The sequence below is a fragment of the Prauserella halophila genome (assembly GCF_024171895.1).
Taxonomy (GTDB): domain Bacteria; phylum Actinomycetota; class Actinomycetes; order Mycobacteriales; family Pseudonocardiaceae; genus Prauserella; species Prauserella halophila.
Genome location: NZ_JAMTCQ010000011.1, coordinates 1 through 114,391, shown reverse-complemented (window position 1 = coordinate 114,391; position 114,391 = coordinate 1). Strand labels below are relative to the sequence as shown.

The 114,391-nt window shown below is 71.2% G+C and carries 112 protein-coding genes, 1 tRNA gene and 2 pseudogenes; 35 read left to right on the top strand and 80 right to left on the bottom strand.

From position 1 onward, the window contains the following. Window positions 1-2: 2 nt before the first annotated feature. From LY41_RS15380 to arc, 4 genes are all read right to left on the bottom strand, one after another. Window positions 3-650, bottom strand: coding sequence for a hypothetical protein (locus tag LY41_RS15380; protein ID WP_253864713.1), 648 nt, complete (start codon window positions 648-650; stop codon window positions 3-5). 72 nt (window positions 651-722) lie between these two features. After that, entirely contained in the window at window positions 723-1,661 is a 939-nt protein-coding gene (locus LY41_RS15375; protein ID WP_253864712.1) for an aldo/keto reductase, read from the bottom strand. 60 nt (window positions 1,662-1,721) lie between these two features. Further along, entirely contained in the window at window positions 1,722-2,120 is a 399-nt protein-coding gene (locus LY41_RS15370; protein ID WP_253864711.1) for a hypothetical protein, read from the bottom strand. A 123-nt stretch (window positions 2,121-2,243) separates the two neighbouring features. After that, window positions 2,244-4,058, bottom strand: coding sequence for a proteasome ATPase (arc, locus tag LY41_RS15365; protein ID WP_253864710.1), 1,815 nt, complete (start codon window positions 4,056-4,058; stop codon window positions 2,244-2,246). Between the two features lie 220 nt (window positions 4,059-4,278). Between arc and LY41_RS15360 the strand changes: the two genes are divergently transcribed. Beyond that, entirely contained in the window at window positions 4,279-4,464 is a 186-nt protein-coding gene (locus tag LY41_RS15360) for a hypothetical protein (protein WP_253864709.1), read from the top strand. 223 nt (window positions 4,465-4,687) lie between these two features. Further along, window positions 4,688-5,485: a hypothetical protein gene (locus tag LY41_RS15355; RefSeq protein ID WP_253864708.1), complete on the top strand. Its 798-nt coding sequence runs from the start codon at window positions 4,688-4,690 to the stop codon at window positions 5,483-5,485. 21 nt (window positions 5,486-5,506) lie between these two features. Here LY41_RS15355 and LY41_RS15350 read toward each other — a convergent pair whose 3' ends face one another. Then, entirely contained in the window at window positions 5,507-6,328 is an 822-nt protein-coding gene (locus LY41_RS15350) for a tRNA (adenine-N1)-methyltransferase (protein WP_253864707.1), read from the bottom strand. 77 nt (window positions 6,329-6,405) lie between these two features. Further along, complete coding sequence (locus tag LY41_RS15345; RefSeq protein WP_253864706.1) at window positions 6,406-7,548, bottom strand: site-2 protease family protein; 1,143 nt, start codon at window positions 7,546-7,548, stop codon at window positions 6,406-6,408. Between the two features lie 203 nt (window positions 7,549-7,751). On the opposite strand from LY41_RS15345, the gene LY41_RS15340 reads away from it, so the two are divergent. Next, a complete protein-coding gene (locus LY41_RS15340; RefSeq protein ID WP_253864705.1) occupies window positions 7,752-8,693 on the top strand; it encodes a RecB family exonuclease in 942 nt (313 codons plus the stop codon). A 113-nt stretch (window positions 8,694-8,806) separates the two neighbouring features. Next, entirely contained in the window at window positions 8,807-9,736 is a 930-nt protein-coding gene (locus LY41_RS15335; RefSeq protein ID WP_253864704.1) for a ParA family protein, read from the top strand. 129 nt (window positions 9,737-9,865) lie between these two features. Here LY41_RS15335 and hisG read toward each other — a convergent pair whose 3' ends face one another. The 3 genes from hisG to LY41_RS15320 form a co-directional block, all read right to left on the bottom strand. Continuing rightward, entirely contained in the window at window positions 9,866-10,711 is an 846-nt protein-coding gene (gene hisG, locus LY41_RS15330; RefSeq protein ID WP_253864703.1) for an ATP phosphoribosyltransferase, read from the bottom strand. Window positions 10,712-10,728: 17 nt separating this feature from the next. Next, on the bottom strand, window positions 10,729-10,992 hold the full coding sequence (locus LY41_RS15325) for a phosphoribosyl-ATP diphosphatase (RefSeq protein WP_253864702.1): 264 nt from the start codon (window positions 10,990-10,992) through the stop codon (window positions 10,729-10,731). 63 nt (window positions 10,993-11,055) lie between these two features. Then, entirely contained in the window at window positions 11,056-11,694 is a 639-nt protein-coding gene (locus LY41_RS15320; RefSeq protein WP_253865049.1) for an HAD family hydrolase, read from the bottom strand. A 155-nt stretch (window positions 11,695-11,849) separates the two neighbouring features. Here LY41_RS15320 and LY41_RS15315 point away from each other — a divergent pair, with 155 nt between their 5' ends. Continuing rightward, the gene (locus LY41_RS15315) at window positions 11,850-12,752 is read left to right on the top strand and encodes a PAC2 family protein (protein ID WP_372493277.1); all 903 of its coding nucleotides are present in this window, start codon (window positions 11,850-11,852) and stop codon (window positions 12,750-12,752) included. A gap of 52 nt (window positions 12,753-12,804) precedes the next feature. Here the strand turns inward: LY41_RS15315 and LY41_RS15310 are convergent, their stop codons facing one another. The 3 genes and pseudogenes from LY41_RS15310 to LY41_RS15300 all read right to left on the bottom strand — a co-directional run. After that, window positions 12,805-13,638, bottom strand: coding sequence for a metallophosphoesterase family protein (locus LY41_RS15310; RefSeq protein ID WP_253864701.1), 834 nt, complete (start codon window positions 13,636-13,638; stop codon window positions 12,805-12,807). A gap of 66 nt (window positions 13,639-13,704) precedes the next feature. Then, window positions 13,705-14,955, bottom strand: a complete 1,251-nt coding sequence (gene mshC / locus LY41_RS15305; protein ID WP_253864700.1) for a cysteine--1-D-myo-inosityl 2-amino-2-deoxy-alpha-D-glucopyranoside ligase — start codon at window positions 14,953-14,955, stop codon at window positions 13,705-13,707. Between the two features lie 66 nt (window positions 14,956-15,021). After that, window positions 15,022-15,156: pseudogene (locus tag LY41_RS15300) on the bottom strand (TetR/AcrR family transcriptional regulator); the annotation flags it as partial. A gap of 121 nt (window positions 15,157-15,277) precedes the next feature. On the opposite strand from LY41_RS15300, the gene LY41_RS15295 reads away from it, so the two are divergent. Next, window positions 15,278-16,384 (top strand): cytochrome P450, encoded by a 1,107-nt coding sequence (locus LY41_RS15295; protein ID WP_253864699.1) that lies wholly within the window; start codon window positions 15,278-15,280, stop codon window positions 16,382-16,384. A gap of 69 nt (window positions 16,385-16,453) precedes the next feature. On the opposite strand, the gene LY41_RS15290 is transcribed toward LY41_RS15295, so the two are convergent. Together LY41_RS15290 and LY41_RS15285 are read right to left on the bottom strand one after the other, a co-directional pair. Then, complete coding sequence (locus LY41_RS15290; protein ID WP_253864698.1) at window positions 16,454-18,406, bottom strand: vWA domain-containing protein; 1,953 nt, start codon at window positions 18,404-18,406, stop codon at window positions 16,454-16,456. Beyond that, window positions 18,403-19,830 (bottom strand): sigma 54-interacting transcriptional regulator, encoded by a 1,428-nt coding sequence (locus LY41_RS15285; protein WP_253864697.1) that lies wholly within the window; start codon window positions 19,828-19,830, stop codon window positions 18,403-18,405. Before LY41_RS15285 ends, LY41_RS15290 begins: the two co-directional genes overlap by 4 nt. A gap of 100 nt (window positions 19,831-19,930) precedes the next feature. Here LY41_RS15285 and LY41_RS15280 point away from each other — a divergent pair, with 100 nt between their 5' ends. Continuing rightward, entirely contained in the window at window positions 19,931-20,746 is an 816-nt protein-coding gene (locus LY41_RS15280) for an Rv1486c family protein (protein ID WP_253864696.1), read from the top strand. A 63-nt stretch (window positions 20,747-20,809) separates the two neighbouring features. Here the strand turns inward: LY41_RS15280 and LY41_RS15275 are convergent, their stop codons facing one another. The 3 genes from LY41_RS15275 to fabG all read right to left on the bottom strand — a co-directional run bounded on the left by LY41_RS15275 (window position 20,810) and on the right by fabG (window position 23,652). Continuing rightward, the gene (locus tag LY41_RS15275; RefSeq protein ID WP_253864695.1) at window positions 20,810-21,856 is read right to left on the bottom strand and encodes a ferrochelatase; all 1,047 of its coding nucleotides are present in this window, start codon (window positions 21,854-21,856) and stop codon (window positions 20,810-20,812) included. Window positions 21,857-22,018: 162 nt separating this feature from the next. Next, on the bottom strand, window positions 22,019-22,786 hold the full coding sequence (fabI, locus tag LY41_RS15270; protein ID WP_253864694.1) for an enoyl-ACP reductase FabI: 768 nt from the start codon (window positions 22,784-22,786) through the stop codon (window positions 22,019-22,021). Window positions 22,787-22,947: 161 nt separating this feature from the next. After that, window positions 22,948-23,652, bottom strand: coding sequence for a 3-oxoacyl-ACP reductase FabG (gene fabG, locus LY41_RS15265; RefSeq protein ID WP_253864693.1), 705 nt, complete (start codon window positions 23,650-23,652; stop codon window positions 22,948-22,950). A gap of 255 nt (window positions 23,653-23,907) precedes the next feature. On the opposite strand from fabG, the gene LY41_RS15260 reads away from it, so the two are divergent. Then, complete coding sequence (locus LY41_RS15260) at window positions 23,908-24,369, top strand: tRNA (cytidine(34)-2'-O)-methyltransferase (protein ID WP_253865047.1); 462 nt, start codon at window positions 23,908-23,910, stop codon at window positions 24,367-24,369. Here the strand turns inward: LY41_RS15260 and LY41_RS15255 are convergent. From LY41_RS15255 to LY41_RS15235, 5 genes are all read right to left on the bottom strand, one after another. Then, entirely contained in the window at window positions 24,366-25,349 is a 984-nt protein-coding gene (locus LY41_RS15255; protein ID WP_253864692.1) for a VWA domain-containing protein, read from the bottom strand. The two genes, LY41_RS15260 and LY41_RS15255, sit on opposite strands and share 4 nt — an antisense overlap. Continuing rightward, entirely contained in the window at window positions 25,346-26,341 is a 996-nt protein-coding gene (locus LY41_RS15250; protein WP_253864691.1) for a DUF58 domain-containing protein, read from the bottom strand. The genes LY41_RS15255 and LY41_RS15250 overlap by 4 nt, the downstream gene beginning before the upstream one ends. Before the next feature lie 9 nt (window positions 26,342-26,350). Then, window positions 26,351-27,424: an AAA family ATPase gene (locus LY41_RS15245; RefSeq protein WP_253864690.1), complete on the bottom strand. Its 1,074-nt coding sequence runs from the start codon at window positions 27,422-27,424 to the stop codon at window positions 26,351-26,353. A gap of 131 nt (window positions 27,425-27,555) precedes the next feature. After that, entirely contained in the window at window positions 27,556-28,056 is a 501-nt protein-coding gene (gene mobA / locus LY41_RS15240) for a molybdenum cofactor guanylyltransferase (protein WP_253865046.1), read from the bottom strand. 116 nt (window positions 28,057-28,172) lie between these two features. Next, window positions 28,173-29,468, bottom strand: a complete 1,296-nt coding sequence (locus tag LY41_RS15235) for an NlpC/P60 family protein (RefSeq protein WP_253864689.1) — start codon at window positions 29,466-29,468, stop codon at window positions 28,173-28,175. A 254-nt stretch (window positions 29,469-29,722) separates the two neighbouring features. Here LY41_RS15235 and LY41_RS15230 point away from each other — a divergent pair, with 254 nt between their 5' ends. The 4 genes from LY41_RS15230 (at window position 29,723) to LY41_RS15215 (ending at window position 35,620) form a co-directional block, all read left to right on the top strand. Then, window positions 29,723-30,232, top strand: a complete 510-nt coding sequence (locus LY41_RS15230; protein WP_253864688.1) for a hypothetical protein — start codon at window positions 29,723-29,725, stop codon at window positions 30,230-30,232. 107 nt (window positions 30,233-30,339) lie between these two features. Beyond that, window positions 30,340-31,815: a proline-rich domain-containing protein gene (locus LY41_RS15225; RefSeq protein WP_253864687.1), complete on the top strand. Its 1,476-nt coding sequence runs from the start codon at window positions 30,340-30,342 to the stop codon at window positions 31,813-31,815. 282 nt (window positions 31,816-32,097) lie between these two features. Beyond that, window positions 32,098-34,908, top strand: coding sequence for an aconitate hydratase (locus LY41_RS15220; RefSeq protein WP_253864686.1), 2,811 nt, complete (start codon window positions 32,098-32,100; stop codon window positions 34,906-34,908). Between the two features lie 151 nt (window positions 34,909-35,059). Then, window positions 35,060-35,620 (top strand): GNAT family N-acetyltransferase, encoded by a 561-nt coding sequence (locus LY41_RS15215; RefSeq protein WP_253864685.1) that lies wholly within the window; start codon window positions 35,060-35,062, stop codon window positions 35,618-35,620. Here the strand turns inward: LY41_RS15215 and LY41_RS15210 are convergent. The 6 genes and pseudogenes from LY41_RS15210 to LY41_RS15185 form a co-directional block, all read right to left on the bottom strand. After that, window positions 35,592-36,023 (bottom strand): nitroreductase/quinone reductase family protein, encoded by a 432-nt coding sequence (locus LY41_RS15210; RefSeq protein ID WP_253865045.1) that lies wholly within the window; start codon window positions 36,021-36,023, stop codon window positions 35,592-35,594. The genes LY41_RS15215 and LY41_RS15210 overlap by 29 nt on opposite strands. Then, window positions 36,015-36,179, bottom strand: a pseudogene (locus LY41_RS24190) (nitroreductase family deazaflavin-dependent oxidoreductase); the annotation flags it as partial. The gene LY41_RS15210 and the pseudogene LY41_RS24190, both read right to left, overlap by 9 nt. A gap of 165 nt (window positions 36,180-36,344) precedes the next feature. Then, complete coding sequence (gene egtD / locus LY41_RS15200) at window positions 36,345-37,316, bottom strand: L-histidine N(alpha)-methyltransferase (protein WP_253864684.1); 972 nt, start codon at window positions 37,314-37,316, stop codon at window positions 36,345-36,347. Then, window positions 37,313-38,086 (bottom strand): ergothioneine biosynthesis protein EgtC, encoded by a 774-nt coding sequence (gene egtC / locus LY41_RS15195; RefSeq protein WP_253864683.1) that lies wholly within the window; start codon window positions 38,084-38,086, stop codon window positions 37,313-37,315. The genes egtD and egtC overlap by 4 nt, the downstream gene beginning before the upstream one ends. 3 nt (window positions 38,087-38,089) lie before the next feature. Continuing rightward, window positions 38,090-39,508 carry an ergothioneine biosynthesis protein EgtB gene (gene egtB / locus LY41_RS15190; RefSeq protein WP_253864682.1) on the bottom strand — a complete coding sequence of 473 codons (1,419 nt, stop codon included), beginning with the start codon at window positions 39,506-39,508 and terminating at the stop codon, window positions 38,090-38,092. 132 nt (window positions 39,509-39,640) lie between these two features. Then, a complete protein-coding gene (locus tag LY41_RS15185) occupies window positions 39,641-40,966 on the bottom strand; it encodes a glutamate-cysteine ligase family protein (protein WP_372493303.1) in 1,326 nt (441 codons plus the stop codon). A 188-nt stretch (window positions 40,967-41,154) separates the two neighbouring features. Here LY41_RS15185 and LY41_RS15180 point away from each other — a divergent pair, with 188 nt between their 5' ends. The 5 genes from LY41_RS15180 (at window position 41,155) to LY41_RS15160 (ending at window position 46,567) form a co-directional block, all read left to right on the top strand. Next, window positions 41,155-41,733, top strand: coding sequence for a TetR/AcrR family transcriptional regulator (locus tag LY41_RS15180; RefSeq protein ID WP_253864680.1), 579 nt, complete (start codon window positions 41,155-41,157; stop codon window positions 41,731-41,733). Window positions 41,734-41,972: 239 nt separating this feature from the next. Then, window positions 41,973-43,289: a hemolysin family protein gene (locus LY41_RS15175; protein ID WP_253864679.1), complete on the top strand. Its 1,317-nt coding sequence runs from the start codon at window positions 41,973-41,975 to the stop codon at window positions 43,287-43,289. Further along, window positions 43,286-44,332 carry a hemolysin family protein gene (locus tag LY41_RS15170; RefSeq protein WP_253864678.1) on the top strand — a complete coding sequence of 349 codons (1,047 nt, stop codon included), beginning with the start codon at window positions 43,286-43,288 and terminating at the stop codon, window positions 44,330-44,332. The genes LY41_RS15175 and LY41_RS15170 overlap by 4 nt, the downstream gene beginning before the upstream one ends. Beyond that, complete coding sequence (locus LY41_RS15165; protein ID WP_253864677.1) at window positions 44,322-45,218, top strand: 3-methyladenine DNA glycosylase; 897 nt, start codon at window positions 44,322-44,324, stop codon at window positions 45,216-45,218. The genes LY41_RS15170 and LY41_RS15165 overlap by 11 nt, the downstream gene beginning before the upstream one ends. Window positions 45,219-45,304: 86 nt before the next feature. Continuing rightward, on the top strand, window positions 45,305-46,567 hold the full coding sequence (locus tag LY41_RS15160) for a hypothetical protein (RefSeq protein ID WP_253864676.1): 1,263 nt from the start codon (window positions 45,305-45,307) through the stop codon (window positions 46,565-46,567). Between the two features lie 269 nt (window positions 46,568-46,836). Here LY41_RS15160 and LY41_RS15155 read toward each other — a convergent pair whose 3' ends face one another. The 20 genes from LY41_RS15155 to rpmB all read right to left on the bottom strand — a co-directional run bounded on the left by LY41_RS15155 (window position 46,837) and on the right by rpmB (window position 61,638). Further along, window positions 46,837-47,406, bottom strand: a complete 570-nt coding sequence (locus tag LY41_RS15155) for a MerR family transcriptional regulator (protein ID WP_308292254.1) — start codon at window positions 47,404-47,406, stop codon at window positions 46,837-46,839. A gap of 292 nt (window positions 47,407-47,698) precedes the next feature. Beyond that, entirely contained in the window at window positions 47,699-48,172 is a 474-nt protein-coding gene (locus tag LY41_RS15150) for a bifunctional nuclease family protein (RefSeq protein WP_253864675.1), read from the bottom strand. A 292-nt stretch (window positions 48,173-48,464) separates the two neighbouring features. After that, window positions 48,465-49,226, bottom strand: coding sequence for a transcriptional regulator FtsR (gene ftsR, locus LY41_RS15145; protein WP_253864674.1), 762 nt, complete (start codon window positions 49,224-49,226; stop codon window positions 48,465-48,467). Beyond that, window positions 49,223-49,675 carry a glycogen accumulation regulator GarA gene (gene garA, locus LY41_RS15140; protein WP_253864673.1) on the bottom strand — a complete coding sequence of 151 codons (453 nt, stop codon included), beginning with the start codon at window positions 49,673-49,675 and terminating at the stop codon, window positions 49,223-49,225. The genes ftsR and garA overlap by 4 nt, the downstream gene beginning before the upstream one ends. 137 nt (window positions 49,676-49,812) lie before the next feature. Continuing rightward, the gene (gcvH, locus tag LY41_RS15135) at window positions 49,813-50,205 is read right to left on the bottom strand and encodes a glycine cleavage system protein GcvH (protein ID WP_253864672.1); all 393 of its coding nucleotides are present in this window, start codon (window positions 50,203-50,205) and stop codon (window positions 49,813-49,815) included. A 119-nt stretch (window positions 50,206-50,324) separates the two neighbouring features. Further along, entirely contained in the window at window positions 50,325-50,897 is a 573-nt protein-coding gene (gene clsA / locus LY41_RS15130; protein WP_253865043.1) for a cardiolipin synthase ClsA, read from the bottom strand. 284 nt (window positions 50,898-51,181) lie between these two features. After that, complete coding sequence (locus tag LY41_RS15125; protein ID WP_253864671.1) at window positions 51,182-51,412, bottom strand: hypothetical protein; 231 nt, start codon at window positions 51,410-51,412, stop codon at window positions 51,182-51,184. A gap of 120 nt (window positions 51,413-51,532) precedes the next feature. After that, entirely contained in the window at window positions 51,533-53,185 is a 1,653-nt protein-coding gene (locus LY41_RS15120; protein ID WP_308292266.1) for an AMP-binding protein, read from the bottom strand. 140 nt (window positions 53,186-53,325) lie between these two features. After that, a complete protein-coding gene (locus LY41_RS15115; RefSeq protein ID WP_253864670.1) occupies window positions 53,326-54,225 on the bottom strand; it encodes a crotonase/enoyl-CoA hydratase family protein in 900 nt (299 codons plus the stop codon). A 153-nt stretch (window positions 54,226-54,378) separates the two neighbouring features. Next, on the bottom strand, window positions 54,379-54,648 hold the full coding sequence (locus tag LY41_RS15110) for an HPr family phosphocarrier protein (protein ID WP_253864669.1): 270 nt from the start codon (window positions 54,646-54,648) through the stop codon (window positions 54,379-54,381). A gap of 21 nt (window positions 54,649-54,669) precedes the next feature. Further along, complete coding sequence (locus tag LY41_RS15105; RefSeq protein WP_253864668.1) at window positions 54,670-56,220, bottom strand: PTS fructose transporter subunit IIC; 1,551 nt, start codon at window positions 56,218-56,220, stop codon at window positions 54,670-54,672. Then, window positions 56,217-56,669, bottom strand: a complete 453-nt coding sequence (locus tag LY41_RS15100) for a PTS sugar transporter subunit IIA (protein ID WP_253864667.1) — start codon at window positions 56,667-56,669, stop codon at window positions 56,217-56,219. The genes LY41_RS15105 and LY41_RS15100 overlap by 4 nt, the downstream gene beginning before the upstream one ends. A 1-nt stretch (window position 56,670) precedes the next feature. Further along, entirely contained in the window at window positions 56,671-57,615 is a 945-nt protein-coding gene (pfkB, locus tag LY41_RS15095) for a 1-phosphofructokinase (RefSeq protein ID WP_253864666.1), read from the bottom strand. Then, window positions 57,612-58,373, bottom strand: coding sequence for a DeoR/GlpR family DNA-binding transcription regulator (locus tag LY41_RS15090; RefSeq protein WP_253864665.1), 762 nt, complete (start codon window positions 58,371-58,373; stop codon window positions 57,612-57,614). The genes pfkB and LY41_RS15090 overlap by 4 nt, the downstream gene beginning before the upstream one ends. A gap of 618 nt (window positions 58,374-58,991) precedes the next feature. Continuing rightward, window positions 58,992-60,239 carry a uroporphyrinogen-III C-methyltransferase gene (gene cobA / locus LY41_RS15085; RefSeq protein ID WP_253864664.1) on the bottom strand — a complete coding sequence of 416 codons (1,248 nt, stop codon included), beginning with the start codon at window positions 60,237-60,239 and terminating at the stop codon, window positions 58,992-58,994. A gap of 39 nt (window positions 60,240-60,278) precedes the next feature. Next, the gene (locus tag LY41_RS15080) at window positions 60,279-60,731 is read right to left on the bottom strand and encodes an ankyrin repeat domain-containing protein (protein ID WP_253864663.1); all 453 of its coding nucleotides are present in this window, start codon (window positions 60,729-60,731) and stop codon (window positions 60,279-60,281) included. Window positions 60,732-60,790: 59 nt separating this feature from the next. Beyond that, the gene (rpsR, locus tag LY41_RS15075) at window positions 60,791-61,018 is read right to left on the bottom strand and encodes a 30S ribosomal protein S18 (RefSeq protein WP_253864662.1); all 228 of its coding nucleotides are present in this window, start codon (window positions 61,016-61,018) and stop codon (window positions 60,791-60,793) included. Window positions 61,019-61,028: 10 nt separating this feature from the next. Next, window positions 61,029-61,154: an uS14 family ribosomal protein gene (locus LY41_RS23665; RefSeq protein WP_301297158.1), complete on the bottom strand. Its 126-nt coding sequence runs from the start codon at window positions 61,152-61,154 to the stop codon at window positions 61,029-61,031. Between the two features lie 80 nt (window positions 61,155-61,234). Further along, complete coding sequence (gene rpmG, locus LY41_RS15070) at window positions 61,235-61,402, bottom strand: 50S ribosomal protein L33 (RefSeq protein ID WP_253864661.1); 168 nt, start codon at window positions 61,400-61,402, stop codon at window positions 61,235-61,237. Further along, the gene (gene rpmB, locus LY41_RS15065; protein ID WP_253865041.1) at window positions 61,402-61,638 is read right to left on the bottom strand and encodes a 50S ribosomal protein L28; all 237 of its coding nucleotides are present in this window, start codon (window positions 61,636-61,638) and stop codon (window positions 61,402-61,404) included. Before rpmB ends, rpmG begins: the two co-directional genes overlap by 1 nt. A gap of 50 nt (window positions 61,639-61,688) precedes the next feature. Between rpmB and mrf the strand changes: the two genes are divergently transcribed. Together mrf and LY41_RS15055 are read left to right on the top strand one after the other, a co-directional pair. After that, on the top strand, window positions 61,689-62,942 hold the full coding sequence (mrf, locus tag LY41_RS15060; protein ID WP_253864660.1) for a ribosome hibernation factor-recruiting GTPase MRF: 1,254 nt from the start codon (window positions 61,689-61,691) through the stop codon (window positions 62,940-62,942). Continuing rightward, a complete protein-coding gene (locus tag LY41_RS15055; RefSeq protein WP_253864659.1) occupies window positions 62,939-63,202 on the top strand; it encodes a type B 50S ribosomal protein L31 in 264 nt (87 codons plus the stop codon). The genes mrf and LY41_RS15055 overlap by 4 nt, the downstream gene beginning before the upstream one ends. A gap of 97 nt (window positions 63,203-63,299) precedes the next feature. Here LY41_RS15055 and LY41_RS15050 read toward each other — a convergent pair whose 3' ends face one another. From LY41_RS15050 to LY41_RS15040, 3 genes are all read right to left on the bottom strand, one after another. Continuing rightward, window positions 63,300-64,640: an MFS transporter gene (locus tag LY41_RS15050; protein WP_253864658.1), complete on the bottom strand. Its 1,341-nt coding sequence runs from the start codon at window positions 64,638-64,640 to the stop codon at window positions 63,300-63,302. Between the two features lie 76 nt (window positions 64,641-64,716). Continuing rightward, on the bottom strand, window positions 64,717-65,736 hold the full coding sequence (locus LY41_RS15045) for an LLM class F420-dependent oxidoreductase (RefSeq protein WP_253864657.1): 1,020 nt from the start codon (window positions 65,734-65,736) through the stop codon (window positions 64,717-64,719). A gap of 94 nt (window positions 65,737-65,830) precedes the next feature. Then, window positions 65,831-66,790, bottom strand: a complete 960-nt coding sequence (locus LY41_RS15040) for an oxygenase MpaB family protein (protein ID WP_253864656.1) — start codon at window positions 66,788-66,790, stop codon at window positions 65,831-65,833. Window positions 66,791-66,878: 88 nt separating this feature from the next. Here LY41_RS15040 and LY41_RS15035 point away from each other — a divergent pair, with 88 nt between their 5' ends. Beyond that, window positions 66,879-67,490 carry a TetR/AcrR family transcriptional regulator gene (locus LY41_RS15035; RefSeq protein ID WP_253864655.1) on the top strand — a complete coding sequence of 204 codons (612 nt, stop codon included), beginning with the start codon at window positions 66,879-66,881 and terminating at the stop codon, window positions 67,488-67,490. A 12-nt stretch (window positions 67,491-67,502) separates the two neighbouring features. Here the strand turns inward: LY41_RS15035 and dmpG are convergent, their stop codons facing one another. Further along, a complete protein-coding gene (gene dmpG / locus LY41_RS15030) occupies window positions 67,503-68,546 on the bottom strand; it encodes a 4-hydroxy-2-oxovalerate aldolase (protein ID WP_253864654.1) in 1,044 nt (347 codons plus the stop codon). After that, entirely contained in the window at window positions 68,543-69,460 is a 918-nt protein-coding gene (locus LY41_RS15025; RefSeq protein ID WP_253864653.1) for an acetaldehyde dehydrogenase (acetylating), read from the bottom strand. The genes dmpG and LY41_RS15025 overlap by 4 nt, the downstream gene beginning before the upstream one ends. 40 nt (window positions 69,461-69,500) lie before the next feature. Between LY41_RS15025 and LY41_RS15020 the strand changes: the two genes are divergently transcribed. Beyond that, the gene (locus LY41_RS15020; protein ID WP_253864652.1) at window positions 69,501-70,286 is read left to right on the top strand and encodes an IclR family transcriptional regulator; all 786 of its coding nucleotides are present in this window, start codon (window positions 69,501-69,503) and stop codon (window positions 70,284-70,286) included. 101 nt (window positions 70,287-70,387) lie between these two features. Then, window positions 70,388-70,786 (top strand): pyridoxamine 5'-phosphate oxidase family protein, encoded by a 399-nt coding sequence (locus LY41_RS15015; protein ID WP_253864651.1) that lies wholly within the window; start codon window positions 70,388-70,390, stop codon window positions 70,784-70,786. A 24-nt stretch (window positions 70,787-70,810) separates the two neighbouring features. Here LY41_RS15015 and LY41_RS15010 read toward each other — a convergent pair whose 3' ends face one another. Continuing rightward, window positions 70,811-71,518, bottom strand: a complete 708-nt coding sequence (locus LY41_RS15010; RefSeq protein ID WP_253864650.1) for an MBL fold metallo-hydrolase — start codon at window positions 71,516-71,518, stop codon at window positions 70,811-70,813. A 190-nt stretch (window positions 71,519-71,708) separates the two neighbouring features. Between LY41_RS15010 and LY41_RS15005 the strand changes: the two genes are divergently transcribed. Next, complete coding sequence (locus LY41_RS15005; protein ID WP_253864649.1) at window positions 71,709-72,200, top strand: hypothetical protein; 492 nt, start codon at window positions 71,709-71,711, stop codon at window positions 72,198-72,200. A 3-nt stretch (window positions 72,201-72,203) separates the two neighbouring features. Here LY41_RS15005 and LY41_RS15000 read toward each other — a convergent pair whose 3' ends face one another. From LY41_RS15000 to LY41_RS14990, 3 genes are read right to left on the bottom strand one after another with little or no spacing between them, the layout of a single operon-like run. Further along, window positions 72,204-73,733: a TRAP transporter large permease gene (locus LY41_RS15000; protein ID WP_253864648.1), complete on the bottom strand. Its 1,530-nt coding sequence runs from the start codon at window positions 73,731-73,733 to the stop codon at window positions 72,204-72,206. Window positions 73,734-73,749: 16 nt separating this feature from the next. Then, window positions 73,750-74,325, bottom strand: coding sequence for a TRAP transporter small permease (locus tag LY41_RS14995; RefSeq protein WP_253864647.1), 576 nt, complete (start codon window positions 74,323-74,325; stop codon window positions 73,750-73,752). 50 nt (window positions 74,326-74,375) lie between these two features. After that, entirely contained in the window at window positions 74,376-75,662 is a 1,287-nt protein-coding gene (locus tag LY41_RS14990) for a type 2 periplasmic-binding domain-containing protein (RefSeq protein ID WP_253864646.1), read from the bottom strand. Between the two features lie 388 nt (window positions 75,663-76,050). Here LY41_RS14990 and dprE2 point away from each other — a divergent pair, with 388 nt between their 5' ends. Further along, window positions 76,051-76,794, top strand: a complete 744-nt coding sequence (gene dprE2 / locus LY41_RS14985) for a decaprenylphospho-beta-D-erythro-pentofuranosid-2-ulose 2-reductase (RefSeq protein ID WP_253864645.1) — start codon at window positions 76,051-76,053, stop codon at window positions 76,792-76,794. A 112-nt stretch (window positions 76,795-76,906) separates the two neighbouring features. Continuing rightward, window positions 76,907-77,815: a universal stress protein gene (locus LY41_RS14980; protein WP_253864644.1), complete on the top strand. Its 909-nt coding sequence runs from the start codon at window positions 76,907-76,909 to the stop codon at window positions 77,813-77,815. Between the two features lie 127 nt (window positions 77,816-77,942). Here the strand turns inward: LY41_RS14980 and LY41_RS14975 are convergent, their stop codons facing one another. The 7 genes from LY41_RS14975 to LY41_RS14945 form a co-directional block, all read right to left on the bottom strand. Next, complete coding sequence (locus LY41_RS14975) at window positions 77,943-78,932, bottom strand: DUF3048 domain-containing protein (protein WP_253864643.1); 990 nt, start codon at window positions 78,930-78,932, stop codon at window positions 77,943-77,945. Window positions 78,933-79,063: 131 nt separating this feature from the next. After that, window positions 79,064-79,663 (bottom strand): Rv1733c family protein, encoded by a 600-nt coding sequence (locus LY41_RS14970; protein WP_253864642.1) that lies wholly within the window; start codon window positions 79,661-79,663, stop codon window positions 79,064-79,066. A gap of 185 nt (window positions 79,664-79,848) precedes the next feature. Then, window positions 79,849-81,078: a styrene monooxygenase/indole monooxygenase family protein gene (locus LY41_RS14965; RefSeq protein WP_253864641.1), complete on the bottom strand. Its 1,230-nt coding sequence runs from the start codon at window positions 81,076-81,078 to the stop codon at window positions 79,849-79,851. Then, entirely contained in the window at window positions 81,071-81,712 is a 642-nt protein-coding gene (locus LY41_RS14960) for a GTP-binding protein (protein WP_253864640.1), read from the bottom strand. The genes LY41_RS14965 and LY41_RS14960 overlap by 8 nt, the downstream gene beginning before the upstream one ends. Then, window positions 81,687-82,028 carry a DUF742 domain-containing protein gene (locus LY41_RS14955; protein ID WP_253865040.1) on the bottom strand — a complete coding sequence of 114 codons (342 nt, stop codon included), beginning with the start codon at window positions 82,026-82,028 and terminating at the stop codon, window positions 81,687-81,689. Before LY41_RS14955 ends, LY41_RS14960 begins: the two co-directional genes overlap by 26 nt. Window positions 82,029-82,092: 64 nt before the next feature. Further along, on the bottom strand, window positions 82,093-82,530 hold the full coding sequence (locus LY41_RS14950) for a roadblock/LC7 domain-containing protein (RefSeq protein ID WP_253864639.1): 438 nt from the start codon (window positions 82,528-82,530) through the stop codon (window positions 82,093-82,095). After that, on the bottom strand, window positions 82,527-83,942 hold the full coding sequence (locus LY41_RS14945; RefSeq protein ID WP_308292253.1) for a sensor histidine kinase: 1,416 nt from the start codon (window positions 83,940-83,942) through the stop codon (window positions 82,527-82,529). The genes LY41_RS14950 and LY41_RS14945 overlap by 4 nt, the downstream gene beginning before the upstream one ends. A gap of 597 nt (window positions 83,943-84,539) precedes the next feature. Here LY41_RS14945 and LY41_RS14940 point away from each other — a divergent pair. From LY41_RS14940 to LY41_RS14930, 3 genes are all read left to right on the top strand, one after another. Further along, window positions 84,540-85,055, top strand: a complete 516-nt coding sequence (locus tag LY41_RS14940) for an ATP-binding protein (protein WP_253864637.1) — start codon at window positions 84,540-84,542, stop codon at window positions 85,053-85,055. 176 nt (window positions 85,056-85,231) lie between these two features. Continuing rightward, entirely contained in the window at window positions 85,232-85,861 is a 630-nt protein-coding gene (bluB, locus tag LY41_RS14935; protein ID WP_253865039.1) for a 5,6-dimethylbenzimidazole synthase, read from the top strand. A 95-nt stretch (window positions 85,862-85,956) separates the two neighbouring features. Next, on the top strand, window positions 85,957-86,592 hold the full coding sequence (locus LY41_RS14930) for a phosphoribosyltransferase (protein ID WP_253864636.1): 636 nt from the start codon (window positions 85,957-85,959) through the stop codon (window positions 86,590-86,592). A 102-nt stretch (window positions 86,593-86,694) separates the two neighbouring features. On the opposite strand, the gene LY41_RS14925 is transcribed toward LY41_RS14930, so the two are convergent. Together LY41_RS14925 and LY41_RS14920 are read right to left on the bottom strand one after the other, a co-directional pair. Continuing rightward, window positions 86,695-88,434 carry a pyruvate dehydrogenase gene (locus LY41_RS14925; protein ID WP_253864635.1) on the bottom strand — a complete coding sequence of 580 codons (1,740 nt, stop codon included), beginning with the start codon at window positions 88,432-88,434 and terminating at the stop codon, window positions 86,695-86,697. Between the two features lie 165 nt (window positions 88,435-88,599). Next, complete coding sequence (locus tag LY41_RS14920) at window positions 88,600-89,823, bottom strand: ROK family transcriptional regulator (protein WP_253864634.1); 1,224 nt, start codon at window positions 89,821-89,823, stop codon at window positions 88,600-88,602. Between the two features lie 410 nt (window positions 89,824-90,233). Between LY41_RS14920 and LY41_RS14915 the strand changes: the two genes are divergently transcribed. Next, a complete protein-coding gene (locus tag LY41_RS14915; RefSeq protein ID WP_253864633.1) occupies window positions 90,234-91,280 on the top strand; it encodes a sulfite exporter TauE/SafE family protein in 1,047 nt (348 codons plus the stop codon). Between the two features lie 83 nt (window positions 91,281-91,363). On the opposite strand, the gene LY41_RS14910 is transcribed toward LY41_RS14915, so the two are convergent. Together LY41_RS14910 and LY41_RS14905 are read right to left on the bottom strand one after the other, a co-directional pair. Then, entirely contained in the window at window positions 91,364-96,937 is a 5,574-nt protein-coding gene (locus LY41_RS14910) for an ATP-binding protein (protein WP_253865038.1), read from the bottom strand. A gap of 391 nt (window positions 96,938-97,328) precedes the next feature. Beyond that, window positions 97,329-98,303: an NAD(P)H-dependent flavin oxidoreductase gene (locus LY41_RS14905; protein WP_253864632.1), complete on the bottom strand. Its 975-nt coding sequence runs from the start codon at window positions 98,301-98,303 to the stop codon at window positions 97,329-97,331. Between the two features lie 360 nt (window positions 98,304-98,663). On the opposite strand from LY41_RS14905, the gene LY41_RS14900 reads away from it, so the two are divergent. Continuing rightward, entirely contained in the window at window positions 98,664-99,758 is a 1,095-nt protein-coding gene (locus LY41_RS14900) for a CaiB/BaiF CoA transferase family protein (RefSeq protein ID WP_253864631.1), read from the top strand. Between the two features lie 115 nt (window positions 99,759-99,873). After that, complete coding sequence (locus LY41_RS14895) at window positions 99,874-100,077, top strand: hypothetical protein (RefSeq protein WP_253864630.1); 204 nt, start codon at window positions 99,874-99,876, stop codon at window positions 100,075-100,077. A gap of 42 nt (window positions 100,078-100,119) precedes the next feature. Here LY41_RS14895 and LY41_RS14890 read toward each other — a convergent pair whose 3' ends face one another. From LY41_RS14890 to LY41_RS14865, 6 genes are all read right to left on the bottom strand, one after another. After that, window positions 100,120-102,159: an acyltransferase family protein gene (locus LY41_RS14890; RefSeq protein ID WP_253864629.1), complete on the bottom strand. Its 2,040-nt coding sequence runs from the start codon at window positions 102,157-102,159 to the stop codon at window positions 100,120-100,122. A gap of 242 nt (window positions 102,160-102,401) precedes the next feature. Next, window positions 102,402-103,580, bottom strand: coding sequence for a fumarylacetoacetase (fahA, locus tag LY41_RS14885; RefSeq protein ID WP_253864628.1), 1,179 nt, complete (start codon window positions 103,578-103,580; stop codon window positions 102,402-102,404). Between the two features lie 37 nt (window positions 103,581-103,617). Further along, window positions 103,618-103,875 carry a hypothetical protein gene (locus LY41_RS14880; protein WP_253864627.1) on the bottom strand — a complete coding sequence of 86 codons (258 nt, stop codon included), beginning with the start codon at window positions 103,873-103,875 and terminating at the stop codon, window positions 103,618-103,620. 10 nt (window positions 103,876-103,885) lie between these two features. After that, entirely contained in the window at window positions 103,886-105,085 is a 1,200-nt protein-coding gene (locus LY41_RS14875; protein WP_253864626.1) for a homogentisate 1,2-dioxygenase, read from the bottom strand. Between the two features lie 117 nt (window positions 105,086-105,202). Further along, on the bottom strand, window positions 105,203-105,736 hold the full coding sequence (locus LY41_RS14870; RefSeq protein ID WP_253864625.1) for a MarR family winged helix-turn-helix transcriptional regulator: 534 nt from the start codon (window positions 105,734-105,736) through the stop codon (window positions 105,203-105,205). A gap of 166 nt (window positions 105,737-105,902) precedes the next feature. Beyond that, window positions 105,903-106,502, bottom strand: a complete 600-nt coding sequence (locus LY41_RS14865) for a ClpP family protease (RefSeq protein ID WP_253864624.1) — start codon at window positions 106,500-106,502, stop codon at window positions 105,903-105,905. A gap of 243 nt (window positions 106,503-106,745) precedes the next feature. On the opposite strand from LY41_RS14865, the gene LY41_RS14860 reads away from it, so the two are divergent. Beyond that, on the top strand, window positions 106,746-106,946 hold the full coding sequence (locus tag LY41_RS14860; RefSeq protein WP_253864623.1) for a PspC domain-containing protein: 201 nt from the start codon (window positions 106,746-106,748) through the stop codon (window positions 106,944-106,946). A gap of 37 nt (window positions 106,947-106,983) precedes the next feature. Here LY41_RS14860 and LY41_RS14855 read toward each other — a convergent pair whose 3' ends face one another. Continuing rightward, complete coding sequence (locus LY41_RS14855) at window positions 106,984-107,907, bottom strand: LysR family transcriptional regulator (protein ID WP_253864622.1); 924 nt, start codon at window positions 107,905-107,907, stop codon at window positions 106,984-106,986. A 302-nt stretch (window positions 107,908-108,209) separates the two neighbouring features. Here LY41_RS14855 and LY41_RS14850 point away from each other — a divergent pair, with 302 nt between their 5' ends. After that, the gene (locus LY41_RS14850) at window positions 108,210-109,454 is read left to right on the top strand and encodes a Glu/Leu/Phe/Val family dehydrogenase (RefSeq protein ID WP_253864621.1); all 1,245 of its coding nucleotides are present in this window, start codon (window positions 108,210-108,212) and stop codon (window positions 109,452-109,454) included. 152 nt (window positions 109,455-109,606) lie between these two features. Here LY41_RS14850 and LY41_RS14845 read toward each other — a convergent pair whose 3' ends face one another. Then, the gene (locus tag LY41_RS14845) at window positions 109,607-110,452 is read right to left on the bottom strand and encodes an acyl-CoA thioesterase (protein WP_253864620.1); all 846 of its coding nucleotides are present in this window, start codon (window positions 110,450-110,452) and stop codon (window positions 109,607-109,609) included. A gap of 299 nt (window positions 110,453-110,751) precedes the next feature. Here LY41_RS14845 and LY41_RS14840 point away from each other — a divergent pair, with 299 nt between their 5' ends. Continuing rightward, the gene (locus LY41_RS14840) at window positions 110,752-111,348 is read left to right on the top strand and encodes a YdcF family protein (protein WP_253864619.1); all 597 of its coding nucleotides are present in this window, start codon (window positions 110,752-110,754) and stop codon (window positions 111,346-111,348) included. A gap of 414 nt (window positions 111,349-111,762) precedes the next feature. Then, a tRNA-Pro gene (locus LY41_RS14835) sits at window positions 111,763-111,836 on the top strand. A 141-nt stretch (window positions 111,837-111,977) separates the two neighbouring features. On the opposite strand, the gene LY41_RS14830 is transcribed toward LY41_RS14835, so the two are convergent. The 4 genes from LY41_RS14830 to LY41_RS14815 form a co-directional block, all read right to left on the bottom strand. Next, window positions 111,978-112,289, bottom strand: coding sequence for a type II toxin-antitoxin system PemK/MazF family toxin (locus tag LY41_RS14830; RefSeq protein WP_308292265.1), 312 nt, complete (start codon window positions 112,287-112,289; stop codon window positions 111,978-111,980). Between the two features lie 11 nt (window positions 112,290-112,300). Next, window positions 112,301-112,525, bottom strand: a complete 225-nt coding sequence (locus LY41_RS14825; protein ID WP_253864617.1) for an antitoxin MazE family protein — start codon at window positions 112,523-112,525, stop codon at window positions 112,301-112,303. Window positions 112,526-113,562: 1,037 nt separating this feature from the next. Next, window positions 113,563-114,123: an IS5 family transposase gene (locus tag LY41_RS14820; RefSeq protein ID WP_253864616.1), complete on the bottom strand. Its 561-nt coding sequence runs from the start codon at window positions 114,121-114,123 to the stop codon at window positions 113,563-113,565. Next, the coding region (locus LY41_RS14815) for a transposase (RefSeq protein WP_301297157.1) at window positions 114,062-114,391 on the bottom strand (330 nt) is incomplete at its 5' end. The genes LY41_RS14820 and LY41_RS14815, both read right to left, overlap by 62 nt.

Here is a 114,391-nt window from a genome sequence, read left to right as displayed (position 1 = left end):
ACTCAGGCGTGTTTACCGACGGCGACGGGCGCGAGCCGGTGGATGGCCTCGGTCGCACTGCCCTGGTCGGCGGCCCGCACCTCGACGGTCGAGAGCACGTCCTCGGCCGCGATCACGACGGTGCAGGTGGCCGCCTGACACCACGCCTGCGCGTCGACACCCTGCGGAGCACCGCTGACCGGGATCTCCTCGCCGCTGCACGCGACCTGGTCGGCCGGTACGTCGGCCGCGGACCTGTTCTCGTAGCGCGTCACGAGGTGGTGCAGCGTGGAACCGGTCGGGTAACGCCAGGCGCGCTCGTCGATCTCCACGGCACCCGGCTGTTCGGCGAGCGTCGCGAGACACGTCGGAGCGGCGGGGTCGGCACCAGCGCTCGACGGCGCGATCGCCGCGACACCTTCCTCGCGGACGTCCTCGGGGGTGAGCAGCAGGCCCTGTCCGGCGGGTTGCGCAGGCGCCGTATCCGCGTCACCGCCCTGCTGGGTGGTCTCACCCTGCAGCGTGCCGTCGGACCGTGGCGCAGCGGCGGCGTCGTCGGAGCGCTCGCCGGCGGCCGGCCGGTCGTCGTAGTACGTGTCCAGGTCGTTCTCGCGGTCGGCGCAACCGGCCACGACCGTCAGCAGCGTGATCGCCACGGGCAGCCCGGCCATGGTGGTCCATCGTGCGCGTCGCACCTGAGTCTCGTCCTCTCCGACTCGCTCACTGGGCGCTCGCGACAGTAGTCATCCCCACACGAGCTGCGACCGGCGGGCCCAGTATTCCTGCGGGTTCTCCCGCAGCTCGGCGAGTCGTTCCAGGTCGTCGTCGCTCAGCTGCAGGCTGGCGGCCGCGAGGTTCGCGTCGAGCTGTGCCACGCCGGCCGGACCGACCAGCACGACGTCGGCCCACTCCTCGGCGTAGGCGGACCCGAGCGCCACCGCGTCGGGCGTCGTGCCGTGGGCCCGTGCGATGTCGGCGACGACCTCCGGCGGGTCGACGGCCAGCCTGCCGTTGGCCAGCGTTTCCTTCAGCTGGACCAGCACACCGGCCTTGTGCGCCTCGGCGAGCGCCAGACCGGCCGACGATTCGAGCACGTTCCACGTCGACTGCACGGCGGTGAACAGCTGCCTGCCGGCGACGGTCAGGTCCAGTGCGCGCCGGATCGTGTCGGCCTGCACCGGCCCGGACGTCGAGAAGCCCACCCGCACTCCGGCATCGACGAGCTCGCCGAGCGCCGCCTGCAGTCCGCGGTCGTCGAACAGCGGACTGTCCGGGGTCAGCGAATGCACCTGGTAGAGCGCCGGCACGACCGGCAGCGCGTCCCGGGTCTCGGCCCACTGCTGCCGGAACCGCGCGAGCGAGTGTTCCTTGACCTCGTGCACGGCTGCGTCCAGCCGCCACTCGCCCACGTACGCATATCCCCATTTGCTGGACACCGTGACGTCGACATGCCCCCGCGCGGTCAGCCAGTCGGCGAGGAACTCTTCGGCCCTGCCGTACGAGCGCGCCGCGTCGACCCGGCGGACACCCGCCGCGTACGCACGGTCCAGTACGGCGAACGTCGCCTCGCGCATCGCGTCGACGGTGCGATCCGCCGGCAGTTCCGGGTCGCGGCCGAGGTTGATGTAGGCGGGCCGCCCCAACGAAGCGAGGCCCACCGCTGTCCGTGCGATGTTGTCCATATGGCGCACGGTAGCGGGTGGGAGTGAAGGTGGTTGCCGAATGCCCAGCTGTATAGATCGTTATACAGCTGGCTCCGAGGCGCCCGACGCACGGCGCCGCATCAGCTCGAGAAACTGGTCGGCCGACAGCACCTCGCGATGCAGCTTCTCCAGCCTCGCCGCAGGCGCCCGCACGTACCCCTTGCCGAAGACCGGCGCGATCTCGCGCAGACTGGCGCCCGCTTCACGCGCCGCGAGCAAGGTCCAGTCGGACGCGTTCGCGCATGCCGTCGACGCCTGCCGCAACTCGCCGAGCAGCGCGATCAGTTCCTCGGCGTCGAGTTCGCCTGCCGCCACCGCCGCAGCGGTCTCCTCGAGCCATGCCAGCACCGCCGCGGCGGTGACCGGGGCCGGCGTACTCCCCTCCCCTGCTTCGGCGGTCGAATCCGGTGGGCCGACGGGTGGGATGTCCTCACTCATGAGCCCGATCGTATAGGTCGTTATACGAGCCGTGGTGGTGCGACACGCGCGCGGCCCGCCCCGACATCGCCGGAGCGGGCCGCGCCGCCCGAAACGGGCACCTCGATCACGAGGCCACGAACGTCACAAGTACTGGCCGGTGTTGGTCGCGGTATCGATCACCCTGCCGGAGTCCTGGTTCTTGCCGGTGACGAGCGTGCGGATGTAGACGATCCGTTCGCCCTTCTTGCCGGAGATCCGGGCCCAGTCGTCCGGGTTGGTCGTGTTGGGCAGGTCCTCGTTCTCCGCGAACTCGTCCACGATCGCGTCCAGCAGATGCTGCACTCGCAGACCCGCCTGCTCGGTCTCCAGCACCGACTTGATGGCGGCCTTCTTCGCCCGGTCGACGATGTTCTGAATCATCGCGCCGGAGTTGAAGTCGCGGAAGTAGAGCACCTCCTTGTCCCCGTTGGCGTAGGTCACCTCCAGGAACCGGTTCTCGTCGGACTCCTCGTACATCCGCTCCACGGTGTGCTGGATCATCGCGTCCAACGTGGCCTGGGAGTCCCCGGAGAACTCGAGCAGGTCGTCGGCATGGATCGGCAGATCCGCGGTCAGGTACTTCGAGAAGATGTCCTTCGCGCCCTCGGCCTCCGGCCGCTCGATCTTGATCTTCACGTCGAGCCTGCCGGGACGCAGGATCGCCGGGTCGATCATGTCCTCGCGGTTCGAGGCACCGATGACGATCACGTTCTCGAGCCCTTCGACACCGTCGATCTCCGCCAGCAGCTGCGGCACGATCGTCGTCTCGACGTCCGACGACACCCCACTGCCACGGGTTCGGAAGATCGACTCCATCTCGTCGAAGAACACGATGACCGGAGTGCCCTCGGACGCCTTCTCCCGAGCGCGCTGGAAGATCATCCGGATGTGCCGTTCGGTCTCGCCGACGAACTTGTTCAGCAGCTCGGGGCCCTTGACGTTGAGGAAGTACGACTTCGCCTCGCTCGCGTCACCGGACACCTTCTTCGCCAGCGAGTTCGCCACCGCCTTGGCGATCAGCGTCTTGCCGCACCCCGGCGGGCCGTACAGCAGCACCCCCTTCGGCGGCTGGAGCTGGTACTGCCGGAACAGGTCCGCGTGCAGGAACGGGAGCTCGACGGCATCCCGGATCTGCTCGATCTGCCCGAAGAGGCCACCGACGTCCTCGTACGCGACATCGGGCACCTCCTCCAGCACCAGGTCCTCGACCTCGGCCTTCGGCACCCGCTCGTAGGCGTATCCGGCCTTGGAGTCGACGAGGACCGAGTCGCCGGACTTCAACTCCTCCGCCGCGAGGGGATCCGAGAGCCAGACGACGCGTTCCTCGTCGGCATGCCCGACGAGGAGCCCGCGGACACTGCCGCCCTCGACTTCCGGAGGAAGCACCTCACGCAGGGTGCACACCTCACCGGTGCGTTCGAAGCCTCCGCCCTCGACGACCGTGAGTGCCTCGTTCAGCCGCAGGGTCTGCCCGCGTTGCAACGATCCGACCTCGACGTTCGGCGACACGGCGACGCGCATCTTCCTGCCGGACGTGAACACGTCCACCGTGCTGTCCTCGTAGGCCTCGACGAAGACGCCGTACCCGCTCGGCGGTTGCGCGAGCCGGTCGACCTCCTCGCGGAGCGTCAGCAGCTGACTCCGGGCCTCGCGCAACGTCTCCACGAGCTTCTCGTTCCGCTCGGTGAGCTGTTCGACGCGCTCGGTCGCCTCTGCGAGACGTTGTTCGAGGACACGATTCTGCCGGGGAGAGTCGTTCAGCTTCCGGCGAAGCAGGGCGACTTCCTCTTCCAGCTGTCGGACCTGGCTCGCCTCGTCGCCGGCCGGGGTGTCCGCGGGAGACCCCGCGCTGGTCGCTCCATTCGGTTCTGAAGAGTCGGCCTCCTCGTGCCGACCACCGGGAAGGTCGTGTTGCATTTCGGCACCTCCTCGGAATGCATTTGCTTCCACGGTACCGGCGATCACCGACAAGAAAAGCCTTCGGCGAGTTACAGAATCGGCGCGTCGCGCGGGTTCGACCGACTACCCACTGCTCCGCGCGGGGATGCGGAACTCCGCCGCACTGCGCAGGTTCCACCGAACGGCCGCAGCGCCCGCGCGCGTCGTGGAACGGCGGGAAGCGACGAGGAACACGGGCGTGGACCGGACAACCCGGACACCGCCCCACGATGCGGTGAATCATGATCGACAGTGCGCGGCCGACGGCGTACCGGTGGATCTGCGCAGCACACCACCCGCCCGGGCCCGCGACGACCCGCGCGGCGACGGGCGTGCGGGCCGTGACGGCCTCACCCGCGCGGCACACCGGCCCACCCTCGCGTAGCGGGGCGGCCGTCGACGGGTGCCCCGCTACGAAAAAGCACGGCCCCGCCCCGATACACCGCCGCGAAACACCGCGGTTACGCGCCTCGCCGGCCGGTCCCGCCGCGAACCGCGGCCCGCCGTGACCGACGGTGGTACACGGGTGGATGAGTGGCCGGAACCGACGTGGATACGATCACATCCCACTGAGGGGGCCACAGCTCGCGCCGACACAAGGGGACCTCATGACATATCCACCGCAGCCGCCCGGACCGGGCCAACCGGACCCCTACGGCCAGCAACCCGGTCAATACGGCCAGCAGCCCGGCTACCCCCAGCAGCCCGGTCCTCAGCCGTACGGCCAGCCGCCGCAGCCGGGGCCCTACGGCCAGCAGGATCCGTACGGCCAGCAGCCGTACGGTCAGAACCCCTACGGCCAGGGACAGTTCGGGCAGGGACAGTTCGGGCAGCAGCCCTACGGCGGCTATCCCGGCGGCCCCGGCGGTGAGCCGCCCAAGAAGAAGACCGGCCTCGTCGTCGGCATCGTCGCCGCGGCCGTCGTGCTGCTCGCCGGCGTGTTCGCCTTCACCGCGTGGGTCGCGCCCGGGTTCCTCACCGACGACGAGAACTCGGCCGAGGGCAACCAGGGCACCTCCCCGACGACGAGTCAGGCCTCCGAGCCGGCGGCCCCCAGCTCGGAGACCGTGCCGACGTCCGAGACCGTGCCGGAGCTCGAGACCGGCGCACCCGATTCCGGTGGCGGCGCCGCGGGGCTGAACGAACTCGCGACCGAGACGGTCACCGCGTTGAACGAGGCCGACGGCGACGCATTCGACGCGCTCGTCTGTGCGGACTCCCCGCTCAAGGGAGAGCTCACCCCCCAGCAGGGTGCGCAATGGCAACTGCGCGGAACGCCGAGCGAGTCCGGAAGCCGGGGCCAGTTCACGGTGACCGCCAGCATGGGGAACGAGAGCGGAACGGTCGACTTCGCCGCCCAGCAGCAGTCGGGCCAGTGGTGCATCGCCAACGGCGCGTCGTCGTAACGCTCGCCGACCCCCGCTCCGTCAGCCGCGAGTGGGCCTGCGCTGCTGCCGGGGCGGGGTCACCCCGTCGGCGAGCCGGCGGGTGGTGAGCAGGAACGCCGTGTGAGCGATCATCCGGTGTTCGGGCCGCACGGCGAGTCCGACGACGTGCCACGGCCGCAGCACGGTCTCCCACGCCTGCGGCTCGGTCCAGCACTGCTGTTCGCGCAGTGCCTCGGTGACCGACGACAGCTGCGTCGTCGTGGCCACGTACACCAGCAGCACACCGCCGGGGACGAGGTTCCGGTGCACGGTCGGCAGCACGTCCCAGGGCGAGAGCATGTCGAGCACGACCCGGTCGACCTCGCCCTCGTGGCCGGCGAGGTCGCCGCGGTGCAGCTCCCAGTTGCCGGGCCGGTGACCGAAGAACCGCTCGACGTTGCGTTCGGCGTGCTCGGCGTGGTCGTCCCGTACCTCGTAGGACGTCACGCTGCCGTCGCCGCCGACCGCCCGCAGCAGCGAACACGTCAGCGCCCCGGAGCCGGCCCCTGCCTCGAGAACCCGCGCGCCGGGGAAGATGTCGCCCCACATCACGATCTGAGCGGCGTCCTTCGGGTAGATCACCTGGGCGCCGCGTGGCATGGACAGCACGTAGTCCGACAGCAGCGGCCGCACCGCCAGGTAGTTCGTCCCGCCCGCGGACGTGACGACCGACGCCTCGGGCTTGCCGATGAGGTCGTCGTGCGCGAGAGCGCCGCGGTGCGTGTGGTAGTGCTCGCCCTCCGCGAGCACGATCGTGTAGTGCCGTCCCTTCGGGTCGGTCAGTTGCACGCGATCCCCGACACGGAACGGTCCTGCGCTCACGAAACTCCCAATCTCACGCCCTCTGCGGGAAGCCTTTCAGCGGCGCTCGATCGTCCCAGACCCGCCGGGCACCCGATTCAGCGGGTACGGCGGTTCCCGGCCAGGGCGGCGCGCAGATCGTCGCGGTGCAGCACGCCTGCGGGCCTGCCCTCGTCGTCGACGACGAGGAACTGCCACGCAGCGACCTCGGCGACACGTTCGATCACCGCATCGCCCGTCTCCGACGCGAGCAGCACGGTCTCCGCGCGGATCGCTTCCGCCGCCAGTTCCGCGGGCGCACGCGGCGATTCGGCGGCGAGCTGTTCGGCCGCGGTCTCGTCGAGCAGTCCTGCCGCGACGCCGTCGGCCCGCACGAGCACCACTCCCCTGCCCGCCGAGGCCGACAGTGCCGACTCCACCGGGCTCTCGGCCGGCAGCTGCAGCACCGGCCGGGTCAGGTCCTCGAGCGCCAGGCCCGCCGGCCAGCTCCGCCGCTGTTCGGCGGCCATTTCGCCGGTGGCACCCGTGACCACGAACCAGGCCGTCACGACACAGACCCCGAGCCGCAGCCACCGGTCGTCGCTGCCCTCCGCCAGGCCCCACAGCGCCCACACCAACAGCGCCAGCGCGACCAGGCCGCCGCCGAACACGGCCGCACGCGTCCCCGACGCGCGGTTGCCCGTGAGCGACCACACGCCGGCCCGCAGCATCCGCCCGCCGTCGAGCGGCAGCCCCGGCAGCAGGTTGAACACCCCGACCGCAAGGTTGGCCACCGCGCACTGGGCGACGAGCAGCCACACCGCGCCGCCCGGTGGCACGGCGATCAGCAGGAGGCCGCAGAACACGGCGAGCAGCACCGACACCACGGGGCCCGCGGCCGCCACCAGGCCCTCCTGTTTCGGCTTCGCCGGGCTGCGGGCCACCTCCGAGAGGCCGCCGAGCAGGAACAGTCGCAGCCTGCGCACGGGCATGCCGAGCCGGAGCGCGACGAGGACGTGGCCGAGCTCGTGGGCGAGAACCGACAGGCCCAGCAGTACGGCGAACGCGCCGGCCAGGGCCCACGACACGCCGGGGCCCGCGCCCGGCAGCAGCCTGCCGACCAACGGGCTGTACAGCACGACGATGAGCAGCGAACCGATCCACCAGGACGGGGCGAGCAGCACGGGCACACCGCCGACCCGGAACAGCAGCAGACCGCCGTCGGTGACGGTCCCGCGCCGGGACCGGTTCGTCGTGTTCACGAGGTGAGGGTAGAACGCGCCGTGTACGAGCCCGGTTATCGCCGCGCCCCGCCGCGCACGGCATCGCCGGTTCGCACGGCCGTGTCGCCGTCACGGCCCCGGCACCACCGCCCCGGCACCACGGCAGCCGTGACACCGCGGCGGCCGTGGTCGGTTTCTGTCGGGAGCGCTCGTTAGGGTGCCGGGCATGACCGAGGGAACCCATGACTGACACGACGGACGACGCTCCCGCCGGGGGCTCGAACGCCGCCGATGCCGCACCGGCCGCCGGCGCCGACGGCGAGGCGCCGCGGCCACGCCGGCGCCCGGCACTGTCGCCGTCGCGGGCGGGCGATTTCAAGCAGTGCCCGCTGCTCTACCGGTTCCGCGCGATCGACCGGATTCCCGAACCGCCCACCAAGGCCCAGGTCCGCGGCACGCTCGTGCATTCGGTGCTGGAGCGACTGTTCGCACTCCCTCGTGGCGACCGCAGCCCCGAGCGGGCACACGCGCTGCTCGCGCCGACGTGGGAGGAGCTTTCGCAGGAGAGCCCGGAGTGGTCGGAGCTGTTCGCCGAGGACGAAACGGGCCCGGACGGTCACGCGGCCGGGTGGCTCGACGGTGCGGGCACGCTGCTCGACTCGTACTTCGAACTCGAAGACCCGAACCGCCTCGAACCGGAGGCGTGCGAGGTGCACGTCGAGACCGAGCTCGGATCAGGCGTGCGCCTGCGCGGTTACGTCGACCGGCTCGACGTCGCGCCGACCGGCGAGATCCGGGTCGTCGACTACAAGACCGGCGCCGCGCCCCGGGCGATCGGCGAGGCCAAGGCCCTGTTCCAGATGAAGTTCTACGCCGTGGTGCTGTGGCGCACCCGCGGGGTGGTGCCCCGGCAGCTCAAGCTGATGTACCTGCGCGACGGGCAGGACCTGGCCTACACCCCCGACGAGGACGAACTGGCGCGGTTCGAGCGCACCCTCGAGGCGATCTGGTCGGCGATCCGCACCGCGGGCAAGACCGGCGACTTCCGCCCCAGTCCGAGCAAGCTGTGCAACTGGTGTGCCCACCAATCGCTCTGCCCGGAGTTCGGCGGTACGCCACCGGAGTACCCCGGCTGGCCCGAACCGGCCGGCGGTGAGGAGTCGGCGCTCGACCGCGCGGATTGACCCCCTGGCGGGCCGTGACAGGATCGACCGGCACGCCGGGCGCGATCAGCGCCGCACGCGAGTGCTGATCGACTACTCTGTTCCCGGCAATCGAGATCCAGGAGCCGCGCACAGTGCAGATCACCTCGGTGGTCAATCAGAAGGGCGGGGTCGGCAAGACCGCGCTGAGTGTCGGCGCCGCCGCCGCACTCGCGGAGCGGGGCCGCCGCGTTCTTCTCATCGACCTGGACCCGCAAGGGCACGCCACGACGGAGATGCTCGGCCTGCCCGAGGTTCCGGCCGACCGGCCCAGCCTCGCCAAGGCGCTCACGAAGACGTGGCGCGGCCCGGTCGAAGAGCTCGTCGCGGCGCATCCGCGCAGTAATGTCGGCCGTGGCGGGGTGTTCGACGTCATCCCCACCTCGCCCGGCATGTTCGACCTGGTCCGCAGGCTCGACCAGTTCCGGGTTCCGGGCTGGCAGCTGGCTCGGGTGATCCAGTTCGCCAATTACGACCACGTCGTCATCGACTGTCCGCCCGCACTCGACGTGCTGACCAACAACGCGCTGGTCGCCACCAGCGGACTGCTCGTACCCGTGCAGCCGGACCGCACCAGCATCCGTGCGCTCCGGCTCATGCAGGAGCAGATCCGCCACCTCGAGACCATGGTCGAACGGCCGCCCATCGACTACTACGGCCTCGTACCCGGGCTGTACCGGCGTCCCATTTCCGGCTACGCCGTCACCGCGCTGCGGGAACTGGAGCAGTTCGGCATCCCCGTGCTACCGCACGTGCCGCTGGGCGTGGTGATGAACGAGGCCGCCGCGCGCGGCATGCCGGTCACGACGTTCGCCCCGGAGACCACGCACGCCGCGGCGTTCCGCGAGATCGCCCGTGCGCTGGACGAGTCGCCGGGCACCGCCCCGCAGGCACCGGCCGCGCCGGAACAGGACTTCGACTTCGAAGACTTCATCACCGACGTCGCCCACACGCGCAACGCCAACGACAACGGCGCGCGCAGGAAGCTCTACGACCTGCTGCCGAAGCGCAGTAAAGACCACTAGCGCAGCAAGGACAACCAGGAACGACCGCGCGACAACCGCAGCAGTTCCTCACGCGGGCTGCCGACGCGACGTAGGGGCCCGGCACAACGCATCGCGCGTTGCCGGGCCCCTACGTGCTGTGCCGGCGTCCTACAGGCGGCAGGAACGGATGTCCGAAGCCAGGATCGCCTTCGCGCCGACCGCGGCGAGCTCGTCCATCACGGCGTTGACCTTCTTACGCGACACCATGGCACGCACGGCCACCCAGTCCGGATCGGCGAGCGGCGCCACGGTGGGCGATTCGAGTCCCGGCGTGATCGCGGTCGCCTGTTCCAGCAGCGACCGCGGGCAGTCGTAGTCCAGCATCATGTAGTGCTGGGCGAACACCACACCCTGCAGTCGCGCGGTGAGCTGTTCGACCGCGGGGTTCCGGCCGTTGCCGGTGTGCTCGATGACCACGGCCTCGGACACGCAGATGGGGTCACCGAACGCCACCAGTTCGTGCTGGCGCAGCGTCCGTCCCGAGCCCACGACGTCGGCGATCGCGTCGGCCACGCCGAGCTGTACCGAGATCTCGACGGCCCCGTCGAGCGGGATGACGTCCGCCTCGACACCCTGCCGGGCCAGGTCGTCGCGCACCAGTCGCGGATACGACGTGGCGAGCCGCTTGCCCTGCAGGTCGGCGACGGTCCAGTCGCGCACCGCAGGAGCGGCGTACCGGAACGTCGACCCGCCGAAACCCAACCCGAGCTTTTCCTGCACGGCGGCGCCCGAGTCCAGCGCGAGGTCGCGGCCGGTGAGCCCCAGGTCCAGCTCGCCGGACCCGACGTAGACCGGAATGTCCTTCGGCCGGAGGAAGAAGAACTCGACCTCGTTGACCGTGTCGAGCACGGTCAGGTCCCGCTGCTCATGTCGTTTGCGGTAGCCCGCTTCACCGAGCATTTCCGACGAGGGCCCGGCCAGCGCACCCTTGTTCGGTACCGCGACACGCAGCATCTGACGTCCTCTCTCGTTCACAGGTACCGGTAGACGTCGTCCATCGCGACGCCCCGGCCGATCATCAGCACCTGAACCCGGTACAGCAGCTGGGACACCTCTTCGGCCAGCCGCTCGTCGGATTCGTGCTCGGCGGCGATCCACACCTCGCCCGCCTCTTCCAGTACCTTCTTGCCCTGCGCATGCACTCCGGCGTCCAGCGCGGCGACGGTGCCCGAATCCGCGGGTCGAGTGCGGGCGCGCTCGGTCAGCTCGGCGTACAGCTCGTCGAAGGTCTTCACGCGGAGAATCCTGTCATCCGCGGCGCGCGGGCCGGCGAGCGGCCTGGCCGGTGATGTTGCAGGTCACCGGCGCCGGATCAGCCGGCGCAGTTCACCGGCGTCGACCCCCACGAGCGACGGGCGGAAAATCCGTCGCGGACCGCGGTCGACGGGGACGTCGGACTCGACGACCAGGACGGCACAGCCTGCGGCCTCGGCCGAGGCCGCGCCGACGGGCGAGTCCTCGACGGCCGCGCATGCGCCCGGATCCACGCCGAGCAGCCGCGCAGCCCGCAGGTACGGCTCGGGATGCGGCTTGTTCTGCCCGTCCACCTCGTCCCCGCACACCGTGGCGGCGAAGAATTCTCGCCCGATCGTGTCAAGCGCGAGTTCGGTCAGCCCGCGCTCGGTGGACGTCACCAACGCGCACGGCACGCCGGCCGCGCGCAGCGCCTCGAGCGCCTCCCGTGCGCCCGGCTGCCAGGGCAGCGCACCGGAGAACAGCTCCGCCGTGCGCACCCGCATCCGGTCCGCGACCTCGCCGGCGGCCTCGTCGGTCACCGCACGCCCCGCGATCTCCAACAGCCTGCGGGACGTCACGGCCATGTTCGACCCGACGAGCGCGGTCCGCTGCTCGGCGGTCAGCTGCCCGCCCAGTTGCTGCGCCGCTTCGGCGAGCACCACGTCCCAGAGCTTCTCGGAGTCGACCAGGGTGCCGTCCATGTCCCACAACACAGCGGCCGGACCGCCTTCACCGGGGGCGGAGGACGGATCGATCACGGACTTCTCCCTCGTGGTCGGTGGGCGCACCGCAGGCAGCGGCCGCCGTCCAGCCTACGGTGACGTACCCGCCCGGCGCCGGGACGTACGCTGGGCGGGTGAGCACGCCCTTCAACGACTTCACCGACGGCGACACCGATGGCGATGAGACCCGGGAACCCCGGGGCCCGGTCATGATCGCCTGTTTCGACGGCTGGAACGACGCGGGTGATGCCGCCAGCACTGCGCTCGAGCACCTCGCGCTGAACTGGGACGCGACACCGCTGGCCGAACTCGAACCGGACGACTACTACGACTTCCAGGTCGCCAGGCCGACGGTCCGGCTGGTCGACGGTGTGACCCGCCGCGTCGAGTGGCCGACGACCCGCCTGTCGGTGTGCCGCCCTGCGGGTGCCGACCAGGACGTGGTGCTGGTGCAGGGGCCGGAGCCGAACATGCGCTGGCGGGCGTTCTGCGCGGAGCTCCTCGAGCACGCCGAACGGCTCGGAGTGCGGACCGTGATCACCATCGGCGCCCTGGTCGGTGACACCGCCCACACCCGGCCGATCCCGGTGACCGGCACGGCCTACGACGCGGAGGCCGCCAAGCGGTTCGGGCTCGAGCGGGAGCGGTACCAGGGCCCGACGGGGATCGTCGGCGTGTTCCAGGACCTGTGTGTGAAGGAGGGCGTGCCCGCGGTGTCGGTGTGGGCGGTCGTGCCGCACTACGTGTCGCACCCACCGTCCCCGAAGGCCACGATCGCCCTGCTGAACAAGCTCGAGGACATCCTCGACGTCGGGATCCCGCTGGGCGCACTGCCGGAACAGGCCGAGGACTGGCAGAAGACCGTCAGTGAGATGGCCGACGAGGACGAGGAGATCTCCGAGTACGTGCGCTCGCTCGAGGAGCGGGGCGACGCGGAGATCGACCTCGAGGGCGCGAGCGGCGACATGATCGCGGCCGAGTTCGAGCGCTACCTGCGGCGGCGCAGGGACGACGGACCGGGGCACACCGGCCGGTGACCGCGAGGAGCACGGCAGGCGGCGCCCCGATCGCACGCGCCGCCTGCCGGCCTCAGTCCGCGGTCAGCACCGTCCGGACCGCCACCGGACCGCGGGAGCGCTTGCGCCACTCCCGCGGATAGCCCAGCGACACCTCTTCGAAGCGCACCCCGTCGGCATACGTGGTGCGCGGGATGTGCAGGTGCCCGTACACGGCGAGCCGCGCGCGGAACCGGAGGTGCCAGTCCTCCGTCCGGTTCGTACCGCACCACATGGCGAACTCCGGGTAGTACAGCGGCGCGGTCGGATGCCGGTGCAACGGCCAGTGCGACAGCAGCACCGTCTCGTGGTCGTCGGGGATCTCGGCCAAGCGCTTCTCGCTCAGCGTCAGCCGCTCGTCGCACCACTCGGCGCGGCCGGGATACGGCTCGTGCCCGAGCAGATACTCGTCGGTGCAGACCACCCCCGCCTCGCGGGCCTGCCGAAGCGCCTCGTCCAGCGACGTGCCCTGCGCCGACGGCGTCCGCCAGCTGTAGTCGTACAGCACGAACAGCGGTGCGATCGTCAGCGGCCGCTCGGCGTAGGGCCACACGGGGAACTCGTCCTCGGGGGTGAGCACGCCGATCTCCCGGCAGCGGCTGACCAGTTCGTCGTAGCGCGGGCGGCCGGAAAGCTGGTCCGGATCCTTCGCGGTGGTCCACAACTCGTGATTTCCCGGCACCCACACGACCGTGGCGAACCGCTCCCGCAGGCGCGCCAGGGTGTCGACGACGGTGGCCATGCGTTCGCCGACATCCCCGGCGACCAGCAGCCAGTCGTCCGGCGTGTCCGGCCGGATCACGTCGACGTACGTCTCGTTGCCGGTGTGCGTGACGTGCAGATCGCTCGTGGCGTGAAGAGTGGGCACGCGGCCCACGGTAGCGTCCCAGCGCCGGGCGATCCTCCTACCGGATGAGCCTGATGCCGATGGTTCCTACAGGACGACCCCGAGCAGGGCGTCGACGGCCGTGCGGATCAGCGCGGGGGCGTCGGCGTCCCCGCCCGATCCGCCGGGACCGCCGCGGAGTGCCTCGTCGGCCCACGCGTCGACGGCGGCGAGCGCGCGCGGCGTGTCGAGGTCGTCGGCCAGGTGTTCACGCAGCCGGGCGACCGTGTCGGCCGCGGCGGGGCCCGCCGGAAGCTGCACGGCCTCGCGCCACCGGGCGAGCCGGCGCTGAGCCGTCGCGAGCACCTCGTCGGTCCACGCGCGCTCCTCGCGGTAGTGGCCCGCGAACAGGCCCAGCCGGATGGCGTCCGGTTCGACGTCGGCGGCCCGCAGCCGCGACACGAACACCAGGTTTCCCTTCGACTTGGACATCTTCTCGCCGTCGAGCCCGATCATCCCGGCGTGCACGTAGTGCCGGGCGAACGGATGGTCACCCGCGAGCGCCTCGGCGTGCGCGGCGCTGTACTCGTGGTGCGGGAACGCCAGATCGGAACCGCCGCCCTGCACGTCGAAGCCGACCCCGAGCTGGTCGAGGGCGATCACGCTGCACTCGATGTGCCAGCCGGGCCGGCCACGTCCGAGTTCGGACTCCCAGTACGGCTCCCCCGGCCGGTGCGCCCGCCACAGCAGCGCGTCGAGCGGGTCCCGCTTGCCGGAACGCTCGGGATCGCCGCCCCGCTCGGCGAACAGCCGCGCCATCGTCTCGGCGTCGTAGCCCGACTCGTACCCGAACCGGCCGGTGTACGAACGATCGAAGTAGACGTCCGGGTACTCGGGGTCGTCGGCCCGGTAGGCCGCACCTGAGGCCAGCAGCTTCCCGATGACCTCCACGATCTGCGGGATGGTCTCGACGGCGCCGATGAAGTCGCGAGGCGGAACGACCCGCAGGGCCTCCATGTCCTCCCGGAACAGGGCGGTCTCACGCATCGCGAGCACGACCCAGTCGTCCTGGTCCCGCTCGGCGCGTTCGAGCAGCGGATCGTCGATGTCGGTGACGTTCTGGACGTAGTGCACCTCGTGCCCGGCGTCGAGCCACAGCCGGTGCACGAGGTCGAAGGCGAGGTACGTCGCGGCGTGCCCGAGGTGCGTGGCGTCGTACGGCGTGATGCCGCAGACGTACATCCGGGCGATCCGGCCGGGTGAGACGGGGCGGATGTCACCGGATGCCGTGTCGTACAGCCGCAGCGGGCGGGACTCTCCGGGGACACGGGGCACGGCGACCGAGGACCAAGTCTGCATGTCTCAACCCTATGTGCGCCCCGGCGGAACGTTCCCGTCCGGTGGGAAAGACGCCGACCACAATGCCGCCAGCCCGGCGAGCCGATCGGTCCATTCCTCGAACACGGTCGCGATCGCCGCGTTCAACAGACCGGCCTTCGAGCCGAAGTGGTAGCCGATCGACGCGAGGTTCGTGCCGGACGCCGCGACGAGGTCACGCGCGTACCGAGGACCGCCGCCCGTGCCGGCCGCGACCACCGGAGCCCGCCACCGGAACACCCGGCCGGAGCGCTCCCGCCCGCACGGCATCGGGCACCCTCCGCCCACGCAAAGGAGCGCGCTCATGACGACGACCGGCTCCACCGCATCGGCCGCCCCGGACACGGGCGTGCACCTCGACGACGTCACGGCCACCGCACCGCCTCCCGGGCCGCGCCTGCCCCGCATCGTCCAGACCCTGCTGTACGGCTCGTACCGCGAGCACTGGATGCCCCGGCTGCGCCGCCGCCACGGCGACGTGTTCCGGCTGCGCGTCTTCCCCGACGGCGACGTCGTGCAACTGGCGAACGTCGAGCACATCCGGGCCGTGTTCGGCGGCCCGGCCGACGTGTTCCACGCGGGCGAGGGCAACGTGATCCTCAAGCCCGCGATGGGCAGGCACTCGGTACTGCTCACCGACGAGGACGTGCACCTGCGCGCCCGCAAGCTGCTCATGCCCGCGTTCAACGGCGCCGCCCTGCGGGGCTATCGCGACCTGATCACCGAGCTCGCCGGGGCCGAGGTCGACGGCTGGCGGCCGGGTCCGGTGCGCTCGCACGAACGCATGCAGGCCGTGACGCTCGAGAGCATCCTGCGCGTCGTGTTCGGTGTCGCCGAAGGACCGCGGCTCGACCGGCTGCGCGAGCTGCTGCGCCGCATCGTCGACATCGGCCCCGTCGACCTCCTCGGCTGGCACCAGCCGAAACTGCAGCGGTTCGGCGTATGGAAACGCGATGCCGAGGTCCGCGCAGCCGCCGACGACCACGACGAGAAGCACCTCGAGGCCGTCGTGAAGGAGGCGATGCGGCTGCACCCGGTGATCTCCGAGGTCGCCAGGGTCGTCACCCGCGACGTGGAGATCGGCGGCCACCGCATTCCCGCGGGCCACGGCGTCATGCCGTCGATCACGATGGTCCAGCACGACCCGGCGCACCACGACGATCCGCACGCGTTCCGCCCGGAGCGGTTCACCGGTTCCGGCCCGGCCACCGGAACCTGGTTCCCGTTCGGTGGCGGCGTCCGGCGTTGTCTGGGCGCGGGCTTCTCCCTGCTCGAATCCGCCGTCGTCCTCGGCGAGGTGCTGCGACGCTTCCGGATCACCCCGGACCGGACGCGCCCCGAACGCGCCAAGGCCCGCAACATCACGATGGTCCCCGCCCGCGGCGCCCGCCTCGTGATCACCCCGCGCTGACCCCGCGTGTTCTGCAGTCAGACGCGCGTGTCCTGCACCCGGGCAGGTGGCGCGGTCGGGTCGGCACGCTCAGCCGCGCCGGTTGCGCAGGTAGTCGCCCACCACGGCCGCGCCCAGGCCGTCGGCGTCCGGTGCCAGCACGCGCCCGCCCGCGCGGCGTGCGAGCAGATCCACGAATGCCGCCAGCCGCGGGTCGTCGCCGAGGCGGAAGACCGACAGTGCCGCACCCGACGTGGCGAGCCGGTCCACTTCGGACAGCGTCCTGGTGAGCGTCACCGGGCTCGGCGGATAGTCGAAGAGTGCTTCGCCGTCCGGTTCGAGATGGGCGGTCGGTTCGCCGTCGGTGACCATCAGCACCACGGGCTGCGCACCCGGATGCCGCCGCAGATGCCGCCCGGCGAGCAGCAGCGCGTGGTGGGCGTTCGTGCCCTGTTCCCACGTGGCCTCGAGCGCCACCAGCTCGGACAGCTCGACCTGCCGGGCGTGGCGTCCGAACGTGATGATCTGCAGCGCATCGGTCCGGAAGCGGGTCGAGATGAGCTGATGCAGGGCCAGCGCGGTGCGCTTCATCGGCAGCCACCGGTCCTCGGCGACCATCGACCACGAGGTGTCGACGCACAGCGCCACCGCGGCCCGCGACCGGTGTTCGGTCTCGGCGACCTCCACATCGGACACGTCGAGCCGCACCGTCGACCGGCCCGCCGACGCAGTGCGCAGCACCGCGTTCCGCACCGTCTTCGACACCGCCCACGGTTGGGTGTCCCCGAATCGCCAGGGCCTGCTCGATCCGGTCACCTCGCCGGCCGCGCCGGAGGCCGTCGTATCGCGCTCACCGCGTCCGGCCCGCAGCACGCGGACCACATCGGACAGTGCGGTCTCCCCCAGTCTGCGCAGCGCCTTCGGTGACAGCCGCAGCGACCCGTCCGGCGCCCGCTCGAACACACCCTGCCTGCTCAGCTCCCGTTCCAGTTCGGCGAGCCTGCGCGCGTCCACCCCGGCGTCGTCGCCGAGCTGACGTTCCAGCGATTCGAGGTCGATGTCCTCGAGCCGCGCACCCGGATAGCTCTGTGCCAGCTGTTCGGCCAGCGCGTCGAGTTCGGACAGATCGGTCATCGCCCGCGCCGCCTCGGCCAGCCCCAGCGGATCCTGCCCGCGGAACCGGCCGGACGACGACCAGTCCTCCCCCGGTCTCGCGGCACGCAGTCGCTCGTCCAACCGCGACAGCTGCTCGGCGATCCGCGGGTCGCCGAACGCCTGCTGCGCCAGCTCCGCCAGCTCCTGCCGTTGCTCCGGCGTCATCGAGTTCATCGCCCGCTGCGCCGCCGCCGACCGCGCGGACAGCGCATCGATCAGCTCGTCCACGGTCGACGGGTTCTCCGGGAAGAACTCGCCGTGCCTGCGCAGGAACTCGTCGAACCGCTCCGCGACGTCCGCATCGCCGCGGGCGTGCGCGGCGAGCAGGTCGTTCAGATCGGCGAGCATCGCACCCGCCCGGTCCGCGTCCTCGGGTGTCGCCTGCTGCAGCGCCTCCTTCATGCGATCGAACCGCGCACCGAGCAGTTCCCGGCCCAGCAGCTCCCGGATTCGCTCGTAGTTGCTCCTGCCGGTCTCCGATCGCCACTCGTGATCGGCCAGATCCGACACCGCACCCGCCGTCCCCGACGGCAACGCGTCCAGTCGCATCTCCTCGAACCGGGCGTCCTCGGAGGCCTCGCTCGCCAGTCGCCGCCGCTCCGCCGTGAGCCCCTCGTCGAGCAGCCGCCGCACCTCCTGCAACGTGCCGTCCAGGCGATGGCGGCGCTGGATCTCCGCGCGCCGCTGCCACACCCGGCGGGTCAGCTCGTCCAGTCCCGCCGTGGCCGGCGTGCCCCGCCGCAGCAACTCGTCGGTCGCCGACCGCGGTGAAGCGCCTTCCATGACGTCCCGGCCGACCTGATCCACCGCCTCCCGCAGCTCGACCGGTGGGGCCAGCGGGTCCGGACCGTCGCGATACGGCCCGTACCGGTACCCGTCGGCACTCATGATCCGTATACCGTCCTCGCGTCCGCGCCGTCGCCCGGACTGCGGACGTCCTTGGCGACCTTCCTGCCGAGATACAGCGATTCGAGCGCCAGCTCGACCGCCGCGGCGATTCGCGCAGCCGCGTCGTCCGGGCCTGCGCCGCATCGCTCGGCCACCTCGTGCAGCACCGGCAACTCCGGTAACACGGCCAGCAGTTCCCGGCCGCGGACCCGCTCGCCCGTCTCGACCGGCCGCCCCTCGGTCACCGCATCGGCCAACGGCGTGAGGTCCAGCCCCGCGAACCGGGTGCGTGCCGTCTCGGCCACCGCCACCCGCAGCAGATGCACCAACTGTTCGAGCTCGCGGCCCTCTTCGCCGGGTTCGAACTCGAGCTTGCCGCGCAACACCTCCGGGACCGACTCCAGGTCCACCGGACGCGCCACCGCCGGCTCCTCGCCCGTCAGGGCTGCGCGCCGCAGCGCCGCCGCGGCCACGGTCTCCGCCGCCGCCACGGCGAACCGGGCAGACACGCCGGACCGCTGGTCGATCACGGTCGCCTCGCGCAGGCTGCGCACCAACCGCGCGAGCACCTCCACCAGCGGATCACCGACCTCCGCGACCAGGTCCGCCTCCTGTCGCACGAGGTCGATCTCGGCCTCGACCTCAGCCGGGTAATGCGTGCGGATCTCCGCGCCGAAGCGGTCCTTGAGCGGGGTGATGATCCGCCCGCGGTTGGTGTAGTCCTCCGGGTTCGCCGTCGCGACGAGCAGCACGTCCAGCGGCAGGCGCAGCGTATAACCGCGGACCTGGATGTCGCGCTCCTCCATCACGTTCAGCAGCGCCACCTGAATGCGCTCGGCCAGATCGGGCAGCTCGTTGACCGCCACGATCCCGCGGTGCGCCCGTGGCACCAGTCCGAAGTGGATGGTCTCCGGGTCGCCGAGGGGCCTGCCCTCGGCGACCTTCACCGGATCGACGTCGCCGATGAGATCGCCCACCGAGGTGTCGGGGGTGGCGAGCTTCTCCGTGTACCGGTGGCTGCGGTGCCACCACCGGACCGGCAGGTCGTCGCCGAGTTCGGCGGCGCGGCGCAGGGAGGCGGGCGTGATCGGCCGCAGCGGGTGCTCGGCGAGTTCGGAACCCTCGATGACGGGGGTCCACTCGTCGAGCAGTCCGCCGAGCGTGCGCAGCAGCCGGGTCTTGCCCTGGCCGCGTTCGCCGAGCAGCGCGACGTCGTGCCCGGCCAGCAGCGCGCGTTCCAGCTGCGGCACGACCGTGGCCCCGAACCCGACGATGCCCGGCCACGGATCGCGGCCCTCCCGCAGTGCGGTGAGCAGGTTGGCGGCGATCTCGTCCTTCACACCCCGCGGCTCATGGCCTGCGGCGCGCAGCTCCCCCGCCGTACGCGGCAGGTCTGCGGGTGCGGTCTCCTCCGAAACATTCACCCCGACCAGCCTAGGCCTGCTGCGGCGAACGCGTCACGATCGCCGGCCCGTCCGGATCGCCGGGCCCACCGGGGCGTTCCGGACGGTACCCTCGGGCGCTGTGTGTTGTCCCAGTGCGACTCTGGCCGTGTGGTCCTCGGCGTGGCTCCACGGCGCGGCCGCGTCCGACAACGTGCTCGACGCCCTGCTGCCGTGGGGCGAAGCGCACGAGGTGGTCGCCGCCGACGATGCCACCGGCGCCGCCCTCGACCTTCCCGTGACGGGCGGGCCGCCCGCCCGTCCCGCTCAGCTGCTGGGCACTCTCCGGAGACTCGGCGTGACCATCGCCCGGCTCGTGCTGCCGGTGCCGGGCGACGTCCGCGGCCTCGGTGGCGGCGGGGAGTTCCCGAAGGCGGCACTGGCCGCCGGTGAGGCCGTTGTCCTCCCCTGCGCCGGCTACGGCGTCGTGCCGCACCACATCGCCGAGGGGCTCGTCCGCTGGACGGTCCACCCGCTCGCCACGTCCGGCCCCGTCCTGCCGCAGGACGTGGGCCTCGACCACGTGAGTCTCGCCGAGGCCGAGCACGGCCTGACCGATGCCATCCGCGACAGCGCAGGCGCTCTGCAGTCCCTCGACGTGGCCAGCGAACGCCCGAGCGTGCGCGCCGAGCTGTCGGCACACCTGCGTGCCCGGCCGGAACCCGCCTGGCCGGACGGCACACCCCCGCGCGCGTTGCGGGTGCTGCAGCGCGCCGAAGAGATCGGCGCGATCCTCGACGTCGCCACCGCCGAAGAGCCGGGCGGCGCGCTGTCGGCGTCGGCCGCCGAACGCCGCGCCGACGCCCTCCGCCCGCTGTCGGAGGCGGTGCGCACCGCGAGGTGCGCGGCGATCAACGAGACCGTGCGCGTGTTCGGCGATCAGGCGAACCGTGCGTGATACTCCATCGCCAAGCTGTATAAACCGTTATACGACACTCTTCGAGGTGACCGCCCCGCACGACTAGCCCGTCGCCGGTCGCCCCACCGGCGCGCAGCAACCCTCCGCGCACGGCGCCCCGTTCAGGGTGCAGCCGGCCACCGGAAACGCCTCGGACAGCTTCCGCACGCCCGCCGACGCGAGATGCTCCTGCGCGAGTTCGGCGACGAGCTCGGCGAACCGCGGGTCGCCGTTCGGTGTCGCCGCGCGCGCGAAGCCCATGCCGAGCTCGGCCGCCCGGTCGGCGGCCTCGTTGTCGAGGTCCCACACCACCTCGAGATGGTCCGAGACGAAGCCGATCGGGCTCACCACGACCGCCCCGGCGCCCTGCTCGTGCAGCGCATCGAGGTGATCGACGATGTCCGGCTCCAACCACGGAACGTGCGGTGGTCCGGACCGGGACTGCCACACCACGTCGTACTCCTCGACGCCCGCCTGCGCGGCGACGAGCCGTGCCGCTTCGAACACCTGCGCCGAGTACCACTCGCCGCCCGTGCCGGGCGGTCCCGCCGCGGCGTCGGCGGCCGTCGGGACGGAGTGTGCGGTGAACACCGTGCGAGCCGGGCGCCCGTCCAGCTGCGCGTGCGCGGCCCGGACGGCGTCGGCATTGGCGGCCACGAACAACGGGTGATCGAAGAACTGGCGGAGCTTGAGCAGCTCCGGCGCGCCGTCGCCGACCGCCGCACGGGCGCGCGCGATGTCCTCGTCGTACTGCCGGCACGCCGAGTACCCGCCGTAGGCACTGGTCGGGAACACCAAGGCCCGCCGCACCCCGTCGGCCCGCATCCGCGCGAGGGTGTCCTCGACCATCGGATGCCAGTTGCGGTTGCCGAAGTACACCGGAAGGTCGAGGCCGCGCACCGCGAGTTCCCGCTCCACCGCCGCCATCGCCTCCCGGTTGAGGCGATTGATGGGCGACACTCCCCCGAAATGCCGGTAGTGCTCGGCCACCTCGTCGAGCCGTTCGCGCGGCACTCCCCGGCCCCGCGTCACGTTCTCCAGAAACGGCATCACGTCGTCCGGCCCCTCGGGCCCGCCGAACGACAACCACAGCAGCGCGTCGTAACTCACGGCCCCCATCTTTCCGCTGTGGCCCGCGGCACGCCGAACCGGGTACACCGGTGCCACCGGCCCTCACCCGCAACCGGACTGCCGACCGAGGGACACGTCCACGGGGCCGGGAGCGGCGGACCCGTGTCCCGCGCACCGGCCCGCCGCGACGCTCGCGCGGCGCTACTGACCGGTGGCGTGCACGCCACCGTCGACCATGATCATCGAACCCGTGGTGGCGGGCATCCAGTCCGACAGTGCGGCGCAGATCGTCTTCGCCACCGGTGTCGGGTCGGTGGTGTCCCAGCCGAGCGGCGCGCGGTCGCCCCAGCCGTCCTCGAGCTCCTCGAAACCCGGGATCGACTTGGCAGCCATGGTCTTGACCGGTCCTGCCGACACCAGGTTCGCCCGCACACCGTGCGGCCCGAGGTCGCGGGCGAGGTACCGGTTGACCGATTCCAGTGCCGCCTTGGCGACCCCCATCCAGTTGTAGGCGGGCCAGGCGACGCGGGCGTCGAAGTCCATGCCCACCACCGCCGATCCGGAGCCCAGCAACGGCAGCGCGGCCTTGGCGAGCGCCTTGTACGAGTAGGCCGACACCTCGACGGCCTTGCCGACGTCCTCCGACGGCGCGTCCAGGAACGGCGAACCCAAGCAGCTCTCCGGGGCGAACGCGATCGAGTGCAACACGCCGTCGAGCCCGTCGACGTGCTCGCGCACGCGGTCGGCGAGCGTGTCGAGGTGTTCGGGGTCCTGCACGTCGAGTTCGACCACCGGTGCGGGCTCGGGCAGCCGCTTGGCGATGCGCTCGATGAGCGACAACCTGCCGAAGCCGGTCAGCACCACCTGTGCGCCCTGTTCCTGCGCCGTCCTCGCGGCGTGGAACGCGATCGACGCGTCCGTGATGACGCCGGTGATCAGCAGGCGCTTACCTTCGAGCAGTCCGGACACGGAATTCTTCCCTTCGCTGTGTGCCGATGGTCGCGGCGGTGATGCCGGCCGGTGCCGGCCGGTGCTGGTTGACGTGAGTGCGGCGCGGCGCGGTGGCCCATCATGTGCGGCCGATCGCGTGCGGCCGGATTCGCCGCGCGAGCTGCGGTGCCCGCAGCGGCTCAGTGCCCCATGCCGAGGCCGCCGTCCACCGGCAGCACGGCGCCGTTCACGTACGCCGCCTCGTCCGAGGCCAGGAACCGCACCATGTTGGCGATGTCCTCGGGCCGGCCGTACCGGCCGGCCGGGATCTGCGCCAGCGCGGCCTCACGCTGCTGCTCGCTCAGTTCCCCGGTCATGTCGGTGTCGATGAAGCCGGGCGAAACGACGTTCGCCGTGATGTTGCGCGAGCCGAGTTCCCGGGTGACCGACCGGGCGACCCCGACCAGACCGGCCTTGCTCGCCGCATAGTTCACCTGGCCCGCTCCACCGGACAGGCCCACGACCGACGAGATGAACACCAGCCGGCCCCACTTCGCCCGCAGCATGCTGCGGGAGGCCCGCTTGGCGACGCGGTAGGCACCGGTGAGGTTCGCATCGACCACGCGGGTGAACGACTCCTCGTTCATCCGCATCAGCAGCGTGTCGTCGGTGATGCCGGCGTTGGAGACCAGCACCTCCACCGGCCCCTGGTGCTCCTCCACCTGCTTGAACGCGGCTTCGATCTGCTCACCGTCGGTGACGTCGGCCTGCACGCCGAACAGTCCGTCCGGCGCTCCCGATCCGCGGTGGGTCACCGCCACCTGATGTCCGGCGTCCGCGAGGCCGCGCGCGATCGCCAGTCCGATGCCGCGGTTGCCTCCGGTGACCAGAACCGACCGTCCCACGAGAAACCTCTCCTCACGCCGCATGGCAGTTGTCGCCGTGAGGCTATCCGGCCCCACTTCCGCGGGTTGCCGGTACCCGGAGGTAACTCGGCCGAGCAGGTCATGGCCTTCACCACACCACGTTCGGCCGCCGTCCTCACGCTCGGCCAGCACCTCGCCCGGGCCGCCCGCGGCTCGGGCGAACCCGATCGCCAGAATCGGTACCGGGCCGCCGCCCGGCCGCCAGCCGCTGCAGGAACAGGAGAAACCACCGACGTGTTCCGGGTCGTCTTCTACCACCCCGAGATCCCGCCCAACACCGGCAACGCGATCCGGCTGTCGGCCAACACCGGCTGCCAACTGCACCTGATCGAGCCCCTCGGTTTCGGCTTCGAGGACAAGCAACTGCGCCGCGCCGGGCTCGACTATCACGATCTGGCCGACGTCCACGTGCATCCGACCATCGAGGCGGCCTGGGAGACGCTGCTGCCGGCCAACGTCTACGCCTTCACCGCCCGGGGCGACCGGCTCCACACCGACGTGTCCTACACCGCCGGCGACGTGCTGCTGTTCGGCCCGGAGTCGACCGGTCTGCCCGACGAGGTCCTCGCCGACCCCGCGATCACCGAGCGCGTGCACCTGCCCATGCTGCCCACGTCGCGGTCGCTGAACCTGACGAACACCGCGTCGATCGCCGTGTACGAGGCCTGGCGTCAGCACGGCTTTCCGGGAGTCTAGTCCGGCAGGCGCCTGCCGATGAGCAGCGAACCGGCCGCGGCGCCGAACAGCACGAGCGTGCCGAGCACCACCCAGGGCCTGCTGGCGTCCGTGTCCTTGGTCTCGTACCCGATCTGCTCGCCGAGGCTCTCGTAGACCTCCTCGAGTTCCTCGGCCGTGGCCGCCTTGTAGAAGTCACCGCCGGACAACCGCGCGATCTCCCGCATCGACGCGTCGTCGACCTGGACCGGCACGTCCTTGCCCTCGATCTCCACGCTGCCGTGCGAGGTGCCGAACGAGATGGTGCTGACCGGGATGTCCTTCTCCTGGGCCTTCGTCGCCGCGGTGAACGCGCCGCGCGGGGCGTACTCGTCCTGCGGCACGGTCTGCTTGCCGTCGGTCATGAGCACGATGCGCGCCGGTGGTGGTCCCTGCGCACCGCCCACGACCGCGGAGAAACTCTCCACCGACTGCAGGGCGGCGAAGATGCCTTCACCGGTCGCCGTGGACTGGGCCAGCTGCAGGTTCCGGATCGCGTTCGTGACGCCGTCCCGTTCCGTGGTGGGCGCCACCAGCACCGTGGCCGTGCCCGCGAACGAGATCAGCCCGAGGTTCACGCCCGGGGTGAGTCCTTCCGCGAACTGCGAGGCCGCGTCCTGGGCCGCCTTCAGCCGGGTGGGCTCGACATCGGTGGCCTCCATCGACAGCGACACGTCCATCACGAGCATCACCGTCGCCCGGTTCCGCGGAACCTTCTGCTCCGCCGTCGGACCGGCGAGCGCGAACGTCAGCAGCAGCAGCGACACCATCAGCAGTGCCGACGGGACGTGCCGGGCCCACCGCCTGCCGCTGGGCGCGACCCGTTCGAGCAGCGCGAGGTTGGAGAAGCGCATCGTCCGTTTGCGCCGCGAGCGAGCAGCCAGGACGTACCCGATCACCACCGCGGCGACGACGATCAGCAGCAGGAACCACCAGGGCGAGCTGAAACCGGTCAGGTTCATGAGGTCGCTCCCGACCAGCCGCGTTTGCGCGCGACGACGAACCGCACCACGTCGGCGATCCAGTCGGAGTCGGTGCGCAGCACGAGGTGCCCGGCACCGGCCTGGCGCAGCGCGCGGGCGACCTCACCGCGGTGCTGCTGGGCCGCGGCGGCGAACTCCTTGCGCAGCCGGGCCGACGCGTGCACCTCACGCTGTCGGCCGGTCTCCGGATCGGCGAGCACGATGTCACCGACCTCCGGCAGGTCGACGTCCCGCGGGTCGAGCACCTCGACGCCGATCAGGTCGTGCCGCCCGGACAGCCCGCGCAGCGGCCGTTGCCACCCCGTGTCCCCCAGGAAATCGGAGACGACCACGGCCAGTCCGCGCCGGCGGGGTGGCCTGCGCAACTGGTCGACGAGCTCGGCCAGATCGCCGCGCGTGCCCTCGGCCGCACGGGGCATCTCGGCGATCGTGCGGACCAGGTTGCGTGCGTGAGCCTGTCCTCCCCGTGCCGGAACGCGCACGGTCTCGGCGCCGTTCGAGATGAGCGCCCCGACGCGATTCCCTCCCCCGAGGGTCAGATGCGTGATCGCGGCCGCGGCGCACACGACGAGGTCGCGCTTCTCGCAGGCCGCCGTGCCGAAATCGAGGCTCGCCGACACGTCCGCCACGAGCCAGGTCTCCAGCTCGCGGTCGGCGATCGTCTCGCGGATGTGCGGGGTCGTGGTCCGGGCGGTCACGGCCCAGTCCATCCGGCGCACGTCGTCACCGGGCTGGTACGGACGCGCCTCCCCCGGTTCGGACCCGGGGCCCGGCACCAGGCCGAGGTGGTTTCCCTGCAGCAGCCCGTCGAGCCGGCCGCGGACGTCGAGTTCCAGCGTCCGCAGGCCCGCCGTCAGCCGATCGCCGCGCAGCACCGGCGGCGCCCACGAGGGCCGTCCCGCGTCCCGGCCGCCGGCACCGCTCCCCCCTGCCGGCCCGGGCGGGCCTCCGGAGTCGTTCGTCCGCGCCATGGCGACGGATTACCGGCCCGGCGCGCCGGCCGCGACCGCGGGCTGACCGCCCTGCGGGCCCTGCGGACGCGCGGTCACCTGGGGCAACGGCACGGTCTGCAGGATGCGGCTCACGATGTGGTCGAGCGGAACGCCGTCGGCGAGTGCGTCGTAGGACAGCACCAGCCGGTGGCGCAGCACGTCTCCGGCGACATCGACGATGTCCTGCGGCAGCACGTAGTCACGACCGCGCACGAGGGCCAGCGCACGTGCCGCGGAGATGATGCCGAGGCTCGCACGCGGCGAAGCACCGTAGGACACCCACCCCGCGACGTCGGAGAGCCCGTGGTCGTTCGGGGTGCGGGTGGCCAGGACCAGGCGGACCACGTAGTCCACGAGCGCATGGTGGACGAACACCTGCGAGGCCACGCCCTGCAACCGGACGAGTTCGTCCGGCGTGAGCACCGTCTGCGGCTCGGGCGCGGACACGCCCATCCGGTAGACGATCTCGCGTTCCTCTTCGGCCGTGGGGTACTCGACGATGATCTTGAACAGGAACCGGTCGCGCTGGGCTTCCGGCAGCGGATACACGCCTTCGTTCTCGATCGGGTTCTGCGTGGCGAGCACGAGGAACGGATCCGGCATCGGGAAGGTCTCCCCGCCCAGCGAGACGTGCTGCTCGGCCATCACCTCGAGCATCGCCGACTGGACCTTCGCCGGAGCACGGTTGATCTCGTCCGCGAGGACGAAGTTCGCGACCACCGGGCCGAGCTCGACGTCGAACTTCTCGCTGCCCTGCCGGTAGATCCGGGTGCCGAGGATGTCGGCGGGCACGAGGTCGGGGGTGAACTGTACGCGCGAGAACGATCCGCCGACGACCTTGGCGAACGTCTCGACGGCGAGGGTCTTCGCGACCCCGGGCACGCCCTCCAGCAGCAGGTGACCTTTCGCGAGCAGCCCCACCAGCATGCGCTCGACCAACCGATCCTGGCCGACGATGACGCGCTTGACCTCGAACACGGTGCGTTCGAGCAGCTGGGCGTCGCGTGCCGGTGCGCCGGGTTCCGCCCCGCTCGCGTTGTCGGGGGTGCCGGGCTCGGTCACACCTAACCTCCTTGCCGGTGATCTTCCCTCTCGCCGGGACCGTACCGCTCGCGGGCGCGCACCCGGTGGCTGAGGTGGAGGGTTCTATGGAACCCGACACGCGGTATGACGCCTGTGAACCACTCCGACGGTCACGGCAGGTCACCGGCCGTGTCGACGTCGGCGGCCTCGTCACCGCGGGCCGGTACGTCGGCGATGGTCAGACCATTCAGCACCCGGCGCAGCGCGTGACCGGCGGGAGCTGCCGGGATCGCCGCGCGCAGTGCCGCCGTCCGCCAGGCACCGAGCAGCCACTGCCGGCGGCCGGCGGCGTCGACCAGGACCGCACCGTCCGGGTCGGGGCCGGCGGCGGGGTGCTCGCGGGCCTGCCGGTCGAGCGCGTCCAGGAGGCGGCCCACGACGTCCGGCGTGACCCCGCGCAGGTCCCCGGCCAGCACCACCACCCGCGGCCGGTCCACCAGAGCCAGCCCGGCGGCGAGCGCGGCGACCGGCCCGCCGCCCGGCGGTTCCTCCCGCGTCCAGCGCACGCCGTGCACATCGGGCCGCCGCGGTCCGACGACCACGACGGGATCGGCACCGCTCAGCGCATCCAGTGACCGTGCCAGCAGCGTGCGCCCGCCGACGTCGAGCATCGGTTTGTCCACCCCGCCGAGCCGGCGTGCCTGCCCGCCGGCCACGACGATGCCCGCATACGGCTCCGGATCCGGCCCCGCCGCGGAGCCCGGGGAGGCGCCGGCGCCGCGCGCCGTCACCCGATGAGGCGCGTGGCGTACGGGAGGATGTCGCCGTACCGCACCGGCACGACCCGGACGTGGCCACCGGAGTACGGTGCCTCGATCATCTGGCCGTTGCCCAGGTACATCGCGACGTGATGGATGCCGCCATTGCCCCAGAACAGCATGTCGCCGCGCCGCATCTGCGACAGCGGCACCTTCCGTCCCGCGTCGTACTGGTAACCGCTGTAGTGCGGCAGCGCCTGGACCCCGGCGAACGCGTAGATCATCAGGCCCGAACAGTCGAAGCCGATCTTGTTGTAGTCGCCGTGGGCATCGGCGACGCCGCCGTCGCGGATGCCGTACGTCGGGCCGTGCGCATTGCCGCCGCCCCAGGCGTACTGCACACCGAGCTGCGACATCGCGCGCTGCACCGCCGCTTCGACGCTCGCGCCCGCCGGTACCGACGTCGCCGACGCCGCTGGGGCCGGGGCCGAACCGCCCCCGCCGGAGGCCGCGGCTGCCGCCTGCTGGGCCTGCGCAGCCTCTTCGGCCTCCTTCTCGGCGAGCCACTCCTGGTACCGCTCGCGCTGCCCTTCGAGACCGCCGACGTGCGAGCGCGCCTCACGAAGCTGCCGTTCTACGGAGCTCTTCTCCGTCCGGAGCTCCTTGGCACGGGACGCCTGCCGGGAGCGTGCGGCGACGGCCGCCTGCTGGGCCTGGTCCGCCGCGGTCTTCGCCTCCGCCGCGGCGGCCCGCTTCTGCCGCGCGTCCTGGAGGGCCTCCCTGGCCGCGGCCTCCTTGTTCGACTTGCGTACCTGCGCGCGTTTCATGCTGCCGAGCGCATCCAGCTCACTGTCGCCGACGGCACCCAGCAGCTGCTCCCGGGCGAGCAGATCCTTCGGCGAATCGGCACCCAGATAGGCGCTCAGTGAGCCGATCGCGGTGCCCTGCCGGTGGCTGCCCGCCACGAACCGGTCCAGCGACTTCCGCGCCGTCCGGATCGCACCCGACGCGGTCTCGACCTCCGCGCGGGCCGTCTCGGCACGTGACTCCGCGGCCTCGGCGGCGGACCGCGCCCGCTGCAGATCCACCCGCGCCTTGTTGGCCTGCTCGAGTTTCCGCTCCACCCGGTTGCGCAGGGTGGTCAGTTTGGCCTCGGCGTCGGCGAGTCGACTGGTGAGCCGGCCGACCTCGCCCGCTTTCTCGGACGCTTCCGCCCTGCCGGCTTCGAGTTCCGCATCGCTCGGGTTCGGCGGGGGCGGCGGCACCGCAGCGGCCGTACCCGGGGCTCCGAGCAGCACGGCCAGCGTGAACGCTCCCGCGGCCACCCCGCGCCGGGACCTCCGTCCACCCCGCCGCGCCGACGACCAGGCCGGCCGCGGCGCCGACGCCCGCGACTGCGCCGCTCGGTCCGCGCTCGTCCGCATCCGATCCCACCTCCTGCTACTCCGAGCAGAACTGTGCCATCACCGCCTCTGCGCCACCACATGCCACATTCGAAACATCGGCATCGTTCATCACATTTCCCCGTATTGGGGGACCCCCATCCGGCTGGTCGGGCAAATCCGGCAGGATGGTGCGCATGGTCAACTCCCGTCCGACGGCGGTCGTGGTCCGCACCACCGCCACCGCGCTGACCGGCGTCGGTCTCGTACTCGCCGTCGTCGGGACGTTTCTGCCGTGGTTCTCGTCCGGCGATGTGAACCGCAGCAGCTACGAAACTGCGGGGCTGGTCGAGCACTTCCGCCTCGCGGGCGGCGCCGAGGAGGCGCTGACCGTGTGGGCCGGTGTCCCGCTGCTGGCAGCTGTGTTCGCCGCCACGCTGGCCACCCGGTTCGTACGCACGGCCGCAGCGCTGTGCCTTGTTCTTTCACTTCCGGTGGGAACCGTCGCGGTACTCGTCGCAGTCCGAGCCGGTGAACGTGATCAAGGACTGATCGGCATCGCCCCGTCCGGCCCCGTTGTGACCGCGCTCGGCATGGGCCTCACCGCGGTCGCCGCACTCGTCACGCTCGCCGTCGCAGGACCGGCTCACCGGGCCACGCAGGCGGCGGCAGTGGACAACGCCGACGTGCCACAGCGGCACGACTGAACGGTCGGCATGCACATCCGGGTTCCGGTTCGCCGCGAGCCCGGCAAGACAGGACGCCGGTACCCGCGCCCGCGCACCGGCGCATCGACACAGAGCAGGTGGGAATCGTGACCACTCCGCAAGACCCCGACAATCCGTGGGGGAACCAGCCCGGCGGGCAGCCGGGCCAGCCGTACGGCGGTCAGCCCCAGCCGGGCGGCGACCCGCAGGGCGGCCAGCCCCAGTACGGGCAGCCTCAGTACGGACAACCGCAATACGGCCAGCCCCAGTACGGACAGCCGGGACCGCAGTACGGGCAGCCGCAGCAGGGATACGACCAGGGATACCCGCCGCCGTACGGCCAGCAGGACGCCGTCGCCCCGGCTCCGCCGCCCGCGGGCAAGGGCCGTAAACGCGGGCTCGTCATCGGGCTCGTCATCGCGCTCGTCGTCGCCGCGGGCGCCGTGGGCAGCTATTTCGCGTTCTTCCAGCAGAGCTCCGTCGCCGCGGGCTCGTCGTCGCCGACCGAGGCCGTGCGCAAGCTGGCGACGTCGCTCGAAGGCGATGACGTCGCGGGAGCCGTGAGCACCCTCGCCCCGTCGGAATCCCGACCGCTCACCGATACGTTCGACGAATTCATCGCCGAGTACAAGCGCCTCGGCGTGCTCACCGAGGACGCCGATCCCGAGATGTTCAGCGGAATCAGCGTGACCACCGAGAACCTGCGCTTCGACGAGCAGGGTGAGGAGCGGATCAACGACCGCGTCACCGTCACCGAGCTCACGGGCGGGACGATCACGTTCGAGGCCGACTACTCCGAGGTGCCGCTGGCACCCGAGTTCAAGGACCAGATAGTCGAAAACACGCCCTTCGGCGAGGACAGCCACACGGTCGATATCGCCGAGGATCTCGACGAGCCTCTGCGGCTCGCCGCCGTGCAGGAGAACGGCGAGTGGTATCCGAGCCTCTTCTACACGCTCGCCGACTATGCCGTGCAGGACCTGGACCTCGAGTGGTCGTCGCGGTCGATCCCCGCGAAGGGTGCCGACTCGGTCGACGCGGCCGTGAAGGACACCGTCAATGCCGCGTTGAGCGGCGACCTCGAGCGCGTCATCGAACTGCTGCCTCCGGACCAGCTGGCGGTGGTGCACGACGCGGGACCGCTGCTGCTCGAGCAGGCCGCCGGCTTCGAGGGTCTGCCGGGCGCCGAGGTCACCGACCTGCAGACCGAGACCAGCGAGGTCACCGGCGGTACGCGCGCCACGATCACGTCGATCTCCGTGTCCGTACAGGGCAGCACCATCACGGTCGCCAAGTCCGGCGACTGCTACGAGATGCAGGCCCGGGGCCGGAGCCAGCGGCTGTGCGCCGACGACATCGCCCGGCAGGCTGCGGCGGACTCCCCCGACATGCCACCGGCCGCCGCGGAGATGGTCTCCAACGTCACCGAAGGGTTCATGAAGCAGGGCCTCGGCGTCGTGACCACGGAGGTCGACGGCAAGCATTACGTCAGCCCCCTGGACACCGCGAACGATCTGGTCATCACGGCCATGCGCAGCATGCAGCCGGAGGACCTCAAGGCCATGCTCGCCGGCGACTACTGATCCGGTGGCCGCCTCGCGTGGCGGCCACCCACCGGGCCTCCCCGAGAACCCAGGGCCCCGGCACCGCACCTGGTGCCGGGGCCCTGTGTGCGAGGTGAACGGGAATCGGGGCGGATATCACACGTTTCCGGCGACATCCAGCCGTACCCTTCCTTGAACCCAAAAAAGGACACGCGTACTGTTTGTAACGCAGGGATCATCCGAGCCCACCTCTGCGGGCGCAACGGGGGTGCGCAAGACTCGGCCCTGGGTACCCGAACTAACCGCCGCATGGAGTGAGACGTGACTGCACCCGCCAGCAAGAACAGCTTCGGCGCTCGCGACACACTGAAGGTCGGTGACGCCTCGTACGAGGTGTTCCGCCTCAACCAGGTCGAGGGGTCGCAGCGGCTGCCGTACAGCCTGAAGATTCTCCTGGAGAACCTTCTGCGCACCGAGGACGGCGCCAACATCACCGCGGAGCACATCCGCGCACTGGGCAACTGGGATCCGAAGGCCGATCCGTCCACCGAGATTCAGTTCACGCCCGCTCGCGTGGTGATGCAGGACTTCACCGGTGTGCCGTGTGTGGTCGACCTCGCCACGATGCGGGAGGCCGTCACGGCCCTCGGCGGCGACCCGGACCAGGTCAACCCGCTCGCGCCGGCCGAGATGGTCATCGACCACTCGGTGGTGATCGACATCTTCGGCCGCGAGGACGCGTTCGAGCGCAACGTCGAGATCGAGTACGAGCGCAACAAGGAGCGCTACCAGTTCCTGCGCTGGGGCCAGAACGCCTTCGAGGAGTTCAAGGTCGTCCCGCCGGGCACCGGCATCGTCCACCAGGTCAACATCGAGCACCTGGCGCGCACGATCATGTCCCGGAACGGCCAGGCCTACCCGGACACCTGTGTCGGCACGGACTCGCACACCACCATGGTCAACGGCCTGGGCGTGCTCGGCTGGGGCGTCGGCGGCATCGAGGCCGAGGCCGCGATGCTCGGACAGCCGGTGTCGATGCTCATCCCGAAGGTCGTCGGCTTCAAGCTGACCGGCCAGATCCCGCCCGGCGCGACCGCCACCGACGTCGTGCTGACGATCACCGAGAAGCTGCGCGCGCACGGCGTGGTCGGCAAGTTCGTCGAGTTCTACGGCGACGGTGTCGGCGCGGTGCCGCTGGCCAACCGCGCCACGATCGGCAACATGAGCCCGGAATTCGGCTCCACCGCCGCGATCTTCCCGATCGACGAGGAGACGCTCCGCTACCTCAAGCTCACCGGCCGCTCCGAGGAGCAGCTCGCGCTCGTCGAGGCCTACTCCAAGGAGCAGGGCCTCTGGCACGACCCGGCCCACGAGCCGGAGTACTCGGAGTACCTCGAGCTGGACCTGTCGACGGTCGTGCCGTCGATCGCGGGCCCGAAGCGCCCGCAGGACCGCATCGAGCTGACCGAGGCGAAGTCGTCCTTCCGCACGTCGCTGCACGACTACGTCTCCGGCGACCAGGCCACCCCGCACACGCAGATCGACGAGAAGGTCGAGGAGAGCTTCCCGGCCAGCGACGCACCCGCGCTGTCGTTCGCCGCCGAGGACGCCGTGGCGGTGCAGTCGGCAGCCAACGGTGCCCACGGCCGTCCGTCGAAGCCGGTCACCGTCACGTCCGAGGAGCGCGGCGAGTTCGTGCTCGACCACGGCGCCGTGGTGATCGCCTCGATCACCTCGTGCACCAACACCTCGAACCCGTCGGTCATGCTCGGCGCCGCGCTGCTGGCCCGCAACGCCGTCGAGAAGGGCCTGTCGTCCAAGCCGTGGGTCAAGACGTCGATGGCCCCGGGCTCGCAGGTCGTCACCGACTACTACGAGAAGGCCGGCCTGTGGCCGTACCTGGAGAAGCTGGGCTACCACCTGGTCGGCTACGGCTGCACCACCTGCATCGGCAACTCCGGTCCGCTGCCGGAGGAGATCTCGCAGTCGATCCAGGACAACGACCTCACGGCCGTGTCGGTGCTGTCCGGTAACCGCAACTTCGAGGGCCGGATCAACCCCGACGTCAAGATGAACTACCTGGCCTCGCCGCCGCTGGTCATCGCCTACGCCCTCGCGGGCACGATGGACTTCGACTTCGAGAACCAGCCGCTCGGCCAGGACACCGACGGAAACGACGTGTTCCTGCGCGACATCTGGCCGTCGCCGCAGGAGATCCAGTCCACGATCGACTCGGCGATCACACAGGAGATGTTCACCAAGGACTACTCCGACGTGTTCGACGGCGGCGAGCGCTGGAAGGCCCTGCCCACCCCGGAGGGCAAGACGTTCGAGTGGGACGCCGAGTCCACCTACGTCCGCAAGCCCCCGTACTTCGACGGCATGGGCGCCGAGCCGGATCCGGTCACCGACATCTCCGGTGCCCGCGTGCTGGCGCTGCTGGGCGACTCGGTCACCACGGACCACATCTCCCCCGCCGGTGCCATCAAGGAGGACTCGCCCGCAGGCCGGTACCTCAAGGAGAACGGACTGGAGCGCAAGGACTTCAACTCGTACGGCTCGCGCCGTGGCAACCACGAGGTGATGATCCGCGGCACCTTCGCCAACATCCGGCTGCGCAACCTGCTGCTCGACGACGTGCAGGGCGGTTACACCCGCGACTTCACGCAGGAGGGCGGCCCGCAGGCCTTCATCTACGACGCGGCCCAGAACTACGCCGCGCAGGGCACGCCGCTGGTCGTGCTGGGCGGCAAGGAGTACGGCTCCGGGTCGTCGCGCGACTGGGCGGCCAAGGGCACGCGCCTGCTGGGCGTGCAGGCGGTGATCGCCGAGTCGTTCGAGCGCATCCACCGGTCGAACCTGATCGGCATGGGCGTGGTGCCGCTGCAGTTCCCGCAGGGCTCCTCGGCGTCCTCGCTGGGCCTGGACGGCACGGAGACCTACGACATCGCCGGCATCACCGAGCTGAACAACGATGTGACGCCGTCGACGGTCAAGGTCACCGCCACGAAGGCCGACGGCAAGCAGGTCGAGTTCGACGCCGACGTCCGCATCGACACCCCCGGTGAGGCGGACTACTACCGCAACGGCGGCATCCTGCAGTACGTGCTGCGGAACCTGACCAACTCCTGATCCCGTAACACGCGACGGACGGCGCCGCGGGCCTTTCGGCTCGCGGCGCCGTTCTGCTGTGGCCGGCCGGTTCTGCTGTGGCCGGCCGGTCCGGCACCACCGCTCCGGATATCCGGTCGCGCGTCGGCACCGGTGATGGTTCCGTGTCGGAGTGATCCCCTCCGACGTCTTCCGCGAGCTGCCGAGCCTGACCGACGACCGACTGCGCCTCGTCCCGCTCGCCGAGGAGCACTTCGACGGGGTGCGGCGGATGGTCGACGATCCGGTGGTCCGCAGGCTGACCGGGACGCACCGCACGTTCACCGACGACGAGGTGCGGCAGCACCTGGCAACCAGGGCCGACCACCACGACCGCGCGGACTGGGCCATCACCGACGCCGGCACGGGCGCGTTCCTCGGCGAGGCGGTGTTGCACGAGCTGGACGCGCCGAACGCCACGGCGGGATACCGCATCGCGCTGCTCGGCCCGGACGTCTTCAGCCGCGGCTACGGCACCGCGGCGACCCGGCTGGTGCTGAACTACGCGTTCGGCACAGCCGGGCTGCACCGCGTGGGCCTGGAAGTGTTCGATTTCAACGTCCGCGCCCAGCGGGTCTACGAGAAGTGCGGGTTCGTCCGCGAAGGCATCTACCGCAGTGCACTGTACTCCGGCGGCATCTGGCACGACGTGATCGCGATGGGCATCATCGCGAGCGATCCCCGGTCGGGGTGAGCACGAAGATCGGGAAGTCGCGGCCCGCCTGCTGCCGTTCCATGCCGTAGCCGGGCCAGAACGCCAGCAGCCGTCGCCACATGGCATCGCGGTCCAGGCCGGTGAGTTCCCGGGCGCGCACCGCGACGTCCCTGCCGCGGGCGAGCACGCGCGCGTCCGGGCACGCGCGCAGGTTGAGCGCCCATGCCGGGTCGTGGGGGCGGCCCCAGTTCGACCCGGTGACGACGAACGCCTCACCGCCCGTTCCCGGCGCCGCCCGCCCGCGCGCCGTGCCCCGGGGTCCGCTGCGGCCGGCGGCTCGGGTGTCGGGCGTTTCGTTGCCGGGCGCTTCGTTGCCGGGCGCTTCGTTGCCGGGCGTTTCGTTGCCGGGCGTTTCGTTGTCGGGAGCCCGGCGGTCGGGCAGGTAGAGCAGATTGTTCTCCCGCGGCTGTCCGGTCCGGCGTCCCGTCGTGATCAGTCGCAGTGACGGCAGGCCCGCGATGCCGACCAGACTGGCCCGTCCCCGGGAGGCGCGGTGCAGGCGAGCGTCGGCCCACACGATGCCCTCGGCGAGCTTCATCAGCGACCGCCGTCGGCCCAGAACCCGGGCGACGGCGGGCAGGGGGTTCCGCATACCGGACATTCGATCATTGCCGACGGGCGTGCCGCACGCCGGTTTCCCGACGGCCGTGCCGAGTGCAGGACACGCGGTGCCGAGTGCAGGACACACGAACGGACGCAGGCCTCACACGGCGCGGGAGAGGGAGACGCCGAACCGGTTCGCCTCGTCGGTCCACCAGTGTTCGCGGGTGAATCCCGCCTCGGCGAGTTCGGTCCGCACCCCGTCGGGCCGGAACTTGGCGGAGACCTCGGTCCGCAGATGTTCGCCCGCGCGGAATTCGACGTCCAGCCCGGCGCCCGGGACATGCACCACGAGATCGCGCCGGGCACGCAGGCGCATCTCGATCCACTCGTGCTCGGCGTCCCACGCGGCCACGTGGTCGAAATCCGCCGGGTCGGCGTCGGCGTCCAGGCGACTGTTCAGCACCGTGAGCACGTTGCGGTTGAACTCGGCCGTCACGCCGCCCGCGTCGTCGTAGGCGGCCACGAGCGTGGCGGGGTCCTTCACCAGGTCGGTCCCGAGCAGCAGCCATTCCCCCGGCTTGAGCACCGCACGCACCGACCGCAGGAACGCCGCGCGCTCGGCGGGCGGGAAATTGCCGATCGTGCCGCCGAGGAACGCCACCAGTCTCGGCGACGTGCCCGGCAGCTCGCCGAGATTCACGGTGAAGTCCCCGACGACGCCGTGCACGGCCAGGTCCGGGTAATCGGCGGCGATCGCCTCCGCCGCCTCGGTCAGCGCCGAGGCCGACACGTCCTGGGGCACGAAGCTCGTCAGCGTGTCGGCCGACCGCAGCGCGTCGAGCAGCGCACGGGTCTTCTCGCTCGAGCCGGCGCCGAGTTCCACGAGCGTGCGCGCCCCGGTGGCCGCGGCGATCGCGGGGGCCTCGCGCAGCAGCACCTCCCGCTCGGCGCGCGTGGGGTAGTACTCGGGCAGCGCGGTGATCTGTTCGAACAACTCGCTGCCCCGCGCGTCGTAGAACCACGTGGCGGGCAACCACTTCTGCGCCGCCGACAGTCCTTCCCGGACGTCGCGGCGCAGCGCCGTGGTCAGGTCGTCGCCGCTGCGGTGCCGTTCGATGATCACGTTGTTCACTCCGAGCTCCGTTCGTCGAGGGGCAGGATCGTGCTGGTGACCGCGCCGGTGGCGGCCCGGCGGGCGATGACGAGGTGGCCGTCGGGAACGGCCTGCCACGCCGGATCGTCGTCGTAGGGTTCCGAGGCCACGGCGACGCCGCCGGGGTCTGCGCGGACCGACAGCGAATGCGTCCACGCGGTCGCGACGAGCAGGTCGCGGCCCGCGAGCACGAGGTTCAGCCGCGATCCCGGCGCCGATCGGTCCACATCGGACACCAGCCGCGCCACCTCGGTCACCGGATCGCCGCCCACGGCCAGCCGATGCCGCAGCAGTGCCCACAGCAATGCCGAGTCGGTGCGCGATTCCAGGCCGAGCAGCTCGACGACGGGAAGCTTCTCCGCGAGCCCCGCCACCGAGGACGGCCAGTCGCGCACGACCCCGTTGTGGCTGAACATCCACCGGTCGTCGACCAGCGGCGCACAGGCGCCCTCCTCGACCGGCATGCCCGGCGTACCCGAGCGCACCGCGCCGACGTAGGCCGCGGGCCGGAGCGTGCCGGCCAACCGCGGCAGCGTGTCGTCGGTCCACATCGGACGAGCACGGCGGTACTGCACCGGCGGGCCGGCGTCGTCGGCCAGCCAGGCGAGGCCGAACCCGTCGGCGTTGACGGTGCCGCCGCCGCGCATGTCCGCCGGGGCGTAGGACTGCACGAGCAGCGCGTGCGGCGCGCCCACCAGCGGGTCCGCGGGCGAGGCCGGTGCGCCGAGATACGCGAGATGCCGGCACACCGCTCACACCACCTCGTCACGGCGCAGGTCGCGGGCACAGCGGAAGCCCGTGAAGATCTGCCTGCGGATCGGGTAGTCCCAGTTGCGGAACGTACCGCGGATCGCCACCGGATCGGTGCCGAACGATCCGCCGCGGAGCACCTTGTGGTCGCTGCCGAAGAACACCTCGGAGTACTCGCGGTACGGGAACGCCGTGAAGCCCGGGTATCCCGCGAACTCCGTGGCCGTCCACTCCCAGACGTCACCGATCAGCTGATGCGCACCCACCGGCGACGCGCCGTCCGGGTAGGCACCGACCGGCGCGGGCCGCAGGTGCCGCTGACCGAGGTTGGCGCGCTCGGCCGTGGGTTCGCCGTCGCCCCACGGGTAGCGCAGCGAACGGCCGGACGCCGGGTCGTGGCGGGCCGCCTTCTCCCATTCCGCCTCGGTGGGCAGCCGTTTGCCCGCCCACGCGGCGTAGGCCTCGGCCTCGTGGAACGACACGTGCAGCACCGGTTCGTCGGCCGGGACCGCCTCGTCCACACCGAACCGCCTGCGCCGCCAGCGGCCCTCGTCGCGGTACCAGAACCGCGGCGCGGTGATGCCGTGGCGGGTCACGTACGCCCAGCCCTCCTCGCTCCACCACCGCGGCTCGGTGTACCCGCCGGCCTCGACGAACGCGGCGTACCGCCCGCTCGTCACCGGGACCGTGTCGAGCGCGAAGGCGTCGACGAACACCTCGTGGGCGGGTCGTTCGTTGTCGAGCGCCCACGGTTCCACCGACGTGCCCATGACGAACGACCCCGCGGGCACGACGACCTCCTCCGGCAACGATCCGGCGCGCCTGCCGGGCGGAGCCGGCGCCTCGAGCAGCGGATCGCCGCGGCGCAGCTGATGGGTCGCGAGCATCGTCTCGTCGTGCTGCTGTTCGTGCTGGGCGATCATGCCGAACGCGAACGCCGACGTGGTCAGCCGGTCACCCTCCAACGGGACGCGGTCGAGCGCGTCCAGCGCCTTGTCCCGGACCTGGCCGACGTAAGCGCGGGCCTCGTCCGGACCGAGCAGCGGCAGTGCGGGCCGGTCGGAACGCGGATGCTGGAACGCGTCGTACAACTCGTCCAGATCGGGGCGCAACGGTTCACGCCCGCCGACGTCCCGCACGAGCCAGATCTCCTCCTGGCTGCCGACGTGCGCGAGATCCCACACCAGCGGGGACATGAGTGTCGAATGCTGCCGGGTGAGCTCGGTGTCGTCGATGTCGGTCAGTGCCGCGGTGCGTCGGCGCGCCCGGTCCAGCGCCGCGGCCGCGTGGGCACGCAGGTCCTCGGCGGTGCCGCCCGGCCGCCGATCGGGTGCGCCTGCGGGGTCGGGGCCACCTGCGGGGTCGGGTGTACCGGGCACCTCCGGCGCAGCGGGGACCGGGGAACGATCGAACGCGGCCATACTTCCTCCTCGAACGACAGTGGGCTGGACAACAGTGGGCTGGAACGACAGGGGGCTGGAACGACAGCGGGGACGAGCAACGGGTTGACGCGCCGGGGTGCCGGCACACCGGCGGCCCGGCGGGTATCGGCGTCATGCGGGGTGCAGGCGGCCGTCGAGCCGGGCGGCGACGGCGGTGGCGATCTCCTCGGCCAGCGCGGACGTGAGGCCGAGATCGGCGAGACCGTCACAGCCGAGCTCCGCGACGCCGCGGGCGCCGCGGGCGAGGGCGGGATCGGCGAGCCCGAGCCGGGCGGCGTCGGCCCACCGGCCCTCGGTGGGTGCGCAGACCTCGCGGACGCGGTCGACCACCGCCGGACCGCGCAGCAGCGCGGCCAGCAGCGCGACGGGATCGACCCAGCGGCCTGCTGGCTGCGCGTCGAGGTAGCGCACCTCGAGGTGCCCGCGCGGGCGGACCGGGGTGAACAGTGTGGTCAGGTGGTAGTCGAGGTCGCCGAAGGTCGGCGGCGGCCAGTGCCGGGCGGCGCCGCGGCGGGCGATCCAGTCGGCGAACGTCAGCCGGGCGGGTGCGTCCCAGGGTCCGGCCGTGCGCCTGCGGACCATGAGCGGCGTGTCGAGCACGTGGGAGGCCCAGCGTGCGGGCGGATCGGCGACGGCGCCACTGCCCGCGGCCGGGTCGGTGCGGGCGGGTTCGGTGTCCATCACGGCGCGCCAGCGTGCCGACGCGTGCCCGGTGTCGCGGCCGGTGTGGGTACGCGAATTGGCGAACAGTGCGAGCAGGACGGGACCGAGTGCGTGCACGGCCGCCCAGCGGGCGGGTACCGCGGCGGGTTCCCCGGCGTCCACGCACACCTGCACGGCCGCGGTGCTGCACATCATCGTCGCGCCACCGGGGCCGATCGCGGCGAACCGGCGCTGCATCGCCGCATAACGTTCGGTGTCGAGGACCCGTGCGGGCGGGCGCACCGGGTCGATCGCCTCCGCGGCGAGCACCAGACCGTCGGCGGCGAGCAGGTCGGTGACGTGAGCCAGGTCGACGCCCGCGTCGGTCACCAGCGCCGGCACCGACTCCTGCGGGCGCGTGGAGATCTCCACCTGGCCGCCCGGTTCGAGGGTGAGGGTCGATCCTGCAGGCAACGGTGCGGCGCGGCCGCCGGGCGCCAGCGTGGCCGGAGCGTGCGCGCCGAGTGCGCGCCGCAAGCGATCGGGGTCCAGCGGGAGGCTCGGATCGGCCGCGTCGTGGACGAGGAACTCGAGTTCGGCACCGGTCAGCCGCGGCGGGCCGTGCTTGAAGCAGACCGAGGCGACGTACGCCTCCCCTTCGGCGCGGTCGGCGATCGCCCGTGCGGCGACCTCCACGGCCGCAGCGTCCGGGGTCGGGGTCTCTAGGGTCGGGGACTCTGAACTCGGGGGCTCCGGAGTCGGGGTGTCCGGGGTTGAAGTGACAGAACCGTGCATCGCCGTCATGCGACCACCGCATCCACTCGGGGACCGTCGCTGTCGGACGCTACCGGCGGCCACCGACAATCGCAGCCACCGCGCGGGGCCGAACGGGGCGCGAACGCCGATACGCAGTGGGCGACACGCCAATCCCAGTACGTACGTACGGTTTGCATCTCATGCGTGCCCGGTGTCAAGATCGGTGAATGCCACGGGTCAGCCAGGACCACCTCGAAGCACGCCGACGCCAGATCCTCGACGGCGCACGCCTGTGTTTCGGGCGCTTCGGCTACGAGGGTGCCACCGTCCGCAGGCTCGAAGAGGCGACCGGTCTGTCACGCGGCGCGATCTTCCATCACTTCCGCGACAAGGAGTCGCTGTTCCTCGCCCTCGCCGAGGACGACGCCGCCCGTATGGCCGACGTCGTCGCGCAGCAGGGTCTCGTGCAGGTGATGCGTGACCTGCTGGCCGGCGATTCCGAACACCCGGCCGACTGGCTCGGCACCCGGCTCGAGGTCTCCCGCAGGCTGCGTACCGACCCCGAGTTCCGCAGCCGGTGGGCCGAACACTCGCAGCAACTGACCACCGCCACCCGCAAGCGCCTCGAATGGCAGCGCCGGTCCGGCAACCTGCGCGACGACATCGAGGTGAACGTGCTGGCCGACTACCTCCAGCTCGTCCTGGAGGGGCTGGTCTCCCACCTCGCGATGGGCCTGCCCGCCGACGACCTGGAGCCCGTCCTGGACGTCGTCGAGGACAGCGTCCGCCGCCACCGGGGCGACTGAGCCCGCTCGCCGGCCGGCACGGCGCAGGCCTGCCCGGTTCGGGAACTCCGCCGCCGTCGCCACCGTTTGTCCTGGTTAAGATGCTCGTATCCCCTGTTCGCCTGTGCTGCCCGAGGAGTGACGTCGTTCGTGCGCGATGCGCAGTCACCGGATGACAGTATTCGGCCGGGTGACAGACCCGGCTCGTTGATGTCTCCCCCTGTCCGCCCCGCCCCTGCGGCCCCGGGCGGCGCCTGCTGATGGACGTCCTGCTCATCATCGGCGGCCTGCTGGTCGTCGTCCTGCTGACCGTCGGCACGGGCCTCGCGGTGGCGGCCGAGTTCTCCCTCACCACACTCGAACGCAGCACCATCGAGGCCAACGTCCGCCAGGTCGGCGACCGCCGGTCGAAGACCGTGCTCAAGGCGCACCGGACCCTCTCGTTCCAGTTGTCCGGCGCCCAGGTCGCGATCACACTCACGACCCTGCTGACGGGGTACGTCGCCGAACCGCTGCTGGGCCAGGTGATCCGCCCCGTGCTGACGGGCGTCGGCCTGTCCGAGGGCGCCGCTCGGGGCACGTCGCTGGTGCTGTCGATGCTGCTCGCCACCGCGCTGTCGATGGTCATCGGCGAGATGGTGCCGAAGAACCTCGCCGTCTCGCTGCCGCTCAACACGGCGCGAGCCGTCGCCGGCTACCACTCCCGGTTCTCGGCGCTGTTCCGCTGGCTGATCGCGCTCATGAACAACAGCGCCAACGTCGTCGTCCGCAAACTCGGCATCGAACCGCAGGAGGAACTGCGCTCCGCACGGTCGCCCCAGGAGCTGGGCTCGATCGTGCGCACGAGCGCCGCGAGCGGCACCCTCGACGTCGCCACCGCCCACCTGCTCGACCGCTCGCTGCGGTTCGGCGAGCGCACTGCCGCCGAGCTGATGACCCCGCGCGTGCGTGTCGAGTCACTGCACCTCGACGAGACCGTCGCCGACCTCGTCGAGGTGTCGCGGCGCACCGGGCTGTCCCGGTTCCCCGTCTACCGCGAGGATCTCGACGACGTCCAGGGCGCCGTGCACATCAAACAGGCATTCACGGTCCGCGCCGACGAGCGCACCACCGTGCCGATCGGCTCGGTGATGCGCCCCGTCCCGACCGTGCCCGAATCGCTGCCGGGCGACACGCTGCTCGAGCGCCTCCGTGCCTCGCGCTTCCAGCTGGCGATCGTGGTCGACGAGTACGGCGGCAGCGCCGGGCTCGTCACCCTCGAAGACGTCGTCGAGGAGATCATCGGCGACGTCCGGGACGAACACGACGACCGCGAGGAGCCCGCCTCGCAACAGATCGGCGTCGACAGCTGGGCCGTGTCCGGGCAGCTGCGCGGTGACGAGGTCGCCGACATCACCGGCTTCGCCATGCCCGACGGCGACTACGAGACGATCGCCGGCCTGATCCTCGAGCGGTTGGGCCGCATCCCCGCCGCCGACGACTCGGTCGACATCGACGGCTGGCGGCTCACCGTCACCGAGATGGACCGGCACCGCATCGCCGAGGTCCGCGTCGAGCGACGGGAGGTGCCCGCGTGAACGACTGGGTCGCCATCTCCCTCATCGCCGTCCTGCTGGGGTTGAACGCATTCTTCGTCGGCGCCGAGTTCGCGCTCATCTCCTCCCGGCGGGACCGGCTCGAAGCGCTGCTGGAAGCGGGCAAAGGCCGCGCGAGGACCGTCATCAAGGCGGGCCAGAACGTCTCGCTGATGCTCGCGGGCGCACAGCTGGGCATCACGGTGTGCTCGCTGCTGCTGCTCCAGTTCGGCGAACCGGCCGTGGCGAACCAGCTCGAGGCCGCCGTCAACGCACTCGGCGTCCCGCTGCCCGCGTACGTCGTGCACGCCGTCGCCTTCGTCGTCACGCTCGTGGCCATCACCCTGCTGCACGTGCTGGTCGGCGAGATGGTGCCGAAGAACATCGCGATCGCCGAGCCGGAGCGGATGGCGTTGTGGCTCGTGCCCGTGCACGTCGCGTGGGTCCGGCTGGTGCACCCGTTCCTCTGGCTGCTCAACGGGATCGCCAACGGCGTGCTGCGGCTGATGCGTGTCGAACCGAAGGACGAGATCGACACCGGCTACACCTCCGACGAGCTGGCCGCACTGCTCAGCGAGTCACGCAGGGAGGGGCTCATCGAGCACGCCGAGCACCGGCGGCTGTCGCAGACGCTGTCCTCGGCCGACAAGACCGTTGCCGACATCGTCGTACCGATGGCCGAGCTGCGGACCGTGCCGGATCATCCGACGCTCGGCGACGTCGAGGCGGCGGTGTCGGCCACCGGGTTCTCCCGCTACCCGCTGCGTGCCGACAGCGGCGACCTCGTCGGGTACCTGCACGTCAAGGACGTGCTCGACCACCTCGGCGACGATCCGGGAGCGCGGGTCCCGGTGAGCAAGATCCGGCGGCTGACCCAGCTGCCGGTGCACGCGCGGCTCGACACCGCGCTGTCGGCGATGCGGCGGGAGGGCAGTCACCTGGCGACCGCCACCGACGACGCGGGCGCGGTGATCGGCGTGGCCGCGCTGGAGGACCTCGTCGAGGAGTACGTCGGCACGGTGCGGGACGGCACACATGTCACCTGACACGGTGCTCACCGAACCGGAATGGCGGGCGCGGGAAGAGGCGCACACCACGCGCATGCGGCCGTGGACAGAGCCCCGTCAGGAACGACGCTCCCGCGGTGAGAAGCACCCGGTGCTGGACTTCCTGTTCACCTACTACTCGCTGCCGCCCTCGCAGCTCGAGCGCTGGCAGCCGGGTCCGGGCGTGCTGCTCACCGGAGAAGGGATCCGACGGTTCCTCGACCGCACCGGGTACGTGGAGACCGCCGACGGCGTCCACGCCGATCCGGTGCTGCCGCCCAAGCGTGCCCGCATGGCGCGGTACGTGCTCTCCCTGCTCGAGGCGACGGCCTCACGCCCACCCCGGCTGAACTGCTTCGGCCTCCACGAATGGGCCATGGTGTATCGCCACCCGCCGGACCAGGTTCGACACGCTCAGTTACCGCTGCGACTGGGTTCCGGCGGCACCGACGACGTTGTCCAGAGCCTCGACATCCGCTGTGGCCACTACGACGCCTTCCGGTTCTTCACCGAGCAGGCACGGCCGCTGAACACGCTGCAGCCGACCCGCGAGACGCAGCGCGACCTCGACCAGCCCGGGTGCCTGCACGTCGGCATGGACCTCTACAAATGGGCCTACAAGCTCGGCCCGCTCGTGCCGTCGGAGCTGCTCGGAGACTGCTTCGAGCTGGCGGCCGACGTCCGGGTCCTGGACATGCGCGCGAGCCCGTACGACCTGTCGGACCTGGGCTATTCCCCGGTGCGGATCGAGACGGCTGCGGGCCGTGCCGAGTACGCCCGGCAACAGGCCGCGTTCACCCGGCGCGCCGCGCCGTTACGCGAACGGCTGATCGCCCTCTACCGCGAGTTGCTCGCCACGACGGAAGTCGGATCCGAATCACACTGATCCGACGGGTTGGGCTGTTAGGGTGGTTACGTTTGTGTCACGTCGACAGAGTGTGACCGGCACTCGGTGCAAGCGAGAGGACGCGAATGGGGCGGCATTACAGAGCCGAGGACCCGGCTCCCGGGCAGCCTGACCCGCTGCGCAGCGAGAGACCGGAGACCGGCTCGAGCACGGGCGGATCGCCGGACGACTGGTTCCGCGACACGACCACGCCGCCGGCTGCCTATCGCAGCACGCCCGGCTATGCGCCGGCCCCGGACGACGTCCTGTCCACCTCCCCCGCGATGCACCCGGTCGGACCGGATCGCACCCGGGCCGAGGACGCGGCCGAGCGGACCACCCGCCTCGACCCCGTCCCGGCCGACAGTCCTCCGGCCGACGGCCCGGTCCCGACCGGAGACGAATCCGGCCGCCGGGACCACGCCGCCCACACGGCTACCGGAGCCCGGCCGGACGCCCCGCTCCCCCACCCGGCACCAGCGGACGCCGGACCTCCTTCCCGCCCGCACGCCGACCGGCCACGTGTCCACGACGCGGGCCACTCCACGAGCGAGACCCCGCCCGGCGCCACCGGCCCGGCCGCCGGGGCCACCTCCGACTCCGCCACCTCCGGAACGACAGCCCCCGGGACCGGCCGCGACGCGGCTACGGCGTCGAGCGGCGGCGGTCGCCGTGCCACCGCGACCGGCCGCCACAGCACCGTCAGCGCCACCGGCAGCCGCCGGGCCGTCACGACGACGGGCAGGCACGGCACGGTCACCTCGACCGGAAGCCATCGCGCCGTGGACAAGAAGCCCCAGCGCAAGATCGCGGCGTGGCCGGTGGCCGGTGGCGTACTCGTGGTGCTCGTCGTGGCGGGCATCTTCGGCTGGAACTGGGCCTCCGGTGCACTCTCGAGCCGCGCCGAAGCGCAGGCCGCGGCATGTCAGGAAGGCCGGTCGACGCTGCGGGTGGCGACGGCGCCCGCCGTGGCCGAACCCGTCCGGCAAGCCGCCAAGACATGGAACGACGACGACACCGTGGTCCACGGACACTGCATCACCGTGACGGTGCAGCCGGCGGCGCCGTCGGAGGTGTTCGACGACCTGACCGGCGACCGCACCCGCGGCACACCCGGCGCATGGATCACGGACGGCCCGCAGTGGCCGGACCGGCTCGCCTCGGCCCAGCCCGACCGGATCGGTGCCTCACCGGAACAGCTCACCACCGGCCCCGACGGTGAGTTCACCTATCTCAGCCTCGCAGGTGATGGCGTGGACACCGTGCAACAGCGCGCCGCACAGTCGTTCCGTGCGCACCTGACCTCGCAGTCTCAGCAGCACTTCGCGCAGGCCGGCGTCACGGGCTGATCCGGCCCGTGACGCCGGTACGCCGAGCCGGCCCCTCCCCTGCGCCTTCCGAAGCCTCCCGGCACCGCACAACCGGAGCAAGAGATGAGCAAGAGGGGGAGCACTGAGGCGCTGCCGCATAGAGATGCACTGCCGTATAGGTCGTTATACAACCTGCGGATCACCACGACCCTGCACGACTGAGCGCGTACGAACCGCGGTTCGTACGCGCTCAGTCGTCGAGATATGACGTCGAGATATGACGTCGAGGTGTGGCGCCGGGCTGCGCCTCAGCCGGTGCGGCGGGCGTGGCGCCGCTGGGACAGCTCGTCGGCCACCGGCGTCTCGATCTCACCACCGTCGGCCCGCTCGGCGGGAAACTCGTGCAACGAGCCGCTGATCTCCTGCATCGCACCGCTGACGGCGATACCGAACACACCCTGACCGCCCTGGAGCAGATCGACGATCTCCTCCGGCGACGTGCATTCGTAGACGGTCGTACCGTCGGAGAACAGCGTCACCCGCGCCAGATCGCGCACTCCCCTGCCCCGCAGGTGATCGACCGCGACCCGGATGTTCTGCAGCGAAATACCCGTGTCGAGCAGTCGTTTGATGATCTTGAGGACCAACATGTCCTTGAACGAGTACAGCCGCTGCGAGCCCGAACCGTGCGCCGTGCGGATGCTGGGCGCGATCAACTTGGTGCGCGCCCAGTAGTCCAGCTGACGGTACGTGATTCCGGCGATCTGACAGGCCGCAGGGCCACGGTAGCCAACCAGCTCATCCGGCAGCGAATCGTCGGGGAACAGTGCCTCCTGTTCACTACCGTCGATGCCCCTGATCGGACTGTCGTCGACCACGCATGCCTCCTCTCGCCCGGCCGCGCGGCCGACGAAACAAGACCGCCGGCCCGGGCGGGCCGACCGGTACGACCGACGCCCGTGCGGCCCGGTCGCCGGCCACGGCGCGTTTCGTCGCTCTACGAACGGTATGCCTGCCTCACGGGGCGGTCAACGCGACGCGCGGGCGCGGTGACGACATCTCGACCCGATTACCCGATCGCCGGCTTCGGCACACGCTTCTCCACCCATGAGGAGACTCCGGTGCATGCGGAGGAACGTGCCGCCGAGGTACCGGGCATCCGGCCGGCAGCTACGTGTCGGCGCCGCGGAAGTCCTCCGGTGAGACCGAGTCGAGGAACTCGCGGAACTTCTCGACCTCGTCCTCCTGCTCGTCCGGGATGATCAGGCCGGCCTCGTCGAGCACGCCTTCCTCCGCATGGATCGGCACACCCATGCGGAGAGCGAGCGCGACGGAGTCGCTGGGCCGCGCGGACACCCGCACATCACCGTCGAACACGAGCTCGGCGAAGAAGGTGCTCTCCTCCAGATCGGTGATGACCACCTGCTCGAGCTCCCGGCCGAGACCGGCGATGACGTCCTTGAGCAGATCGTGAGTCAGCGGACGGGCAGGCCGCACGCCCTGCTGTTCCAAGGCGATCGCGGTCGCCTCCACCGAGCCGATCCAGATCGGCAGGTACCGCTCGCCGTCCGTCTCCCGCAGCAACAAGATCGGCTGGTTCGCGGGCAGCTCGACCCGGACGCCGACGACGCGCATCTCGCTCATCGGGCTTCGCCTCCCTCTCTGCGCGCGGGCTGCAGCGCTCCCCGGTGGATCAGCTGTTCGGCCGGCCCACGCGGACTCCACGCGGACACCGCCGACGCTACCCGCCATCGGTGCACTGTGCTCGCTTCTCACTCTCGCCGGCCCGGTCTCTTCGAGCCCGCCTTCAACCGTACGTCATCCCGGGGACTGCACCGAAGTTTCGCCACCCGGCTGCTGAGGCCACGACCTGCCGCACTGCTCCGTCCGAGCGCCCCGGACCCCCGAATGCCGGGGCGGAGACGCCGCCGCGGCCTCACCCGTGGGACATCCCCCGGATCCCCGCCTTCACCAGCAACGTGTGCAGCGTGACCGACAGGGCCGCCAGCTCGCGAACGAGTTCGTCGCCGCGTTCACGGGCGCCCTCGTCACGACTCCGGTACACCGGAGCCACCACCTGTTCGAGCAGCCCGACCTCGCGATCGGCCGAGACGCGCAGCGCCCGCAGGTGCCGTGGTTCGATGCCGAACGCCCCCATCGCGGCGGCCGTCTTCGCGATGGTCGCCGCATCGGCATCGTAGAACCCGCCTGCGGCGGGCCGGATCAGTCCGTACTGGACCAGTTCGGACAGCAACGCCTCATCGATCTCCGCCTCGGCCAGTAGCTGCTCGTGGGTCAACCGGGACACGGCGCCGACGGCGAACTCGTCCGCCGTCGGCGCCGGCGCACCGGATTCCGGAGCATCGAGCGGAACCAGCCGCCGCGGCGGGCGGAGTCCCGGCTGCGGATCGGACGTCGGCACCGGAGCCGCACCACGGTCCGCGTCGTCGAGCTGCTCCTTGATGACCTTCAGTGGCAGATAATGATCACGTTGCGCCGTCAGGACGAACCGGAGCCGCTCGACATCGGCCGTGGTGAACTGACGGTAGCCGGACGGCGTGCGAGCAGGCCGGACCAGGCCCTCGGATTCGAGGAACCTGATCTTCGAGATCGTCACCCCGGGAAAGTCCTTGCGCAGGTGCGCCAGTACGGCCCCGATGCTCAACCCCTCGCGTGGTTGCCGTCCGGCAGCCGTCACTGCGCCCCCTGGCCTCCGGTCAGGAACACCAGACGGAACTTGCCGATCTGCACTTCGTCACCGCCGGCGAGGACCGCCTGGTCGACCGGCTCACGGTTGACGTACGTGCCGTTGAGGCTGCCGACGTCGATCACGACGAACGAACCGCCCTCGCGGCGGAACTCCGCGTGCCGCCGGGAAACGGTGACGTCGTCCAGGAAGATGTCGCTGTCGGGGTGGCGGCCCGCGCTCGTCGTGTCGCGGTCGAGCAGGAATCGCGAACCCGCGTTCGGGCCCCGCTTGACCACCAGCAACGCCGAACCCGCGGGCAGCGCGTCAACGCCGGCCTCCTGCGACTCGGCCGCCGGCGCCTCCTGCCCCTCCCCTTCCGACAGGAAGTCCGCCCGGAACACGGAGGTCTTCTCCGGAGCTCCCTCCGGGGGAATCTCGGGCCCGTCGTTCGTGCTCACCTGAGCTCTCCTTACGCACTGACAGTCTGTCGCTTGGTCCCTCACCGCCCGTGATCGCGAAACCGCAGGCGGCCATGAAACCTGGTGCGCCTCAACGTACCGCGCGGGCGGCCGCGCGCAATGCCCGGGCTCCCCGATCAACTCCCGGTCAGTCGCTGGTACGCCTCGGCGTCGAGCAACCCGTCGAGGGTGGCCGGATCGGACACCTCGAGCTCGACGAGCCAGCCTTCGCCGTAGGGGTCGCCGTTGATCAGCTCCGGGGTGGCGACGACCGCGGCATTGACGGCGACGATCTCGCCGTCCAGCGGGGCGTAGATCTCGGACACGCTCTTGGTCGATTCGACCTCGCCGACGGTCTCGCCCGCCGCCGTTTCGCCGCCGGGATCCGGCAGGTCGACGAACACGACGTCACCCAGCTGGTCCTGGGCGTACTCGGTGATGCCCACCCGCACGACACCGTCACCGCGCTCGGCGACCCATTCGTGGTCCTCGGTGTAGCGCAGCTCCTCCGGCGTGGACTGTGCAGCCAAGGCCGTTCCCCTTTCACTCCCCTCATGGCCACGAACGAGAGGAATCGTCGCACGACGCTGCGATCGCGTCAGGCCGAACCACACGCCCGGCCGCCCCGGCGGGCGGGCCTGTGCTCCGCTCAGCCCGCTGTCGCGTCCGACCCGCCGGCGCGGCGGTCGCGCGCGACCGCCAGCCCGGTCTGCACGACGTACAGCACGCCGGACCAGACGTAGAGCACGCCGCCCCAGATCGTGAACGCGTAGGCCAGCGGCGCCGCGATCGCGGCCGCGGTCGACTCACCCTGGACGAGAAGCAACAGCGGGAAGGCATACATCAGGACGAACGTGGCGCCCTTGCCGACGTAGGTGACGACGGGTGGCTCGAACCGGTTGTACCGCAGGACCAGCACACAGAGCGCCGCGGCGCCCTCCCGCACCAGCAGCACCGCGACGGCCCACCACGGGACGATGTCGCGCAGCAGGAACGCCACCAGCGTGGCGACGATGTAGAGCCGGTCGGCGGCCGGATCGAGGAGCTGCCCCAGGCGGCTCATCTGGTTCAGCCAACGGGCGAGTTTGCCGTCGAGCCAGTCGGTGAGCCCGCTGAACACGAGGATCGCCAGCGCCCAGCCGTCCGCATGGGGGCCGAGCAGCAACCACAGGAACACCGGCACGCCGGCGAGCCGCAGTATCGACAGCAGGTTCGGCAGCATGAACGCCTGCCGCAGGACGGACGGACCGCCCCTGCCACCGGCAGCGGCTCTCACGGCCGGGCCCCGCTCACGGCCGCCCGTCGCCGTGTCCCTGCCCGTCGGCGTGTCCCCGGCCCCCGCAGCGTCCGTTCCCCCCGCAGCGTCCGTTCCCCCCGCAGCGTCCGTACCGGCCGTCTCGTCCGGCGGTCCGTTTCCGCCGCTGCGACCCGCGCACTGCCTCGACCCCGCCGACTCATTCACCCACTCACCGTATCGAGTCACAGGCCGGCGGGACGCGACCGTGGTCAGCGGGCGCGGTGATAGCTCCAGCCGCGACGGCACAGCTCGTCCCGGGTGAGGGCGAGCGGCCGACCACGCCGGTCCGTGCCCATCCACCGCGGTCGACCGGTGCTGTTCTCGAGCACGTACGGCCTGCCCTGACTCCACACGACGGTGCACGGGGTCGTCGGTGGCGCCGCCGCGTGCCGCGGTGGCGCAGTGGAAAGCTCGGCGCTACGTTGCTCACTGTCGTTCATCACCGGGATTATCGGCACGATCCGCGGGGACGTTAACGGGCTGCCGCACGATTCACCCGTCCGCGGCCCGCACGCGATCCACAATGGACTCGCCTGCAGGCCTGCCGCCCCTTCAGCCCTTCAGCCCTTCAGCCCCGGGAAATCCTCGTCGCGGAACTCCCCTGCCGGCCGCTCCGCGGCGTCGTTCTCCTTGCCGCGCAGCTCGACCCGGCGGATCTTGCCGGAGATCGTCTTCGGCAACTCGGCGAACTCGAGCCTGCGCACCCGCTTGTACGGCGCAAGGTGCTCGCGGCAGAACGCGAGGATGCGCTCGGCCGTCGCACCGTCGGGAGCGTGCCCGGAGGTCAGCACGACGTACGCCTTCGGCACCGCCAGGCGGATCGGATCCTGAGCGGGCACGACGGCCGCCTCGGCGACCGCCTCGTGCTCCAGCAGCACACTCTCCAGCTCGAACGGCGAGATGCGGTAGTCCGAGGCCTTGAAGACGTCGTCGGTGCGGCCGACGTAGGTGATGTAGCCGTCCTCGTCGATCGCTCCGACGTCTCCGGTGTGGTAATAGCCACCCTCGAACGCCGTGGCCGTGCGGTCCTCGTCGCCCGCGTACCCGACCATCAGGCCGGTCGGCCGCTGCGACAGGTCGAGACACAGCTCGCCCTCCGTGGCCGGCTCGCCGCTGGCCGGGTCGACCAGCACGACGTCGAAGCCCGGCACCGCCCGCCCCATCGAACCCGGCTTGACCTTCTGCCCCGGGGTGTTGGCGATCTGCACCGTGGTCTCGGTCTGGCCGAAACCGTCGCGGATGGTCACGCCCCACGCGGTCCGCACCTGCTCGATGACCTCCGGGTTCAGCGGCTCGCCCGCACCGACGACCTTCGTCGGCGGCGTCGGCAGCGCACTCAGGTCGGCCTGGATGAGCATCCGCCAGACCGTCGGCGGGGCGCAGAAGCTCGTGACGCCGCATCGCTCCAGCTGCGCCAGCAGGGCGTCGGCGTCGAAGCGCGTGTAGTTGTACAGGAACACGGTGGCCTCGGCGTTCCACGGCGCGAACACGTTGCTCCACGCGTGCTTCGCCCAACCCGGCGACGCGACGTTGAGGTGCACGTCGCCGGGTTCGAGGCCGATCCAGTACATCGTCGACAGATGTCCCGCCGGATACGACACGTGCGTGTGCTGCACCAGCTTCGGCTGCGCCGTCGTACCGGACGTGAAGTACAACAGCAGCGGATCGGTGGCCTGCGTCGCGCCGTCCGGGGTGAACGCGCCGTCGGCCGAGTAGGCGTCGGCGTACGGGAGCCAGCCACCCGTCGGCTCCCCGACGGCGATGCGCGTGTAGTCGCCGGGCACGTCGGCGAACTTCTCCGCATCGGCCGAGCGCGCCACGACGTGCCGGGCGTGTCCCCGGTCCACCCGGTCACGCAGATCGGCGGGACCCAGCAGCGTCGTCGCCGGGATGAGCACGGCCCCGAGCTTGATCGCGGCGAGGATCGTCTCCCACAGCTCGACCTGGTTGCCGAGCATGAGGATCAGCCGGTCACCACGCTGCACGCCCTGGGCACGCAGCCAGTTCGCCACCTGGTTGGAGCGCCGCGCCAGCTCCGGATACGTCCACCGGCCCTCGGTGCCGTCCTCCTCCACGATCCACAGCGCGTAGCGCTCAGCGGTGACCGGATCGGCCGCCACGCGGTCGAACCAGTCGAGCGCCCAGTTGAACTCGGTCAGCTCGGGCCAGGAAAACCCCTCACGAGCCGCGTCGTAGTCCTCACGGGCCGACACCAGGAAGTCCCGGGCCCGCCGGAACTCGTCGTGCCCCGCGTTCGGGTGGGAGGTGTGGACTGTGCGGGCCGTATCGGCTGTGTGGGCCTCGTTGCTCACGTTCGTGCTTCTCCTCGCTCGCCGTTACCTGCTGCCGGGCGCTACTCGCCGGTGAAGTGGGGCGGGCGCTTCTCCAGGAACGCCTGCACCGCCTCACCGAGATCCTTGCTGGGCAGGAACGCCGCGTTCCACGCCGACACGTACCGCAGCCCGGCGTCGACCTGCTGCTCGGTGCCCATGGACAGTACGTCCTTGATGCCCCGCACGACCAGCGGAGGGTTCGCCGCGAGTTCGGCGGCGAGCTCCCGGGCGGCGGTCAGCAGCGCGTCCCGGTCGGGGTACACGTCGTTGACGAGACCCATCTTCTCGGCACGGGCGGCGTCGATGTCCTTGCCGGTGAGCGCGAGCTCCCGCAGGTGCCCTTCCCCGATGATGCCGCCGAGGCGCTGCAGGCTGCCGATGTCGGCGACGATCGCGACCTTGACCTCGCGCACACTGAACTGTGCGTCGGCACTGGCCAGCCGGATGTCGGCACCCGCGATGAGGTCGACGCCGCCGCCGATGCACCAGCCGGACACGGCGGCGACCACCGGGGTCCGGCACTTGGCCACTGTGCTGACGGCGTCCTGCATCGTCCGCACCTCGTCGAGGAACCGGGTGCGCGGACCCGCCTGGGCGTCGCCGGCGAGGAACTCGCTCCACCCGGGCAGCATGGCGTTCAGGTCGAGGCCGTACGAGAAGTGCTTGCCGCTGCCGGCCAGCACGATCGCCCGCACCTCGGGGTCGGCGTCGAGCGCGCGGAAGACCAGCGGCAGTTCGCGCCAGAAGTCCGGTCCCATCGCGTTACCCTTGGCGGGGCCGAGGAGCGTGACCTCGGCGACGTGGCCGTCACGGCGGATGTCGAAGGCGACCGGATTCTCGGGCAGTGCGTTCTCGGATGGCGCTGCGTTCTCGGATGGCCCTGCGTTCTCGGACGGCGCTGCGGTGTTCTCGGCGTTCATGGCCGTCATCCTCGCTCACGCCCCGGACGTCGCCGACAGGGCCCGCCCCGCACCGGCGCGCCGCCGCCCCGGCGGCCGGGGCGGCGGCGCGGGCCGGACAGCGGAGGCCGGGCGGCGCGGGCCGGGTGACGAGGCGCCACCCGGCCCGCGCGCTCACGACCCGTCGTGATCGGTGGCGACGACCTCGGCGAGTTCGTCGAGCACACGTTCGGCGTCGGGTCCGTCGGCGCTCAGGACGACCTCGTCGCCGCTGCGCGCGCCGAGCCCGATCACCGACAGCACGCTGCGCGCGTCGACGGGGTCGGCACCGGCCTTGCCGATCGTCACCGGCACCGGCTGGCTCGCGGCCGCCTTGGCGAAGACGGCAGCCGGCCTGGCGTGCAGGCCCACCGACGAGCCCACGGTCACGTGACGTTCCATCATCGGGTGCTCCTTCCCTTCCGGCTACCCCTGCTGGGCGCCGATGAGTCCGTCTTCCGGTGCCTCGGCCGCGACGTCCGGCCGGGCCTGCCGCTCGCGGCGGCCGAGGAGGCTCTTGGCCGCCACCACGCAGCCGCAGGTGACGACCATCCCGGCGGCGACGGCGACGAGGTACAGCAGCGGCGAACCGACCAGTCCGACCACCCAGATGCCACCGTGGGGCGCGGGCGAGGTGGCGCCGAACGCCACGACGAGAGCGCCGGTCGTGGCGCTGCCCGCCATCAACGACGGGATCACGCGCAGCGGATCGGCCGCGGCGAACGGGATGGCACCCTCGGTGATGAACGACAGTCCGAGCAGCCAGCCGGCCTTGCCCGCGTCGCGCTCCGCGTGGGTGAACAGCCGTCCGCGCACGACGGTCGCGAGTGCCAGCCCCAGCGGGGGCGTCATGCCCGCGGCCATGACCGCTGCCATGATCACGGTGTCCCCGCTGGCCAGTGCCGCGATGCCGAACGTGTAGGCGACCTTGTTCACCGGGCCGCCCGTGTCGAAGGCCATCATCAGGCCGAGCAGGCCGCCGAGCAGCCACGCCGTGCCACCGGAGAGGCCGGCGAGCCAGTCGGTCATGCCGCTCTGTGCGGCCGCGATCGGTTCGCCGACGACCACGAGCATCAGGAAGCCGATCACGAAGGACGCCACGAGCGGGATCACCACGACCGGCATCACCCCGGCGACGCCGCGCGGCACCTTGATCCGCTTCAGCCCCATGACGACGAAACCGGCCAGCAGACCGGACACGAGGCCGCCGAGGAACCCGGCACCGATCGCGCTCGCGAGCAGCCCGCCGACGATGCCCGGCGCGAGGCCGGGACGGTCGGCCATGCCGAACGCGATGAAGCCGGACAGTATCGGGACGAGCATGTCGAACGCCGTGGAACCGACCTTGAACAGCACGCCGGCGATCCCCGCCTCGCCGAGGAGGTCGGCCGGGTCGGAGATGCCGTCGTAGTGCACGCCGCGGAAGTCGCCGCCGTCCACGATGGCGGCGATCTCGGCGCCGCCGACCAGGAACGCGATGGCGATGAGAATGCCGCCCGCCGCGACGAACGGAATCATGTAGCTCACGCCGGTCATCAGCCACTGGCGCAGGCGCGTGCCCGCCCCGGCGTTCCCGTCGGCCTTGTTCTCCGATTCGGGATCCGAGGCAGCCGGGGCGGCCGGTTCCGGCTCGCCGGTGGCCTCACCGGTGGCCTCGGCGGGGGCCGCGCCGGACTCGGCGGCCGTCACGGCCTGTTCGACGAGGGCGGCGGCATCGTTGATCGCGGTCTTGACGCCCGCGGTGACCTGTGGCTTGCCCGCGAACCGCTCGCGGTCGCGCACGTCGACGTCGGCGGCGAACACCACCGCGTCCGCGGCCGCGATGTCCTCGGCGGCCAGCGGAGCCGAACCCGCCGACCCCTGCGTCTCCACGGTGATCTCGTGCCCGGCGGACGTCGCGGCCTGCTGGAGCGCCTCGGCGGCCATGTACGTGTGCGCGATGCCGGTGGGGCACGATGTGACGGCGACGAACTTCATTGTCCGAGCACCTCCTCGCGAACGAGCCGCACGACGGCCTCCGTGTCGGGAGCGTCGAGCAGCGATTGACGGAACGACTGGTGCATCAGGCGCCGGGCGAGCGCGCCGAGCACGCTGAGGTGCTCGTCGCCACCGCCTTCCGGCGCGGCGATCAGGAAGATCAGGTGTGCGGGGCCGTCGTCGGCGCCGAAGTCCACACCGGACGTGCTGCGCCCGAAACCGAGCGTCGGCTCGGTCACGTGCGCCGACCGCGCGTGCGGGATGCCGATGCCGCCCTCGATGCCGGTGGGCATCTGGGCTTCGCGCTCGCGCAGGTCGGCGAGGAACCCCTCGAGGTCGGTGACGCGGCCCGCTCCGGCGAGCCGCTGGGCGAGGTCCCTGTTCACCCCCTCGCGTTCGCCGGCGCTGAGGTCGAGGTCGACGAAATCGGCGGTGATCAGTTCGGCCATGTCAGCGGCCCTCCTCGAGTGCGCGGCCGGTCTCGACCGCGGGGTGAATCGTGACGCCGACACGGTCGACGTCGGCTGGCGTCGGCATCCGGCTGCCGGCGAGCCCGGTGGCGGCGGCGCCCCATGCCAGCGCCGCGGGGAGCGCGTCCCTGCCGCCTCCTGCGGCGAGGAACCCGGCGAGCAACGCGTCACCGGCGCCCACGCTGCTGCGGGCGGCCTCGACGGGTGCCTCGCCGTGGACCGCGCCGTGCTCGTCGGCGAGCACGGCGCCGTCGGATCCGAGACTCGCGAGCACGGTCCGCGCCCCGCGAGCCCGCAACACCTCGGCGGCGCGGGCGGCGTCGCCGAGCGTGTGGACCGGAATGCCCGCGCATGCCGCGAGCTCCTCCCGGTTCGGTTTGACGAGATCGGGTTCGGCGGCGAGGCTCCGGGCGAGCGCGGGCCCCGACGAGTCGACGGCCACCCGGACACCGGCGGCCCTCGCGGTCGTGACCAGCCGCGCGTAGCAGTCCTCGGCGGCGCCCGGCGGCAGGCTGCCGCAGCCGGCGACCCAGGTGGTGCCGTGGCCGCACGCGGCGAGCGTGGCCTCGAGCAGAGCGCTCAGTTCCGAGTCGGCGCACGCCGGCCCCGGCAGGTTGAGCTTCGTGACCGTGCCGTCCGGCTCGGCGAGTGTGATGTTGGTGCGCGTGCCCCCGGCCACGGGGACCGCCCGCACGGTCACGCCCTGCGTGTCGAGCAGCTCGGTGAGCCGGTTGCCCTCGGCACCACCCGCGAGCAGGACGGCGGCGGTCTTGCGCCCGTGGGCGGCGAGCGCACGGGACACGTTGACCCCTTTGCCACCGGGGTCCACATGCGACCCCTGCGCGCGCAGCACCTCGCCGCGGTGCAAAGACCCGACCTCGACGGTGTGATCGATGCTCGGGTTGGGGGTCATGGTGACGATCATGCTTGCACCACCTCGGGTCCTGCGGCGGCGAGCTGCTCGCCCAGTTCGGAGTCCAGTCCGCTGTCGGTGACGATCACATCCACATCGGACAGATCGCCGAACCGCGCGAGGTAGTCGTTGCCCGCCTTCGTGTGGTCGGCCAGCACCACCACCCGCCGCGCGGCGTGGATCATCGCCCGCTTCACCGCGGCCTCGCCGGTGTCGGGCGTGGTCAGGCCCCGGTCCGCGGACATGCCGTTGGTGCCGAGGAAGGCGACGTCGATGCAGATGTCGGCCAGCGCGCGCAGCGTCCAGTCCTCGACGGCGGCCATCGTGCGGCCCCGGACCTTCCCGCCCAGCAGCAGAACGGTGACCTGCGGCCGGACGGCCAGCGACGCGACGAGGGGCACCGCGTTGGTGACGACGGTCAGCTCGCGATCGTTCGGCAGGATCTCGGCCAACCGGGCTGTCGTGGTGCCCGCGTCGAGCAGGACCGAGCCCTCGGCGGGCAGCTCCGCGAGCGCGGCCTTGGCGATGCGTTCCTTCTCCGAGGTCAGCACCGCATCGCGGTCGGCGAGGCCGGGCTCGAACCCGAGTCGCTCGACCGGGATCGCGCCCCCGTGTACGCGGCGGAGCAAGCCCTGCCGTTCGAGAACGGTGAGGTCCCGCCGCACCGTCTCCGTGGTGACGTCGAAGTCGGTGGACAGCGCGGCCACGTCGGCACGGCCCTCTGCCCGGGCTCGCTCGACGATCTTCCGCTGACGCTCCTGTGCGTACATGTGGCTTTCCTTGCCGGTTTGTTTTGATTTACTTGGTTATATGTGGGTTACGGGCACATGTCAACCCCGGAAAGGAGCACGGGTGCACGCTCGGACCCCGTGTTGCGGATTCCGGGGCCCGTGTTGCGGCCTCCGGGGCCCGTGTTGCGGATTCCGGAGCCCGTGTTGCGGCCTCCGGGGCCCGTGTTGCGGCCTCCGGGGCCCGTGTTGCGGATTCCGGGGGCCGTGTTGCGGATTCCGGAGCGGACCCGGGCCGACGGATGTCGGGACGTGACGCGGTGGCGTCACCGTCGGCGGAGGCCCGGAACCGGCGCGGTGAAGGAAACGGGGGCGGCGAAGGAAAAACGGGTGAGGTGCAGGAAAACAGGTGCGGTGCAGGAACAGGCACCACGGGGAACAGGGCGCGGTGAAAGCGGCGCGCCACGAAGAGCGGTGCGCGACGAAGGAACGGCGCACCCGGACCAACAGGCGCCAGGAACAACAGGGCACCCGGGCCAACAGGGCACCGTGAACAACAGGGTGCAGTGGACGGGCCCAGCGGGGAACGCGGTGCCGTGGCCGAGCGCCGGCAGGGGGCCTTCCGGAGTCAGCCGCCCACGCCGTCGACGGAAGCCGCGGTCAGGACTCCCGGCCGAAGAGGTCGACGACCGGGCCGATCACCGTCACCGCGGGCGGGCGCATGCCCTCGCGGGCCGCATCGGCGCCGACCTCCTTCAGCGTCGAGCGCAGCACCTTCTGGGTGCGCATCGCGCCGTCCTGGATCATCGCGACCGGCGTGTCGGCGGGCCTGCCCGCGCTCATCAGCGTGTCGGCGAACCGGTCGATCCGCTCGACACCCATCATCAGCACGATCGTGCCCCGCATGCGGCCGAGCGCGTCCCAGTCGGTCAGCGACGTCTCGTGGTCCGGGGGCACGTGCCCGGACACGACGACCACCTCGTGGGTGACACCGCGATGCGTCACCGGCACGTCGGCCAGTGCCGGGACGGCGAACGCGCTGGTGATGCCGGGCACGACCGACACGGCCACGCCGGCCTCCGCACAGGCGAGCAGCTCCTCGAAACCGCGGCCGAACACGTACGGGTCGCCGCCTTTGAGGCGGACGACGAACCTGCCCGCCTTCGCGTTGTCGATCAGCGCGCTGTTGATGACGTCCTGACTGGCCGCGCGGCCGTACGGGATCTTCGCCGCGTCGATCACCTCGACGTGCGGGGGCAGTTCGTCGAGCAGCTCGCGCGGTGCGAGCCGGTCGACGACGACCACATCGGCCCGCGCGAGCAGCCTGCGACCGCGCACGGTGATCAGCTCGGCGTCGCCGGGCCCGCCGCCGACCAGCGCGACCCCGGCTTCGGGGCGGCGGTCGCCGGCCTCCGCGTCCCGGCCGTACCCGGCACCGGGATCCGCCGCGGCGCCGGAGTGCAGCGCGTCCAGGAGGCTGTCGCGCACGACGGCGGAACGCTGCGGTTCACCGCCGGACAGCACGCCCACGAGCACGCCGTCGTTGTCACCCACCGCCGGTGTCACGGCACTGCCGTCGGGCCCGGAATCGGCGCGGACGCAGAAGGTGCGCCTGCGGTCGGCCTCGGTGCACACGGCGGCGTTGACGTCCGCGTCGTCCGTGCACGCCAGGGCGTACCAGGCGTCGGCGAGATCGCCGTCGGTGTACTCCCGCCGGGTCCAGGTGATCTCGCCCTCGTCCGCCATTGCTCCGACCGACGGGGTGGTGTCCGGGGACACGAGTTCGATGACGGCCCCGGCCTTGACCAGCCGTGGCAGCCGCCGCTGAGCGACGGTACCGCCGCCCACGACGACCACGCGCCGCCCGGTGAGGTCGAGTCCGACCAGGTAGTGCTCCTCCTGCGCCATGCCAGTCAGCATGACGCATGCCCTGTCAGGCGCGTGCGCTCAGGGCCTCAACAACGTGAGCAGTTCCTCTGCTCCGAACGTCCGCGCGGTCTCCACCGCGGTCGGTTGCCCGGCCTCCGGGTCGGCTCCGCCGTCGAGCAGCGCCCGCACCACGTCCGCCTCGCCCTTGAACACGGCGCCTGCCAGGGGGCTCTGACCCCGGTCGTTGAGCCGGTCCGGGTCGGCGCCGCGACGCAGCAGCGCGGTGACGGTGCCGGCGTGACCGTGGTATGCGGCGAGCATCACCAGCGTGTCGCCGCTGTCGTTGGACAGGTTCACCGGAACCCCGGCATCCACGTAGGCGGCCAGCGTGTCGGTGTCGCCGTGGCGGGCGAAGTCGAAGACCCGCGTCGCGAGTTCCAGCAGTTCGGGGTCGATCTCGGTGCCGACGGTGTGGGACCCGCCGGCCGCCTCGATCCGGCCGGCCCCTGGGCCGGGATGCCGCTCCGTCATGCGGCCAGGGTGGCACGTTCCGGACCGCCGCGCTCGGCACCGGAACGTGCCACCCTTCCTCAGCCCTTCTTGACCGGGTACGGCAGCAGTGCCATCTCGCGGGCGTTCTTGATCGCCCGGGCCACGTCCTTCTGCTCCGCCGGGGTCAGGCCGGTGATCCGGCGGGCGCGGATCTTGCCGCGGTCGGACAGGAACTTCCGCAGCAGCGCGGTGTCCTTCCAGTCGACGTACTCGACGCCTTCGGCACGCAGCAGATTCCGCCTACGCTTCTGCGGTGCGGGCTTCACCGATCTCCTCCTACCAGCCGGACGTGCTCACGCCGGGCAGTTCGCCCCGGTGTGCCATCTCCCGCGCCCGGTCTGTGTCGTTGCGGGACACCCGCACCCGGTCGCGCCGACGAGCAGGAAATGCCGCGATGGTCACTCATCAGCGCTCCTCTGCGTCTTGCGGGACACCCGCACCCGGTCGCGCCGACGAGTAGAGGGCTCCGCGATGGTCACTCGTCAGCGCTCCTCCCGGAACTCGACGTGCCCGCGCATCACCGGGTCGTACTTGCGCAGCACCAGGCGGTCGGGATCGTTGCGCCGGTTCTTGCGGGTGACGTACGTGTAGCCGGTGCCCGCCGTGGAGCGCAGCTTGACGATCGGGCGCACATCGGTGGTGCTCGCCATCAGAGCGTCACCCCTCGCGCGCGCAGGTCCGCCACGACGGCGTCGATCCCGCGCTTGTCGATCGTCTTCATGCCCTTGACCGAGACCCGCAGTGTCACCCAGCGGTTCTCACCCGGAACCCAGTAGCGGCGGCGCTGGATGTTCGGTTCCCAGCGGCGCGCCGTGCGCCGGTGCGAGTGCGAGACCTGCGTGCCGTAGCCCGGTGCGCGGCCGGTGACCTGGCAGATCGCCGACATCGACCCTCCCTTGTTGGTATTGACAATCGTTTTCATTTACACTGTACGACATGTTCGCCCCGCACCGCACACCCCTGGTTCTGCTCGCCGGTCTCGGCGAGCCACCGGTCCGGCTACTCGCCGACCGGCTCACCGCAGGCACGCCGGCCACTGCGCTCGTCCACCACGACCTGCGCCACGCCGACGACGGCATCATCCGGCGCCGCGTCCGCCTCGGCTCGGCAGAACGCATCGAGACCGTGGCGCTCGACCACGGCTGCGTGTCCTGCACCCTCCGGCGGGACCTGCTGCCGCTGCTGCGCGGGCTGTCCCGCCGGCCCGAGGTCGAGCGCATCGTCGTGCAACTGGACGAGGCCTTGGAGCCCGAGCTCGTGTGCCACGAACTGCACACCGCCCTCGTCGACGACACACCCGTGACCGAGGACGTCGCGGTGGAGGCCGTGGTCACGGTCGTCGACCAGGCGTCCTGGCTCGCGGCGGCCACCGGCGATACGCCACTCGCCGAGGCCGGTCTGCACGCCGGGCCCGGCGACGACCGCACCCTGGCCCAGGCGGCGGTGGCCCAGGCGGAGTTCGCCGACGTCCTCGTGCTGGCAGGCGAGGCGCCCGACGCCTGGACCGCGGCGCGCACCGGCGCGGTCCTGCAGCGGCTGGCACCCCGCGCCGCCCTGTTGGACCTGTGCGGCACCGGCACCGACCGGCTGCTCGGCGCCGTACCCGGCGACGGTCACCGGGGAACGCCGCGCGATCCGCACGACCCACTGGTGACCGGACAGCCGCCGCTCGAGGCGGACTGCGGCGTCACGCTCACGATGTTCACCGCACAGCGCCCGTTCCACCCGCAGCGCCTGCACGACGCGCTGGACGTGCTGCTCGAGGGTGTCGTCCGCACCCGCGGCCGCGTGTGGCTGGCCGGCAGGCCGGACGATCACCTGTGGCTCGAATCCGCGGGAGGCGGCCTCGGAATCCGGCTCGCCGGCTGCTGGCTGGACTCGCCCCACGCGCCCGCGTGGGAGGACGTCTCCCCCGAACGCCGCACGCTCGCCGCGCTCCGGTGGGACCCGGTGTGGGGCGACCGGGTCCAGGAACTCGCCGTGCTCTCCCACCGGGCCGATCCGCTTCTGATCGACCACGAACTGCGCCGGGCGCTACTCACCGACGACGAGCTCGCCGCGGGGCCGGACCGCTGGCACGGCTACCCGGACCCGTTCGGCACGGGCCACGACGAGCCCTGCGACGACACCGCCGCCGCCGAACCCACGAGCGCCGGCGACCGTCCGACGATCCGACAGGAGGAACGATGAAACCCGACATCCATCCCGACTACCACCCGGTCGTCTTCCACGACGCCAACACCGGTGACCGGTTCCTGACGCGGTCCACGGCCACTTCGGACCGCACGACCGAGTGGGAGGACGGCGACACCTACCCGCTGGTGACCGTGGACATCAGTTCCGCCTCGCATCCCTTCTGGACAGGGACGCAGCGGATCATGGACAGCGCGGGGCAGGTGGAGAAGTTCCGCCGTCGCTACGGCAGCGCGCCGGCCGCGCGGGGACGGTAGAGCCTCCCGCAGCCGTGACTCCCGGCACCGAGGACGTCCTCGGTGCCGGGAGTCACGCCGGAAAACACCGGAATTCACACCGGAATTCACGCCGGAGTCACGCGCCGCCTCCCCCGCTCGTGGCGCCGGCTTCCGGCCGCCGGTCGCCCAGCACACTGCGCCGCAGCAACGGCAGCGCCAGCGCGACCACGACGGCGGGCAGCGCGGAGAACCCGAGTGTGATCGCCGTGATCGCGCTCTCGGGCTGGGCGGCCACCGAGTCCGCGCTCGAGACGTATCCGCCGAGCGCCAGCACGAGTCCGAACACGCCGGGGCCGACGGCGAGGCCGAGCGTTTCGGCTGCGGTCCACACCCCGGCGGTGATCCCGGCGCGCGTCGCACCGGTGCGTTCCTCCTCCGCGGAGATCAGGTCCGGCAGGATCGCCAGCGGGAACACCTGGATACCGGCATAGCCGACGCCGGCGACCGCGACGAAGACGAACACCACGGGGGTCGCCAGCACCGGGGAGAGGGCGAGAGCACCGAGCGCCGCGGCCAGCAGCACCGACGAGACCCGGAATCCGGCGAGTTTGCCGCCACGGCGGCTGATGCGGTCCCACACGGGCATGACCAGCAGCGCCGGGCCGACGAACCCGGCGAAGAGCAGCGACTGCAGGCCGGGATCGCCGAGTACGTACCGCGCGACGTAGTTGACGCCGGCCAGCAGTGTGGCCACGCCGAGCGCCTGGAGGAAGTAGACGGCCAGCAGCCAGCGGAACGCGCGCCAGGCCCGCATGGTGGCCAGCAGCTCGCGCCATCCCGGCGTGGGCTCCCGCAGCCTGCCGACGGGCGCACCGCGCGTGCCCGCGTGGACGGCGACCGCGCCGAGCGCGATGAGCACGCCGACGAACACGCCCATCACGCGATACCCGTGGGTGCCGCCGAGCCCGCTCGCGATGGCCGGTGCGACCGCACCGGAGACGAGGATCGCCAGCGCCAGCACGCCGATGCGCCAGGTCGTCAGCCGGGTGCGCTCGTCGTAGTCCTCGGTCAGCTCCGCAGGCAGGGCGTTGAACGGCACCTGGAAGAACGCGAACGCCGTGGCGCACACGAAGAACACGACCACGACGTAGCCGGCGTCCGCCGCCGTCGACCCCAGTCCGGGACCGGCGAACAGCGCGGCGAAACACGCGGCCAGAACCAGCCCGCCGACGAGCAGGAACGGCCTGCGGCTGCCGTGCGTGCGCAGGGCGTTGTCGGAGATGCGCCCCGCAACGGGGTTGAACAGCACGTCCCACGCCTTCGGCAGCAGCACGATCGCCCCCGCCAGCGCGGCCGGCACCGCCATCGTGTCGGTGAGATACGGCAGCAGCAGCAGACCCGGCACCGTCCCGAACGCACCCGTGGCGAACGACCCGAGCGAGTACCCGAGACGAGTCCTGGTCCCCAGTGCCGACATGCTCCTCCTCGAACAAGGTGAGTGGAAGAGGAATCGTGTCACCCCCGCCGCGGCACCCGAATGCGGCCCCGGCGGGTCAGGACAGTGCGTCGGCCACGCGGCGCAGCATCGCGGCGTCCCCGCGCACGAGCAGCGTGGTCACGACCGTCTCCTCCCACGCCTGCAGCTCGTCGCAGATCTTCGCGGGCGGGCCGATCAGTGACGTGTCCTCGACCAGTGCCGTCGGGATCGCCGCGGTGGCCTCCTCCTTGCGGCCCGCGAGGTACAGCTCCTGGACCTCGTCGGCGACGTGGGCGTAGCCCATGCGCGCGAACACGTCGTGGTGGAAGTTGGCCTCCTTCGCGCCCATGCCGCCGATGTAGAGCGCCAGCGACGGCTTGATCATCGCCGCCGCGGTTTCGACGTCGTCGTGCACGATCACCGGGACCGACGCGGCGACCTCGAACTCGTCCGGCCGCCCGCCGCGGGCGGCGAAGCCCTCGTCGAGGGCCGCGCGGTAGAACGCGTCGGTTTTCGGCGAGAAGAACAGCGGCAGCCAGCCGTCGCAGATCTCCGCCGACAGGGCCACGTTCTTCGGCCCCTCGGCGGCGAGGTGGATCGGGATGCGCGGCCGCAGCGGATGCACCGTGGATTTGAGTGGTTTGCCCAGACCGGTGCCGCCCTGCAACGGCAATTGGTACTGCCTGCCGTCGTAGGTCACGGGCGCCTCGCGGGCGACGACCCGGCGCACGATGTCGACGTATTCGCGGGTCCTGGCGAGGGGTTTCGGGTACGGCTGGCCGTACCAGCCTTCGACGACCTGCGGGCCGGACGCGCCGATCCCGAGGACGAACCGCCCGCCCGAGAGGTGATCCAGGGTGAGCGCGGCCATCGCCGTGGCGGTCGGCGTGCGCGCCGACATCTGGACGATGTCGGTGCCGAGCGTGACGCGGGAGGTCGCCGATCCCCACCAGGCGAGCGGGGTCAGCGCGTCGGACCCGTAGCCCTCGGCCGTCCACACCGAGTCGAACCCGAGCTCTTCGGCCGTCGTGATCGCCTCGAGCGCGCCGTCCGGGGGACCGGACGACCAGTAGCCGAGGTGGTAACCGAGCTTCACGTCGCACTCTCCTTCAACTGCGCTGTCGTCGGAATGCCGCTGTCCCGGGTTCCGCTGTCTTGCCTGCCGCGGTCGGGTTCGGGCCGGTCGCCGATCAGCCCGTGGGCCGGTGTTCGGCGGGCACGTAGTGGACGGGCCGGGAGCGCTCGGTCTCGGGCGGGAGGTTCCGGGGCGGTGTTTCGACGGCCGGGGTTCCCGCCGGGTCCAGGCCGAGCGCGCGCCGCCAGCCCGCCCTCGCTCTCGGATGGTACCGCCGCTGCCAGGGTACGAGGCGGAACGCGAACCCGATCGCTGTGCCCACCAGCCGGTGCAGCCGCTCGTCGCGCGGCGACCACGAGTAGCCGAGCCGCTCGCGCACCGCCGCGTCGTACATGCCGACCGTGAGCCATACGAAACTCCGGTGCACCAGCGGCCGCACGAGTGTCCACAGCGGACTCGGCAACCACCTCAGCAACGGCGGCCTGCCGATCCGGGAGAGGTCGAGGACGTCGCGGGTGGCCTTGTTGTCCTCGAGCACCTCGCGGCACGTGCGGTCCCAGTACTCCTGGAAGTCCTCCCACGTGTCCGGCACCGGCCGCAGGGACATGCCGTACATCCGGTACCAGCGCTTGTGCTCGTCGAACAACTGCCGCCGCTGCGGCTCGGTGAGCCCGCCCATGAAGTTCTCGGCGATGATCAGCGTGCTGACGAAGAACGTCGCGTGCGCCCAGTAGAACGTGCCGGGATTGAGGGCGTGGTAGCGGCGGCCGAACTTGTCGGTGCCGTGGATCGTGTCGTGATAGCCGCGCACCTCGCGTGCCGTCGCGTGGGCACGCGGGCCGTCGTAGATCACCCCGCCGATCGGGTACAGCGAGCGGAACAGCCGTTCCCAGCGTTCGTCGAAGAACCGGGAGTGCTCCTCGACACCGGCACCGAGTTCGGGGTGCATGTTCTGCATGCTGCCCGCCCACAGCGCGATGAGCAGTCCCCGCCAGTCGCCGAAGATGCGCCAGGTGAGAGAGTCGGGCCCGAGCGGTTCGGGGCCGCTGCCTGCGGATCGCGAACTCTGTGTCATCGCCGACTCCCAATTGACCACGGCCGTTGTCACATTCGTGGCTCACGGTACGGTCGACAACGTTCGTGGTCAATCGAGGGACGTGCACATGACTGCCGAAAGCCGCACCTGGGCAGGGACGACGCTGGCCGACCGCAAGGCCGCCCGTAGGCGGCAGCTGCTCGACTCCGGGCTGACCCTGCTCGGCTCCGACGACGGTGCCGCCCTCAGCGTGCGCGCGGTCTGCCGCCACAGCAGGCTCACCGAACGCTACTTCTACGAGAACTTCACCGACCGCGACGAACTCATCGTCGCCGTCTACGACGCGCTGGCCGCCGAAGCCCACCGCGTCCTCGTCGACGCCGTGGCGGCCGCGCCCGCCGAGGATCGCCCTGGCAGGGCGAAGGCCGCGGTCACCGCCTTCGTCGAGCTGATCATCGACGACCCCCGCAAAGGCCGCGTACTGCTGCTGGCACCGCTGTCCCACCCCGCACTGATCCGCAGCGGGGTGCAGCGCATCCCGATGTTCGCCGCACTCGTGCGGGACGAGCTCTCCGCGGGCGCCGACGAGGAGGATCGCGCGATGACCGCCACCGCACTGGTGGGCGGACTCGCCAACCTGTTCACCGCCTACCTCGAGGGAACCCTCGAGGTAGGCCGCGACCGGCTCGTGGCCCACTGCGTCAAGCTCGTCCTCGGCATCGACGCCCTGCACAACTGACCGCACCACCGATCACGCGCCGACGGCACCCTCACGCTCGGCCGGCCGTTTCTCCGCCACGAGTTCGAGGGCGATGTCGATGATCATGTCCTCCTGGCCGCCGACGTAGCGCCGCTCGCCGACGCGGTAGAGGATCTCGTGCGCGGGCACACCGTACCGCTGGGCCGCACGTTCGGCGTGCAGCAGGAAACTCGAGTACACGCCGCCGAATCCCTGCACGATCGACGAACGGTCCATCACCGGCAGGCGCGTGATGAACGGCTTGACGACGTTCTCCGCCGCATCCATCAGCGCATCCTTGTCGACGCCGGTCCCGACCCCGAGCCGGTCGAACGTCGCGGCGAGCACCTCGGTCGGCGAGTTGCCGGCGCCCGCGCCGAGCGCGACGAGCGACCCGTCGATCTGCCGCGCGCCCGCACGATGGGCCAGCACCGAGTTGGCCACGCCGAAGCTGAGGTTCTGGTGCCCGTGATAGCCGACCTGCGCGTCGTCGCCGAGTTCGGCCACGATCGCCGCGACGCGGTCCGAGGCGTCCTCCAGGATCAGCGCACCCGCGGAGTCGACGACGTACACGCACTGACAGCCCGCGTCGGCCATGATCCGCGCCTGCTTCGCCAACGCCTCCGGCTCGGCCATGTGCGAGAGCATCAGGAATCCGACGGTCTCCAGCCCGAGCGCCCTGGCTGCCGTGAAGTGCTGCACCGACACGTCGGCCTCGGTGCAGTGCGTCGCGATGCGCACCGCGCCCGCGCCGAGCTCCGCCGCGGCCCGCAGGTCGGTCACCGTGCCGAGCCCCGGCAGGAGCAGCACCGCGATCCGGGCCTGCCGCGCCTCCTCCACGGCGGCGGCGATCAGCGCGCGCTCGTCGACGAGTGAGAAGCCGTAGTTGAACGTCGACCCGCCGAGCCCGTCGCCGTGGCTGACCTCCACGAGCGACACCCCCGCGCCGTCGAGCGCACGCACGGTGTCGCGCACGTGCTGTTCGGTGAACCGGTGCGCCATGGCGTGGCTGCCGTCGCGCAGGGTCGTGTCGACGATCCGGACCGGGTCCGTCATGCGTGCACCGCCTTCGTCTCGAGGATCCGCTCCGCCATGAGTTCGCCGACCCGCGCGGCCGCGGCGGTCATGATGTCCAGGTTCCCGGCGTAGGTCGGCAGGTAGTCGCCGTGACCGGCCACCTCCAGGAACACGCCCACGCGGGCGCGGCCGTTCCACTCGGGGCGCGGGTCGTCGAACTGCGGCTCGGCCTTGAGTGTGTAGCCGGGCACGTACTCCTGCACCCGCCGGACCGTGTCGTGAATGGACTGCGCGACGGCCGCGCGGTCGGCGTCCGGGTCGAGGGCGCAGAACACCGTGTCCCGCATGATCATCGGCGGGTCCATCGGGTTGATGATGATGATCGCCTTGCCGCGTTCGGCACCGCCGACCACTTCGAGGCCACGGGCGGTCGTCTCGGTGAACTCGTCGATGTTGGCGCGCGTGCCGGGCCCCGCCGATCGCGACGACACCGACGCCACGATCTCCGCGTACGGCACGGCGGTGACGCTGCTGACCGCGTGCACGATCGGAATGGTCGCCTGCCCGCCGCAGGTGATCATGTTCACGTCGGGTGCGTCGAGGTGCTCCTGCAGGTTCACGACCGGGCACGTGAACGGACCGGTCGCCGCCGGGGTCAGGTCGACCGCGCGGATGCCGGCCTCGGCATAGCGCGGCGCGGCGGCGAGGTGCGCCTGCGCCGACGTCGCGTCGAACACCAGGTCCGGCGTCTCGTCCCGGGCCAGCAGCCAGTCGACACCGCCTGCCGAGGCCTGCACGCCGAGCGCCTCGGCGCGCGCCAGCCCTTCCGAGGCCGGGTCGACGCCCACCATGTGGCGCACGTCGACCCGCTCGCTGTGCTGCAGCTTCGCCAGCAGGTCGGTGCCGATGTTGCCGGGGCCGACGATCGCGGCCACCGCTCGAGATCTGCTCATGGGGATGACGCTGGGGCACCGCATACGCCAGGATCAACGCATGTGTCCCGCTCACCGGAACGACGGCGTGTCCCGCGCCCCGAACGGGGCCGGTGAACCCGCCTCGACGGCCACCCGGGTGGCCGCACTGCTGTCGGCGTTCCGCCCGGGCGACGAGGCACTCGGCGTGTCCGAGCTGGCCCGCCGGACGGGCGTGCCGAAGTCGACCACGCACCGCCTCACCGCCCACCTCGTCGACGAGGGACTGCTCGAACCGGTGGGCGGGGGCAGGCTGCGGCTCGCGCTGACGCTGTTCGAGATCGGCCAGCTCGCCGTGGCCCAGCGGGGCCTGGTCGACGCGGCCCGGCCGCATCTTGCCGACCTGCGCGAGGCGACCCGCAACACCGCGCATCTGGCGGTACTGGAGGGCACCGAGGTGGTCTACCTCGACATTCTCCACGGCCCGGACGCTCCCACCCTGCCTTCTCGCGTGGGTGGGCGGTTTCCCGCACACGCCACCTCGGTCGGCAAGGCGATCCTGGCCTTCTCCCCGGAGTCCGTTGTGGACAGTGTGATCACGTCCGGACTGACCCGGATCAGCCGGCGGACCGTGACCGGGCCGGGGCTGTTCCGGTCCCAGCTGGCCACGATCGCCCGCGAGGGGATCGCCTACGACCGGGAGGAATCCGGGGTCGGCGTGGTCTGCGCCGGGGCACCGCTGCTCGGCTCGGACGGTGCCGCCGCCGGCGCGCTGTCGCTGTCCGGCTGGACGAACCGGATGCGCCTCGACCGCGTCGCCCCCGCGGTCCGCACCGCCGCGCTGGCCCTGTCCCGGCTGCTGCCCTGACCCGCCGCTTCCCTCACCAGCCGCTTCCCTGACCGGCGGCACCCCTCGAGGCGCCGTACGGCCGGCCCGGCCGCGTCCCGCCGTACCCCTAGGGTGGTCGCATGTCCCCCACCCCCATGCCGAGTGACGACCTGACCGCGTTCTGGCGCGAACGCCACATCGCGACGCTGACGACGCCGCGTGCCGACGGCACACCGCACGTGGTGCCCGTGGGGGTGACCGTCGACGAGGAGTTCGCCGTCGCACGGGTCATCTGCTCCGGCGACAGTGTCAAGGCCCGCAACGTCCGCCGCGCCGGACCCGACGGCGCCCCCGTCGCCGTCGCCCAGGCCGATGGCCGCCGGTGGTCGACGCTCGAAGGCCGCGCCGTCGTCCGGGACGACGCGGACGCGGTGACCGAGGCGGAGCGGCGCTACGCCGAGCGGTACCGCACGCCGCGGGCCAACCCCCGGCGCGTCGTCCTCGAGATCACGCTCGGCCGCAGGCTGGGCATGCGCTGACCGCCCCGGCGCACGTCCGCGCGCTCAGCCGCCGAACATGGCGCGGAAGTGCTCCAGCGACGAGGCGCGGTAGACGAAGTTGTTCTCGGTGACGTCCGACAGCGGTGCCGAGGGCTCGGCCGAGTACAGGTGTCCCGGGTGCACGACGGGGTCACCGGACAGCTGCGCCAGCGCCTGCAGGCTGTGATACATCGCGTCGGCATCCCCGCCGGGGAAGTCCGTGCGCCCGCAGCCCTCCAGGAACAGCGTGTCGCCCGCGACGAGTTTGTCGCCGACGAGGAAGCACTGGCTGCCCGGCGTGTGCCCGGGCGTGTGCAGCAGCCGGATGCCGACGGCCCCGACGTCGAGCCGCGCGTCGTGCTCGTGGGCGACGAGGTCGTCGGACACGCCCGTGGTGCGCCGGACCCACTCGGCCTCGGCGTCGCTCACGTGCACCGGCACCTGCTCGCGTTCCAGCAGTTCGGCCAGCCCGGGCAGCGAGAAGCCCATGAAGTCGCCGCCCACGTGGTCGGGGTGGTGGTGCGTGACGAGCACACCGGTCAGCCGCATGTCGTCGGCGGCCAGCGTGTCGAGCAGGTCACCGGCCGCATAGGCCGGGTCGACGACCACGGCCTCCCGGGTCTCGGCGTCACCGATGAGGTAGGCGAAGTTGCGCATCTGGCTCGCGACGGGATCGCCTGCGGCGAAGTCCCTGCCCGCGAGCAACTGGCGGAAGTACAGCCGATCGGACATGGCCGGGAGGCTACCGGTCCCCGGGTACGGACACGTCGCCGCAGTGGCGGGTACCCGTGCCGATCCGCGGACCGGCGCGGCCTTTCCCGGCGCGGCGGCCGAGCCGGGAAAGACCGACGGACGCAGTACGTGGCCGGGCCGTCACGGATGCGACAATCCCCGGACCTGAATCCGCCGGCGAGGAGGGCCCATGCGTATCGGACGTGCCACCGCCGGCGTGGCAGTGGGCATCGCGATTCTGCTCACCGGCGCGGCCAGCGCAGCGCTCGAGCCCGGTGCCGACGAGGCCGCCACCCACGCTTCACCGCCTGCTCCGTCGCACGCCGATCCGCACCACTCCCCCGCCCCCACGTCCTCCCCCGAGCCCACGGACACCGCCCGCCCGCACACGGTGCGCATCCACGTGTCCGGACCGGACGACACACTCATGCGTGTCGTCCGCGACGGCCGCGGCAGCGAGGTGGCCCTGGGCGGCGAGCCGTTCGAGCACTCCTTCACCGAACCGGCGGACAGCGAGGGGCATCTCGGCATCCAGGTCGCCGCGGCGAGCAAGCAGGCGGGCCGGCCCGCCGTGCAGTGCCGCATCACCGTCGACGGCGCCGTCGTGGCCCGGCAACGAGCGGTGACCCGTGACGAGACGGGACTGGCTCAGGTCCGGTGCACGGTGCCCCGCGGGGTGTAGGACTCATTCCGTGGCGATCATCTGTTCCGGCAGCATCGTCGCGATCCCGGGCGCGGCGATGAGCACGAGGCACAGGACGACGATCGCGGGCAGGAACCAGCCGATGCCGCGGAAGATGTCGCCGATCGTGATCCGGTGTCCCAGGTTCACCGCGGGGTCCTTCACGATTCCGTGCACGATGAACGCCAGCACGCCGACCGGCGGGGTGACGATCGCCGTTTCGGCGAGGATCACCACGAAGACACCGAACCACAACGGCGAAATGCCCAGCCCGGCGAGTACCGGCATCAACAGCGGCACGGTCAGCAGCAGGATCGACAGCGGATCCATGAACGTGCCCAGGACGAGGTAGGCCACGATCACGACGAGCAGGAACTCGACCCGGCCGAGTTCGGCGGAGACGACCCAGTCAGCGAACCCCGGCCCGATTCCGGAAACGGCCAGCAGCTGCGACAGCGCCATCGCACCGACGAACAGGAAGAACACCGTCCCCAAGCTCTTCAACGTCTCCGTGGCCGCAGCGGCGATCGTGGCCAACCGCCGCCCGCTGCCGGCGTAGCCGAACGCCAGCAGCAGCGCGGCCAGGGCTCCGGCCGCGCCGGCCTCGGTCACGGTGACCAGGCCCGTGTACATGCCGCCGAGGACCATGGCGACGAGCACCGGCAGCGGCCACATGGCCAGCAGCGCACGCCCCTTCTCCGCCGCCGAGGCCGGCGCCGCGTCCCCGCCGGTCCCGGAACGGGCGACGAGGTCCCGCTTGGCCGTGCACAACACGACGATCGTCAGCGCGAAACACAACGCCAGCGCTGCGCCCGGCACGATGCCCGCCATGAGCTGCGGACCGACCGGCACCTGCGCCAGGCCGGCGTAGATCACGAGGAACACGCTGGGCGGGATGATCTGGCCCGGCAGTCCCGCCATGATCACCGAACCGACGGCGAGCCGCTTGTCGTAGCCGCTGCGCAGCATCTCGGGCACGCCGATGCGCGCGAGCGCCTGGATGCTGCCCACGGTCGAGCCGCTGACCGCCGCGAGTCCCGCGCCCGCACCGGTGGTGCCGATGGCGAGCCCGCCCGGCAACCGGCCGACCAGTGCGCGCGCCGAGGAGTACAGCCGCTCGGTGACCCCCGACTTCCAGAGCAGCAGGCCCATGAACACGAACATCGGGATGACGCTGAACTCCCAGCTTGCCACGGTCTCGTAGGGCAGCCGCGACAGCACGGTCTCCATCGCCCTGGGACCGTGCAGCCCGAACAGCCCCAGCACGCCCGGTGCCGCCAGCGCGATGCCGATGGGAACGCGCACCGCGATCAGCAGCAGCATGAGCACGATCGCCGCGGCGCCGACGCTCTCCCGCGTGAACGGCCCGAAAACGACCACGAGGCACGCCAGCGCCGTGAGCCCGACGAGCACGCGGGTGAGCCACACCGCGCCGAACGTGGCCGTGCCTGCCGGATGTGCGCCCTCGCCGTCGTGCGCCGCGGCCGCAGCCGACGTCTCGTCCACGCCTGCGGCTCCGGTCGATTCCGGCACGCTCCGACGTCTCCGCTCAGCCGACCGCATGTCCCTCACCTCCACCACGTCCGATCTCGTCGTCCTCGGCCGCGTCGTCGGCCCCGTCGTCGGCTTCGAACCGCGACGGCCGCGTCAGCAGCAGCGCCACCTCGGTCAGCACGTGCACCGTCAGCACCGTGTAGGTCACCGGCACCAGGAACGTGACCGGCCAGACGACCACGCCGATCACGCCGCCGGTGAGTTCGAGCTCCCGGTTGTGCAGGGCCTCGAGCCAGCCGAACCAGGCGAAGCCCGCGCACACCACACCGACGAGCACCAGTCCCGCGATCCGCAGTTCGAACCGGTTACGCCGCGGCAGCCGATCGTGGACCACGGTCGCCTCCGTGTGCCCCCACTCCCGCTGCGCCACGACGAACCCCAGCATCGCGACCACCGGCATGTACCAGTACGTGACGTACTCGTTCGTTCCGGTCAGCGGCGCATCGGCGAACGCGCGCATGGCCGCGTTCGTCACGATGTGCAGCATCATCACCACCACCGCCGCCGCGCCGAGTGCGAGCAGCACACGGCCTGCGATGTCCAGAATCCTCGTCGCAGAGGTATGCACCACGACCACTCCACTCCTGCCTGCCGGTTCTTGGCGACTCGCGGGTTCGCGAGTCAGCGCGGACGATGGGCGTGCAACACCTCGGACCTGATCCGCTCCATGAACCCGTCCAGATCGATCCGGCCTTCGCGGTACCACCCGGCGAACTCGGCGTCCGGCACCGCCGGGATCGACATCTCCTCGACGATTCCCTTCCACTTCTCCAGGGCGGCGTTCACGTCGTTCAGGAACCGCTCGCCGTCCAGCGCCTTGCTGTTGCGCACGTCGTCGAGCAGCTCCCGGTTCGTCTCGCGCAGCGGGCGTTCGACGTCGGAGGCGAAATCGTTGAACTCGCCGCCGTGTTCGGCCATCTGGCCCGCGGCCTCCTGCATCGCGGGCCAGATGTAGTCGGACAGCATCCGTTCGATGTAGACGTCGAGCCGGTCGTGGATCAACTGCCGGGCGACCAGCGGCAGGCTCTCCCACTCGGCCTGCCCGAATCCGATCGCGAAGGGCAGCCGCGCGAACCCGGTGTCGGCGTCGATCGTGTAGTGCGGCGCGAGCGGCACGATGCCCAGCGGCCCGTTCGACCACCCGTTGCCCATCGCGCAATCGATCGTGCCGCGCTGGAGCGCCTCGTAGATCTCGGAGTACGGCAGCGACACCGGGGACATACCGAGCGCCTCGGCCTGAACGGCGTGCGCGGACCCGCTGACGCGCACCTGCGCGCCCTGCAGTTCGGCCAGGCTGTCGCGCGGCTCGGTGCACATCAGCGCGAGGCTGGTCGTCGGCCCGTACGGCAGCAGCATCCGGATGCCCTCGTAGGACAGCTCGTCGGAGATCTCCGGGGTGCTCATCCCGGTCTCGAGGTACGCGCCGAGTGCCTGCAGGGTCCCTGCGACGGGGCCGTGCTCACCGAGCAGGCTCGCTTTCGCCAGCGCCCCGTTCGCCGGGAACCGGGACGGTTCGTACAGCGGGTACAGGTAGTCCATGTCGACCCTGCCGTCGGCCAGGGCCGACGGTGCGTCGTCCGGTCCGGCGATGGCGTTGGCGTAGGCGATCTCGACGTCGAGCTTGCCGCCGGACCACTCGCGGAGTGCGTCGGCGTAGGCCTCGATGTGCACGCTGCCGCCGACACCGGGGCTGCTCGGTGACTGCAGGGTCAGCTCGATCGGCTCGACGCCGCCGAACACGCGCTGGTACTCCGGTTTCGTCGCACCGGCGGATACACCCTCGCCGCCCGCCGAGGAACCGGCATCGCTGACGGCGAGACACGCACTGGCCAGCATCATGACCACCACCGGCAGTGCGAGGCCCGCCACCCGGCGCCGCACCGGCACCGTCGCCGCCCGATCGCGCATGATCCACCTTTCCGTCACCGGCCGCCGGTTCCGCCCGTGCCCGCCGGTGCTGGTCCACACCCGCCGGCCGCGTCCCGGTGCACCGCCGACCGGATTCCGGAGCCTACTGCCTGATAACCAAGCAATCACTTGGTCGGCACAGTGTTGGCGGTCGGGTTCCGGCTGTCAACACCCACGGGGGAAGTGACGGGACAGCGCAACAACATTGCGACCGGACGCGGCAGCCGACGGTAACCCTCGCAGCGCGGGCAGTCGTCGAATAGTGATACCAAGCGCTTGCTTTTCACCGCACTGACCGTCCCGACGTCCGCCGACACCGCGTTCCCGCATCCGCCCCGGCGACCCTCGACGTCCGCCGGCACCGGAGCGTCCGCCACAATCGACGGCCATGAACGGAACCGTCGTCGTCCTCGGCGGACGCAGCGAGATCGGTCTCGCCGTCGCCCTCCGCCTCGTCCGCGGTGGCGCGACCGAGGTCGTCCTCGCCGCCCGCCGCAGCCACGATCTCGACGAGCAGGAGCGGGCCCTCCGCGACGCCGGGGCCACCTCCGTCGCCCGGGTCGAATTCGACGCCGACGACACCGCGCGGCACGCCGAGGTGCTGGGCGAGATCATGACCGCCCACGGCCCGGTCGGCGTCGTGATCACCGCATTCGGCATCCTCGGCGACCAGGCACGGGCCGAACACGACGCGGCGCAGGCACTGCAGATCGTCCACACCGACTACACCGCGCACGTCAGTGCGCTGACCCACCTCGCGACGCTGCTGCGGGCCCAGGGCAGCGGCAGCCTCGTCGTCTTCTCCTCGGTCGCAGGGATCCGGGTACGCCGCGCCAACTACGTCTACGGCTCGGCGAAGGCCGGGCTCGACGGGTTCGCGAGCGGACTGGCCGACGCCCTCGCGGGCAGTGGCGTGCACCTGCTACTGGTCCGGCCCGGCTTCGTCATCGGGCGCATGACCGACGGTATGTCCCCCGCGCCGTTCTCCAGCACCGCGGATCAGGTCGCCGACGCCACCGTCGCCGCGTTGCGGGCGGGCCGTCACACGGCGTGGGTGCCGCGGATCCTGCAGCCGGTCTTCGCCGGGATGCGCCTGCTGCCCCGTGCACTGTGGCGGCGCCTGCCCCGCTGAACGGCGGTCCGGCTCGTACCCGGCACGACCGGCCGAGTTCCGCCGCGCGCCCCACGGCCGGTCGTCGCGTACCGTCCCGTAGTACCGACGTGATCACGAACGGAGATCGCCGATGACCGAGGCCGGCCGAAGCCAGGGACCCGTCGTCGTCGGAACCGACGGTTCCGATACCGCACTACGGGGCGTGCAGTGGGCGGCGCGGGCAGCGGCGATCCGGCGCGCACCGCTGCAGATCCTGCACGCGTCCGGGTACCCCGAGCGCTACACCGGCGAGTCGATGCTGCCGCCCGAGTCGTTCAAGGCCGAGCTGCGCAGGCAGCGATGGGAGTTCCTGCACGCGGCGCGGCAGTCGGCGATCGACACCGTCGCCGCGGCCGGGTTGCCCCGGCTCGAGGTGGACACCGTGCTCGATCCGGAACAGCCGATCCCGGCCCTCGTCCACGCCTCCGCGTCCGCGCGACTGCTGGTCCTCGGCACGTCGGCGCACCGCAGCATCACCGGCCTCATCGTCGGCTCGACGACCATCGCGCTCGTCGGCCACGCCCACAGCCCCGTGGTGTCCGTACGGGGCGACGTCGGCGACACCGGCGAACCCGACCGCAGGCCCGTCGTGGTCGGCGTCGACGGCAGCCCGCTCAGCGAACGCGCACTGGGCTGCGCCTTCGACGAGGCCTCGTTCCGCGGCGTCGCACTCGTCGCGGTGCACACCTGGAGCGATTCGGACACCTCGGCGTTCCGCGAGACGCACGTCGACTGGGAACCGCTGCGCGACACCGAGGAACGGCGGCTCGCCGAACGCCTCGCCGGCTGGCGCGAACGCTACCCCGACGTGCCGGTGGAACGGGTACTGGTCAAGGACCGGCCCCGGCACGAGCTGCTCGAGTGGAGCCAGCGGGCCCAGCTGGTCGTCGTGGGCAGCCGGGGCCGCGGCGGATTCCGCGGCCTGCTGCTCGGATCGACCAGTCATGCACTGATCCACAACGCCGGATGTCCCGTACTCGTCGCCCGTCCCGAGTCCTGACCGGCGGGCACGGCGGCACCGCCCTTGTCGCCACACCCCCTTCGCCACCGCCCTTCACCACACCCCCTTCGCCACAACCCTTTCGCCGTAACCCGTCGCCACAACCCTGCGCCACAACGGAGTCACCTCAGCGCGGGGTGAGCAGTACCCACACCGGACCGGCGGCGACCGGTATCCGCTCGCCGCCCGCGGTGCGATACGTCGTCGCCTCGCCCCGTGACGGGCGCTCCCAGGTGCCGTCGAAGGACCTGCCGTCACGCAGAATCGTCGCCTCGCCGCGGCCGACCGTGCCGGCCACCGGCGAGAGCTGCCCACCGGCGTCACGCACCTTCCTGCCCTCGCTCACGGCCACGCGCTGCACGACCACCGTTCCCGCGGTGACGCGGCCGGCCTCGCGGGTCCGCAACGGCGCACCGTTGAACGACACCCGCCACCGGTCGTCCTCGGCCGACCACGTGAACCGGTAGCGCGCCGCACGGAAGTGCACCTCCCGGGCGCCGGTCGGCGTGCCGCCCGCGGGCGCCGCGCCCGGCTCGGTCACCTGCTCCGGTCCTCGCTCCCGGTTCTGCCCCGGCAGCCGGTGCGGGCGCACGTACAGGTTGTGCGGGATGGGCCGGTCGCCCCCGCGGAAGTACGCACCGGGCCGTGTCTTGTCCGTCACGAGGGTGATCGGCGCGCGCCGCAGCAGCGGTTCGATCTCCGGCGCGCCACCCGAATACACCAACACCGGCCGGCCGTACTGCGCGACGAGTGCGACATCGGTCTCCCTGGCACTGCGCACCGGCCCGGCCACCTCGGGCAGCCTGCTGGCATACACCGCCGCGAGCCGCGTCAGCCCTCCTTCGACCGGTTCGACGTACACCACGTCCGCCGCCGACAGGCCGGTCTGCGGGCGCGACTCCTCGACGTTGTCGATCTTCACGACCACGACCGGGCGCCGCGGCGGGCCGCCGCCGTCGTCCGGAGGGGCCGACCGGGTTCCGTCGCCGCCACCACCGTCGCCGCCACCACCGTCACCGTCGCCGCCGCGAAGCAGCAGCAGCGTCGCCGCCAGCACGGCGATCAGGAACACGGCCACCGCCGCGAGCAGGCGGGACGCCGGGCGCGACAACGCCATGTGCTCACCTACCCCGCGGGTCCGGCCGGCCGCGCCGCGGCCGGAGGCGACGACGCGACCGCCGGTGAGGCGTGCCCGGCGACAGTGGTGCCGCAGGCCGGGCGGGAGCGTCGGCCGCGATCATAGCGTCACTACCGGACCCAGTCCGGTGCCACGCGTTCCCATTCGCGGTCCCACCGCGCACGGCGCGAGCGCGCCAGCAGCAACCGGAACATCGCGTAGCCGAGTCCGCACGCCGTGAGCACCCCGAGCCACAGGGCGAGACCCGCACTCACACCGTCGACGACGGCGCCGGTCCGGGTCGCCGGTGCCGCGGTCACCGCCCCGGCGCGGTCGACCCAGATCGTGACCTCCGAACCGCGGGTGGCACCGCGGTAGGCCGATACCGTTCCGGTGCGCTCACCGCCGTCCGGAGCCGTCCACCGCGCCGGGACGTGCACGCCGCCCCGTAGGTGACCGGTCGTCGCCGACGTCGGTGCGTCCGCGGTCAGCACGGCCGTCACCCGATGTGTGGCGGCCGCATCCCGCGCCGCTTCACCGAGCCTGCCCGCGTGGACGTCGCCGCCCCACGTGACCGCCGCGGGCACCGTCGCGACGGCGAGCACCACGATCATCACGAGCAGCCGGCCGTCCCAGCGATCGCCGCTCCGCGCCAGTGGATTTCTGCCGGGGTGGATCCGCCGGCACGCTCGCGTGAACCATCCACCCGATCCCGCACTTGTCGCCGTCACCGATCTCTCCTCGTGGCCGCACCGGGTGCGCCGTCCGCGGGGAACCCGACCGGCCCTCCGCGCACGTCGTGTTCCCGCCGGAGCGACGGACTATGCACCACCCGCACCGACCCCGTAGGGGGTCCGTCACGACGACGGCGGGCCGGCACATCGAGGATGTGCCGGCCCGCCGCGGAACCGTGCCGTCAGGACACGCTGGCCAGGTAGTCGGCCGCCTTCTGCGGATCCATGAACCAGTGCTGGTAATCCGACGGGTCGGAGAAGCCGTTGGCGAACCGGTTCGCCACCGTGGAGTTCTCCTGCGCCGCACCCAGAATGTCCATGACGTGCGGGGGCGGCGGTGTCAGCAGTGCATTCGTCCAGTTGGTTACGTGCTGGGCGTACTCCCAGTACTTCTCGAACGTGTCGGTCATCCACGCGTCGTCGAACGGCTGGTCGCCCCGTTCGATGATCGAGCGCAGGTACGAGTCCGCACACTTGGCGGCGTTGTTCGATCCCTGACCCGTGATCGGGTCGTTGGCCACGACGACGTCGGCCATCCCGAGCACCTTGCCGCCCGAGGGCAGGGTGCCGACCGGCTTGCGGATGACCGGCGTGTACCCGCCGGCCAGCGTGGCGCGGTCGTCGGTCAGCTCGGCGTTCCGGGCACGCTCGTACTCCCACGGCAGGAACTGCTTCATCAGCGACAGCGTGCGGTCGAGGTGCTCCTGCGGCGACGGGCGGTCGTTGAAGCAGTCCAGCGGTCCGCCGGGGATGCCCTCGAAGAACAGGATCTCGCAGTTCCCGCTCAGCGTCAGCCCCGGGATCATGAACAATTCGCCGACACCCGGGATGAGGTTGAACCGCACGGCCCGGTTGTTCGGGTGCTCCGGCCGGGTCTCGACACCGTGCGCGTACACGACCGACAGCGCACGCTGCGGCTTGGTCCAGACCGACCGCTCGTGGTCCCGGTCGAACAGCTGCACCAGCTCACCCTTGCCGGCCGCGACGACCGTCAGGTCGTACATCGTCGACAGCGAGTTGAGGTCGGCCGTCGTCACCCCGTGGATGACGAGCTTGCCGCCACGCTGTTCGAACAGCTCCAGCCAGCCCGCCATCTTCACGCGCTGGTCGATCGACTGCCCGTAATTGTCGAGCCAGCCCGCCCAGTTCAGAACCCGGCTGGAGTCCTCACCCGCGACCGACACGCCGAGACCGTCGACGGTCACGCACTCGGCCTCCCACAGGTTGAGGCCCTCGTCGCGTTCGGTCTGCAGTGCGTCGTTGAACATGCACTGGGTCGACATCACACGGCCACCGCGGATCTCGTCCGCGGTCCGTGCCGACATGACGGTGACGTCGTAGCCGTGTTGTTGCAGCGACAACGCCAACTGCAGCCCCGACTGTCCCGCGCCGACGACCAGAATCTTACGCATGGGTTCGTGTCCTCCCGGTGTCCGACAGTTCGGCCAGCGACAGCGTGTAGCTCACGAGCTCACGCAACGTCTCGGCCGTGGATCTCGGCTCTCTCGCGTCGACGGTGACCAACGGAATCGACTCGTCGAGCGCCAGGGCGTCCCTGACATCGTCGAGGTCGTGGTACATCTCGCCGTCGAATCGGTTGACCGCGACGATGAACGGCAGATCCGAATCGTTCTCGAAGTAGTTGATGGCCGCGAAGGACTGGTCGATCCGGCGGGTGTCGACCAGCACCACGGCGCCGAGCGCGCCGCGGGACAGGTCGTCCCACAGGAACCAGAACCGCGCCTGGCCGGGCGTGCCGAACAGGTACAACAGCAGATCACTGTGCAATGTGATCTTGCCGAAGTCCATCGCGACGGTCGTGGTCGACTTCTGCTCCGTGTCGGGCGCCTCGTCGATACCCGTGCCCGCCTCGGTCATCCAGGCTTCGCTGTTGATCGGCGGCACTTCGGAGACGGACCCGACGAAGGTGGTCTTGCCGACGCCGAAACCGCCTGCCACCACGATCTTCGCCGAGACCGCAAGCTGATCCGGGTCGCCGCCGGCCGCCGCCTGGGCGCCGTCAGACCGGTAGCCGCTTGAGTCCATCGAGGATCCTCTCGAGTACGTTCCGATCGTGCGCGTACGCGTACGCCGTGGGGTGGATGTAGATCGCTCCCTGGGCCGCCAGGTCACTGACCAGCACGCGGATCACACCCAGCGGCAGTCCCAGCGACACCGACAACTCGGCGATCGACACACGCGTGCGCGCACGCTCGTAGACCCGACGCGACTCCGGCATCAGGGAGTCGGCCAGGCCCGGGTCATAACGCGGCACCGAAATCAGCGTTTCGACGAGCAGGTCGTAACGCGGTTTGGTGCGGCCGCCGGTGAGCGCGTAAGGACGGATCCGCTTGCTGCGCATCCGGTTCGGCTGACCGGCCCCATTCTCTGTGGACACGGTGGTCACTTCCTCACCAGTGGGGTCGTCACGCCTGCGCCCTGCGGGCGGTCAGCACGCGTCGCATGTCGGCACGGATTTCCGGGGTCAGGGCGTGGCCGGCATTGCGGACGAACTGAGTCATCTCGTACGCCACCACCTTCATGTCGCAGTCGGATCCGGTCAGCACGGCGAGTCCGGCGCCGTTGCCGATACCCATGAACAGAAAGTAGCCGTGGGTGAGCCGGATGATGATCTGCTCACACCCGCCCTTGTCGAACAGCGTCGCGCTGTTGCGCGCGAGGCTGAGCATCCCGCTCGAGATCGCCGCGAGCTGCTCCGATTCGTCGACCGACACCCCGTCGGACGACGTCAGCGGAAATCCGTCGGAGGACATGATCAACGCGTGCGTAACCCCGTGGACCTTGCGGACGAAGTCGTTGATCAACCATGCGAAGTTCTCTTTGCCTGTGGGCTGCGAGGTCACTCGGACTCCTCACCGGCGTCGTCGAACCGACGGTGCTTGGCCCTCGGGTTGTCCGCCGCGTCCTGGGTGTCCGCCGCGTCCTGCCCGGCCTCGGAACCGTCCGCGGCGAGCTGTTCGCCGTCGGAGAACGCGTCCAGGTCGGCGAGCAGCCGATCGTGGCTCTCCTCCATCGACACCGGATCCTCGAGCACGTCCTCCGGAGCCGATGTCGCCTCCGGAGCGGCGCTCTCGCCGGAACCCGACCCCGGGGCCGCGGTGTCCTTCAGGCTCTGGGACACCCGCCGGGGCAGCCCACCGGCCGTCGTGCCGCCCGTCGCGTTCGACGACGGCCGCGGCCGGGGACGCGGCGACGGCGACTCGGCCGCCGGCGCCGCGGTGTCGGCCACCGGCGCCGCGGTGTCGACCGCGGGCGGTGCGGTGTCGGCCGCCGGCGGTGCGGTGTCGGAGGACAGCTCGGGCGCCGGTGGCGGGGCCGCCGCCGACGCGGTCTGCTGGGGTACGCGCTGCGGCAGCTCACCGGAGATGGCCCCCGTCGAACGCTCCGGCGACTCGGCCGCCGGTTCGACCAGACCCGGACCCTGCGAGTAGAAGACCGTCTCGTTGCCCGACCACATCGCGTCCGGCACCTCGGTCACCAGCGCCATCGGCAACAGGACCGTCGCGGTCGTACCACCCGGCAGCCGGTTCGCCAGCGACACGGTCAGCCGGTGCCGGTCGGCGAGGCGCCGCACCACGGTCAGGCCCATGCTGCGGATCGCCTCGTCGTCGATGACCTCGTCGGTGGCGGTCTCGGACGGGGACAGCCGCCGGTTGAGCTCGTCCATGCGCTCCGGTGGCAGCCCGATGCCGTCGTCCTCGATACGCAGCAGCACGCTGCCGCTGTCGGTCAGATGTGCGCTGACCCGCACCGGAGCGTTGGGCGGCGACTGGTTCGCCGCGTTGTCCAGCAACTCGGCCAGCAGCCGGCTGATGTCCTCCGCCGCGAACCCGGCGACACCGAGCGACGCGACCCGTCCGATGGTGACGCGGGAATACTGGTCGATCGACGACATCGCGCCGCGCACGACGTCCACCAGCGACAAGGCATCGATCGCGGGGCCGCCGGCGTCCTTGCCCGCGAGCACCCGGAGGTTCTCGGCATTGCGCCGCAGCCGCGCCGCGAGGTGGTCGAGCCGGTACAGCTGGCCCAGCCGCTGCTCGTCCTCCTCGCCGATCTCCATCTTCTCGAGTTCCTGCAGCAGGGTGTCGACCAGGTTCAGGTCGCGGAGCGCGAGGTTCGCACACATGTCGACCAGTGCCTGCTGCTGTTCGCCGCCGCGCTCCGGCAGGGGCTGCGCCAGAGCGGCGAGCGCCGCCCCGTCGGATCCGTCCCCGTCTTGTCGCGGTGGATCCAGCAGGTGAGCCGCCGCCACCCGGGAGCGGTCAAGTAATACACGCGAGCGCTCCAGGATTTCCCGCGCTCTCGCCCGCCTCGCCATTCGGTGTCCACACTTTCTTGAGTCTCGCGTACGGGCCTCGGAATTCGGCCGCATCTCCCCCGACCAACGGTGGAATATGCAAGCAGACGCCCTCCCCGATGTCTACCAGCAGTCCCCGCCTTGTCGCGGGCGGTAATGCCTTACGCTCACCTCCGGTGAAGAGCGCACCGTACACCCGTTCGTGGGACCCGAATCACCGTCCGTGGCCCATGTACTGCCGCACAGATCACACCTAGAGTGACCGAATCAGTGCCGGGCCGGCGTGCGGACGTGCGATCCTCACGGAGACACCGCCCGGGCGGTGCGTCTCGGGCAGGACGTCCGGGGAGTACGTCTCGGGCGCCGCGGGCGCACCACCGCCCGGCACCTCCGGGGACGGCACGGCCCCGGACACGGCCCGGAGAGCACCGACGACACGGACAGCACCGACAACCGCCGAGAGCAGCAACGACGCCGAGCGACACCACCGACAGCACCGGCCCGCCACGCGGCTGGCGGGTCCGACCGATACGCGCCGCGGAAGGACCACGAGTGAGCAGCCACACCGCACAGGTCGACGACATCCGGCTCGTGGCCATGTCGAGCGCACTCAACTGCGCCGGCATGTTCGTCGAGTTCTCGCTGACCGAATGGCGGCTGCCGATGCTCCGCGACACCGCGTCGACAGCGGCACGCGAGCTGGTGCAGAACGTGCTCGACCACGCCGACGGCGAGAACCCCGGCTTCGTCAACGTACGACTCCGGCTGCAGGGTGATTGCCTGCTCATCGAAGTCGAGGACGACCAGCTCGCCCACTCCCACGACGACGCCCCCACCATCGACGGCCGCCGCACCGGGGCCGTACCGGTGCAGGGCCGTGGCAAACTCGTCTGGTGCGAGGTGCCCCTGCCACCCGGCATGTCGGCCACCCAGGTCCGGTTGCCGCACCGCGGGGAGCGACGCAACCTGCCGCCGGAGGCGTCCGACCCGCCGTCCGAGCAACCGCAGACGGTCGACCCGGCACTCGCCGACCGAGTACTCGTCGGCCTCAGGAACCGTGAATGGTGAGCGCACCGCGGCACCGGGGCGACCTCACTGCCGACATCTCCGAGGACGGTCTCCGCAGCGACGGTGCCCGCACCGACGCTGCGCCCGCCGAGAACGACACGGCGCCTGCCGGGAACAGTGCAGCGCCTGCCGGGAACGATCCGGAGCCCGCGGGGAACAGTCCGGAGCCCGCCGAGATCGCCGACCTGTTCTACGCTCTCTGCGGGCGCCGGCGTGACGTCCGCGGGCAGTTCACCGGTGAGCCGGTCGACGACGCGGTACTGCAGCGGATTCTCGGCGCGGCCCACGCCGCTCCCAGCGTCGGGCTGAGCCAGCCGTGGGATTTCGTGCTCGTGCGCGATCCCGGCACCCGCGAGGCGTTCCGCGAGCACGTCGCCACCGAGCGCGACACGTTCGCCCGTGAGCTTTCCGGCGAGGACGCCGCGACCTTCTCGAAGATCAAGGTCGAGGGCATCCTCGAGTCGACGCTGTCGGTGGTCGTCACCTACGACCCGGACCGCGGCTCCCCTGCCGTGCTGGGCAGGCACGCGATCGCCGATGCCGGGCTGTACTCGGTGTGCCTGGCGATCCAGAACCTGTGGCTCGCGGCGACCGCCGAAGGCCTGGGTGTCGGCTGGGTCAGCTTCTACCGCGAGCCCGTCCTGCGCGCACTCCTGAACATTCCCGATCGGGTCCGCCCCGTGGCGTGGCTGTGCCTGGGGCCGGTGACCCACCTCGAACGGACCCCGGATCTGGAACGGCACGGATGGCGCAGCCGCCTTCCGCTCGAGGCGGTCGTGCACACGGAGCGTTATCCGGATTCCTGAGCCACGCCGTCACCGCCCCACCGGACGCTGGACACCCGCGGACCGGGAGCGCACCCTGAACGGTGGAGACACCCCCGCGTACGGAGTATGCGCGCATGGAGTTCACCGATCGCCGCGACGCCGGGCGTGAACTGGCCGCCCGGCTGCACCATCTGGCCGGGCAGCGGCCACTGGTACTCGGCCTGCCGCGGGGCGGTGTGGTCGTCGCCGGCCCGGTGGCGGAGGCGCTCGGAGGGGAGCTCGACATCATCGGCGTCCGCAAGCTCGGCGTGCCCGGCGATTCGGAGCTGGCGCTCGGCGCGATCGCCGAAGGCGGCACGATCGTCACCAACCCGGACGTGCTGCGCCACCGCCGCCTCGGCGCCGCCGAGGTCGACCGTGCCGCGGCCGAGGCGTTTCCCGAACTGGACAGATCCGTCGCACGGCTGCGCCGCGGCAGGCAGCCCGCACCGCTCGAGGGCCGGTGTGTGATCGTCGTGGACGACGGCGTCGCCACGGGAGCGACCGTTCGTGCGGCCCTGCAATCGGTCGCCTCCCGCGGTGCGCGGCTGCTCACCCTCGCCGTACCCGTGGCGCCTGCGGACGTACTCGAGGAGCTGTCCTCGGCCGCCGACCACACGGTGTGCCCGAATCCACGGGTGTGGATGCGCGCGGTCGGCAACTGGTACCGCAACTTCCGGCCGGTGACCGACGACGAGGTCATGGCGTTGCTGCACCCTCAGCACGCATGAGCCCCCGTCCCCGCACCCGAGGCAGCGACCGACTCCATCGTCCGGCAACCCCGGCCCGGTCCACTTCGGATGTCCGTAAGGGATGTCCGTTGTGGATGTCCGTCACGGACGCGGGATGTTGCGCAGGTTGGAACGGGCCAGTTCCACCATCTTTCCGACGCCGCCTCCCAGCACCACTTTGCTCGCCGCCAGCGCGAAGCCCTTCATCTGCTGGGCCGTGATGTGCGGCGGCATCGACATGGCGTTGGGATCGGTCACCACGTCGACGAGCGCGGGCCCCGGGCGGGCGAGCGCGTCCGCGAGTGCGGTGCGCACCTGCCCCGGCTCGGTGACCCGCGTGGCCGGGATTCCCGCGCCTTCGGCGATCGCGGCATAGTCCACCCCGGCGTGGTCGGTCTGGTAGTCGGGCAGCCCCTCCACGAGCATTTCGAGCTTGACCATGCCGAGCGACGAGTTGTTGAACAGCACGATTTTCACCGGCAGATCGTGCAGCCGCACCGTGAGCAGTTCCCCGAGCAGCATCGCCAGGCCGCCGTCACCGGACATCGACACGACCTGCCGCTGCGGGTACGCCAGCTGCGCGCCGACGGCGTGCGGCAGTGCGTTGGCCATCGTCCCGTGCAGGAACGAGCCGATCACGCGCCTGTGCCCGTTCGGCGTGAGGTAGCGAGCCGCCCACACGTTGCACATGCCGGTGTCGACGGTGAACACGGCGTCCTCGGCGGCCAGGTCGTCCAGCACGTCGGCGACGTACTCCGGGTGGATCGGCGTGCGGTCACCGACGTCCCTGGTGTACGCCTCGACCACCGTTTCGAGGGAACGGCAGTGTTCGCGGAGCATGCCGTCCAGGAAGTCGCGGTCGGTTTTCTGCTCCACCAGGGGCAACACGGCGCGCAGGGTCTCGCCGACGTCGCCGTGCACGCCGGCCTCGAGCGGGGTGCGCCTGCCGAGCCTGCTCGCGTCGTGGTCGACCTGCACGGTGCGTTCCAGCGGCAGGAAGCCGTCGTAGGGAAAGTCCGTGCCGAGCAACACCAGCAGGTCGGCGTCCTGGGTGGCCCGGTAGCAGGCCCCGTAGCCGAGCAGCCCGCTCATGCCGACATCGAACGGGTTGTCGTACTGCACCCATTCCTTCCCGCGGAGCGAATGCCCCACCGGAGCGTGCACGCGGCCCGCCAGCTCCATGACCTCGGCATGGGCGTCGGCGACCCCGGCACCGCAGAACAGCGTGACCGTCCTGGCCCGGTTGAGCGCGCCGGCCAGTGCCTGCACCTGCGTCTGCGGCGGCACCGCCACGGCGCGTTCGGTGATGAACGTGTTCGTGCCGGTGGCGCCCGCCGCGTCGCCGTGCGCCAGATCACCGGGCATCACCAGGACCGATACTCCACCGCCGGCGAGCGCACGCTGGATCGCGATCCGCGGCACCCGCGGGACCTGCTCCGCCGTGCTGATCGTCTCGCAGTAACCGCTGCAGTCGACGAAGAGGCGTTCCGGGTGCGTCTCCTGGAAGAAGCCGGTGCCGATCTGGCTGGCCGGGATGTGCGAGGCCAGTGCGAGCACCGGCGCGCCCGTGCGGTGAGCGTCGTAGAGGCCCTGGACGAGGTGCGTGTTGCCGGGTCCGCAGCTGCCCGCGCAGACCGCGAGCCTGCCGGTCAGCTGCGCCTCCGCCGCCGCGGCGAACGCACCCGCCTCCTCGTTGCGCACGTGCACCCAGTCGATGCCGGGCGTGCGCCGGATCGCGTCGACGATCGGGTTGAGGCTGTCGCCGACGACGCCGTAGATCCGTGACACACCGGCCTGCACCAGTACCTCGATGAACTGATCGGCGACCGAGGCTCGGGCCATGTCGTACTCCTTCGTGGGTCGGCGGTGCTGCGGCTCGGGTGTTCCGGTTCGATTGTCGATGCGCGACGCCCGCCCCGCGATCCGAAACGCCCCGCGATCCGAAACGCCCTGCTGCCGATGCGGTGCGCGCGGTGCTCACCGGTCCCCGATCACGCGCCCCCGGCATCACGCATCGCGGCGATCATGCGGCGCGCCGGCGCCGAGCAGGGACAGCGGGTGGTCGTAGAGCTGCGTGAGCAGTCCCGTGCACGCCGCCATCGCCTGCACGTTCCGCCCGAACCGGGTCACGGTGATCAGGTCGGTACCCGGCAGCATCGTCGAGGAGGCGAACTCCGCCAGCACGGTGTCCAGGTAGGCCGGTGTCTCGGTGATCGCCTGCCCGCCGAGCACGACCAGCTCCGGGTTGACCAGGTCGCGGGTCATCGCGATCGCCCGGCCGAGCGCCCGCGCCCGTTCGGTGAGCATCCCCCGGGCTCGCGGATCGGCATCCGCGGCGGCGACCAGGTCGCTCAGCTCCGAGCCGGTGATGATCCCCGCGTCCCTGGCGCGCTCGACCACGGCGCGTTCGGCGACCGTCGCCTCGAGACAGCCCGTGCGCCCGCAGTCGCACCGCACGTCACTGCCGACAGGCAGGTGGGCGATACTGCCGGATTGCCCCGGACCGCGGTGCAGCACGCCGTCGACGGCCACCGCCACACCGGTCATCTCGCGCGCGTAGAAGTACAGCGAGCTCGCCGCCCGCCCGGACACGCCGAACAACAGCTCCGCCGTCGCCATCGCCGGCACGTGCCCGTCCAGGTGCACCGCCAATCCGGTGACCTCTTCGAGCACATCCCTCGCGGGCACGCCGTGCCAGTCCAGCGGGCCGTGGTCGAGCCGCCCACGCTCGGCGTCGACCTGACCCCCGATGGCCAGCCCGATCCCGATGATGCGGCGCTGCGGCCACTCGGCCAGGAAGGTGCTGACCTCGTCGCCGATGGCCCGCAGCACGTCCGCCGCCGAACCCTGCGGGGTCGGGATGCGCTCACTGCCCAACAGCCGCCCCGACAGGGTGGTCAGTCCGTAGGTCGTGGTCACGATGCCGATGTGGACACCGCACGCGGCGATCACGTTCTCGTCGAGTCGCACCGGCACGGTCGGCCTGCCGATCCCGCCGCCGGTCGCCACCTCGGGCGCCTCCCGCAGCAACGCCAGGTCCGTCAGTGCGGTGATCTGCCTGCTGACCGTGGGCATGCTCAGCCCCGTCAGCCGTGCGATCTCGGCGCGTGACAGCGGCCCCTCCCTCCGGGCCGCGGCCAGCACCGCGGCCGCATTGGACTCCCTCACTCCGCCCGCACCGGGAACGTCCCTGACCGACGCCGGTAGCCGCCTGCCCACTCGTGACCTCACTTTCGTCTCGGTCGAACCCTACGTGCCCACCACCCCGTCCCGCCGGATTTCCCATCCCCCGGAAGCCGCCGGAATTAATTTCCCGGCGTTGCAGAATTTCTTTTCACCAAGTTAGAAAAACCGTGTCACCCGTCACGTTCCACAGTTTCCCGAAACAGTGGACCCCGGGATCGTCGTCGTGCCAGCATCGGACGCAGCGGCGGACACGACTGCCTTCACCTGCGACCACACGCGCCTGCGATCGGACTCCACCGCTGTCCGAACGGAGCCGCGGACGACGCGGCCAGCGGAAGAAATGCGCGGCACCGCGGGCGGAAAGCGGGACCCGCCGCACTACGGAACACACCTGATACCGGCAATTCCGACATCCTGCGGAATTGCCGGGCACCTTTCGATTCACCGAGGTCGGCATGCACACACTGCTCCTGTTCGGACTGGCCGGGTTCCTGGCCCAGCTGGTCGACGGCTCACTCGGCATGGCCTTCGGCGTCACGGCGACGACGACCCTGCTGGTCGCGGGCACCACCCCGGCGGTCGCCTCCGCGGCCGTGCATCTGGCCGAGGTCGGCACCACGCTCGCGTCCGGCCTGTCGCACTGGAAGATGCGCAACGTCGACTGGCGCGTCGTCGGTACGCTGGCCCTGCCGGGCGCCGCCGGCGCCGTGCTGGGCGCCTACGTGCTCACCTCGCTGGCCGCCTCGTCGGCCCAGCTGTGGATCACGACGATCCTGTTGCTGCTCGGCCTGTACGTGCTCATCCGGTTCGCGTTCCTGAACCTGGGCTCACTGCTCACCACGGCACGGCCCGGCGCACGCTTCCTCGCTCCGCTCGGTGTCGTCGCCGGCTTCGTCGACGCCAGCGGCGGAGGCGGCTGGGGCCCGGTCGCGACGACGACGCTGCTGTCGTCGGGCCGGCTCGAACCACGCAAGGTCGTGGGCTCGGTCGACACGTCCGAGTTCGTCGTGGCGATCGCGGCGAGCGTGGGATTCCTGTTCGCGCTGTCGCACACCGGTGGTATGAACTACACGGTCGTCGCCGGGCTGATGCTCGGCGGTATCGTCGCGGCGCCGCTGGCCGCATGGCTGGTCCGCAGACTGCCGCCGCGGATCCTCGGCGCAGCAGCAGGCGGCCTCATCGTGTTCACCAACAGCCGCGCACTGCTCGCCTCGCTCGACGTCCCGCCGACGGTCACCGTCACCGTGCTGGCCGGCATCGGCGTGCTGTGGGCGGCCGGCCTCACCGCCGCGATCCGCTCGATCCGGGCGGAACGCCGCATGAACGTCCTGGCCGGCGAAACCGTCCCGGACCACGCCACGGCGACCACTGCCACAGCAACCACCGACACCACCGCAACCGCCGACACCACGGCCGCCGCCGACGCCGCGGCAACCGGCACGGCGGCAGGCGAACCCGGCGCCGGCACCGCCGAGCGGAACGGACCGTCCGGACACGCCTGACCCTGCATCACCCGCGTGGGCGGGCCGGGGATGCGCTCCCCGGCCCGCCCACGAGCGTCGGCCGTCCCGCCGCGGACGCGGGGTCAGGGCCGGTCGATCGCCTCGATGATCGCCGGGCGGAGCCGTTCCGGCCGGATCACCGCATCGACGGAGCCGACCTCGACGGCACGGTCGATGCTGTGGATGCCGTCGAACTCCGCGGCCACCTCGCCGAGCTTGTCCGCCCGCACCTCGGCGCGCACCTCGGCCAGCGATGCCGCGGCCGCGGCACGGTCGCCGCCCTCGGCCGCTGCTGCGACCCGCTGCGCCTCCTGCACGCGTGGATCGGCGCCCGTGCGCGCATCGACGTCGCCGGAGAACACCACCGCTGCGGCGGGAGCGCCACCGAGCACCGACGCGTACGAACCCTCGACCGCCAGCACGGTCATGTTCGGGTTGAGCGCCTTGGAGAACACCACGAACGCGCCCCCGTGATAACGCGAGATCACGCAGAACACGATCGGCCCGTCGAAGTTCACGATCGCCCTGCCGATCTCGGCGCCGTACTCCAGCTGGAGCTTGCGCATCGATTCGGGGCTGCCGTCGAATCCGGACAGGTTGGCCAGCACCACGAGCGGCCGGTTGCCGCTGGTCGCATTGATCGCGCGCGCGGCCTTCTTCGACGACCGCGGGAACAGCGTGCCCGCGGTGTAGGTGTCCGGCCCGTCCGTCGGCGGGAACCCGCGGCGCGGCACCGGTCGCGACTCGATGCCCAGCAGGCACACCGGCCGTCCGCCGAGGTGCACGTCCTGCACGACGGCGGTCTCCGCGTCGGCCATGCCCGCCCAGCGTTCCAGCACCGGATGGTCCTGATCGGACAGTGCGCGCATCACGGTGCGGATGTCGAACGGCTTCTTCCGGTCCGGATTGGACTCGACGGAGAAAATCTCCCCGACCGTGGTGAACTCGCTGCCCGCGACGTGGTGCGGGAAGCCGGAGACATCCCGCTCGACCGGGTCGGTCGTCGCCGCCGGCCGTGGCGCCGCTTCCCCGGCCGCGACGTAGGTGTGCTCGTAGTGGCGCATCAGCACGTCCCGAGCCCCGGCGAGGTCGGCGGCCCAGTACTGGGCCTGCCCGTTCGGCCCCATCACCCGGTCGTAGCCGCCGATGCCGAAGTTGTCCTCGGCCGAGACGCCACCGGAGAAGTCCAGCGACTGCTTGCCGGTCAGCACCATGGCCGAATCCGGCGTCATCACCAGGATCCCCTTGGTGTGCATCAGCATCGTGGCCTCGGCGTTCCAGTACGGCTGCGCGCCGACGTTGATCCCGGCGACGACGATGTTGATCTCACCGCCGGCCTGGGTGAACTCGACGATGCGCTTCAGTGCCGCCGCGACCCAGTCCATGTTCTCGGTACCCGAGTCCATGGCGATGCGCGCACCCGCCGAGAGGGCGAACCATTCGACCGGTACCCGCATCCGGTCGGCCAGATCCAGCGCGGCGATCACCCGCGCACATTCCGGTTCCGACAGCGACCCCAAGGACTTCGTCGGGTCACCCAGCAACACCACGCGGGCGACGCCGTCGGGATGCTGCGCCGTCGGAGTGGTCACCACCCCCGCGACGATCCCGGTCGTGTTGCCACCCTTCGGCCGCTCGACCGGCACCAGCGCACCCGTCTCGTCGAGATCGTGTTCGGCGAACGTCCCGTCGGGGCCGGCGAGCATCGCGGTGAGCTCGTACGGGTACACGGTCCCGCGCCGCCGGGCGCGCAGCACCTTCTGGCCGTAGTCGTCGAGCGGCGGGATGTCCTCGGACGGCGGTTCGACGATCTCGACCTTCACGCCGGAGCCGACGTCGTAGCCGATGCGCACGGCCGTGTCACGGAGTTCACCGTGCTCCTCGTCCGAGCGGCGGCCGACCAGGAGCACCTCCTCGAGGCCCGCACCCGTGGTGGTCGGCAGCACGCGGCGCGCGATGGCGTCGACCTCGTCGAGCGTGAGCCGGTTGGGCGGCCAGACGTACAGCAGCACCCGGTTCGTGTCGAGCCGCTTCCTGGCCGGACGGCCCGCCTGCTCCTGCCGGATCGCCGCCACGCACGCGTCGAGCGTGTCCTCGACGTCCGGCAACGCCAGGATCCGGCCGGTGTCCTCGTCCTTCAGCGGCGTCAGGTCCCGCACCTGGGCCATCGCCACGAGGCGTTCGTCGGTCTCGTTGCCCCGCGCCACTGCGCGGTAGAGATAGACCTCCTCGTCCGCCGACGGCAACCGGGTCAGGTCGAAGTTGCGCCACCGCGGCAGCTGCAGGCGCTGCGCGATCATCGGGTGCAGGCCCCGGATCACCCGGTCCTCGGCCAGGCCGTCGGCGGTGGCCGTGAACGTGAAGTGGTGGTGCATGGCCGATCCGCTGCGGCCCGCCACACTGGCCGTGATCCGTACCGTCCGGTCCGGCAGCGACGCCGCCGCGAGCTCGTTCCGGAGCCGCTCGGCCATCGCGTCGGCATCGCCGGGCTGGTCGGGCCAGGTCACGTAGACGTCCGCCACCAGGTCGCCGGTCTCCCCGCCGTCGCCCGGATCACCGCCACCGGACTCGCCGCCACCGGACTCGCTGTCGACGGCGAGGGCCGCCACGGCATCGAGCGCGTCCCCGAGCCGGGACATGTCGGTCGCGGTGCTGACGAGCCGATAGTGGACCGGGTCCGCCGCGCCGGGGCGGTACTCACCGGTGACGCAGTCGAAACCCGCGGTGCGCACGGTGTCGATGCCGTGCAGCCGCCGCGAACCGTAGTAGCGCCGGGCGAGCACCTCCAGCATCGGCCGCTGGTCGGTACCGGGGCGCACCATGCGCTGGGCGAGCACGCGGACGAGCGGTTCCGGCGTGGCGACCATGGCCGCGATCCGCTCCTCCCGGTCGGCCGCGTCCGGGCGGGCGTCGAGGTGGCGCAGGTGCTTGCGCACCGCGGTGTAGCTCTCGGCCCGGTTGCGCCGGTACATCGGCTGTCCGAACCACCGGAACACCAGGCTCCGCGCGAGGTCGGTCACCACCGGGAACCGCAGCTGGGTCGCCACGACGAGGTGTTCCAGCGCCTCCCCGACCGTCAGCCGCACGGGTTCCGGCGGTGCGGGCTCGGTCAGCCACTGCTGCAGCACCGTCGTCACGACCGTGGCGTCGGCCGCGCCGCGCTGCTGTGCCAGGAAGATACGGAAGACCGCCTCTTCGAGCTCCGGGGTGCGGTCGAGCTCGGTGACGCCGTAGTACGCGAACACGCGCGTCAGCTTGGCCAGGAAGCTCTCGGACAACCCGGCACGTTCGGTGTCGAGGCTCTGCAGGTATGTGTGGAAGAACTCGCGTGCACTGTGGACGCTGGCACCGGCGTCGTGGTCGCCCTGGCCGCCCGCGGCGGGGCGGTTCCGCGTCAGTTCGCACAGGTCGGCGAACACGCGCAGCAGTCCGGCCTCCTCGGCCAGCGGGCGCGTGCCGTCGTCGGCCAGCTGCGTCCGTGCCTTGAGATACGCGGTGGGGGCGCCGGTGTCCTCGTCCGGCCCGGTGTCGAAGCCGAGCAGCCGCCAGCGCAGCCGGTCCAGCCCGCGCTCGACCTGCTCGGCCACGGGCGCTTCCGGCGGCGCGGCGGGCAGTTCCAGGTCCACACTCTGCGCCGCATCGGCGGCCCCGGTGGTCTCGTCGGCCTCGTCGGCGTCCTCGTCGGCCATCGGTTCGAGCCGCAACAGCGGGGCACCGGCCTCGACCTGACTGCCCACCGACACCGGGCGCTGCACCAGCCTGCCGCGGAACGGTGCCCGCAGCACCGTCTCCATCTTCATGCTCTCCAGCACCAGCACCGGCGCACCCGACTCGACCTCGTCACCCGGCTCCACCGGGGTGGCCACGACGAGCGCCGGGGCGGGCGAGCGCAGCACACCGCCCTCGTCCCGGCTCACCCGGTGGGTCACGCCGTCGACCTCGACCAGGTGCACCGGGCCGTGCGTGCCCGTCACGAGCCGGTACCGGCGGCCGTGCACCGTGACCTGGCCACTGCTGTCGTCGAACCGTTCCAGCGTGACGTCGAGCGCGGGCGCCGCGGTCGCCCCGTCGATCTCCACCCGGAACCGCCGGGGGCCGGTGCGCGCGACCGTCACGCGGTAGCCGGCACCGCGCAGTTTCAGATCGATCGCCGTGGCCCCGTCGTGGCGCACCTGCGGCCGCCCGCCGTGGGCCGTGGTGAGCAGGCGCTGCCGCTCCGCCTGCTCGCCCTCCTCGTAGGCCTCGATCGCGGCCGCAGCCAGGGCGATCCCGGAATGATGGTGGGATGCGAGCCTGCCCTCGGACCGCACCCGGTCGATCCAGCCCGTGTCGGCAGTGCCGTCGATCACCTCGGGCGCGTCCAGCAGGTCGAGCAGGAAGCTCTTGTTGGTGGCGCCGCCGTCGATGAGCACGGTCGTGTCGCGCACCGCACGGCGCAACCGGGCGAGCGCCTCGTCCCGGGTGCGCCCGTAGGTGATGATCTTCGCGATCATCGAGTCGAAGTCCGCCGGGATGTCGTCGCCGGCACCCACGCCGGTGTCGACGCGGACACCGGGGCCGCTCGGCAGCGTCAGCAGGGAGATGTGCCCCGGCGCGGGTGCGAAGTCGCGGTCCGGATCCTCGGCGTTGAGCCGCGCCTCCACGGCGTGCCCGTACTCCTGCGGCTGCGGCCCCGTCAGCGCGCCGCCTTCTGCCACGTGCAGCTGTGCCTTGACGAGGTCGAACGACGTCGTCGCCTCGGTGATGGGGTGTTCGACCTGCAGGCGGGTGTTGACCTCGAGGAACGCCAGCAACCGTTCGCCGGGGTGGTACAGGAACTCGACGGTCGCCGCGCCGCGGTAGTCCACGGCCAGCGCGAGGCGTTCCGCCGAAGCCTTGAGGTCGGCCACCTGCTCGGCCTCGAGCCGCACCGATGCCGACTCCTCGATCACCTTCTGGTTGCGGCGCTGCACCGAGCAGTCGCGCACGCCGAGGGCCCAGGCCGTGCCCTGGCCATCGGCGATCACCTGCACCTCGACGTGCCGAGCTCCCGTGACGAGGCGCTCGAGGAACACCACACCGCTGCCGAACGCACGCTCGGCCTCGGCACTGGTCCGTTCGTAGGCTTCCGCCAGATCATCGGCGGTCTCGACCACCCGGATGCCGCGTCCGCCGCCGCCCGCGGTGGCCTTCAGCATCAACGGGTAACCGATGCCGCTCGCCGCCTCGATCGCGCCCTCGAGCCCGTCCACCGAGCCACGGCTCCAGGGCGCGACGGGCACGCCGACGTCCTCGGCGATCAGTTTCGCACCGATCTTGTCGCCGAGTTTGCGCATGGCCTCCGGTGACGGGCCGACGAACGCCACGCCGAGCCGCTCGCACAGCTCCGGGAAGGCCGGGTCCTCGGCCACGAAGCCCCAGCCGACCCACGCCGCGTCCGCTCCCGACTCCGTCAGCGCGCGCTCCAGCACCGCCATGTCCAGATACGGCCGGTCGGCGGCGTTGCCCAGCTCCCAGGCATGATCCGCTTCGCGCACGAACGTGGCGCCGCGGTCGACGTCGGTGTGGAGAGCGACCGTCTCGCGACGGCCACCGTCCTCGGCGTTGAGTTCGCGCACGGCACGGATGAGCCGCATCGCGGCCTCACCTCGGTTGACGATGGCGATGCGGATGAACAAACTGGGCAAACCTCACAACCTACTGTCACGCCCCTGGCGAGGACGCCGGGCTCTCGTGTTCGGGTCTCACGCGTTCTGGTCTTACGCGCGGCACCGGCTCGCGTCCGCGACACGGTGCCGGAATCGCGCACGAGTTCCACGGCCGGAATCCGGCACACGCCCGTCCGCGCGTCCCCAGCTTCCCCGGCCGGGTACCGATTCCGGAATGATCGCAGCCGCCACGTCGCACCGGGGCGGTTTGTAGGAATCCACCAAAAAATCGACGCGACGGGTCGCCGACCCGTCGCGTCCTGTGAGACCCGCTCCGCCCGCCGCGGCGAGCCGTACTCGACCGGACCGCCCCACCGAGGCGGCTGCGGTACCGCTCACCGCGCCGCGTGAGCCGGGCGCGTCAGCCCGCCAGTCCGGTGAGCCGTTCCTTGATCAGGTCGTCGGCGCCGCCCGCGACCCGCGCGACCAGTTCGCCGACCGTCGGGATGTCCTGGATGAGGCCCTGCACCAGACCGGCGGACCAGATGCCGTCGTCGGTGTCACCCTCCTCCAGCACCCGGGTACGCCCCCGGTTGCCCGCGACGAGCTCACGCACGTCCTCGAACGCGCCGCCGCCGTCCAGGACCGAGACGACCTCGCGGCTGACACTGTTGCTCGCGACCCGGGCGGTGTTGCGCAGCGGCCGGAAGATCAGCTCGGTGTCGCGTTCGGTGTTCGCGACCATGGCCTGCTTGACGTTCTCGTGCACGGGCGCCTCGCGGGTGGCGACGAACCGCGTGCCCATGTTGATGCCGTCCGCGCCGAGGGCGAGCGCCGCCACGAGCCCGCGCGCATCACCGAACCCGCCGGAGGCGACCATCGGGATCGTGATCTTGTCGGCGGCCGCGGGAATCAGCACCAGGCCCGGGATGTCGTCCTCACCGGGATGGCCCGCGCATTCGAAACCGTCGATGGAGATGCCGTCCACGCCCAGTTCCTGGGCCTTGACCGCGTGGCGCACGCTGGTGCACTTGTGCAGTACCTTCACGCCGCCGCCCTGGAACGTCGGCAGGTGCTCGGCGGGATTGAACCCGGCGGTCTCGACCACCGGAACCCCGGATTCGACGATCACGTCGCGGTACTCGGCGTACGGCGGCGGGTTGATCGACGGCAGGATCGTGAGGTTCACGCCGAACGGCTTGTCGGTCATCTCCCGGCAGCGCGCGATCTCCTTGGCCAGGTCCTCCGGTGTGGGCTGCGTCAGAGCCGTGAGGAATCCGAGCGCGCCTGCGTTGGCCACGGCCGAGACGAGTTCGGCCGTGCCGACCCACTGCATCCCACCCTGCACGATCGGGTGATCGACGCCGAACACGTCGCAGAATCGCGTGCGAACCATTGCGTTTCCCTTCGCAAGAGGTCAGGAGCCGTCGGGTGGAGTCGGCCGGACAATCGCGGCGACGCCTCCGGGCGATCACCGCACCGCCCAGGAAAGCGTGCGCTTACCCCGCAGCGTAACCACGGATGCAGCACGTCACCCGTGACCTATGTCTCGCCGCGACAGGGCGGATGGTCCTCGTGATCATGCACCGGGCGGCGCACACCCGCTACCGTGGCGGCGGCGAATCCGCGGCGGCAGAATCCGCGGCGGCAGAATCCGGGGCGGCCTCGGCGGAGCAGCCGCGGCGCTGCCTACCATCGGCCCTCCCCGCGCTTCCCGACCGACTCCCCATTCCCGACCGACGAGGTGAGCGACACCGTGCCTGGCCCTCTCAGTGGTCTGAAAGTCGTCGAACTGCCCGCGATCGGCCCGGTGCCGCACGCCGGCATGATCCTGGCCGATCTCGGCGCGGACGTCGTCCGGGTGGAACGCCCGGCCGGCGCGCTCGACATCCACGACGGCAAGCCCGACCATCTGATGCGCGGCAAGCGCTCGGTCGCTGCCGATCTCAAGTCCGCCGACGGAGTCCGGTTCGTGCTCGAACTCGTCGCGCAGGCCGACGTGCTGCTGGAAGGGTTCCGACCGGGTGTGGCCGAACGGCTCGGCGTCGGGCCCGACGACTGCACCGGCGCCAACCCGCGGCTCGTCTACGGCCGGATGACCGGCTGGGGCCAGGACGGACCGATGGCCCATCAGGCCGGCCACGACATCAACTACATCGGCCTGACCGGGTCGCTGCACGCGATCGGCAGGGCCGAGGAGCCGCCTGCGCCGCCGCTCAACCTCGTCGGCGACTACGGCGGCGGATCGATGTTCCTGCTCACCGGCGTGCTCTCGGCGCTGTGGGAGCGTGAACGCTCCGGCACGGGCCAGGTGGTCGACGCGGCGATGGTCGACGGCGCGAGCGTGCTCACCCAGATGCTCTGGACACTGCGCGGCGTCGGTGCCTGGTCCTCGGAGCGCGCCGACAATCTGCTCGACTCGGGCGCCCCGTTCTACGACACGTACGTCTGCTCGGACGGCCGCTACATCGCGGTCGGCGCACTCGAAGCGCAGTTCTACGCCCGGCTGCTGGAAGGACTCGGCCTGGCGGCCGAGGAGCTGCCCGACCAGCACGACCGGTCCGGCTGGCCCGCGCTGCGGGCGCGGTTCACGCAGGTGTTCGCGAGCCGTACCCGCGACGAGTGGGCGGCCGTCTTCGACGGCACCGACGCGTGTGTCACCCCGGTGCTGACCTGGGACGAGGTCGCCGACCACCCGCACGTCGCCGCCCGGCAGACGTTCCTCGAGATCGACGGGGTCGTCCAGCCCGCGCCCGCACCCCGGTTCTCCCGCACGAGCCCGCCGGTGCCGGAGCCACCGCACCGGCCGGGTTCCGACAACGACGCCGTCGCCGCCGACTGGGGGCTGTGACGCGCCATTCCCTCCGCCGCCGATTGGGGCCGAGTACAGCACCGCCGGCGACGGCGGCCACCCCGGCGCGGACCGGTGACGGGGCCGGTCCGGCGTGTTGGCAGGATGAGTCGGTATGGCCGAGATCGAGATCCCGCGCCGCGTCGTGCGCGGCATGGTCGCGCTGTCCGTCCTGGCCGTGGTGGCGGTCGTGCTGATGCTGACCGAGACCGAGTCGAACCTCGGCATGTGGGTGTTCGCCGTCGTGATGGTGCTGTCGGCCGCCGGATTCTGGGCCGCGTACTTCTATCAGCGTGCCAAGAGCCGCCGGGGCGAATGACCCATCGGGCCGGTGGGTCATTCGCCCCGGTCGACGTGGTGTTCAGCCGACGCGGTCGAGGATTCCCGCCACGCGCTCCTGCACCATCGGCGACAGCGTTTTCATGTACGCCTTGGTGATGTGGTTGTTGTCCAGGTAGACGAGCACGTTCCCGATCATCGGCGGGCAGGTCGTCGGCGTGCAGAAATAGTCACTGAAGTCGACGAAGTGCACGTTTCGCGGCAGGTTCTCGACCGCGGTCCACGACGGTTGCGGGTCGTAGACCTTCTCGCGCGAGACCGAGCACGACGGGTCGTCGACGCCGTGCTTCTCGGCGCAGTCCGCCAGTGACCGATCGAACCGCGGGTTGTCGCGGGCGGCGATCACCGGGATGCCCGCATCGGTGATGGTCTGCCACTGCTCGACGTAACCGCGTGGGGTGATCTCGTCCCGCCCCGGATGTGCGTCGCGGCTGGCCATCGTGAACACGGCATCGGGCTTGATCTCGAGGATCTCCTGGGCGACCGTCTCGTTCCACGAGGCGCACTCCGGATTGTTGGGTGCCTCCGTGGTCAGCGGGCAGCCGCCGCGGCCCATGGAGATGATCTCCCAGCCTTCCTTCTCCGCGGCGGGCCGCAGCGCCGCGTTGAACTGCTGCGAGTGCGAGTCGCCCGCGACGACGACGCGCCGCGTGGGGTCCGGGTGGAGGCTTTCGGTGCAGATGACGACCACCTCGTTCTTGTCCGAGTGGCGACACTGCTCCTCGGTGAAGTTGTCGTACTGCTTGGGCAGCGCCGCGAACGGCGGGATCGGCTCGACGTCGCCCGCCGCACGGGCACCGCCGGGCGAGAGAACCTCGGCACCGGGATGGGCCGGGTCATCCTCCTTCTGCACGAACGTGGCCCGTTCGACGGCCGCCAGCTGCCACGCGCCCGCCAGAGTCAGCACGACCGCGAGGGTCGCCGCACCCACCCGGTACGACCCGCCCACGGTCTGCACGTCCCGCTTCGCCCGCAGCACCGGCTGTTCGGCCAGGTGGTAGGTCAGCATCGCCAGCAGCAGCGACACGGCGATCACGACCGCACCGCCGCGCAGGCCGACCTCGGGCCGGTCCCGCAGCAGCACGTAGAACAGCAGCACGGGCCAGTGCCACAAGTAGAGCGAGAAGCTGAGGTTGCCCAGGTAGTTCAGCAGACGTGACGACAGGAACCGGTCGGCGCCGAACACGGTGCCCGTCTGGCCCGCCACGAGGACCAGCGCGGCGGCCACCACCGGCCACAGCGCCACGTAGCCGGGGAACATGGTGCCGACCTGCAGCACGAGGCCGCACAGCACGAGGCCGGCGACGCCGAGCCAGCCCAGGACGATCCGCAGCGCCCGCGGCAGCACGAGCTTGTCGATCGCCAGCGCGGCCATCCCGCCCAGTGCGAATTCCCAGACACGGGTCGCCGACATGAAGTAGGCGAACTGCTGATCGGCGGTCGTCAGGTACACCGAGTAGGCCAGCGATGCGGCCGTCAGCGTCGTCAGCAGGCCGAACAGCCACGGGTACAGCTTCCCGCCGAACCGCTTGACGACGAACGCGAACGCCGCGATGAGCAGCGGCCACACGAGGTAGAACTGGCCCTGGATCGACAGGGACCAGAAGTGCTGCACGAGGCTCGCCTGGTCGTGCTGGGCGAAGTAGTCGGCCGACTGAGCGGCCAGCTGCCAGTTCTCGAAGAACAGGGCCGAGGCCACGATCTCGCCCGCGGTCTGCTCCCAGCGCGTCTCCGGCAGCAGGAAATAGGCCCCGATCATGGTGCCGACGAGCACGGTCATCATGGCCGGGAAGAGCCGTTTGACGAACCGGCTCCACGTCGCGCGGAAGTGGACCCGATCGCGCAGGCTCGCACGGAAGAGCTGTCCGGTGATGAGGAACCCGCTGACGAAGAAGAACACGTCCACGCCGCCGGACACGCGGTCCAGCCACACGTGATAGATCACCACCAGCGCGCACGCGAGCGCGCGAAGGCCCTGCAGTTCGGGCCGGTACCGGGTCTTGCCCGGCGGCGGTGCGACCGGTGCCGACACCTCCGGCGGCGCTGGCGGCGACTGCGTCACGGCGTACCTCACTCTCGTCCTTACCGGCGTTCCATGATGCCAACCCCCGTTCAGGTGGTTTCCACCACTTCCGTGCACTGTGACGCAGAATGCGCCGGGAAGGTGGACGCTGGCCGTCGGCTTGCCGCGGCGAACCAGCATCATCCCTGGTCAACGCCGTGATCCGCGGCGGAAGCGGCGCGGAGACGAGAGAGGGAGCCGGGCCGATGCCGGCGGATGCGCACGGCACCGGCCCGCGGCGGTCACTCCGGCAGGTCCTTCGCCGGCAGGATGCGCCCGGTGACGTCGCCGAAACCGATACGGCCGCCGCCGGTGCCCGGCGCAGTGGCGCTGATGGTCACCTCGTCGCCGTCCTCGAGGAAGGTGCGCGTCCGGCCGCCGACCTCGACCGGTTCCTGGCCGCCCCAGGTGATCTCGATGAACGCTCCCCGCTCGTGCTTTCCGGGGCCGGAGATCGTGCCGGACGCGTACAGATCGCCCGTGCTCGCCGCGGCACCGCCCGCGGTCAGGTGCGCCAGCATCTGCGCGGGCGACCAGTACATGTCCCGGTACACCGGGCGGGAGACGACCTCCCCGTTCCAGCTGACGGCCAGGTCGATGTCCAGGCCCCAGTCCTGCTCCTCCTGCAGATACGGCAGCACTTCCGGCTCCTGCACCGGCCCCGGCACGCGGGCGGCCTCCAGCGCCTGCAGCGGCACCACCCACGCCGAGATCGACGTCGCGAAGCTCTTGCCGAGGTGCGGGCCGAGCGGCTGGTACTCCCACGCCTGGATGTCGCGCGCCGACCAGTCGTTGACCAGCACCGCACCGAAGACGTGCTCGGCCAGCTCCGCGGTCGTCACCCGTGAGCCGAGCGGTGAGCCCGTGCCGACGACGAAACCGAGCTCCGCCTCGATGTCGAGCCGCTGCGACGGGCCGAACACCGGACCGTCGTCGGTCTTGCGCTGCCCGCACGGGCGGGCGATCTCGGTGCCGGTGACCACGACGGTGCTCGACCGGCCGTGGTAACCGACCGGCAGGTGCTTCCAGTTCGGCAGCAGCGGCTCCGAGTTCGGGCGCAGGATGCGGCCGAGGTTCGTGGCGTGGTGCTCGGAGGCGTAGAAGTCGACGTAGTCGGCGACGTCGAACGGCCGGTGCATCGTCACCGACGACACGGGGTGCACGGCCGCGTCGGGCACGTCCGCTGCGGCGAGCTCGGCGACCCGTCGCCGCACCTCGTCCCACCGCGCGCGGCCCTGCGCCATGAAGTCGCCCAGCGACGGGCGGGCGAACACCGCGTCACCCAGCGTGGCGGCGAGGTCGACGACCGAGTCGCCGACGCGCACGCCGACCCGCGGATCGGTACCCGGCGTGGCGAACACGCCGTAGGGCAGGTTGTCGAGCCCGAACAGCGATCCCCCGGGGATGGTGATGGTGGTCATACGGTCACTCCTTGTCCGGCCGCCGGCACGGCGGGAATCAGGCCGAGTTCCACGAGCTCGGCGAGCGGCTCGGCGATGCTGCAGGTACCGGATGCTGCAGGTACCGAACGATGAGGAACGAACCCCGGACGACCGCCACCCGGTCGTCGCCGAGCTCGCGCGCCGCCGCGAGCTCGGCTTCCCCGGGGTGCAGTTCGGCGCTGACCCCGCCGGGGCGGAACTCGGCCCGCAGGCCTCGTTCGGCGAGCCCGGCGGGCCTGCGCTCGTCACGCGGCACCGCGACGTGGACGGTCATGCCGCCGCGCTCACTGCCCCGGTCCCCGCCCGGACCAGGTCCAGGCGTAGTTCGGGTCCTCGCACGCGAGAGCGCCCTCGCCGAGTTCGAGCGGGCGGAAGGTGTCGACCATGACGGCCAGCTCGTCGAAGAACTCCGTTCCGAGGCTCTTCTCCACCGCGCCGGGCTGCGGTCCGTGCGAATGACCGCCGGGGTGCCAGGAGATCGAGCCCTGCCCGATACCCGAGCCCTGCCGCGCCTCGTAGTCGCCGCCGCAGTAGAACATGATCTCGTCGGAGTCCACATTGGAGTGGTAGTACGGCACCGGCACGGACAGCGGGTGGTAGTCCACCTTGCGGGGGACGAAATTGCAGACGACGAAGTTGTCGCCCTCGAAGGCCTGGTGCACGGGTGGCGGCTGGTGCACCCTGCCGGTGACGGGTTCGAAGTCGTGCACGCTGAACGTGAACGGGTACAGGCAGCCGTCCCAGCCGACGACGTCGAACGGATGCTCCGGGTAGACGAGCACGCTACCGCCGATCGCGCTGCCGACGCGGTGTTTGACATGCACCGCCACGTCGGTTGCCTCCCGCACCAGGGGCTCCGCGGGGCCGTGCAGGTCGCGCTCGCAGTACGGCGAGTGCTCCAGGAACTGGCCGTAGCGGGACAGGTACCGCTTCGGCGGGGCGATGTGACTGCCTGCCTCGATCGCGTACGCCCGCAACGGCCCGTCGCCGTGGGGCAGCCACCGGTGGGTGGTCGACATCGGCAGGAACACGTAGTCGCCCGCTGTCGCCTCCAGGCTGCCGAACACGGTCTCCACCGTCGCCTGCCCGGATTCGACGTAGACGATCTCGTCGCCGGTCGCGTTGCGGTACAGCGGTGAGTCCTTCGTGGACACGACGTAGGACAGGCGCACGTCGCCGTTGCCGAGGACGAGCCTGCGCCCGGTGACCACATCGGTCTCGGCCCAGGTCTCCTTCGGGAACAGGTCGTGCAGCGTCAGGTGCCGCGGTTTGAGCGGATGGTTCGGCGTGGTCGACAGGTCCGGCAGCTCCCAGACCCGGGAGTCGACGATCGCCGACGGTATCCCGCGGTGATACAGCAGCGACGAGTCCGAGGAGAACCCCTCCTCGCCCATGAGCTCCTCGTAGTACAGCCCGCCGTCCGGGGTCCGGTGCTGGGTGTGGCGCTTCGGTGGCACGCTGCCGACCCGGCGGTAATACGCCATGACTGCCTCCTTGCTGTCGCCTCGCCTACGCACCGCAGAGGCACGCACCGGAGATACTAGTTAATACATGTACTAGCCTCAACACGTGCGCGCACGGTCGCCCGTGAGCCCGCGCGCTCAGTTCCTGCCGCGGACGTCGAACTGGTCGCGGCTGGTGACGAGCTTGTCGAGCAGCATGACGAGGATGCGTTGCTCCTCGGGGGACAACACCCCCGCCCACTCGTCCTCGCGCTCGTTGTGCTCCCGGAAGACCTCGATCATGTCGCGGTGGCCCGCATCGGTCAGCGACAGCAGGACCGACCGGCCGTCACGAACTCCGGACTCCCTGTTCAGAGACCCGTCGGCCACCAGCGTCTTGGCCAGGTTGGACACCGCGGCCCGGCTCATCCCCGTCAGCTCCGCGGCCTTCTTCGCCTCGAGCGGACCTGCCAGCCAGGTGACGAACAGCAGTCGGAATCCGGACCAGGAGAGCCCGTGCGGACGATGCACCGAGGCCTCGAGGTCGTAGGTGACGATGTTGGACGCACGGTTGAGGGTCAGCAGCAGCTCGGTCGCGAGCTGGTGCTTGAAGCCGTACTCCTCGGCGAGCCTGCGGTTGGCGAGCTCGACGAACGACCAGAAGTCCAGCCCGCCGGGATCACCTGCCGTCATGGCGCCCACCTTACCGCTCGACCAACATAGTAAATCTATAAACTACTCCCCTCCCCGGCCAACCGTCCACCACGTGTCCTGCACTCTCCCGCCGCGTGGCCTGTACTCGTAGACGCGGATCATGCGGCTGTCGCTCCTCGCCGGGACTGCCGCGCCGCGTCCCGGGTCACCCGACCGGCGCGCGAGCGCGCACGACGTGGTCGGCCAGGCCGTAGTCGCACGCCTCGGGCGCGTCGAACCACCGGTCGCGATCGCTGTCGGCGACGACCCGTTCGACCGACTGGCCGCTGCAGTCGGAGATCAGCTCCGCGATCTCCCGCTTACTGCGCTGCAACATCTCGGCCGAGGCCGCCATGTCCGACGCGGTCCCCCCGATGCCGCCCGTGGGCTGATGCATCATCACCGCACAGTGCGGCAGGACATGGCGCTTTCCGGGCTCACCCGCGGTGAGCAACAGCTGGCCCATCGACGCAGCCAGGCCCATACCGACGGTCACGACGTCGCAGTCGATCAGCCGCATCGTGTCGAGGACCGCGAGACCGGCCTGCACCGAGCCACCGGGCGAGTTGATGTACAGGGAGATGTCGCGCCGTGGATCGTCGGCCGCCAGCAACAGCAGCTGTCCCGTGATCCGGTCCGCGACCGCGTCGTCGACCTCCTGGCCGAGCACGATCACCCGCTCGGCCAGGAGTCGCCGTTCCACGGCGTCCGACAACGACGCGGTTGCGGATTCGTTCGACGGTGATTCGTTCGAAAGTGTTGTCATACGCCGGACGTTAGGTCTGTCCACAGTGACCCGTCGAGCGGATTCGCCCTGCGCGAAGACGATTCCGCTGTCGGCGGACGGCCGGCGACGCGCTCGGTGACGGCAGCTCGGTGACGGCAGCTCGGTGAAGGCAGCTCGGTGAAGGCTCGGTGGCGGCAGCCGGTGCGCTCCCGACGGGTTCTCCGGGGCGAGATCGGGGACATCCCCGATGCCGGAGCCGCGCCGGGAGCACATGCTGGAGGCATGACTACACCGGCCACCACGAAACTCACCCGGTCGCGCAGCAACCGCATGCTCGGCGGCGTGTGCGCAGGCCTGGCCCACCGAGTCGGCTGGAAGCCGCGCACGATGCGGCTGGCGTTCGTCGTCTCGTGCCTGCTGCCCGGACCGCAGTTCCTGCTCTACCTCGTGCTCTGGATCGTCATCCCGTCCGGGGACCGCTGACCGGTCCGTGCCCGCCGCCCGATCGGACCGGGTCCGGTCACGGCAGCGTCGCGCTGGCCCCGAGTCCCTTCTCGGCCGCCGCGGCGCGCACCGCATCGATGACCAGCCGGAGCGAGGGCCGGGGCGTGCCCTTGGCCCGGTAGGCGATCGACACTCGCCGCATGACGGGTTCGGTCAGCGCGACGATGTCCACGCCCGGCGGCAGTAGCGACAACCCGAGATCGGACACCAGCGTGACACCCAGTCCGGAGCCGACCATCGCCAGCGCGGTCGCCTGTTCCTCCACTTCGTGCGCGATCTTCGGCTCGAACCCCCGCTGCTGACAAGCGATCCGGACGGCGCGGCCGAAATGCGACCGTGGGCCCGCCAGCACCCACGGGTGTTCCGCCAGCTCGGTGAGCGACACCGCGGGCTCGGGCACGACACCGGTCGGCGCTGCGGCGTGCAACCGCTCCACTGCGACGACTTCGCGCGCCAGCGCCGGATCCCACGGCATCGGATAGTCCGAGTAATCGATCACGAACGAGAAGTCGAGCGTGCCGTCCCGCACCGCACCCGCCGTCTCCTCGGGTGCGAGTTCGCGCGTGCGCACTTCGATGCCGGGGTGCTCGGAGGCCAGCGCCGTCAGCGCGGGCGGTAGCAACCCCGAGGCCACCGACGCCCATACGCCTGCCGTCAGCCGCGCCGACAGGCCGTCCTGCGCGTTCTCGAGCGCATGTGTCGCCCGGCCGACCGAATCGAGGATCTCCTCGGCGTGTTCGGCCAGCAGTGTGCCGAGCTCGGTCAGCTGCACCCTCCTGCCCAGGCGTTCGAACAGCTGCACGCCCACGTCGCGCTCCAGTTGGGCCAGTTGTTGCGACACGGCCGACGCCGAGTAGTGCAGCGCACCGGCGGCCGCGGTGACGGTGCCCTTCCGGTGCAGTTCGCGCAGCATGCGCAGACGGTGCAACGACAGTTCCATGGCCGCCAGCGTAGACATGTGGGCCTGTGCAGGTGGGCCTGTGCAGGAAGCGTGAACGTTTCCGTGCGTGATCCTTAACTAGACGCGCAGGCGCCCCGGGCCGCACGCTGTATGTAGCGGGCAGGCAGAGCGACGGCAGACCGGACAGAGCGACGGCGGACAGAGCGTCACCGCGACTGAAGCACGCATCCTCACCGAAGAATCGGCACGTGACCGTGTGGCGGTCGACGCTGTCTTCTTCCGGTGAAGCGCCCCGACAACAGACGAGTTCGGACGAAACGAACGATGGAGGTGCATTTCAGGTGACCACGATGGAGAACCGTCCGGCGTCCGGGAACACCGCGACCGGCACCCGGTCCGCAGGCGCGACCGACATTCGCACCAGTGAGCCGCTGCTGCGGCTCACCTGGACCGACCCGGTCACGGGCGCCCAAGGCTTCCTCGTGGTGCACACTCTCGCCTCGGGCCTGGCCACCGGCGGCACGCGGATGCGCGCGGGCTGCACCGTGAAGGAGGTCGAGGACCTCGCCCGCGGCATGGCCGCCAAGACGGCGACGTTCGACCTGCCCGTCGGCGGTGCGAAGGGCGGCATCGACTTCGACCCCAAGGACCCGCGCGCGGTCGAGGTCCTCGAGCGCTTCTGCCAGGCGATGCGCCCGTGGCTGGACGCCCACTGGGTGACGGCCGAAGACCTCGGCGTACCGCAGCACCTGATCGACGACGTCTTCGACCGGCTCGGACTGGAGCAGAGCTACCACGCGGCGATCACCAGGGCGCCGCACCCGGAGCGCACGCTGCGGCGGGTCCAGGCCGGGCTCAACGCGCCCGTGCCCGGTGGCCTGCTGCTCGGTGACGTCATCGGCGGCTACGGCGTCGCCCAGGCGTGCCTCGGCGCGGCCGGCGCATGGGGCTGGGCGCACGAGACGACCACCGTCGCGATCCAGGGCATCGGCACGATGGGCGGCGGCGCCGCGTTCTACCTGCACGAGGCGGGAATGCCGGTCGTGGCCGTCGCCGACGCCGCAGGCACGCTGTACCGGCCCGACGGCCTCGACGTGCCCGCACTGCTCGAGCTGCGCGACGCCTACGGGGAGATCGACCGGACCCGGTTGCCGGAGGACGTGCAGCAGCTGCCGCGCGACGCCGTGATCGGAACCGAGGCCGACATCCTCGTGCCCGCCGCGATCTCGTACGCGGTCACCCCCGACAACGCCTCCGACGTCGCGGCCAAGATCGTCGTCGAAGCCGCCAACTCGGCGACCACGCCGGAGGCCGAGGCGATGCTCGCGGCCCGCGAAATCCCGGTCATCCCGGATTTCGTCGCCAACGCCGGCGCGGCGGCGTGGGCGTGGTGGCTGCTGCTGGGATACGTCGACGCCGATCCGGCCACGTCGTTCCACCGGCTGCGCACCGAAATGCAGTCGAAGGTGGCGATGCTGCTGAGTTCGTGGGACGTCGACGGTACGCCGCTGCGGCACACGGCCTGGCAGCTCGCCTCCGCCAACCGGGAGGTGCTCGCCGAGTCGCCCGACGTGACGATTCCGTAGTCGCCGGGTCACCTCGCCGCCGGACATCTCGCCGCCGGACATCTCGCCGCCGGACACGGAGCGGGTCCCGGTCGCCGTCAACGGCGCCGGGGCCCGCTCCGCTGCTGTACCGGCGCTGGGTCGTTGCGGGTGCTGGGTCGTTGCGGGCGGGATCAGCCCTTGAAATAGACGAGCTGGTGCGTGGTGGCGAGCAGCTCGCCGTCGGTGCCCCACAGGCACGCGGACTGGTCGAAGTAGCCGCGTCCGAAGCGGTTCGACCGGGCACGGGCGAGGACCGGGCTCGTGCCCTGTGCGGCGAGGGCGTCGTCGTCGGCGTGGAAGTAGATCGTGAGCGAGACCGTGCCTGCGGGCGCGGCCTGGCCGCGGCGCAGGAACACACGCGGGTAGAACACGTCGCACATTGACGCCAGCGCCGGGAAGTCGAGCGGCCGGTCCGGGGCGTCGCGGACCCACAGCGTCGTCGTCGAGTCCGGCGATTCCGGGGCACCCTCGAGTGCGGGCACGGCGCCGTCGAGGAAGCGCATCTCGTAGTTCTTGGCCCACTGCACGTGGTCCGGCATGGGGGTGACGGGCGCGGTGTCCGGTGCGGCCACCTCCGGCATCGCCGTTTCCGTGTCGGCCCACGTGTCGCGGCGCGCGGCGTACACGGCAGTGGCGGTGGTGACGACCCGACCGTCCTGCGTCAGTTCGAGCCACCAGTGCTGCGTGGAACGGTTGGTGCGGGACGGCCGGGCGGTGATGCCGAACTCGCCCTCGGCGACGGGGCCGGCGTAATTGACGGTCAACGACACCGGCACGCCGAGCCGCTCGGGATGGCGTTGCACGGCCTCGAGCAGCGTTGCCGCCGTGATTCCGCCGTAAGGGCCGACCATGTTGGCGTAGGCCGGATGGGTCTGCCCGGTGTACCCACCGTCGCCCGTATCACCCGGTTTCAGCGCGATCGCGACGTCGAACGGGTGCTCGCGGTCCGCCGGGATACGACTGTCGGCTCCACTCATGCCTGCCTCCTCGGTCCACCCCGCACTCGTCGCCGTCCGGACGACGGCATGCTTAGCATGGCGCAGCAATCGCTCCGGGCCGCGGGAGTCGCCCGGAGCGACCGCGCTCACAGTCCCGCTGCCTCCCCCGCCCGCCGGGGTCCGACAGTCCGTGTTCTGTTCGGCTGGGGTCGCGGGCCGTGGCATTGCAGGCTGGCGTCACAGGTTGACGTCGCAGGTTGGCGGCGCAGGTTGGCGGCGGCCCCGGGGTCACGTTCGTGGGGACGACGTCGCGCCCGCTCCGGGCCTACGGTCGGGGTATGCGTATGACGACGGCGGCCGCCGTGGCGTTCGCCGTGCTGGGGTGGGGCGAATTCGAGCACTGGCGCTCGTCGCGGCGGTGGCTCGGCACGTCCCGCCGGGGCGACGGGCCCGATGTGGTCGTCGTGCTCGGGTACCGCAACCGCGGCGCGCGAGCCAATGCCGTCAACCGCTGGCGCGTGCGTGCGGGGCTGCGGTCGCGTACACCCGGCGCACGGCTGATCCTGACCGGTGGTGCGGTGGCCGGACCGACGCCGGAGGCGACCCTGATGGCCGCCTACGCGCGCCGCGCCTGCGGTTACGACGGGCCCTTGGTGACCGAGTCGGCCAGCACCACGACGTGGGAGAACGTGGTCAACGTCGCGGCGCTGCTCGAGGACGCCGGGCGGATCGTCGTCGTGTCGCACGCGCTGCACGCGGAGAAGGCGCGGGTCTATCTGTGGCGCAGGCGGCCCGACCTGGCCGCCCGGCTGGTGCGCGGGCGGGACTACCGGTTCGGCGAATGGATTCTGGCCAAGCCCGCGCTCGCCGTGGCCGGGCGGCACCGACTGCGCGCGGCGCTGTCACCACAGCGGTCGCGGCCACGACCGCGGTGACGGCCACGACCGCGGTGACGGCCACGGCCGAGCGCGGCACCGCTCCCCCGGTTCGTGCCGCGCTCCACCGTTGCGTCGTCCACATCGGACAGATAGTACTTCCCGCTGCGGTGCCGGCTCTGTACCGTCCGCCACGATCACCACCCGCCGATGCGAGGTAAGCCGGAGAGGCGCGTCGTCAGGCCTGCCCGTTGCCCGTCACCCTGCGAGAAGTGCGGGTGTCGGGTGGTCGGGAACATGCTTAGCCGAACCGACGGTCGAGTCTGCCCCGGTGAGTGCCGGCCCGCCGGACACCCGAGCCCCGCCCGCTGGAACGAGGCCCGGACCGCTGGGAACGGATCGTGGCGACCCGCTGTGAGGCCGCCGTCGCGGACGCGGTACAGTACCGACATCGCTTCGACGCGAGGCGATGGCCGGGCTGTGGCGCAGTTTGGTAGCGCACTTGACTGGGGGTCAAGGGGTCGCAGGTTCAAATCCTGTCAGCCCGACCGGCGAAGCAAGGCCGTGACCTGCACGTTTGTGGGTCACGGCCTTGTTCTCGTTAGGCCGATTCGCCGACTGAGCGGCTTCCCGAGTGACTACGCCTTCGGTTTGCGGGCGAGCATGCCGCGCGGTCAGCCCGCGAGGAATCAGCCGATGCCGAGGAACACGACCAGGCCGCGGCTCGCCTGCGTCATATGAATATCCGACAGCACGCCAAGTCGCGTACCCAGCGTGCGGCGCGGGATGGCTGACACCTTGTCCAGCATGATCTGTGTCGCTTCGCTCAGGCCGTTCGTCTCATCCGGTTCGACAGGCACGCGCATCAGTGGCGCCTCCAGGCCGTGAGTCGTAAACGGGCACACCACCACCGAGTCTGTCCCGTCGAACGCATCACTCTGCACGATCACCACTGGCCGAGGCTTGCCCGTGTAGGCGCCCTTCGCTGCCGCCGTCCACACCTCGCCACGATTCACGCGTCGTCGCCCAGGACATACTCGGCCACGGCCTCAGTCCACGCCTCATCCTCGGTGCCACGCTCACTCTCCGCCACAGCTACCGACTGCTCGTGCGCAGCCCGCGCGAACTCTGGCGACGATGTATCCGGCACCCAGATCTGAATCGGCCGCAACCCCTGCCGACGCAATCGAGAACGATGCGCCCGCACCCGTGCCGCCGTGTCTTCCCTGCTCGCCATACCCTGACGTTACATGTAACCGGCCCGCCGGAGCCAGTGTGTTCAGACTTTCTCTTCCTGTTCAAGGCGGCGCTGGCCGGCGCCGCGCGACCTCGCCCCTCCTGCTCCGACCGAGCCTGCGCGCGGGGCGCGCGGCTAGCGCCGGTCCCCGCGCGCATCGGCCGGAGCCGAGGCAGGCCGCACACACCACAGCGGCGCGTTGACAGAAGAAAGCTGTCCTCGCCGGACGGGCAGGCTCCGGGATGGCCGGGGAAACGTAGCCGCGGTGCGGTTGGCAGGGTGGGCGTTCGGTGGCCATCCCGTCGCCTGACCAGATGGCTATCATGCCGCGCAGGGGCCACAAGCCTGGCAAGTTCGGCCGGCGGATGACGAGCCAAGGTTGCGGCCCCAACACAGCGTGATCGAGACGCCATCAGGCGACGGGATGACCACCAAACAGCGCGAAGACTCGTCGCGTCATCGTGTGACGTGCGCCTTCAACATCTCTACGTAGTGCGTCAAACCTCGCTTCTGAAGTTCCTCTATAAATCGGTCCCAAGGCGGGATATTGCTCATGTAAGGCTTGCTGCAACTGCCGGTGTAGAGGCCACCGCCAGGTCCGGTGTACAGGCCACCACCGGGCCCGGTGTAGAGGCCGCCTCCAGGCCCGGTATACAGGCCGCCACCGGGCCCAGTGGAGAGGCCGCCACCGGGCCCAGTAGAGAGGCCACCACCAGGCCCGGTGTACAGGCCCCCTCCAGGGCCGGTGTACAGGCCGCCACCTGGGCCTGTGTAACGCCCCCCTCCAGGGCCTGTGTAACGTCCCCCTCCAGGGCCTGTGTAACGTCCCCCTCCAGGGCCTGTGTAACGGTCCCGAGGCCACGTGTTCTTCTTCATAGCAGCATCGTAGACGTCAGGTACGACACGATCTTGCGTCGTGACCCGCAAGGGGAACAGCGTTTCCACCCGAGCAGGCCGGAGCACATCCCGTGCACACGAGCGCCATCGATAGTCATGAACGACTACAACCAGCCACGACCACGTGACCGCCATAGCTGCTAGGTCATGTCTGATAATTGTCGGGTCCAGGCGATGACGGCGTTGAGGATGATCGCTGCGCGGTAGATGGTGGCGTGTTTGTCGTATCGGGTGGTCAGGCCTTGCCACTGTGTGAGATGGCAGTAGCGGCGCTCGATCGCGTTGCGGTGCCGGTACTCGGCGGCGTCGAGCCCGACGGGCCGCCCGCCGTGTGATCCGCGGTTCTTGCGGTGCTGTTTCTGATCGTCGGGTTCGGGGATCACGGCGGTGATGCCGCGTGAACGCAGGTGAGCCCGGATCGCTCGAGAGGAGTAGGCCTTGTCGGCCCGGACAGCGTCGGGTCGGGTTCGTGGCCGTCCCACCTGCCGGCCGATACGTAGCTGTCGTAGCAGTGGCAGCAGCATCGGAGAATCGCCCGCATGGCCCGCGGTCAGCAACGTGACCAGTGGCAGCCCGCTGCCGTCGACAAGTTGGTGGATCTTCGTCGACAGCCCACCGCGTGAACGGCCGAGCGCGTGATCACGCGGCTCGATGGTCGGCTGCGTGTAATTCGATCCAGCCCCCTGTGCGGCGCGTGACATTCGCCGCGTGCTGATGCGCCCGCGCGATCGTGGAATCGACCGAGACCGACCAATCCACCAACCCGGCCGCGTCCGCCGCAGCGGTCAACTCAGCCAGCACCGCATCCCATGTGCCCTCGGCGGCCAGCCGCCGGTGCCAGGTCCAGACGGTCTGCCATGGACCGAACACCTCGGGCAGATCCCGCCACGCGATCCCTGTCCGATAGCGGTACATGATCGCCTCAACCATCGTCCGAGCATCCGAAAACGGCCTACCCCTACGACCAGT

Coding starts and splice junctions, on each gene's coding strand:
- LY41_RS15380 (WP_253864713.1), bottom strand. CDS start 650: ATGGCCGGGCTGCCCGTGGCGATCACGCTGCTGACGGTCGTGGCCGGT.
- LY41_RS15375 (WP_253864712.1), bottom strand. CDS start 1,661: ATGGACAACATCGCACGGACAGCGGTGGGCCTCGCTTCGTTGGGGCGG.
- LY41_RS15370 (WP_253864711.1), bottom strand. CDS start 2,120: ATGAGTGAGGACATCCCACCCGTCGGCCCACCGGATTCGACCGCCGAA.
- arc (WP_253864710.1), bottom strand. CDS start 4,058: ATGCAACACGACCTTCCCGGTGGTCGGCACGAGGAGGCCGACTCTTCA.
- LY41_RS15355 (WP_253864708.1), top strand. CDS start 4,688: ATGACATATCCACCGCAGCCGCCCGGACCGGGCCAACCGGACCCCTAC.
- LY41_RS15340 (WP_253864705.1), top strand. CDS start 7,752: ATGACTGACACGACGGACGACGCTCCCGCCGGGGGCTCGAACGCCGCC.
- hisG (WP_253864703.1), bottom strand. CDS start 10,711: ATGCTGCGTGTCGCGGTACCGAACAAGGGTGCGCTGGCCGGGCCCTCG.
- LY41_RS15320 (WP_253865049.1), bottom strand. CDS start 11,694: ATGGACGGCACCCTGGTCGACTCCGAGAAGCTCTGGGACGTGGTGCTC.
- mshC (WP_253864700.1), bottom strand. CDS start 14,955: ATGCAGACTTGGTCCTCGGTCGCCGTGCCCCGTGTCCCCGGAGAGTCC.
- LY41_RS15295 (WP_253864699.1), top strand. CDS start 15,278: ATGACGACGACCGGCTCCACCGCATCGGCCGCCCCGGACACGGGCGTG.
- LY41_RS15290 (WP_253864698.1), bottom strand. CDS start 18,406: ATGAGTGCCGACGGGTACCGGTACGGGCCGTATCGCGACGGTCCGGAC.
- LY41_RS15255 (WP_253864692.1), bottom strand. CDS start 25,349: ATGAACCTGACCGGTTTCAGCTCGCCCTGGTGGTTCCTGCTGCTGATC.
- LY41_RS15250 (WP_253864691.1), bottom strand. CDS start 26,341: ATGGCGCGGACGAACGACTCCGGAGGCCCGCCCGGGCCGGCAGGGGGG.
- mobA (WP_253865046.1), bottom strand. CDS start 28,056: ATGCTCGACGTCGGCGGGCGCACGCTGCTGGCACGGTCACTGGATGCG.
- LY41_RS15230 (WP_253864688.1), top strand. CDS start 29,723: ATGGTCAACTCCCGTCCGACGGCGGTCGTGGTCCGCACCACCGCCACC.
- egtB (WP_253864682.1), bottom strand. CDS start 39,508: ATGGCCGCGTTCGATCGTTCCCCGGTCCCCGCTGCGCCGGAGGTGCCC.
- LY41_RS15185 (WP_372493303.1), bottom strand. CDS start 40,966: ATGCACGGTTCTGTCACTTCAACCCCGGACACCCCGACTCCGGAGCCC.
- LY41_RS15180 (WP_253864680.1), top strand. CDS start 41,155: ATGCCACGGGTCAGCCAGGACCACCTCGAAGCACGCCGACGCCAGATC.
- LY41_RS15175 (WP_253864679.1), top strand. CDS start 41,973: ATGGACGTCCTGCTCATCATCGGCGGCCTGCTGGTCGTCGTCCTGCTG.
- LY41_RS15165 (WP_253864677.1), top strand. CDS start 44,322: ATGTCACCTGACACGGTGCTCACCGAACCGGAATGGCGGGCGCGGGAA.
- LY41_RS15160 (WP_253864676.1), top strand. CDS start 45,305: ATGGGGCGGCATTACAGAGCCGAGGACCCGGCTCCCGGGCAGCCTGAC.
- LY41_RS15150 (WP_253864675.1), bottom strand. CDS start 48,172: ATGAGCGAGATGCGCGTCGTCGGCGTCCGGGTCGAGCTGCCCGCGAAC.
- clsA (WP_253865043.1), bottom strand. CDS start 50,897: ATGCTGCCGAACCTGCTGTCGATACTGCGGCTCGCCGGCGTGCCGGTG.
- LY41_RS15125 (WP_253864671.1), bottom strand. CDS start 51,412: ATGAACGACAGTGAGCAACGTAGCGCCGAGCTTTCCACTGCGCCACCG.
- LY41_RS15115 (WP_253864670.1), bottom strand. CDS start 54,225: ATGAACGCCGAGAACACCGCAGCGCCGTCCGAGAACGCAGGGCCATCC.
- LY41_RS15110 (WP_253864669.1), bottom strand. CDS start 54,648: ATGATGGAACGTCACGTGACCGTGGGCTCGTCGGTGGGCCTGCACGCC.
- LY41_RS15105 (WP_253864668.1), bottom strand. CDS start 56,220: ATGAAGTTCGTCGCCGTCACATCGTGCCCCACCGGCATCGCGCACACG.
- LY41_RS15100 (WP_253864667.1), bottom strand. CDS start 56,669: ATGGCCGAACTGATCACCGCCGATTTCGTCGACCTCGACCTCAGCGCC.
- pfkB (WP_253864666.1), bottom strand. CDS start 57,615: ATGATCGTCACCATGACCCCCAACCCGAGCATCGATCACACCGTCGAG.
- LY41_RS15090 (WP_253864665.1), bottom strand. CDS start 58,373: ATGTACGCACAGGAGCGTCAGCGGAAGATCGTCGAGCGAGCCCGGGCA.
- cobA (WP_253864664.1), bottom strand. CDS start 60,239: ATGGCGCAGGAGGAGCACTACCTGGTCGGACTCGACCTCACCGGGCGG.
- LY41_RS15080 (WP_253864663.1), bottom strand. CDS start 60,731: ATGACGGAGCGGCATCCCGGCCCAGGGGCCGGCCGGATCGAGGCGGCC.
- rpmG (WP_253864661.1), bottom strand. CDS start 61,402: ATGGCGAGCACCACCGATGTGCGCCCGATCGTCAAGCTGCGCTCCACG.
- rpmB (WP_253865041.1), bottom strand. CDS start 61,638: ATGTCGGCGATCTGCCAGGTCACCGGCCGCGCACCGGGCTACGGCACG.
- mrf (WP_253864660.1), top strand. CDS start 61,689: ATGTTCGCCCCGCACCGCACACCCCTGGTTCTGCTCGCCGGTCTCGGC.
- LY41_RS15055 (WP_253864659.1), top strand. CDS start 62,939: ATGAAACCCGACATCCATCCCGACTACCACCCGGTCGTCTTCCACGAC.
- LY41_RS15050 (WP_253864658.1), bottom strand. CDS start 64,640: ATGTCGGCACTGGGGACCAGGACTCGTCTCGGGTACTCGCTCGGGTCG.
- LY41_RS15040 (WP_253864656.1), bottom strand. CDS start 66,790: ATGACACAGAGTTCGCGATCCGCAGGCAGCGGCCCCGAACCGCTCGGG.
- LY41_RS15035 (WP_253864655.1), top strand. CDS start 66,879: ATGACTGCCGAAAGCCGCACCTGGGCAGGGACGACGCTGGCCGACCGC.
- dmpG (WP_253864654.1), bottom strand. CDS start 68,546: ATGACGGACCCGGTCCGGATCGTCGACACGACCCTGCGCGACGGCAGC.
- LY41_RS15025 (WP_253864653.1), bottom strand. CDS start 69,460: ATGAGCAGATCTCGAGCGGTGGCCGCGATCGTCGGCCCCGGCAACATC.
- LY41_RS15020 (WP_253864652.1), top strand. CDS start 69,501: ATGTGTCCCGCTCACCGGAACGACGGCGTGTCCCGCGCCCCGAACGGG.
- LY41_RS15015 (WP_253864651.1), top strand. CDS start 70,388: ATGTCCCCCACCCCCATGCCGAGTGACGACCTGACCGCGTTCTGGCGC.
- LY41_RS15010 (WP_253864650.1), bottom strand. CDS start 71,518: ATGTCCGATCGGCTGTACTTCCGCCAGTTGCTCGCGGGCAGGGACTTC.
- LY41_RS15005 (WP_253864649.1), top strand. CDS start 71,709: ATGCGTATCGGACGTGCCACCGCCGGCGTGGCAGTGGGCATCGCGATT.
- LY41_RS14990 (WP_253864646.1), bottom strand. CDS start 75,662: ATGCGCGATCGGGCGGCGACGGTGCCGGTGCGGCGCCGGGTGGCGGGC.
- dprE2 (WP_253864645.1), top strand. CDS start 76,051: ATGAACGGAACCGTCGTCGTCCTCGGCGGACGCAGCGAGATCGGTCTC.
- LY41_RS14980 (WP_253864644.1), top strand. CDS start 76,907: ATGACCGAGGCCGGCCGAAGCCAGGGACCCGTCGTCGTCGGAACCGAC.
- LY41_RS14975 (WP_253864643.1), bottom strand. CDS start 78,932: ATGGCGTTGTCGCGCCCGGCGTCCCGCCTGCTCGCGGCGGTGGCCGTG.
- LY41_RS14965 (WP_253864641.1), bottom strand. CDS start 81,078: ATGCGTAAGATTCTGGTCGTCGGCGCGGGACAGTCGGGGCTGCAGTTG.
- LY41_RS14960 (WP_253864640.1), bottom strand. CDS start 81,712: ATGGACTCAAGCGGCTACCGGTCTGACGGCGCCCAGGCGGCGGCCGGC.
- LY41_RS14955 (WP_253865040.1), bottom strand. CDS start 82,028: ATGCGCAGCAAGCGGATCCGTCCTTACGCGCTCACCGGCGGCCGCACC.
- LY41_RS14930 (WP_253864636.1), top strand. CDS start 85,957: ATGGAGTTCACCGATCGCCGCGACGCCGGGCGTGAACTGGCCGCCCGG.
- LY41_RS14925 (WP_253864635.1), bottom strand. CDS start 88,434: ATGGCCCGAGCCTCGGTCGCCGATCAGTTCATCGAGGTACTGGTGCAG.
- LY41_RS14915 (WP_253864633.1), top strand. CDS start 90,234: ATGCACACACTGCTCCTGTTCGGACTGGCCGGGTTCCTGGCCCAGCTG.
- LY41_RS14905 (WP_253864632.1), bottom strand. CDS start 98,303: ATGGTTCGCACGCGATTCTGCGACGTGTTCGGCGTCGATCACCCGATC.
- LY41_RS14895 (WP_253864630.1), top strand. CDS start 99,874: ATGGCCGAGATCGAGATCCCGCGCCGCGTCGTGCGCGGCATGGTCGCG.
- fahA (WP_253864628.1), bottom strand. CDS start 103,580: ATGACCACCATCACCATCCCCGGGGGATCGCTGTTCGGGCTCGACAAC.
- LY41_RS14880 (WP_253864627.1), bottom strand. CDS start 103,875: ATGACCGTCCACGTCGCGGTGCCGCGTGACGAGCGCAGGCCCGCCGGG.
- LY41_RS14875 (WP_253864626.1), bottom strand. CDS start 105,085: ATGGCGTATTACCGCCGGGTCGGCAGCGTGCCACCGAAGCGCCACACC.
- LY41_RS14870 (WP_253864625.1), bottom strand. CDS start 105,736: ATGACGGCAGGTGATCCCGGCGGGCTGGACTTCTGGTCGTTCGTCGAG.
- LY41_RS14865 (WP_253864624.1), bottom strand. CDS start 106,502: ATGACAACACTTTCGAACGAATCACCGTCGAACGAATCCGCAACCGCG.
- LY41_RS14860 (WP_253864623.1), top strand. CDS start 106,746: ATGACTACACCGGCCACCACGAAACTCACCCGGTCGCGCAGCAACCGC.
- LY41_RS14855 (WP_253864622.1), bottom strand. CDS start 107,907: ATGGAACTGTCGTTGCACCGTCTGCGCATGCTGCGCGAACTGCACCGG.
- LY41_RS14845 (WP_253864620.1), bottom strand. CDS start 110,452: ATGAGTGGAGCCGACAGTCGTATCCCGGCGGACCGCGAGCACCCGTTC.
- LY41_RS14840 (WP_253864619.1), top strand. CDS start 110,752: ATGCGTATGACGACGGCGGCCGCCGTGGCGTTCGCCGTGCTGGGGTGG.
- LY41_RS14825 (WP_253864617.1), bottom strand. CDS start 112,525: ATGGCGAGCAGGGAAGACACGGCGGCACGGGTGCGGGCGCATCGTTCT.
- LY41_RS14820 (WP_253864616.1), bottom strand. CDS start 114,123: ATGTCACGCGCCGCACAGGGGGCTGGATCGAATTACACGCAGCCGACC.